General features: G+C 70.6%; 115 protein-coding genes, 1 tRNA gene and 2 pseudogenes (2 of these 118 cut by a window edge). 76 read left to right on the top strand and 42 right to left on the bottom strand.

The genetic code is table 11. The annotated features are described in order from the left end of the window. Nucleotides 1-1018: the 3' portion of an acyltransferase family protein gene (locus ACVW00_RS14660; protein WP_457111635.1), read on the top strand. 209 nt of this gene lie to the left of the window's left edge; only the last 1018 of its 1227 coding nucleotides appear in the window; the start codon falls outside the window, past its left edge; it ends in the stop codon at nucleotides 1016-1018. 232 nt (nucleotides 1019-1250) lie between these two features. Here ACVW00_RS14660 and ACVW00_RS14655 read toward each other — a convergent pair. Beyond that, a tRNA-Arg gene (locus ACVW00_RS14655) sits at nucleotides 1251-1323 on the bottom strand. A gap of 94 nt (nucleotides 1324-1417) precedes the next feature. Between ACVW00_RS14655 and argS the strand changes: the two genes are divergently transcribed. The 13 genes from argS (at nucleotide 1418) to ACVW00_RS14590 (ending at nucleotide 16389) form a co-directional block, all read left to right on the top strand. Beyond that, on the top strand, nucleotides 1418-3085 hold the full coding sequence (gene argS, locus ACVW00_RS14650; protein WP_457111634.1) for an arginine--tRNA ligase: 1668 nt from the start codon (nucleotides 1418-1420) through the stop codon (nucleotides 3083-3085). Between the two features lie 7 nt (nucleotides 3086-3092). After that, nucleotides 3093-4523, top strand: a complete 1431-nt coding sequence (gene lysA, locus ACVW00_RS14645) for a diaminopimelate decarboxylase (RefSeq protein ID WP_457111633.1) — start codon at nucleotides 3093-3095, stop codon at nucleotides 4521-4523. Between the two features lie 5 nt (nucleotides 4524-4528). Then, nucleotides 4529-5860: a homoserine dehydrogenase gene (locus tag ACVW00_RS14640; protein ID WP_457111632.1), complete on the top strand. Its 1332-nt coding sequence runs from the start codon at nucleotides 4529-4531 to the stop codon at nucleotides 5858-5860. Beyond that, complete coding sequence (gene thrC / locus ACVW00_RS14635; RefSeq protein ID WP_457111631.1) at nucleotides 5857-6924, top strand: threonine synthase; 1068 nt, start codon at nucleotides 5857-5859, stop codon at nucleotides 6922-6924. Before ACVW00_RS14640 ends, thrC begins: the two co-directional genes overlap by 4 nt. Then, complete coding sequence (gene thrB, locus ACVW00_RS14630; protein WP_457111630.1) at nucleotides 6921-7847, top strand: homoserine kinase; 927 nt, start codon at nucleotides 6921-6923, stop codon at nucleotides 7845-7847. Before thrC ends, thrB begins: the two co-directional genes overlap by 4 nt. A 202-nt stretch (nucleotides 7848-8049) precedes the next feature. Next, a complete protein-coding gene (gene rho, locus ACVW00_RS14625) occupies nucleotides 8050-10005 on the top strand; it encodes a transcription termination factor Rho (RefSeq protein ID WP_457111629.1) in 1956 nt (651 codons plus the stop codon). Nucleotides 10006-10160: 155 nt separating this feature from the next. Next, nucleotides 10161-10532 carry a response regulator transcription factor gene (locus ACVW00_RS14620; protein ID WP_457111628.1) on the top strand — a complete coding sequence of 124 codons (372 nt, stop codon included), beginning with the start codon at nucleotides 10161-10163 and terminating at the stop codon, nucleotides 10530-10532. Between the two features lie 4 nt (nucleotides 10533-10536). Then, nucleotides 10537-12135: an ATP-binding protein gene (locus ACVW00_RS14615; protein ID WP_457111627.1), complete on the top strand. Its 1599-nt coding sequence runs from the start codon at nucleotides 10537-10539 to the stop codon at nucleotides 12133-12135. 133 nt (nucleotides 12136-12268) lie between these two features. After that, nucleotides 12269-12517, top strand: a complete 249-nt coding sequence (gene rpmE / locus ACVW00_RS14610) for a 50S ribosomal protein L31 (RefSeq protein ID WP_457111626.1) — start codon at nucleotides 12269-12271, stop codon at nucleotides 12515-12517. A gap of 93 nt (nucleotides 12518-12610) precedes the next feature. Then, nucleotides 12611-13681: a peptide chain release factor 1 gene (gene prfA, locus ACVW00_RS14605; RefSeq protein WP_457111625.1), complete on the top strand. Its 1071-nt coding sequence runs from the start codon at nucleotides 12611-12613 to the stop codon at nucleotides 13679-13681. Then, nucleotides 13678-14523 carry a peptide chain release factor N(5)-glutamine methyltransferase gene (gene prmC / locus ACVW00_RS14600; protein ID WP_457111624.1) on the top strand — a complete coding sequence of 282 codons (846 nt, stop codon included), beginning with the start codon at nucleotides 13678-13680 and terminating at the stop codon, nucleotides 14521-14523. Before prfA ends, prmC begins: the two co-directional genes overlap by 4 nt. An 8-nt stretch (nucleotides 14524-14531) precedes the next feature. Continuing rightward, complete coding sequence (locus tag ACVW00_RS14595) at nucleotides 14532-15209, top strand: L-threonylcarbamoyladenylate synthase (protein ID WP_457111623.1); 678 nt, start codon at nucleotides 14532-14534, stop codon at nucleotides 15207-15209. Continuing rightward, on the top strand, nucleotides 15202-16389 hold the full coding sequence (locus ACVW00_RS14590; protein ID WP_457111622.1) for a glycosyltransferase family 4 protein: 1188 nt from the start codon (nucleotides 15202-15204) through the stop codon (nucleotides 16387-16389). The genes ACVW00_RS14595 and ACVW00_RS14590 overlap by 8 nt, the downstream gene beginning before the upstream one ends. Before the next feature lie 311 nt (nucleotides 16390-16700). Here the strand turns inward: ACVW00_RS14590 and ACVW00_RS14585 are convergent, their stop codons facing one another. Beyond that, the gene (locus ACVW00_RS14585) at nucleotides 16701-16904 is read right to left on the bottom strand and encodes a hypothetical protein (protein ID WP_457111621.1); all 204 of its coding nucleotides are present in this window, start codon (nucleotides 16902-16904) and stop codon (nucleotides 16701-16703) included. A 21-nt stretch (nucleotides 16905-16925) separates the two neighbouring features. On the opposite strand from ACVW00_RS14585, the gene ACVW00_RS14580 reads away from it, so the two are divergent. The 10 genes from ACVW00_RS14580 to ACVW00_RS14535 all read left to right on the top strand — a co-directional run bounded on the left by ACVW00_RS14580 (nucleotide 16926) and on the right by ACVW00_RS14535 (nucleotide 24840). Beyond that, on the top strand, nucleotides 16926-17354 hold the full coding sequence (locus tag ACVW00_RS14580; protein WP_457111620.1) for a hypothetical protein: 429 nt from the start codon (nucleotides 16926-16928) through the stop codon (nucleotides 17352-17354). Next, entirely contained in the window at nucleotides 17351-18196 is an 846-nt protein-coding gene (gene atpB / locus ACVW00_RS14575) for a F0F1 ATP synthase subunit A (protein ID WP_457111619.1), read from the top strand. Before ACVW00_RS14580 ends, atpB begins: the two co-directional genes overlap by 4 nt. A gap of 70 nt (nucleotides 18197-18266) precedes the next feature. After that, nucleotides 18267-18530, top strand: coding sequence for a F0F1 ATP synthase subunit C (locus tag ACVW00_RS14570; RefSeq protein ID WP_457111618.1), 264 nt, complete (start codon nucleotides 18267-18269; stop codon nucleotides 18528-18530). Between the two features lie 35 nt (nucleotides 18531-18565). Continuing rightward, complete coding sequence (locus ACVW00_RS14565) at nucleotides 18566-19096, top strand: F0F1 ATP synthase subunit B (RefSeq protein WP_457111617.1); 531 nt, start codon at nucleotides 18566-18568, stop codon at nucleotides 19094-19096. Beyond that, nucleotides 19096-19905, top strand: a complete 810-nt coding sequence (locus ACVW00_RS14560) for a F0F1 ATP synthase subunit delta (RefSeq protein ID WP_457111616.1) — start codon at nucleotides 19096-19098, stop codon at nucleotides 19903-19905. The genes ACVW00_RS14565 and ACVW00_RS14560 overlap by 1 nt, the downstream gene beginning before the upstream one ends. Nucleotides 19906-19956: 51 nt before the next feature. Next, on the top strand, nucleotides 19957-21600 hold the full coding sequence (atpA, locus tag ACVW00_RS14555) for a F0F1 ATP synthase subunit alpha (protein WP_457111615.1): 1644 nt from the start codon (nucleotides 19957-19959) through the stop codon (nucleotides 21598-21600). A gap of 2 nt (nucleotides 21601-21602) precedes the next feature. Then, nucleotides 21603-22511 (top strand): F0F1 ATP synthase subunit gamma, encoded by a 909-nt coding sequence (locus ACVW00_RS14550; protein ID WP_457111614.1) that lies wholly within the window; start codon nucleotides 21603-21605, stop codon nucleotides 22509-22511. A gap of 65 nt (nucleotides 22512-22576) precedes the next feature. Beyond that, nucleotides 22577-24037: a F0F1 ATP synthase subunit beta gene (gene atpD, locus ACVW00_RS14545; protein ID WP_457111613.1), complete on the top strand. Its 1461-nt coding sequence runs from the start codon at nucleotides 22577-22579 to the stop codon at nucleotides 24035-24037. Then, the gene (locus tag ACVW00_RS14540; RefSeq protein ID WP_457111612.1) at nucleotides 24037-24372 is read left to right on the top strand and encodes a F0F1 ATP synthase subunit epsilon; all 336 of its coding nucleotides are present in this window, start codon (nucleotides 24037-24039) and stop codon (nucleotides 24370-24372) included. The genes atpD and ACVW00_RS14540 overlap by 1 nt, the downstream gene beginning before the upstream one ends. Nucleotides 24373-24393: 21 nt before the next feature. Next, nucleotides 24394-24840: a DUF2550 domain-containing protein gene (locus ACVW00_RS14535; protein WP_457111611.1), complete on the top strand. Its 447-nt coding sequence runs from the start codon at nucleotides 24394-24396 to the stop codon at nucleotides 24838-24840. Between the two features lie 64 nt (nucleotides 24841-24904). On the opposite strand, the gene ACVW00_RS14530 is transcribed toward ACVW00_RS14535, so the two are convergent. Beyond that, nucleotides 24905-25477 carry a cob(I)yrinic acid a,c-diamide adenosyltransferase gene (locus ACVW00_RS14530; protein ID WP_457111610.1) on the bottom strand — a complete coding sequence of 191 codons (573 nt, stop codon included), beginning with the start codon at nucleotides 25475-25477 and terminating at the stop codon, nucleotides 24905-24907. Nucleotides 25478-25533: 56 nt separating this feature from the next. Between ACVW00_RS14530 and murA the strand changes: the two genes are divergently transcribed. From murA to ACVW00_RS14510, 4 genes are all read left to right on the top strand, one after another. Further along, complete coding sequence (murA, locus tag ACVW00_RS14525) at nucleotides 25534-26835, top strand: UDP-N-acetylglucosamine 1-carboxyvinyltransferase (RefSeq protein WP_457111609.1); 1302 nt, start codon at nucleotides 25534-25536, stop codon at nucleotides 26833-26835. 133 nt (nucleotides 26836-26968) lie between these two features. Next, nucleotides 26969-27301 carry an STAS domain-containing protein gene (locus tag ACVW00_RS14520; protein WP_457111608.1) on the top strand — a complete coding sequence of 111 codons (333 nt, stop codon included), beginning with the start codon at nucleotides 26969-26971 and terminating at the stop codon, nucleotides 27299-27301. 100 nt (nucleotides 27302-27401) lie between these two features. Then, on the top strand, nucleotides 27402-29438 hold the full coding sequence (locus ACVW00_RS14515) for a protein meaA (protein ID WP_457111607.1): 2037 nt from the start codon (nucleotides 27402-27404) through the stop codon (nucleotides 29436-29438). Nucleotides 29439-29543: 105 nt separating this feature from the next. Then, on the top strand, nucleotides 29544-30992 hold the full coding sequence (locus ACVW00_RS14510; RefSeq protein WP_457111606.1) for a PAS domain S-box protein: 1449 nt from the start codon (nucleotides 29544-29546) through the stop codon (nucleotides 30990-30992). A 79-nt stretch (nucleotides 30993-31071) separates the two neighbouring features. On the opposite strand, the gene ACVW00_RS14505 is transcribed toward ACVW00_RS14510, so the two are convergent. Together ACVW00_RS14505 and nucS are read right to left on the bottom strand one after the other, a co-directional pair. After that, the gene (locus ACVW00_RS14505) at nucleotides 31072-31500 is read right to left on the bottom strand and encodes a CBS domain-containing protein (protein WP_457111605.1); all 429 of its coding nucleotides are present in this window, start codon (nucleotides 31498-31500) and stop codon (nucleotides 31072-31074) included. Nucleotides 31501-31589: 89 nt separating this feature from the next. Beyond that, entirely contained in the window at nucleotides 31590-32261 is a 672-nt protein-coding gene (gene nucS / locus ACVW00_RS14500; RefSeq protein WP_457111604.1) for an endonuclease NucS, read from the bottom strand. 154 nt (nucleotides 32262-32415) lie between these two features. On the opposite strand from nucS, the gene ACVW00_RS14495 reads away from it, so the two are divergent. From ACVW00_RS14495 to ACVW00_RS14480, 4 genes are all read left to right on the top strand, one after another. Beyond that, nucleotides 32416-33585 carry a 3-hydroxybutyryl-CoA dehydrogenase gene (locus ACVW00_RS14495; protein WP_457111603.1) on the top strand — a complete coding sequence of 390 codons (1170 nt, stop codon included), beginning with the start codon at nucleotides 32416-32418 and terminating at the stop codon, nucleotides 33583-33585. 56 nt (nucleotides 33586-33641) lie between these two features. Further along, entirely contained in the window at nucleotides 33642-35447 is a 1806-nt protein-coding gene (locus ACVW00_RS14490) for a 3-hydroxyacyl-CoA dehydrogenase family protein (protein WP_457111602.1), read from the top strand. 75 nt (nucleotides 35448-35522) lie between these two features. After that, complete coding sequence (locus tag ACVW00_RS14485; protein WP_457111601.1) at nucleotides 35523-36290, top strand: hypothetical protein; 768 nt, start codon at nucleotides 35523-35525, stop codon at nucleotides 36288-36290. 155 nt (nucleotides 36291-36445) lie between these two features. After that, on the top strand, nucleotides 36446-37246 hold the full coding sequence (locus ACVW00_RS14480) for an alpha/beta fold hydrolase (protein ID WP_457111600.1): 801 nt from the start codon (nucleotides 36446-36448) through the stop codon (nucleotides 37244-37246). Here the strand turns inward: ACVW00_RS14480 and ACVW00_RS14475 are convergent. Next, nucleotides 37236-37778: a CGNR zinc finger domain-containing protein gene (locus ACVW00_RS14475; RefSeq protein ID WP_457111599.1), complete on the bottom strand. Its 543-nt coding sequence runs from the start codon at nucleotides 37776-37778 to the stop codon at nucleotides 37236-37238. The two genes, ACVW00_RS14480 and ACVW00_RS14475, sit on opposite strands and share 11 nt — an antisense overlap. A 39-nt stretch (nucleotides 37779-37817) precedes the next feature. Between ACVW00_RS14475 and ACVW00_RS14470 the strand changes: the two genes are divergently transcribed. After that, nucleotides 37818-38795, top strand: a complete 978-nt coding sequence (locus tag ACVW00_RS14470; protein WP_457111598.1) for an EamA family transporter — start codon at nucleotides 37818-37820, stop codon at nucleotides 38793-38795. A gap of 89 nt (nucleotides 38796-38884) precedes the next feature. Then, complete coding sequence (locus ACVW00_RS14465) at nucleotides 38885-39841, top strand: IS481 family transposase (RefSeq protein ID WP_457109384.1); 957 nt, start codon at nucleotides 38885-38887, stop codon at nucleotides 39839-39841. A 13-nt stretch (nucleotides 39842-39854) separates the two neighbouring features. Here the strand turns inward: ACVW00_RS14465 and ACVW00_RS14460 are convergent, their stop codons facing one another. From ACVW00_RS14460 to mce, 4 genes are all read right to left on the bottom strand, one after another. After that, complete coding sequence (locus tag ACVW00_RS14460) at nucleotides 39855-40958, bottom strand: AI-2E family transporter (protein ID WP_457111597.1); 1104 nt, start codon at nucleotides 40956-40958, stop codon at nucleotides 39855-39857. Between the two features lie 17 nt (nucleotides 40959-40975). Further along, the gene (locus tag ACVW00_RS14455) at nucleotides 40976-42295 is read right to left on the bottom strand and encodes a hypothetical protein (RefSeq protein ID WP_457111596.1); all 1320 of its coding nucleotides are present in this window, start codon (nucleotides 42293-42295) and stop codon (nucleotides 40976-40978) included. 100 nt (nucleotides 42296-42395) lie between these two features. Further along, the gene (ccrA, locus tag ACVW00_RS14450; RefSeq protein ID WP_457111595.1) at nucleotides 42396-43733 is read right to left on the bottom strand and encodes a crotonyl-CoA carboxylase/reductase; all 1338 of its coding nucleotides are present in this window, start codon (nucleotides 43731-43733) and stop codon (nucleotides 42396-42398) included. A 125-nt stretch (nucleotides 43734-43858) separates the two neighbouring features. Beyond that, nucleotides 43859-44326, bottom strand: a complete 468-nt coding sequence (gene mce / locus ACVW00_RS14445) for a methylmalonyl-CoA epimerase (protein ID WP_457111594.1) — start codon at nucleotides 44324-44326, stop codon at nucleotides 43859-43861. A 139-nt stretch (nucleotides 44327-44465) separates the two neighbouring features. Here mce and ACVW00_RS14440 point away from each other — a divergent pair, with 139 nt between their 5' ends. The 6 genes from ACVW00_RS14440 to ACVW00_RS14415 all read left to right on the top strand — a co-directional run bounded on the left by ACVW00_RS14440 (nucleotide 44466) and on the right by ACVW00_RS14415 (nucleotide 48926). Continuing rightward, entirely contained in the window at nucleotides 44466-45656 is a 1191-nt protein-coding gene (locus tag ACVW00_RS14440; protein ID WP_457111593.1) for an acetyl-CoA C-acetyltransferase, read from the top strand. Beyond that, nucleotides 45657-46697 carry a methylmalonyl Co-A mutase-associated GTPase MeaB gene (gene meaB / locus ACVW00_RS14435; protein ID WP_457111592.1) on the top strand — a complete coding sequence of 347 codons (1041 nt, stop codon included), beginning with the start codon at nucleotides 45657-45659 and terminating at the stop codon, nucleotides 46695-46697. It begins immediately after the preceding gene. Between the two features lie 6 nt (nucleotides 46698-46703). After that, a complete protein-coding gene (locus tag ACVW00_RS14430) occupies nucleotides 46704-47582 on the top strand; it encodes an SDR family NAD(P)-dependent oxidoreductase (RefSeq protein WP_457111591.1) in 879 nt (292 codons plus the stop codon). Then, on the top strand, nucleotides 47579-48079 hold the full coding sequence (locus ACVW00_RS14425; RefSeq protein WP_457111590.1) for a VOC family protein: 501 nt from the start codon (nucleotides 47579-47581) through the stop codon (nucleotides 48077-48079). The genes ACVW00_RS14430 and ACVW00_RS14425 overlap by 4 nt, the downstream gene beginning before the upstream one ends. A 123-nt stretch (nucleotides 48080-48202) precedes the next feature. After that, nucleotides 48203-48382, top strand: coding sequence for a hypothetical protein (locus ACVW00_RS14420; RefSeq protein WP_457111589.1), 180 nt, complete (start codon nucleotides 48203-48205; stop codon nucleotides 48380-48382). Nucleotides 48383-48395: 13 nt separating this feature from the next. After that, entirely contained in the window at nucleotides 48396-48926 is a 531-nt protein-coding gene (locus ACVW00_RS14415) for a PH domain-containing protein (protein WP_457111588.1), read from the top strand. On the opposite strand, the gene ACVW00_RS14410 is transcribed toward ACVW00_RS14415, so the two are convergent. Next, nucleotides 48916-49524 (bottom strand): class I SAM-dependent methyltransferase, encoded by a 609-nt coding sequence (locus ACVW00_RS14410; RefSeq protein WP_457111587.1) that lies wholly within the window; start codon nucleotides 49522-49524, stop codon nucleotides 48916-48918. The two genes, ACVW00_RS14415 and ACVW00_RS14410, sit on opposite strands and share 11 nt — an antisense overlap. Nucleotides 49525-49583: 59 nt before the next feature. Between ACVW00_RS14410 and ACVW00_RS14405 the strand changes: the two genes are divergently transcribed. Together ACVW00_RS14405 and ACVW00_RS14400 are read left to right on the top strand one after the other, a co-directional pair. Next, nucleotides 49584-50228 carry a TetR/AcrR family transcriptional regulator gene (locus ACVW00_RS14405; RefSeq protein ID WP_457111586.1) on the top strand — a complete coding sequence of 215 codons (645 nt, stop codon included), beginning with the start codon at nucleotides 49584-49586 and terminating at the stop codon, nucleotides 50226-50228. A gap of 9 nt (nucleotides 50229-50237) precedes the next feature. Next, nucleotides 50238-50723 (top strand): MarR family winged helix-turn-helix transcriptional regulator, encoded by a 486-nt coding sequence (locus tag ACVW00_RS14400; RefSeq protein WP_457111585.1) that lies wholly within the window; start codon nucleotides 50238-50240, stop codon nucleotides 50721-50723. Here ACVW00_RS14400 and ACVW00_RS14395 read toward each other — a convergent pair. Continuing rightward, on the bottom strand, nucleotides 50717-52150 hold the full coding sequence (locus ACVW00_RS14395) for an MFS transporter (RefSeq protein ID WP_457111584.1): 1434 nt from the start codon (nucleotides 52148-52150) through the stop codon (nucleotides 50717-50719). The two genes, ACVW00_RS14400 and ACVW00_RS14395, sit on opposite strands and share 7 nt — an antisense overlap. 132 nt (nucleotides 52151-52282) lie before the next feature. Here ACVW00_RS14395 and ACVW00_RS14390 point away from each other — a divergent pair, with 132 nt between their 5' ends. Beyond that, nucleotides 52283-53086 (top strand): MerR family transcriptional regulator, encoded by an 804-nt coding sequence (locus ACVW00_RS14390; protein WP_457111583.1) that lies wholly within the window; start codon nucleotides 52283-52285, stop codon nucleotides 53084-53086. A 40-nt stretch (nucleotides 53087-53126) separates the two neighbouring features. Continuing rightward, a complete protein-coding gene (locus ACVW00_RS14385) occupies nucleotides 53127-54857 on the top strand; it encodes an acyl-CoA mutase large subunit family protein (RefSeq protein WP_457111582.1) in 1731 nt (576 codons plus the stop codon). Here the strand turns inward: ACVW00_RS14385 and ACVW00_RS14380 are convergent. Then, a complete protein-coding gene (locus ACVW00_RS14380; RefSeq protein WP_457111581.1) occupies nucleotides 54854-56977 on the bottom strand; it encodes an ATP-binding protein in 2124 nt (707 codons plus the stop codon). The genes ACVW00_RS14385 and ACVW00_RS14380 overlap by 4 nt on opposite strands. 160 nt (nucleotides 56978-57137) lie before the next feature. On the opposite strand from ACVW00_RS14380, the gene ACVW00_RS14375 reads away from it, so the two are divergent. The 11 genes and pseudogenes from ACVW00_RS14375 (at nucleotide 57138) to gap (ending at nucleotide 69504) form a co-directional block, all read left to right on the top strand. Beyond that, complete coding sequence (locus ACVW00_RS14375; RefSeq protein WP_457111580.1) at nucleotides 57138-58067, top strand: co-chaperone YbbN; 930 nt, start codon at nucleotides 57138-57140, stop codon at nucleotides 58065-58067. 295 nt (nucleotides 58068-58362) lie between these two features. After that, nucleotides 58363-59925: an MFS transporter gene (locus tag ACVW00_RS14370; RefSeq protein WP_457111579.1), complete on the top strand. Its 1563-nt coding sequence runs from the start codon at nucleotides 58363-58365 to the stop codon at nucleotides 59923-59925. A gap of 53 nt (nucleotides 59926-59978) precedes the next feature. Beyond that, nucleotides 59979-61352: pseudogene (locus ACVW00_RS14365) on the top strand (molybdopterin oxidoreductase family protein); the annotation flags it as partial. A gap of 277 nt (nucleotides 61353-61629) precedes the next feature. Continuing rightward, nucleotides 61630-62082, top strand: coding sequence for a molybdopterin dinucleotide binding domain-containing protein (locus ACVW00_RS14360; RefSeq protein ID WP_457113118.1), 453 nt, complete (start codon nucleotides 61630-61632; stop codon nucleotides 62080-62082). After that, nucleotides 62079-63659 (top strand): FAD-dependent oxidoreductase, encoded by a 1581-nt coding sequence (locus ACVW00_RS14355; protein ID WP_457113117.1) that lies wholly within the window; start codon nucleotides 62079-62081, stop codon nucleotides 63657-63659. The genes ACVW00_RS14360 and ACVW00_RS14355 overlap by 4 nt, the downstream gene beginning before the upstream one ends. Nucleotides 63660-63669: 10 nt before the next feature. Next, nucleotides 63670-66276: a nitrite reductase large subunit NirB gene (nirB, locus tag ACVW00_RS14350; RefSeq protein WP_457111578.1), complete on the top strand. Its 2607-nt coding sequence runs from the start codon at nucleotides 63670-63672 to the stop codon at nucleotides 66274-66276. Beyond that, entirely contained in the window at nucleotides 66276-66713 is a 438-nt protein-coding gene (nirD, locus tag ACVW00_RS14345) for a nitrite reductase small subunit NirD (RefSeq protein ID WP_457111577.1), read from the top strand. Before nirB ends, nirD begins: the two co-directional genes overlap by 1 nt. Nucleotides 66714-66721: 8 nt before the next feature. Continuing rightward, a complete protein-coding gene (locus ACVW00_RS14340; RefSeq protein WP_457111576.1) occupies nucleotides 66722-67843 on the top strand; it encodes a uroporphyrinogen-III synthase in 1122 nt (373 codons plus the stop codon). 68 nt (nucleotides 67844-67911) lie between these two features. Then, entirely contained in the window at nucleotides 67912-68166 is a 255-nt protein-coding gene (locus ACVW00_RS14335) for a TetR/AcrR family transcriptional regulator (protein ID WP_457111575.1), read from the top strand. A 36-nt stretch (nucleotides 68167-68202) separates the two neighbouring features. Next, complete coding sequence (locus ACVW00_RS14330; RefSeq protein WP_457111574.1) at nucleotides 68203-68487, top strand: TetR family transcriptional regulator C-terminal domain-containing protein; 285 nt, start codon at nucleotides 68203-68205, stop codon at nucleotides 68485-68487. Nucleotides 68488-68508: 21 nt separating this feature from the next. After that, entirely contained in the window at nucleotides 68509-69504 is a 996-nt protein-coding gene (gene gap, locus ACVW00_RS14325) for a type I glyceraldehyde-3-phosphate dehydrogenase (RefSeq protein WP_457111573.1), read from the top strand. A 13-nt stretch (nucleotides 69505-69517) separates the two neighbouring features. On the opposite strand, the gene ACVW00_RS14320 is transcribed toward gap, so the two are convergent. The 4 genes from ACVW00_RS14320 to ACVW00_RS14305 all read right to left on the bottom strand — a co-directional run bounded on the left by ACVW00_RS14320 (nucleotide 69518) and on the right by ACVW00_RS14305 (nucleotide 71480). Then, on the bottom strand, nucleotides 69518-69814 hold the full coding sequence (locus ACVW00_RS14320; RefSeq protein ID WP_457111572.1) for a hypothetical protein: 297 nt from the start codon (nucleotides 69812-69814) through the stop codon (nucleotides 69518-69520). A gap of 90 nt (nucleotides 69815-69904) precedes the next feature. After that, nucleotides 69905-70495, bottom strand: a complete 591-nt coding sequence (locus tag ACVW00_RS14315; RefSeq protein ID WP_457111571.1) for a dihydrofolate reductase family protein — start codon at nucleotides 70493-70495, stop codon at nucleotides 69905-69907. Then, nucleotides 70492-70947 (bottom strand): VOC family protein, encoded by a 456-nt coding sequence (locus tag ACVW00_RS14310; protein WP_457111570.1) that lies wholly within the window; start codon nucleotides 70945-70947, stop codon nucleotides 70492-70494. Before ACVW00_RS14310 ends, ACVW00_RS14315 begins: the two co-directional genes overlap by 4 nt. A gap of 23 nt (nucleotides 70948-70970) precedes the next feature. Then, nucleotides 70971-71480 (bottom strand): SRPBCC family protein, encoded by a 510-nt coding sequence (locus ACVW00_RS14305; protein WP_457111569.1) that lies wholly within the window; start codon nucleotides 71478-71480, stop codon nucleotides 70971-70973. 214 nt (nucleotides 71481-71694) lie between these two features. Between ACVW00_RS14305 and ACVW00_RS14300 the strand changes: the two genes are divergently transcribed. The 3 genes from ACVW00_RS14300 (at nucleotide 71695) to ACVW00_RS14290 (ending at nucleotide 74583) form a co-directional block, all read left to right on the top strand. Further along, nucleotides 71695-73548, top strand: a complete 1854-nt coding sequence (locus ACVW00_RS14300) for a sensor histidine kinase (protein WP_457111568.1) — start codon at nucleotides 71695-71697, stop codon at nucleotides 73546-73548. Further along, the gene (locus tag ACVW00_RS14295; protein ID WP_457111567.1) at nucleotides 73545-74150 is read left to right on the top strand and encodes a response regulator transcription factor; all 606 of its coding nucleotides are present in this window, start codon (nucleotides 73545-73547) and stop codon (nucleotides 74148-74150) included. The genes ACVW00_RS14300 and ACVW00_RS14295 overlap by 4 nt, the downstream gene beginning before the upstream one ends. Before the next feature lie 70 nt (nucleotides 74151-74220). Continuing rightward, the gene (locus tag ACVW00_RS14290; protein ID WP_457111566.1) at nucleotides 74221-74583 is read left to right on the top strand and encodes a YciI family protein; all 363 of its coding nucleotides are present in this window, start codon (nucleotides 74221-74223) and stop codon (nucleotides 74581-74583) included. 42 nt (nucleotides 74584-74625) lie between these two features. On the opposite strand, the gene ACVW00_RS14285 is transcribed toward ACVW00_RS14290, so the two are convergent. The 3 genes from ACVW00_RS14285 to ACVW00_RS14275 form a co-directional block, all read right to left on the bottom strand. Then, entirely contained in the window at nucleotides 74626-75375 is a 750-nt protein-coding gene (locus ACVW00_RS14285) for a hypothetical protein (RefSeq protein ID WP_457111565.1), read from the bottom strand. After that, nucleotides 75372-75929 (bottom strand): RNA polymerase sigma factor, encoded by a 558-nt coding sequence (locus ACVW00_RS14280; RefSeq protein WP_457111564.1) that lies wholly within the window; start codon nucleotides 75927-75929, stop codon nucleotides 75372-75374. Before ACVW00_RS14280 ends, ACVW00_RS14285 begins: the two co-directional genes overlap by 4 nt. Nucleotides 75930-76049: 120 nt before the next feature. Next, the gene (locus ACVW00_RS14275; protein ID WP_457111563.1) at nucleotides 76050-76622 is read right to left on the bottom strand and encodes a TetR/AcrR family transcriptional regulator; all 573 of its coding nucleotides are present in this window, start codon (nucleotides 76620-76622) and stop codon (nucleotides 76050-76052) included. A gap of 146 nt (nucleotides 76623-76768) precedes the next feature. Here ACVW00_RS14275 and ACVW00_RS14270 point away from each other — a divergent pair. The 5 genes and pseudogenes from ACVW00_RS14270 to ACVW00_RS14250 form a co-directional block, all read left to right on the top strand. Beyond that, nucleotides 76769-77044: pseudogene (locus ACVW00_RS14270) on the top strand (MFS transporter); the annotation flags it as partial. 43 nt (nucleotides 77045-77087) lie between these two features. Beyond that, nucleotides 77088-78236 carry an MFS transporter gene (locus tag ACVW00_RS14265; protein WP_457113116.1) on the top strand — a complete coding sequence of 383 codons (1149 nt, stop codon included), beginning with the start codon at nucleotides 77088-77090 and terminating at the stop codon, nucleotides 78234-78236. 100 nt (nucleotides 78237-78336) lie between these two features. After that, entirely contained in the window at nucleotides 78337-78675 is a 339-nt protein-coding gene (locus ACVW00_RS14260; protein WP_457111562.1) for a hypothetical protein, read from the top strand. A gap of 109 nt (nucleotides 78676-78784) precedes the next feature. Then, nucleotides 78785-78949 carry a hypothetical protein gene (locus ACVW00_RS14255; RefSeq protein ID WP_457111561.1) on the top strand — a complete coding sequence of 55 codons (165 nt, stop codon included), beginning with the start codon at nucleotides 78785-78787 and terminating at the stop codon, nucleotides 78947-78949. Between the two features lie 65 nt (nucleotides 78950-79014). Beyond that, nucleotides 79015-79383 (top strand): YbjQ family protein, encoded by a 369-nt coding sequence (locus ACVW00_RS14250; protein WP_457111560.1) that lies wholly within the window; start codon nucleotides 79015-79017, stop codon nucleotides 79381-79383. 40 nt (nucleotides 79384-79423) lie between these two features. On the opposite strand, the gene ACVW00_RS14245 is transcribed toward ACVW00_RS14250, so the two are convergent. From ACVW00_RS14245 to ACVW00_RS14230, 4 genes are all read right to left on the bottom strand, one after another. Further along, complete coding sequence (locus ACVW00_RS14245; RefSeq protein WP_457111559.1) at nucleotides 79424-79609, bottom strand: hypothetical protein; 186 nt, start codon at nucleotides 79607-79609, stop codon at nucleotides 79424-79426. Between the two features lie 168 nt (nucleotides 79610-79777). Next, a complete protein-coding gene (locus tag ACVW00_RS14240; RefSeq protein WP_457111558.1) occupies nucleotides 79778-80239 on the bottom strand; it encodes a YdeI/OmpD-associated family protein in 462 nt (153 codons plus the stop codon). Nucleotides 80240-80323: 84 nt separating this feature from the next. After that, on the bottom strand, nucleotides 80324-81253 hold the full coding sequence (locus tag ACVW00_RS14235; protein ID WP_457111557.1) for an NAD-dependent epimerase/dehydratase family protein: 930 nt from the start codon (nucleotides 81251-81253) through the stop codon (nucleotides 80324-80326). A 66-nt stretch (nucleotides 81254-81319) separates the two neighbouring features. Beyond that, on the bottom strand, nucleotides 81320-81724 hold the full coding sequence (locus tag ACVW00_RS14230; RefSeq protein ID WP_457111556.1) for a PPOX class F420-dependent oxidoreductase: 405 nt from the start codon (nucleotides 81722-81724) through the stop codon (nucleotides 81320-81322). 270 nt (nucleotides 81725-81994) lie between these two features. Here ACVW00_RS14230 and ACVW00_RS14225 point away from each other — a divergent pair, with 270 nt between their 5' ends. Next, entirely contained in the window at nucleotides 81995-82501 is a 507-nt protein-coding gene (locus tag ACVW00_RS14225; RefSeq protein ID WP_457111555.1) for a GNAT family N-acetyltransferase, read from the top strand. Between the two features lie 77 nt (nucleotides 82502-82578). Here ACVW00_RS14225 and ACVW00_RS14220 read toward each other — a convergent pair whose 3' ends face one another. The 3 genes from ACVW00_RS14220 to ACVW00_RS14210 form a co-directional block, all read right to left on the bottom strand. Then, on the bottom strand, nucleotides 82579-83115 hold the full coding sequence (locus ACVW00_RS14220; RefSeq protein ID WP_457111554.1) for a hypothetical protein: 537 nt from the start codon (nucleotides 83113-83115) through the stop codon (nucleotides 82579-82581). A 1-nt stretch (nucleotide 83116) separates the two neighbouring features. Continuing rightward, nucleotides 83117-83476 carry a PadR family transcriptional regulator gene (locus ACVW00_RS14215; protein WP_457111553.1) on the bottom strand — a complete coding sequence of 120 codons (360 nt, stop codon included), beginning with the start codon at nucleotides 83474-83476 and terminating at the stop codon, nucleotides 83117-83119. Nucleotides 83477-83636: 160 nt separating this feature from the next. Then, nucleotides 83637-84218, bottom strand: a complete 582-nt coding sequence (locus ACVW00_RS14210) for a class I SAM-dependent methyltransferase (RefSeq protein WP_457111552.1) — start codon at nucleotides 84216-84218, stop codon at nucleotides 83637-83639. 169 nt (nucleotides 84219-84387) lie between these two features. Between ACVW00_RS14210 and ACVW00_RS14205 the strand changes: the two genes are divergently transcribed. Then, nucleotides 84388-85140, top strand: coding sequence for a hypothetical protein (locus ACVW00_RS14205; protein WP_457111551.1), 753 nt, complete (start codon nucleotides 84388-84390; stop codon nucleotides 85138-85140). Between the two features lie 14 nt (nucleotides 85141-85154). Further along, entirely contained in the window at nucleotides 85155-86189 is a 1035-nt protein-coding gene (locus tag ACVW00_RS14200; RefSeq protein ID WP_457111550.1) for an alpha/beta fold hydrolase, read from the top strand. A gap of 23 nt (nucleotides 86190-86212) precedes the next feature. On the opposite strand, the gene ACVW00_RS14195 is transcribed toward ACVW00_RS14200, so the two are convergent. The 3 genes from ACVW00_RS14195 to ACVW00_RS14185 all read right to left on the bottom strand — a co-directional run bounded on the left by ACVW00_RS14195 (nucleotide 86213) and on the right by ACVW00_RS14185 (nucleotide 87452). Next, a complete protein-coding gene (locus ACVW00_RS14195; RefSeq protein WP_457111549.1) occupies nucleotides 86213-86653 on the bottom strand; it encodes a VOC family protein in 441 nt (146 codons plus the stop codon). Nucleotides 86654-86715: 62 nt separating this feature from the next. Next, nucleotides 86716-87051 carry a hypothetical protein gene (locus ACVW00_RS14190; RefSeq protein WP_457111548.1) on the bottom strand — a complete coding sequence of 112 codons (336 nt, stop codon included), beginning with the start codon at nucleotides 87049-87051 and terminating at the stop codon, nucleotides 86716-86718. Between the two features lie 5 nt (nucleotides 87052-87056). Beyond that, nucleotides 87057-87452: a TIGR03618 family F420-dependent PPOX class oxidoreductase gene (locus ACVW00_RS14185; protein ID WP_457111547.1), complete on the bottom strand. Its 396-nt coding sequence runs from the start codon at nucleotides 87450-87452 to the stop codon at nucleotides 87057-87059. Nucleotides 87453-87540: 88 nt separating this feature from the next. Between ACVW00_RS14185 and ACVW00_RS14180 the strand changes: the two genes are divergently transcribed. Continuing rightward, entirely contained in the window at nucleotides 87541-87993 is a 453-nt protein-coding gene (locus ACVW00_RS14180; protein WP_457111546.1) for a winged helix-turn-helix transcriptional regulator, read from the top strand. A gap of 210 nt (nucleotides 87994-88203) precedes the next feature. Continuing rightward, entirely contained in the window at nucleotides 88204-88491 is a 288-nt protein-coding gene (locus tag ACVW00_RS14175) for a hypothetical protein (RefSeq protein WP_457111545.1), read from the top strand. 22 nt (nucleotides 88492-88513) lie between these two features. On the opposite strand, the gene ACVW00_RS14170 is transcribed toward ACVW00_RS14175, so the two are convergent. Together ACVW00_RS14170 and ACVW00_RS14165 are read right to left on the bottom strand one after the other, a co-directional pair. Next, a complete protein-coding gene (locus ACVW00_RS14170) occupies nucleotides 88514-88726 on the bottom strand; it encodes a hypothetical protein (RefSeq protein WP_457111544.1) in 213 nt (70 codons plus the stop codon). A gap of 52 nt (nucleotides 88727-88778) precedes the next feature. Further along, nucleotides 88779-89669: an RNA polymerase sigma-70 factor gene (locus ACVW00_RS14165; protein WP_457111543.1), complete on the bottom strand. Its 891-nt coding sequence runs from the start codon at nucleotides 89667-89669 to the stop codon at nucleotides 88779-88781. Between the two features lie 197 nt (nucleotides 89670-89866). On the opposite strand from ACVW00_RS14165, the gene ACVW00_RS14160 reads away from it, so the two are divergent. Then, a complete protein-coding gene (locus tag ACVW00_RS14160; protein WP_457111542.1) occupies nucleotides 89867-90940 on the top strand; it encodes an ABC transporter permease in 1074 nt (357 codons plus the stop codon). Between the two features lie 47 nt (nucleotides 90941-90987). Here the strand turns inward: ACVW00_RS14160 and ACVW00_RS14155 are convergent, their stop codons facing one another. Then, complete coding sequence (locus ACVW00_RS14155; protein WP_457111541.1) at nucleotides 90988-91734, bottom strand: SDR family oxidoreductase; 747 nt, start codon at nucleotides 91732-91734, stop codon at nucleotides 90988-90990. 99 nt (nucleotides 91735-91833) lie between these two features. Then, on the bottom strand, nucleotides 91834-92241 hold the full coding sequence (locus ACVW00_RS14150) for a hypothetical protein (protein WP_457111540.1): 408 nt from the start codon (nucleotides 92239-92241) through the stop codon (nucleotides 91834-91836). Between the two features lie 272 nt (nucleotides 92242-92513). Between ACVW00_RS14150 and ACVW00_RS14145 the strand changes: the two genes are divergently transcribed. The 3 genes from ACVW00_RS14145 to ACVW00_RS14135 all read left to right on the top strand — a co-directional run bounded on the left by ACVW00_RS14145 (nucleotide 92514) and on the right by ACVW00_RS14135 (nucleotide 95206). Further along, a complete protein-coding gene (locus ACVW00_RS14145) occupies nucleotides 92514-93011 on the top strand; it encodes an SDR family oxidoreductase (protein ID WP_457111539.1) in 498 nt (165 codons plus the stop codon). Then, a complete protein-coding gene (locus tag ACVW00_RS14140) occupies nucleotides 93008-93271 on the top strand; it encodes a hypothetical protein (protein WP_457111538.1) in 264 nt (87 codons plus the stop codon). The genes ACVW00_RS14145 and ACVW00_RS14140 overlap by 4 nt, the downstream gene beginning before the upstream one ends. A gap of 195 nt (nucleotides 93272-93466) precedes the next feature. Further along, nucleotides 93467-95206, top strand: coding sequence for a ferritin-like domain-containing protein (locus ACVW00_RS14135; protein WP_457111537.1), 1740 nt, complete (start codon nucleotides 93467-93469; stop codon nucleotides 95204-95206). Between the two features lie 39 nt (nucleotides 95207-95245). On the opposite strand, the gene ACVW00_RS14130 is transcribed toward ACVW00_RS14135, so the two are convergent. Further along, nucleotides 95246-96133, bottom strand: coding sequence for a LysR family transcriptional regulator (locus ACVW00_RS14130; protein WP_457111536.1), 888 nt, complete (start codon nucleotides 96131-96133; stop codon nucleotides 95246-95248). A gap of 73 nt (nucleotides 96134-96206) precedes the next feature. Here ACVW00_RS14130 and ACVW00_RS14125 point away from each other — a divergent pair, with 73 nt between their 5' ends. Beyond that, the gene (locus ACVW00_RS14125; RefSeq protein WP_457111535.1) at nucleotides 96207-97163 is read left to right on the top strand and encodes an EamA family transporter; all 957 of its coding nucleotides are present in this window, start codon (nucleotides 96207-96209) and stop codon (nucleotides 97161-97163) included. Here the strand turns inward: ACVW00_RS14125 and ACVW00_RS14120 are convergent. Next, nucleotides 97070-98356, bottom strand: a complete 1287-nt coding sequence (locus ACVW00_RS14120; RefSeq protein ID WP_457111534.1) for an FAD-binding oxidoreductase — start codon at nucleotides 98354-98356, stop codon at nucleotides 97070-97072. The two genes, ACVW00_RS14125 and ACVW00_RS14120, sit on opposite strands and share 94 nt — an antisense overlap. Nucleotides 98357-98711: 355 nt before the next feature. On the opposite strand from ACVW00_RS14120, the gene ACVW00_RS14115 reads away from it, so the two are divergent. From ACVW00_RS14115 to ACVW00_RS14105, 3 genes are read left to right on the top strand one after another with little or no spacing between them, the layout of a single operon-like run. Continuing rightward, entirely contained in the window at nucleotides 98712-99017 is a 306-nt protein-coding gene (locus ACVW00_RS14115; protein ID WP_457111533.1) for a hypothetical protein, read from the top strand. 32 nt (nucleotides 99018-99049) lie between these two features. Next, a complete protein-coding gene (locus tag ACVW00_RS14110) occupies nucleotides 99050-101551 on the top strand; it encodes a PxKF domain-containing protein (RefSeq protein ID WP_457111532.1) in 2502 nt (833 codons plus the stop codon). A 16-nt stretch (nucleotides 101552-101567) separates the two neighbouring features. After that, entirely contained in the window at nucleotides 101568-102158 is a 591-nt protein-coding gene (locus tag ACVW00_RS14105; protein ID WP_457111531.1) for a PKD domain-containing protein, read from the top strand. Nucleotides 102159-102164: 6 nt separating this feature from the next. Here the strand turns inward: ACVW00_RS14105 and ACVW00_RS14100 are convergent, their stop codons facing one another. From ACVW00_RS14100 to ACVW00_RS14075, 6 genes are all read right to left on the bottom strand, one after another. Further along, nucleotides 102165-102932: an NUDIX domain-containing protein gene (locus tag ACVW00_RS14100; protein WP_457111530.1), complete on the bottom strand. Its 768-nt coding sequence runs from the start codon at nucleotides 102930-102932 to the stop codon at nucleotides 102165-102167. A gap of 96 nt (nucleotides 102933-103028) precedes the next feature. Continuing rightward, the gene (gene glgB, locus ACVW00_RS14095) at nucleotides 103029-105041 is read right to left on the bottom strand and encodes a 1,4-alpha-glucan branching protein GlgB (RefSeq protein ID WP_457111529.1); all 2013 of its coding nucleotides are present in this window, start codon (nucleotides 105039-105041) and stop codon (nucleotides 103029-103031) included. After that, nucleotides 105038-106429, bottom strand: coding sequence for a maltokinase N-terminal cap-like domain-containing protein (locus ACVW00_RS14090; protein WP_457111528.1), 1392 nt, complete (start codon nucleotides 106427-106429; stop codon nucleotides 105038-105040). Before ACVW00_RS14090 ends, glgB begins: the two co-directional genes overlap by 4 nt. Next, complete coding sequence (gene treS / locus ACVW00_RS14085) at nucleotides 106419-108155, bottom strand: maltose alpha-D-glucosyltransferase (RefSeq protein ID WP_457111527.1); 1737 nt, start codon at nucleotides 108153-108155, stop codon at nucleotides 106419-106421. Before treS ends, ACVW00_RS14090 begins: the two co-directional genes overlap by 11 nt. Further along, a complete protein-coding gene (locus ACVW00_RS14080; RefSeq protein WP_457111526.1) occupies nucleotides 108152-110215 on the bottom strand; it encodes an alpha-1,4-glucan--maltose-1-phosphate maltosyltransferase in 2064 nt (687 codons plus the stop codon). Before ACVW00_RS14080 ends, treS begins: the two co-directional genes overlap by 4 nt. Nucleotides 110216-110296: 81 nt before the next feature. After that, nucleotides 110297-110597, bottom strand: the 3' portion of a protein-coding gene (locus ACVW00_RS14075; RefSeq protein ID WP_457111525.1) for a hypothetical protein. 2 nt of this gene lie beyond the right edge of the window; only the last 301 of its 303 coding nucleotides appear in the window; its start codon straddles the right edge of the window (only 1 of its three bases is visible, at nucleotide 110597); its stop codon occupies nucleotides 110297-110299.

The following is a 110597-nucleotide window of genomic DNA, read 5'->3' as shown; positions in this document are numbered from 1 at the left end:
CTACCTCGACCGGCTGGGCGCGCACCCCTCGCTGGCGGGCGCGGCCGGCTTCCTCTGGCTCCGGCTGGCCCGGATCTGGCCGCTCTACATGCTCGCGATCGTCGGTGGCGGCCTGCTGCTCGCCCTCCGGTTCCAGCTGTGGGGCACGCCGCCGAACGTCCCGCTCACGATGTCGCACTTCGTCGCGCAGGCGTTCATGGTCCAGCAGTGGGGCGCCGGCAACGTCCCCAACACGAGCTGGACGGGTCCCGCGTGGTCGATCTCGGCCGAGTGGCTGGCCTACCTGTGCTTCCCGGTGCTCGCGCTGGCGGTCTGGCGGCTCCGGCGCCTGGTCGGACCCGGCTCCCTGATCGTCCTCGGTGCGATGGCGCTGCTCCCGGCACTGGTGTGGACCGGGACCGCACACACCCAGGCTGCGCCGTACATGTGGCTCGTGCGCCTCGCGGGCGAGTTCACCTGCGGTGTCCTGCTCGCGGCCGCGGCCCAGCACGAACTGCCGCGACTGGCCCGTGCCGCCGGCTGGCTGGCGCCCATGACGGTCGTCGCAGGCGCCGGATGGCTCTACCTCGCCGGTGCGGTCGACCGGCCGTGGCTCGGTCCGCTGGTGCTCGCGCTCTTCCCCGCGCTGGTGCTCGCGCTGGCCCACGGCGACAGCCGGCTGCACCGGTGGCTCGGCAGCCCGCCGATGGTCCTCGGCGGTGGAGTCTCGTTCGCCCTGTACCTCGTGCACGTGCCGCTGCTCAAGCTCTTCCGCGACGCCCTCGACCACGGCGCTCTCCCGCTCGACCCGCGGGTGCAGGTGTACGGCGAGCTCGTGGTCGCCGCGCTGAGCCTCCTGCTCGCGTGGGCGCTGTTCCGCCTCGTCGAGGAGCCTGCTCGTCGACGGCTGCGGGTCCTCGGGCCGGAGGTGGTCGCCGCGGCGACGCGGCTGCGGACGCCGCCGCTGGAGCGGATCGCGCCGGTGCCGGTCGGCCTCGAGCACGCGGTCGAGCAACAGGCGCGCCGCGTCCTCAGTTGAGGATCCACGGAGAGCCGTTCAGACCGACAGCCGGGTCCCGGGGATCAGGAAGGGCCGCTGGTCGCGGTGGTTGCGCATGCGTGAGGTCACGGTGGACCTGGAGGCACCTGTGCGGTGCCGGGTGAACACGTTCATGGTGGGCTCCTCTGGAGGTTGGTTGCAGAGGTAGACCGCACGACGCGGCGGAACTCATCGGTGGGGACGGAAGATCACGCCCGGTGGGACACGAGGGCGCCTCCGGCAGGATTCGAACCTGCGACACCTGGTACCGGAAACCAGTGCTCTATCCCCTGAGCTACGGAGGCATGCACCGAGAGGTCGACCCTTGCGGCGCGCAGGTGAACAGTACCGGTCGATACTGCCGCGCTGGAAACCGGTGCCCGCCGATAGGCTTGTCCGGTGAATCCCGCGCAGCTCTCGGCCGCCGTCGTCGACGCCCTCTCCGCCCTCGTGGCGGAGGGCGCCCTCGACCTGCCCGAGGGTGTGCCCGCCGAGGTCACCGTGGAGCGTCCCCGCCAGAAGGGCCACGGCGACTACGCCACCAACGTCGCGATGCAGCTGGCCAAGAAGGCCGGCACCAACCCGCGGGCGCTCGGCGAGGTGCTCGCGGCGCGACTCCGTGAGGCTGACGGGGTGAGCGCGGTCGAGGTCGCGGGTCCCGGATTCCTCAACATCACCGTCGAGGCGGGCGCGCAGGGACAGGTGGCGGCCGAGATCGTCGCCGCCGGGGCGTCGTACGGGCACACCGAGGTGCTCGCCGGGCAGTCGGTCAACGTGGAGTTCATCTCGGCCAACCCCACCGGGCCCCTGCACCTCGGGCACACCCGGTGGGCCGTCCTCGGTGACGCGATCGGCCGCGGGCTCGGCGCCGCCGGCGCCGCGGTGACCCGGGAGTTCTACATCAACGACCGCGGGGTCCAGATGGACCACTTCGCGGACTCGATCGTGGCGGCGGCGCTCGGGGAGCCGACACCGGAGGACGGGTACGCCGGCGAGTACATCGCCGACCTCGCGAAGGCGGTCGAGGCCGAGAGTGCCGGGATCTTCGACCTGCCCCCCGACGAGCGGCGCACGGCCGTCCGGGCGAAGGGCTACGAGCTCCAGCTGCGCGAGCAGCAGGAGGCGCTCGCCCGGTTCAACACCCACTTCGACGTTTGGTTCTCCGAGCAGTCCCTGCACGCGTCCGGCTCGGTGCCGGAGACGCTCCAGCGGCTCAAGGACCTCGGCCACGTCTACGAGAACGACGGCGCCCTGTGGATGCGGACCACCGAGTTCGGCGACGACAAGGACCGGGTGCTGATCAAGTCCGACGGCGAGCTGACGTACTTCGCGTCCGACACCGCCTACTACCTCAACAAGAGGTCTCGCGGCTTCGACCACTGCATCTACCTCCTCGGCGCCGACCACCACGGCTACGTCAACCGGCTGCGCGCGATGGCGGCCTGCGTCGGCGACGACCCCGACGAGACGCTGGACGTGATGATCGGCCAGCTCGTGAAGATCGTCCGCGACGGTGTCGAGCTGAAGCTGTCCAAGCGGGCCGGCACGCTGGTGACCCTCGACGAGCTGGTCGAGGAGATCGGCGTCGACGCGCTGCGCTACTCCCTGGCGCGCTACCCGGCGGACTCGCCGCTGGTGCTCGACGTCGCCGAGATCACGAAGGCGTCCAACGACAACCCCGTCTACTACGTGCAGTACGGCCATGCGCGCACCTGCCGGATGATGGAGAACGCCGCCGACATCGGGATGAGCCTCCCCGACGACTTCGACCCGTCGCTGCTCAGCCACGAGCGCGACCGTGCGCTGCTGCGGGCGCTGGCCGAGTTCCCCCGGGTGGTCGCGGGCGCGGCGGAGCTGCGCGAGCCGCACCGGATCGCGCGCTACCTCGAGGACACGACGGCGATCTTCAACCGCTGGTACGACACCAAGGAGTGCCGGATGCTGCCGCAGGGCGACGAGCCGGTCACGCCGGCCAACGAGGCGCGCCTGATGCTGGTGGTGGCCTCGCGGGTCGTGCTCGCCAACGGGCTTGACCTGCTCGGGGTCAGCGCGCCGGAGCGCATGTGAGCGCCCGGTGAGGGCCCACGAGGCCGGCTGGGCGCACGCGGTGGAGTCGGCCCGCGGCCCTGCCTGGCTCCGGCAGCCCGAGGACCCGAACGCCCTGGTCGAGCACCTCTGGTCCACGACGGCCCGCAAGGTCGACGGGGTGCTGGAGGTGGGCGGGGTGCCGCTCACCGAGCTGGTCGCCGAGCACGGCTCGCCGGCGTACGTGCTCGACGAGGCCGACTTCCGCAGCCGCGCACGCGCCTTCCGCGACGCGTTCTCCGCCTACGACGTCTACTACGCCGGCAAGGCGTTCCTCTGTACGACGGTCGCGCGCTGGATCGTCGAGGAGGGCCTCTTCCTCGACGTGTGCACCGGCGGCGAGCTCACCGTCGCCGAGCGCGCCGGGGTACCTCCGGAACGGATCGGCTTCCACGGCAACAACAAGTCCGTCGCCGAGCTCACCAGGGCGGTCGAGCTGGGCATCGGGCGGATCATCGTGGACTCCTTCCACGAGATCCAGCGGCTGGCGGAGATCGTGTCCCGAGGGACCTCGACCGGCGCGACCGCGAACGCCCGGGTCATGCTGCGCGTGACGGCCGGCGTCGAGGCGCACACGCACGAGTACATCGCGACCGCCCACGAGGACCAGAAGTTCGGCTTCTCGATCAGCAGTGGCGACGCCCTCGCCGCGGCGCAGCAGATCCACGAGACCCCCGGCCTCGAGCTGCTCGGCCTGCACTCGCACATCGGCTCGCAGATCTTCGACTCGTCGGGCTTCGAGGTGGCCGCCCGCAGGGTGCTCGCGCTGCACGCTCAGATCTCCGACGAGGTCGGCGTCGTGCTTCCCGAGCTCGACCTCGGTGGCGGGTTCGGGATCGCCTACACCACCCAGGACGACCCGTCCGACCCCGCGCAGCTGGCGATCGAGCTCACCAAGATCGTGACCGAGGAGTGCAAGGCCCGTGACCTCGACGTGCCGCGGCTGAGCATCGAGCCCGGGCGGGCCATCGTCGGACCGGCGATGTGCACCGTCTACGAGGTGGGCACGGTGAAGGCGGTCGAGCTCGACGGGGGCGCGGTCCGCACCTATGTCAGCGTCGACGGCGGCATGAGCGACAACATCCGCACGGCGCTCTACGACGCCGACTACTCCTGCACGCTCGCCGGGCGCAGCTCCGACGCGCCGGTCCTGCTCACCCGGGTCGTCGGGAAGCACTGCGAGGCGGGCGACATCGTGGTCAAGGACGAGTTCCTCCCCGGCGACCTCGTGCCCGGTGACCTGCTCGCCGTGGCAGCCACCGGCGCGTACTGCCGGTCCATGGCCAGCAACTACAACCACGCGCTGCGGCCGCCGGTGGTGGCGGTGCGCGACGGGGTCAGCCGTGTCGTGGTCCGCCGCGAGAGCGAGGACGACCTGCTGAGACTTGACGTCGGCGCCGACGTCCTGGTGGAAGACTGAGCCCGGTGAGCAGTGACGAGCACGGCGTTGGCAGCGAACGACCTGTACGCGTGGCGATGCTCGGCTGCGGCGTGGTCGGCAGCCAGGTTGCGCGCCTGATCCAGGAGCAGGCCGGCGACCTCGCCGCCCGGGTGGGCGCGCCCGTCGAGCTGGTCGGTGTCGCCGTACGCCGACTGGGCCTCGCGCGCGCCGCCGACCTGCCGGCGGACCTGTTCACCACCGACGCGGAGGCGCTCGTCGCCCGCGACGACGTCGACGTCGTGATCGAGGTGATCGGCGGCATCGAGCCGGCGCGCACCCTGATCCTGTCGGCACTGGCCCACGGAGCGTCGGTGGTCACGGCCAACAAGGCGCTGCTCGCCGACGACGGGGCCACCCTGTTCGCGGCCGCCGAGGCGGCTCGCCGCGACCTCTACTACGAGGCGGCGGTCGCCGGCGCGATCCCGATCCTGCGTCCGCTGCGCGAGTCGCTCGCTGGTGACCGGGTCACGCGCGTGCTCGGCATCGTCAACGGCACCACGAACTTCATCCTCGACCGGATGGACACCTCCGGCGCGGGCTTCACCGAGGCGCTCGAGGAGGCCCAGGCACTCGGGTACGCCGAGGCCGACCCGACCGCCGACGTCGAGGGCTTCGACGCGGCGGCGAAGGCCGCGATCCTGGCCAGCCTGGCGTTCCACACTCGCGTCAACGCCGAGGACGTCTACCGGGAGGGCATCGCCGAGGTCACCGCGAGCGACGTCCGGTCGGCGCGCGAGATGGGCAGCGTGGTCAAGCTGCTGGCGATCTGCGCGCTCGAGGACGGCCCCGACGGCCCGGCTGTCTCGGCGCGGGTGCACCCGGCGATGATCCCGAGGAGCCACCCGCTGGCGAGCGTGCGCGAGGCCTACAACGCGGTCTTCGTCGAGAGCGAGGCCGCGGGCCAGCTGATGTTCTACGGTCCCGGCGCGGGCGGTGCACCGACCGCGAGCGCGGTGCTCGGCGACCTGGTGACGGTCGCCCGCAACCGGCTGGCCGACGTGCGCGGCGCGGGTGAGTCGGCGTACGCAGCGCTGCCGATCCTGCCGATGGGCCGCACCGAGACCCGCTACCACGTGCAGCTCGACGTCGACGACAAGGCCGGCGTGCTCGCCGCCGTCGCCCAGGCGTTCGCCGAGCACGACGTGTCGATCCAGACCGTGCGCCAGGAGGGCCGCGGCGACGACGCCCAGCTGGTGGTGGTCTCGCACAGCGCGAGCGACGCCGACCTGGCCGCGACCGTCGAGACGATCCGCCGGATGGCGTTCGTGCGCGACGTCTCCTCGGTGATGCGCGTCGAGGGAGCGCTGGAGGCATGAGCCGTCACCAGTGGCTCGGCGTGATCGAGGAGTACCGCGACCGTCTCGACCTCCCGGAGGGCACGCCGACGATCTCCCTGCGCGAGGGCGGCACGCCGATGGTGCAGTCGGGCTGGCTGTCCGGACTGCTGGGCGCGGAGGTCTGGCTGAAGGTCGAGGGCGACAACCCGACCGGCTCGTTCAAGGACCGCGGCATGACCGTGGCCCTCTCGGTCGCGGTGGGCCAGGGCGCGAAGGCGGTGGTCTGCGCCTCGACGGGCAACACCTCGGCCTCGATGGCGGCCTACGCAGCACGGGCCGGGATCAAGCCGCTCGTGCTGGTGCCGCAGGGCAAGATCGCGGCAGGCAAGCTCGCCCAGGCGATCGTGCACGGCGCCCAGGTGATCATGGTCCGCGGCAACTTCGACGACTGCCTCCGCCTGTCCCGCTCGCTGGCCGACGACTACCCGGTCGCGCTGGTGAACTCGGTGAACCCGATGCGCCTGGAGGGCCAGAAGACGGCGTCCTTCGAGATCGTCGACTTCCTGGGCCGGGCGCCCGACGTGCACGTGCTGCCGACCGGCAACGCGGGCAACATCTCGGCGTACTGGAAGGGCTACAAGGAGTACGTCGACTCCGGCGACGCCACCCACACCCCGGTGATGCGGGGCTGGCAGGCCGAGGGCGCGGCACCGCTGGTGCTCGGACACCCCGTGCCCGACCCGGAGACGGTCGCGTCGGCCATCCGGATCGGCAACCCCGCGTCGTGGGACCTCGCGGTCGCCGCGGCGCAGGAGTCGGGGGGCCGGTTCCGCAAGGCCAGCGACGAGCAGATCCTCGCCGCCCAGCGCGACCTGGCGTCCCGTGAGGGCGTGTTCGTCGAGCCGGCGTCCGCAGCCGGTGTCGCCGGGCTGCTCATCGAGCACGCCGAGGGCGCCGACCTGCGCGGCCAGACCGTCGTGGTGACCGTCACCGGCCACGGCCTGAAGGACATCGACACGGCGCTGTCCGGGTTCACCGACCTGGTCGACAACGTCGTCGACGCCGACGTCGAGTCAGCCGCGCGGGCCGCCGGACTCGCATGACCGCCGACCCAGTCGCCGGCGTGGTGAGCGGTCCGGTCACCGTGCAGGTCCCGGCCACCAGCGCGAACCTCGGCCCTGGCTTCGACTGCTTCGGTCTCGCGCTCGACCTGCACGACACGCTCACCGCCGAGGCCGCGGCGTCCGGCGAGTCCGGGCTGGTCGTGGACATCGAGGGGGAGGGCGCCGACTTACTCCCGCGTGACGAGACGCACCTCGTGGTGCGCGCGATGTCCGCCGCCTTCGCGGCTGCGGGCGTCGAGCCGCGTGGGTTGCGGCTGCGCTGCGAGAACGTCATCCCGCAGGCGCGCGGACTCGGCTCGTCATCGGCAGCGATCGTCGGCGGCCTCGCCCTGGCCCGGGCGCTGCTCGAGGACGGCCCGACGTTGCTGCCCGACACCGTGCTCCTGACGCTGGCCAACCGCCTCGAGGGGCACCCCGACAACGTCGCGCCCGCCCTGTTCGGCGGCTTCGTGATCTCCGGGCAGGACGGCGAGGACGTCTGGGCCGACCAGTCGCCGATCGCGCCGGAGGTCTCGGCGGTCGTCTTCGTCCCGCCGGGAGGGCTCAGCACCGAGACAGCGAGGGGGCTGCTGCCCGCGGACGTCCCGCACGCCGCGGCTGCCGCGAACACCGGGCGGGCCGCGCTGCTGGTCGCCGCGCTCGCCCACGCGCCGCAGCGTTTGCTGCGCGCGACCGAGGACTTCCTCCACCAGGACTACCGCGAGCCGGCGATGCCCGAGTCGCTCGCACTGGTCCGCTCACTGCGCGCGGCGGGGCACGCCGCGGTTGTCTCCGGAGCCGGGCCGACGGTGCTCGTCCTCACCGTCGACGGGCCCGGGTCGCTGGTCGAGCACTGTCCGGCGGGCTGGGCGACCTACCCGCTCGCGGTGGACCACGCCGGCGTCCGTACGGTGGCGTCCTGACCGCTCGCTGGTGCTACTGTGGCGGCAGCGTCCAGAGAGATCGCACCCTGATCCACGATCACCGCGACACCCAGACGCATCCTTCCTGATCTGACCTCACGCACCGGTTCCGCCTTCGTGCGCACAGGTGTCTTGGCAGCATCGGGCAACCGCACCGAGCCGACGCCCATTCGTCCGGCCCAGCAAGGGGGAAGGACCCCACATGACGGAAACCACCCAGACCACCGCCGGTCCCGGCAGCACCGCGCCCGAGGACAGTGCGGCGCAGAGCAAGGCCTCGAGCAACGGGGCCGCTCCGGCACGCAAGGCAGGTGGGCTGAGCACCATGCTGCTGCCCGAGCTCAAGCAGGTCGCAGGCGGCCTGGGGATCAAGGCCACCGGCATGAAGAAGGCCGAGCTCGTCGCCGCGATCAAGGCGGCCCAGAGTGGGGGCCAGAGTGGGGGCCAGGGCGGGGGTCGCGCCGCGAAGCGCGACCCGAAGGCCGACCAGAAGCCTGAGCAGGCAGCCGACCGCCAGCCGGAGAGCCGACCCGACGACCGGGCCGACGACGGCCAGGCCGGTGACCGCGGCGAGCGGGACCAGTCCCGGCGCGAGCGTCCGGACCGGCAGCGACAGGACCGCGCCGCGCAGGAGCCCCGCGAGGAGGCCGGTCAGGCACGTGACCAGGACCGCGGGAACCAGGGCAACCAGGACCGGCAGGGCAACCAGGATCGCCAGGGCAACCAGGATCGCCAGGGCAACCAGGACCGGCAGGGCAACCAGGACCGGCAGGGCACCCAGGACCGGCAGGGCAACCAGGACCGGCAGGGCAACCAGGACCGGCAGGGCAACCAGGACCGGCAGGCCAACCAGGGCAACCAGGGCCAGGCGAACCGCGACGACGACCCCGGCAGCCGGCGCAACCGGCGCCGGCGCGGCCGTGACCGCGCTGTCCCGCAGAGCGGCGGCAGCGGCGGGGCTCCCCAGCCCGGCCGGGGCGGTCGCAGCGAGCCGGACCTTCAGATCCTCGAGGACGACGTCCTCACCCCGTGCGCCGGCATCCTCGATGTGCTCGACAACTACGCGTTCGTGCGCACCAGCGGCTACCTCCCCGGCACCGAGGACGTCTACGTCTCGCTGTCGATGGTCCGCAAGTACGGCCTGCGCCGCGGTGACGCGATCACCGGGCAGGTGCGCCAACCTCGCGAGGGTGAGCGCCGGGAGAAGTTCAACCCGCTGGTCGTCATCGACACGGTCAACGGCGCCGACCCGGAGGCCGCCAAGGACCGCGTGGAGTTCAGCAAGCTGACCCCGTTGTACCCCTCGGAGCGCCTGCGCCTGGAGACCACCCCGACCAACCTGATCGGCCGGGTGATCGACATCGCCGCCCCGATCGGCAAGGGCCAGCGCGGCCTGATCGTCTCGCCGTCGAAGGCCGGCAAGACGATGATCATGCAGTCGATCGCGAACTCCATCACCACCAACAACCCCGAGTGCCACCTGATGGTGGTCCTGGTCGACGAGCGCCCCGAGGAGGTCACCGACTTCGAGCGCTCGGTCAAGGGCGAGGTGATCAGCTCGACGTTCGACCGCCCCGCGACCGACCACACCACCGTCGCCGAGCTGGCGATCGAGCGCGCCAAGCGCCTGGTCGAGCTCGGCCACGACGTCGTCGTGCTGCTCGACGGCATCACCCGGCTGGGTCGTGCCTACAACCTCGCCGCTCCGGCGAGCGGGCGCATCCTCTCCGGCGGCGTCGACTCGGCGGCCCTCTACCCGCCGAAGCGGTTCTTCGGCGCAGCTCGCAACATCGAGGACGGGGGATCGCTGACGATCCTCGCCACCGCGCTGATCGAGAGCGGCTCGAAGATGGACGAGGTGATCTTCGAGGAGTTCAAGGGCACCGGCAACATGGAGATCCGGCTGCGCCGCGACTTCGCCGACAAGCGGATCTTCCCCGCGATCGACGCCGTCCAGTCGGGCACGCGCCGCGAGGAGCTCCTGATGAGCAAGGACGAGCTCGCGATCATCTGGAAGCTGCGGCGGGTGCTCTCGGGCCTCGACGGACAGCAGGCCCTCGAGCTGCTGCTCGAGCGGCTCAAGAAGTCCCAGAACAACCTCGAGTTCCTCATGCAGGTCCAGAAGACGACCCCCACGGCCAACGGCCAGGAGTCCTGACGCTGCGAGGGCTGCCGGCTCTCCGGGAGGAGCGATCCGTGCATAACGCCCGAGTCGCCGGGGACGACTGGATATGCTGACCGCCGTGGCGCTGTCAGGCGCCGTCGGGGATGGGGCCACGTGAGTTCCACAGCGGTACGAAGAGGGGGGTCGCGATGGCGCGCATCGTGATCGCGGACGACGACGCGGACATCCGCGAGCTGGTCGTGTTCAAGCTGCGGCACGCCGGCCACGAGGTGCTGCCCGTCGCCGATGGTGCAGCCGCCGTGGAGGCGTGCCTCTCGAACAAGCCGGACCTGGTCATCCTGGACGTGATGATGCCCGGCATGAGCGGCCTCGACGCGGCCCGCGCGCTGCGCGCGGACGACACGATGGCCAGCGTGCCGATCATCATGCTGACGGCGCGGGCCCAGGAGCCCGACATCGAGCAGGGCTTCGACGCAGGGGCTGACGACTACGTCGTGAAGCCCTTCAGTCCGCGAGAGCTCGCCTCGCGAGTAGCGGCCGTGCTCGCGCGGAGCACCTGACGCCATGGCGTCCGCGGCCGGAGGTGGCGGACGCAGCTCGGTCCGGCGCCACCTCTCGGCCCTGGTCGCGGCGAACCTGCTGGTGCTCCTTGCCGTCGGGATCGGCGGCATCGTCGCGACCGCCCGCGCACACCACTCCGTCCACTACCTGACCGAGCGGGTCGAACCGGTGGCCCGCACGAACGCAGCGATGCTCCAGGTCCTCACCGACGCCGAGACCTATGCCTGGGGCTACAGCATCTCCACCGACCCCCAGCTGCTGGAGCAGTACCGCGCCTCGGCGGCGCGCTTCCACATCCTTCGCGATCGGCTGGATCAACAGGCGACCCTCGATCCCGAGGTGGCTCTGCTGGCGGACGACTTCGTGCTCGCCGCGAACACCTGGTTCACGGCGTACGCCGAGCCTCGGGTGGCCGGCCCGGTCGGTCCGACGACCTACGACGCCGGACGGTTCGAGCGGGGTCTTCGGCTCTTCGACGAGGTGCAGAAGACGAACGCCGCCGTCTCGACGCGCCTGGAGGAGCTCTCGCGCGCCGCGGATCGGCATGCCGACGACCTGGTCCGGCGGATCATCGCGCTCCTGGTCGGCCTGGTCCTCGCTGCCGCCGCCCTGAGCCTCCTGGTCGATCGGCTGGTGGCGCGACGCGTGACCGAGCCGCTCGGCGAGCTGGAGCTCACCGCCCACCGCCTGGCGATCGGTGAGCACGATGCCCGCGCACCGGTCACCGGCCCTCGTGAGGTGCTGCAGGTGGCCACCGCCATCAACCGGATGGCCGACGAGAACGACCGAGCCCGCTCGGTGGAGGCGCGGGTCGTCGAGCAGCTGCGCGACCTCGACGCGGTGAAGTCGGACTTCGTCTCCAACGTCTCGCACGAGCTCCGCACCCCGCTGACCAGCATCCTGGGCTACCTCGAGCTGCTCGAGGAGGAGGTGCGCGGTCACGCCCACCAGTCCGAGTCCGAGATGATCGAGGCGGCCAAGCGGAACGTCGTACGGCTCGGCGAGCTCATCGACGACCTGCTCGCCCTGACCAGGTCGGAGGCCCAGCGCACCGAGCTCGCGCCCCTCGACCTCGCCCAGCTGGCCGGCGACGTCGTCACGGACCTCCGGGTCGCCTCGCGGCAGCAGGGGGTCGACATCCGGCTCGACCTGGCCGGCGGGCCGGTCCCCGTGCTGGCCGACGGCAGCCAGATCTCGAGAGTGCTCACCAATCTCGTGAGCAACGCCGTGAAGTTCAGCCCGGGAGACTCCGAAGTGATGGTCACGGTCTTCGCCGAGGGGAACGACGCCGTCCTGAGCGTCGAGGACCACGGGATCGGGATCCCCGAGGCGGAGCTGGACCAGCTCGGCTCGCGGTTCTACCGGGCCTCCAACGCCGTCGGCCTGGGCATCACCGGCACCGGGCTCGGCCTGCGGATCGTGCAGGCGATCGTCGAGGACCACCACGGCAGCGTCGACCTGCGCTCGACGCTCGGTGCGGGCACGACGGTGTGGGTGCGGATCCCGCTCGCCCACGCCGAGCTGCCGCTGGAGCTCGGGGGCGCTCCGGACGCGGCGGAGACGACGCCGGCGCGGGAACAAGGGACGCCCCGTCGCGGTTGACACCGGTGTCACCCTCGCCCGAGATTTCTCCACGATTTCTCCGGGGGGACCCCGGGTGGCACAATCATTGGTCGGCTCCGGTTCACGCTCGCGCTCGCGGGCGACCCGGCGGCTGTCAGACCGAGAGGAAACCATGAAGACCGACATCCACCCCGATTACGTCGTGACCCAGGTGACGTGCACCTGTGGCAACACCTTCACGACGCGCAGCACCTCGGCCAGCGGCTCGCTGCACGCCGACGTGTGCTCCAACTGCCACCCCTTCTACACCGGCAAGCAGAAGATCCTCGACACCGGTGGTCGCGTGGCCCGCTTCGAGGCGCGCTACGCCAAGAAGGCCCCGGAGAAGGCTGCCGAGAAGGACGCCGAGACCTCCAAGTAGCTTCGTCGAACGCCGGTCCCGCAGCGCTGCTGCGGTGACCGGCGTTCTGCGTGTTCCGGTCGTTCGGCAGAGTTCCTGGCAGGAGGTGGCAGCGTGTTCGAGGCAGTCGAGGCACTGATCGAGGAGCACTCCGCCCTGGAGGACGTCCTCGCGGACCCCTCCCTGCACTCCGACCAGGCCCGGGCGAGGAAGGTCAACCAGCGGTACGCCGAGCTGTCGGCGATCGTGCGCACCTACCGCGACTGGCAGCGGCTCGGCGACGACGCCGCCGCCGCCCGTGAGCTCGACGACGACCCGGAGTTCGCCGCGGAGGCCGAGCAGCTGGCCGCGCGCCGCGCCGAGGCCGAGGAGCACCTGCGCCGGCTGCTGGTCCCGCGTGACCCGGCCGACGGCAAGGACGCGATCCTCGAGGTGAAGTCGGGGGAGGGCGGCGAGGAGTCAGCCCTGTTCGCCGGTGACCTGCTGCGCATGTACACCCGGTACGCCGAGCAGCGAGGCTGGTCCACCGAGATCCTCGACGCCGCCGAGTCCGACCTCGGCGGCTACAAGTCGGTGACGGTGGCGGTCAAGGCGAAGGGCACGCCGGCGCCCGGCGAGGCGCCGTACGCTCTGCTGAAGTTCGAGGGCGGCGTGCATCGGGTCCAGCGGGTGCCGGTCACCGAGAGCCAGGGGCGGGTGCACACCTCGGCGGCGGGCGTGCTCGTGATGCCCGAGGCCGAGCAGGTCGACGTGTCCATCGACGAGAAGGACCTGCGCATCGACGTGTTCCGTTCCAGCGGCCCTGGCGGCCAGAGCGTCAACACCACCGACTCCGCGGTCCGGATCACCCACCTGCCCACCGGCATCGTGGTCAGCTGCCAGAACGAGAAGTCCCAGCTGCAGAACCGCGAGCAGGCGATGCGGATCCTGCGTGCCCGGCTGCTCGCGGCCGCCCAGGAGGAGGCCGCATCCGAGGCGAGTGACGCGCGCCGGTCGCAGGTGCGCACCGTCGACCGCTCCGAGCGGATCCGCACCTACAACTACGCGGAGAACCGCATCTCCGACCACCGCACCGGCTACAAGGCCTACAACCTTGACCAGGTGCTCGACGGTGCGCTCGACCCGGTGATCGAGTCGTGCGTCGCCGCGGAGATGGCGGCGCGCCTCGAGGCCCTGAGCGAATGACCGGCGCTCGCGACCTACTCCAGGAGGCCGCCGACCGGCTGGATCGGGCAGGGGTCGCGAGCCCCGAGTACGACGCAGCGGAGCTGCTCGCGTTCAGCCTCGGGACCACGAGATCTCGTCTGGCGCTCGTCGAGGACGTGGCGGCGGACGCCGAGGCACGGTTCACGAGGCTCGTCGAGCGCCGCGCCGGCCGGGTGCCGCTGCAGCACCTGACCGGCACGGCCGCCTTCCGGCACGTCGAGCTCGCGGTCGGGCCCGGAGTGTTCGTGCCGCGGCCCGAGACCGAGCTGCTCGCCGGCTGGGCGCTCGAGCGGGCCGCCGAGGTGCGCGGCCGACCGCCCGTGGTCGTCGACCTGTGCACCGGGTCGGGCGCGGTCGCGCTCAGCGTCGTCACCGAGCTGCCCGCGGCCGACGTGCACGCCGTCGAGCTGGACCCGGATGCGTTCGCGTGGGCCGCGCGCAACCTCGCCGGCGGTGGGGTCGATCTCCGCGAGGGCGACATGGCGGACTCGTTCCCCGACCTCGACGGGTCTGTCGACGTGGTGGTCTGCAACCCGCCGTACATCCCGCTCGGGGCCTACGACGGCGTCGCGGCCGAGGCGCGCGACCACGACCCGGCCCTGGCGCTGTGGTCCGGTGAGGACGGCCTGGAGGCGATCCGGGTGCTCGAGCGGGTCGCCGCGAGGCTGCTGCGGCCGGGCGGCCACGTCGGGTCCGAGCATGCCGACGTGCAGGGGGAGTCGGCTCCGGGCGTCTTCGTCAGGGCCGGGCGCTGGGCCGACGTACGCGATCACCGGGACCTGGCCGGTCGACCGCGCTACCTGACCGCCAGACGGGCATGATGAGTCCCGTGCCGACCCGCTACGACGCCACCGACCCCGCGGAGCGGGAGGCCGGGCTCGCTGCCGCCACCACCGCGATCAGGTCCGGTGAGCTGGTGGTGCTGCCGACCGACACGGTCTACGGCCTGGCTGCCGACGCCTTCGACGCCGTCGCGGTACGCCGGCTGCTCGACGCCAAGGGCCGTGGCCGCGACATGCCGCCGCCCGTGCTCGTGGGCTCGGCCGCCACCCTCGACGCGCTCGGGTCGGGGGTGCCCAGCTGGGCCCGCATCCTCGTCGAGCACTACTGGCCGGGCCCGCTGACGATCGTCGTGCGCGAGCAGTCGTCGCTGCAGTGGGACCTCGGCGAGACCCGCGGCACGGTCGCGGTGCGGATGCCGCACGACCCCGTGGCACTCGAGCTGCTCGGTCGCACCGGACCGCTCGCGGTGAGCTCGGCGAACACCACCGGCAAGCCGGCGGCGACCGATGCCGACCAGGCCACGTCCATGCTCGGTGGCTACGTCGCCGTGGTGCTCGACGGCGGCCCGACCGTGGACGACCGCGCCTCCACGATCGTCGACTGCACCGGCGCCCAGCCGAGGGTGCTGCGTGCCGGGGCGGTCCCCGTCGCGGAGCTGCGCAGCGTGCTCGCGGACGAGGTCGCGCTAGACGACCTGACCGAGGAGGCCCCACCGGGTGCGTGAGTACCTCCTCGTCTTCCTCGCGGCCGCCGTGGTCAGCTACCTGCTGTGCGTCGTCGCCCGGGAGCTCGCGATGCGCACGGGTGCGGTGGCCGAGGTCCGCGACCGCGACGTGCACGCGGTGCCGATCCCGTACTTCGGCGGCGTCGCGATGCTCGGCGGCCTCGGCGCCGGCTTCCTGGTGGCCCACCACCTGCCGTTCCTGAGCCGGTCGCAGCCGGCGGTGTTCCACGACGCCGGGGTGGTGATCATCGGGGGCGCGATCATCTGCGCCGTCGGCGTGCTCGACGACCTGCTCGAGCTCGACGCCCTCACCAAGCTCGGCGGCCAGGTGGTCGCGGCCGGCTTCCTGGTCGTCAACAACGTGCAGCTGTTCTCGCTCCGCGTGCCCGGCGTCGGCCAGTGGGTGCTCGACCCCACCCAGGCGATGATCATCTCCGTCGTGCTGGTCGTCGGCACGGTCAACGCGATCAACTTCGTCGACGGCCTCGACGGCCTGGCCGGTGGCATGGTCGCGATCGGCGCGGTTGCCTTCTTCGTGTTCTCCTACCGGCTCGCCGACGTCAACGGCTACACCCTCGCGATCACCGCGGCTCTGCTCTGCGCCTGCCTGGGCGGCGCCTGCGTCGGCTTCCTGCCGCACAACTTCTTCCCGGCCCGCATCTTCATGGGTGACTCCGGGTCGATGCTGCTCGGGCTGGTCCTCTCCGGCTCGGCTCTCGCGCTCACCGGCCAGTTCGCGGGTGTCCAGCTGAACCAGACCGGCGACTTCGACGCCGGCGGATCGCTGGTCATCCTGCTCCCGGTCCTGCTGCCGGTCTCGATCCTCGTCGTGCCGTTCCTCGACCTCGTGCTCGCGGTCGTACGACGTACGCGACGAGGCCAGATGTTCTACCACCCGGACAAGCAGCACCTGCACCACCGGCTGCTGGAGTTCGGCCACAGCCAGCGGGTCGCGGTGCTGATCATGTGGCTCTGGGCAGGGCTGGTCGCCTTCGGCGCCGTCCTGGTCAGCCTGTACGCGAGCGTCCTGAGCATCCTGGTCACCGTCGTCTGGGCGGTGGTCACCCTGGCACTGACCTTCGTGCTGCCGCGCCTGCAACGGCACGGCCCTGTCCCCCCGGCGACACCCGCACCGGCGCCGGCTGCGGCCACCTCGCCGGCCCCCGACACGGGTCGCTGAGGGCCCCATCGGCCGATCCGCGGACCCCGGGTTTCGCCCGTCCGGGAGTTTGTGCTACTTTTCACAAGCACCCCGACCGCCGTTGACGACCGACAAGAGGCCGCCATGACGACCGCAGCGAACAGGCCCCTTCCGGGGCGTTCTCAGGCGGTTCTCAGGCGGCCGAACTGCTGTGGTAGCGTCGCCGGGTCGTCGCCCGCCGACATTCTCTCGGAGCCCTTCGCACTCGTGCAGGGCTCGCGACCGGGCGACCACATGCCCCCCGCACGAACGGACCAGACTGGATGGCCGATGACCCGACCGAGAGCGGCCTACGTGGCCGCGACCTCATCGGCCTCGGTGGACTTCTGGTCGGTGGCGTCGTCGGCGGGATGCTCGTCGGCCTCCTGGTCGACCACCTCCTCGACTCCTCGCCGGCCGGCGTCCTGGTCGGCGTCGCGCTCGGCGTCGTCCTCGGGTGTACCGGCTTTGCGCTTCGGGTACGACGCGCACTTCGGGGCTGACCGCCTGACCACGGCCGCAGGAGGTGCGCAGTGATGACCGACGAGAGCACCGCCGTGACCGCCTCCCTGCCCGAGCGCGCGACCGTGGGCCGGGTCGTCCGCGACCAGCGCAAGACGATCTGGGTCGCCGTCGTGCTGATGGTGCTCGGCCTCTTCTTCGGCCAGTACGACGAGTGGACCCTGGCGTTCTGCATCGCCGGTGGCGTCCTGCTCGGCCTGCTCAACCACCTCGTCACCGAGTTCTGGCTGCTCCGGATCATCACCGGTGGCGCGCAGCCCACCCGCGGCGAGCTGACCCGTACGACGATCGTCCGGCTGGCGGTCCTGTCGGTGGTCGCGATCGGTGCCGCCGTCGCCTTCTGGCCCGCCGGCATCGGGCTGCTGCTCGGCCTGGCGATCTTCCGCCTGATCTCGCTGGTGATGACCGCGATCCCGCTTCTGAAGGAGCTGAAGAACGCATGATCCACGCGCTCGCGCCCCGCGCCCCCATGATCGACATCCATCCCGGCGAGCACGTCGAGCGGCACTTCGCCGGCATGACGTTCAACATGGACACGATCTGGACCACGGCGATCGCCGGCATCATCGTGGTGCTGCTGGGGTTCTGGGCCCGTTCGGCCCTCACCAAGCGGCCCGACGACCACGTGCCGAGCAAGATCCAGCTGATCTGGGAGGCCGTCGTCGGCGAGGTGCAGACCCAGGTCGAGGACAACCTCGGCCGGGTGCACCCGTTCGTGGTGCCGCTCGCCGTCGCGCTGTTCTTCTTCATCCTGATCGCGAACTGGCTCGAGCTGATCCCCAGCGAGCTCGACCACCCCAACGTCCACCTGCTCCCGGCGCCGACGGCCGACACCAACCTGACCTACGCGATGGCGATCCTCGCGATGGTCGGGGTCTGGACCTACGGCATCCGGCAGAAGGGCCTGAGGGGCTACCTCAAGCACTTCGTCGAGCCCTACCCGGTGCTGCTCCCGCTGAACATCCTCGAGGAGCTGGTCAAGCCGATCACGCTCGCGCTGCGGCTCTTCGGCAACATCTTCGCCGGCGGCATCATGCTGGCGCTGATCGCGGGTATCACCGGCTGGATCGCATGGGCGCCCAACATCATCTGGAAGCTGTTCGACATGGCGATCGGCGGCATCCAGGCCTTCATCTTCGCGCTGCTGGTGGTGCTCTACTTCGGCATGGCCGGCGCCGGTCACGACGAGGAGCACGGCGAGCACGGCGTCGAGGTCGACCCGACGGACCAGGAGCGCGAAGCGCACGACGCACCATCCGCATCCGTGACCGAACCTGTGGCCTGAGCGCCCGCTCAGCCGCACCCAGCTGTACAACCAAGGCGTCGAGTGATCGGCGTGGAACTCAAGGAGAGACATGGCAGTCAAGAACACTGAGCAGGCCATCAGCCTCGCCGGCGCTTTCGTCGGTGGCGGTCTTGCCCTCGCCGGCGGCGCCATCGGTGCCGGCATCGGTGACGGCCTTGCCGGTTCGTCCTACATCCAGGGCGTCGCCCGCCAGCCCGAGGCGCAGGGCCGCCTGCAGACGATCTTCTTCCTCACGGTCGGTCTGGTCGAGGCGATGTTCTTCATCAACCTCGCGTTCATGGCGCTGTTCGTCTTCGTGCTCGGCGGCAAGTGACCTTCGCCGGTCGTCCACAGACAGGGAATGACTAGATGACACCGCTCGAGAGCAACTTCCTCGTGCCGAACGGCACGTTCTTCGTCGAGCTGTTCGCGTTCCTGCTGATCCTCTTCATCCTGGGCAAGTACGTCATCCCGCCGATCAACGCGGCGATGACGGCCCGCCAGGAAGCGATCCGCAAGCAGTTCACGGACCTCGACCAGGCCAAGGCCGACGCGAAGTCGGCCGAGGAGGAGTTCCGCGCCCAGATCGCGGACGCTCGTCACGAGGCCGCGCGCATCCGTGAGGAGGCGCGTGAGCAGGGCGCGGGGATCATCGCCGAGATGCGCGAGCAGGCCCAGGCCGAGGCGGCCCGGATCGTCGAGCACGCCCACAGCCAGATCGAGGCCGACCGCCAGCAGGCGGTCACCTCGCTCCGCGCCGAGGTCGGCTCGCTCGCGACCGACCTCGCCGGCCGGATCGTCGGCGAGGCGCTCGAGGACCAGGCCCGGCAGAGCCGGGTCGTGGACCGGTTCCTCGCCGACCTCGAGGCCGACACGGCGGGGCAGGGAGCCACGCAGTGATGCACGGATCCTCCTCGGACTCCCTGGCCACCCTGACCGAGCAGGTCGTGGCGGCCGTCGACGGCGGCAGCGACGGTGCCGAGCTCGGCACCGGGCTGTTCGCCGCCTCCGGGGTCCTCGTCGACGAGCCGTCGCTGCGGCGCGCGCTGACCGACCCGTCGACCGAGGCGGCTGCCCGCACCGGTCTCGCCGAGGCGGTCTTCGGCAAGCACGTCTCCGAAGCAGCCGGGTCGGTCGTCGCGAAGGCGGCCGGGCTGCGGTGGGTGTCGAGCGGCGACCTGGGCTCGGCCCTGGAGCAGCTCGGAGTCGTCGCCATCGTCCGCGCCGCCGACCGTGAAGGCGCGGGAGACCGGCTCGAGGCAGAGCTGTTCGACTTCGGCCGCACGGTCACCGAGCACCACGACCTGCGCAGCGCGCTGTCCGACCCCGCGCGATCGGTCGAGGACAAGCGTGCGCTCGTGCGCTCGCTGCTCGACGGCAGGGCACACCCGGGCACCGTGATGCTCGTCGAGCAGGCGGCCGGCGGCCGCCACCTCACCCTGACGAACGCGATCGACACGTTCGTTGAGCTCGCGGCCGCCTCGCGCGACCGCGTGGTCGCGACGGTCCGGGTCGCGCAGCCGCTGGCCGAGGACGAGGAGAAGCGCCTCGCCGCGGCCCTCTCGGCCCAGTACGACCGCACCGTGCACCTGAACACCGTGATCGACCCGTCGGTCCTCGGCGGCATCCACGTCACTGTCGGCGACGAGGTCGTCGACGGGACCGTGTCCAGCCGCCTTGCCGAGGCCGGCCGCCGGCTCGCCGGCTGACCCGGCTCACCCAGACAACGAAGTGTTCGTAGAACAGAGAGTAGGGAAGAAATGACGGAGCTTTCGATCCGTCCGGAGGAGATCCGCGACGCGCTGGCGAAGTACGTCGCCGACTTCCAGCCGGCGGCAGCCAGCAAGGAAGAGGTCGGCACCGTCGCTTCGGCCGGTGACGGCATCGCCCGGGTGACCGGGCTCCCGTCGGCGATGGCCAACGAGCTGCTCGAGTTCGAGGACGGCACCCGTGGTCTGGCACTGAACCTCGACGTCCGCGAGATCGGCGTCGTGATCCTCGGTGACTTCGCCGGGATCGAGGAGGGCCAGCCGGTACGCCGTACCGGCGAGATCCTGTCGGTGCCCGTGGGCGACGGCTTCATGGGCCGGGTCATCGACCCGCTCGGCAACCCGATCGACGGCCTGGGCGAGATCGACTCCCAGGCGCGCCGCGCGCTGGAGCTGCAGGCGCCGACCGTGATGCAGCGCAAGTCGGTGCACGAGCCGCTGGCGACCGGCATCAAGGCGATCGACGCCCTGACGCCCATCGGCCGCGGTCAGCGCCAGCTCATCATCGGCGACCGCGCGACCGGCAAGACCACGATCGCGATCGACACGATCATCAACCAGAAGCAGAACTGGGAGACCGGCGACCCGACCAAGCAGGTCCGCTGCATCTACGTCGCGATCGGCCAGAAGGGCTCGACGATCGCGTCGGTGCGTGGCGCCCTCGAGGCGGCCGGCGCGCTGGAGTACACGACGATCGTGGCCTCACCGGCCTCCGACAGCGCGGGCTTCAAGTACCTCGCCCCGTACACCGGCTCGGCCATCGGCCAGGAGTGGATGTACGACGGCAAGCACGTGCTGATCATCTTCGACGACCTGACCAAGCAGGCCGAGGCCTACCGCGCGGTGTCGCTGCTGCTGCGCCGCCCGCCGGGCCGCGAGGCCTACCCGGGTGACGTGTTCTACCTGCACAGCCGGCTGCTCGAGCGCTGCGCGAAGCTGTCCGACGACCTCGGAGCCGGGTCGATGACCGGACTGCCGATCATCGAGACCAAGGCGAACGACGTCTCGGCGTACATCCCGACCAACGTCATCTCGATCACCGACGGGCAGATCTTCCTGCAGTCCGACCTGTTCGCGGCCAACCAGCGCCCGGCGATCGACGTCGGCGTGTCGGTCTCCCGTGTGGGTGGTGCGGCGATGACCAAGGCGATGAAGTCGGTCACCGGCTCGCTGAAGGTCGACTTGGCGCAGTTCCGCGCGATGGAGGCGTTCGCGATGTTCGCCTCCGACCTCGACGCGGCGTCGCGCCAGCAGCTCGACCGCGGCTCGCGGCTGATGGCCCTGCTCAAGCAGCCGGCGTACTCGCCGTACCCGCTGCCCGAGATGACCGTCTCGCTGTGGGTCGGCACCACCGGTCGCCTGGACCGGGTGCCGGTCGAGGACGTGCTCCGGTTCGAGAACGAGTTCCTGGACTTCCTGCGCCGGTCCCACGCCGGCATCCTGGACGGGATCCGGGAGTCCAACGCCTTCGACGACGACACCGCCAGCTCGCTGGAGAAGGCCTACGACTCCTTCCTCGACCAGTTCGAGACCGCCGAGGGCAAGTCGATCAAGCCCGGCACCGAGGCCCAGGTCGACCCCGTCACGGATGACGAGCTCGAGCAGGAGCAGATCGTCAAGCAGAAGAGGTCCTAGGCATGGCCGTATCGCTGCGTGAGTACCGCGCACGGATCAAGTCGACCGAGTCGATGAAGAAGATCACGCGTGCCATGGAGCTCATCGCTGCGTCCCGGATCATCAAGGCGCAGCAGCGGGCCCAGCAGGCCGCGCCGTACGCCCGCGAGCTGACCCGCGCGGTCTCGGCGCTGGCGACGTACTCCGACGTCGACCACCCGCTGACCACCGAGCCGGAGAACCCGACCAAGGCGGCGGTGCTGATCATCACCAGCGACCGCGGCCTGGCCGGCGCCTACTCCTCGAGCGTGCTCAAGGAGGGCGAGCGGCTGGCCGAGCGCCTGCGGGCCGAGGGCAAGCAGATCACGACGTTCATCGCCGGCCGGAAGGGCGAGGCGTACTACCGCTTCCGCAACCGCCCGGTGAAGGACACGTGGACCGGCTTCTCCGACCAGCCGGCGTACGACAACGCCCGTGAGATCGGCGCGGCCCTGATCGACGCGTTCGTCGACGAGAGCGACGAGGGCGTCGACGAGGTGCACATCGTCTATACGCGCTTCCGCTCGATGCTGGTGCAGGAGCCGCACAGCGTGCGGATGCTGCCGCTGGAGGTCGTCGAGGGTGAGGAGAAGCCCGACGCCGACGAGGTGCTGCCGCTCTACGAGTTCGAGCCCGAGCCGGACGCGGTGCTCGACGCGCTGCTGCCGCGCTACGTGCAGAGCCGGATCTACTACGCGTTGCTGCAGGCCTCCGCGTCGGAGCTGGCCGCGCGCCAGAAGGCGATGAAGTCGGCGACGGACAACGCCGACGAGCTGATCAAGAAGTTCACCCGTATCGCCAACCAGGCCCGCCAGGCCGGTATTACCCAGGAAATCAGCGAGATCGTCGGAGGCGTCAACGCGCTCGCCGACGCACAAGCCGCCAATGAATGAGGCTGTGAGTGAGCTACCTGAAAGCCTCCAGACAGACCAAGCCAAAAGCCGGGAGTGAGTGAGACATGACTGCCACCATCAACGAGAACGCCACGGCTGGGGCCGAGGGCGCCAACACCGGGCGGATCGCCCGCGTCATCGGCCCGGTGGTCGACATCGAGTTCCCCACCGACTCGATGCCGGAGATGTACAACCTGCTCGAGACCGAGCTGACGCTCGCCGGGGAGACCAAGAAGCTCTCGCTCGAGGTCGCCCAGCACATCGGTGAGGGCATGGTCCGCGCGATCTCCCTACAGCCGACCGACGGCCTGGTCCGCGGAGCGACGGTCACCGACACCGGCGCGCCGATCACGGTGCCCGTCGGCGACGCGACCCTCGGCCACGTCTTCAACACCCTCGGCGAGTGCCTCAACCTCGAGGAGGGCGAGAAGCTCGAGGTCAAGGAGCGCTGGGGCATCCACCGCAAGGCGCCGGCCTTCGACCAGCTCGAGTCCAAGACGCAGATGTTCGAGACCGGCATCAAGGTCATCGACCTGCTGACGCCGTACGTGCAGGGCGGCAAGATCGGCCTGTTCGGTGGCGCCGGCGTGGGCAAGACGGTGCTGATCCAGGAGATGATCGCCCGTGTCGCCAAGGACCACGGCGGTGTGTCGGTGTTCGCCGGTGTCGGCGAGCGCACCCGTGAGGGCAACGACCTCATCGTCGAGATGGAGGAGGCCGGCGTCATCGGCCAGACCGCCCTCGTCTTCGGCCAGATGGACGAGCCGCCGGGCACCCGTCTCCGGGTGGCCCTGTCGGCGCTGACGATGGCGGAGTACTTCCGCGACGTGCAGGGCCAGGACGTGCTGCTGTTCATCGACAACATCTTCCGGTTCACCCAGGCCGGCTCGGAGGTCTCGACGCTGCTCGGCCGGATGCCGTCCGCGGTGGGCTACCAGCCGAACCTCGCCGACGAGATGGGCACGCTCCAGGAGCGGATCACCTCGACGCGTGGTCACTCGATCACCTCGATGCAGGCGATCTACGTGCCTGCGGACGACTACACCGACCCGGCGCCCGCGACCACGTTCGCCCACCTCGACGCCACCACCGAGCTGTCGCGCGAGATCGCGTCGCTCGGCATCTACCCGGCGGTGGACCCGCTGACGTCGACCTCGCGGATCCTCGACGCCCAGTACATCGGGCAGGCGCACTACGACTGCGCGATCAGGATCAAGCAGATTCTGCAGCGCAACAAGGAGCTCCAGGACATCATCGCGATCCTCGGTGTCGACGAGCTCTCCGAGGAGGACAAGATCATCGTGTCCCGCGCCCGCCGGATCCAGCGGTTCCTCTCGCAGAACACCTACGTCGCCAAGCAGTTCACCGGCATCGAGGGCTCGACGGTCCCGGTCTCGGAGACCATCGAGGCGTTCAACAAGATCGCCGACGGTGAGTACGACCACGTCGCCGAGCAGGCGTTCTTCATGTGCGGCGGTCTGGACGACGTCGAGCGGAAGTGGGCCGAGATCCAGAAGGGTCTCTGATGGCATCGACGATGAAGGTCTCCCTCGTCGCGGCCGACCGCGAGGTCTGGTCCGGCGAGGCGACCGTCGTCAACGCGCGGACGCTGGCCGGCGAGATCGGCATCATGGCCAACCACACGCCGATCATGTCCGTGCTCGACGAGGGTCAGGTCGACGTGCGCACGGTGGACGACGGTCACTGGGTGGCCGCGATCGACGGCGGCTTCATCTCGGTGGCGAACAACGAAGTGCGGTTGTTGTGCGAGCATGCTGAGATCTCCTTCGAGAGCAACTACGAAGAGGCGAAGCGGTTGCTCGAGGAGGCGAAGGCACGGTCCATGGCAGCAGCGAACTGACGTTCGCCCGAGAGGGGCCCGATGAGCGGATGGCAGTGGCTGCTCGACTCAGCCGGTGTCGTGCTGCTCGTCGTCCTGGGCTACGGCCTGCTGCTCGTCGTACGCCGCAGGGTGCTGTCCCGCCACGGGGGCACCTTCGAGCTCTCCGTCCGCGTCCGGTCCTCACAGGCCGGGCGCGGTTGGGTTCTGGGCCTCGGTCGCTACCGCGACGGGCAGCTGGAGTGGTTCCGGATCTTCTCGCCCTCTCCCCGCCCGCGCCGCACCTGGCAGCGCTCGCAGCTGCACATCACCGGTCAGCGTGAGCCCTCGGGCCCCGAGTCCTTCGCGTTGTACGGCGGCCACGTGATCGTCGAGTGCAGCACTCCGGCCGGTCCCGCCGAGCTGGCGATGAGCTCCTCGGCGCTGACCGGGTTCTCGTCGTGGCTGGAGTCCGGTCCGCCGGGGTCGGACTGGGACCGCGGGCGCTGAGCGTTCGTCTGCCGGTCTGTGGCTGGCTGGCACCAGGTGACGTCCGGCCGATCCGCGGCGACTCCTACCGCTCGCCCCCCGGCACCCACAGCACGTCGCCGTTCTCGCGGTTCGCGTGCCGGGCCAGGATGAACAGCAGGTCGGAGAGCCGGTTGAGGTAGGTGATCGCGAGCTGGTTCATCGAGTCGGCGTACTCCGCCCAGGCGGTCCAGGCCGAGCGCTCGGCGCGCCGCACGACCGTGCGGGCGACGTGGAGCTGCGCGGCGGCCGGCGTGCCGCCGTTGAGGATGAAGGAGCGGAGCGCCGGGAGGTGCTCGTTGTACTCGTCGCACCAGCCCTCGAGACGGTCGACGTACTCCTGCTCGATCCGGAGCGGCGGGTGCGCCGGATCGGCGACGACCGGCGTGCACAGGTCGGCGCCGACGTCGAAGAGATCGTTCTGGACGTGGGTCAGCAGGGCGAGGACGTCGGCGTCGAGGCCGCCGGTCGCCAGCGCGACACCGATCTGGGCGTTCGCCTCGTCGACGTTCGCGTAGGCCTCCAGGCGGGGATCGGTCTTCGAGGTCGAGCTCATGTCGCCCAGACGCGTCTCGCCCGCGTCGCCGGTGCGGGTGTAGATCCGGGTGAGGTTGACCATGGCCCCACCCTAGTGCGGGCAAACGGGCGGCAGCGGGCTGGCTAGGGTGGCCTGTCGTGGAGAGCTTCCGGATCACCTCGGCGGGGCCGCGGGCGCAGCCGCTGACGGGCACCGTGCACGTCGGCGGGGCGAAGAACTCCGCGCTCAAGCTGATGGCCGCCGCCCTGCTCGCTCCCGGCACCAGCGTGATCAGCAACGTGCCGGACATCCTCGACGTCGAGGTGATGGGCCAGCTGCTGGAGCGGCTCGGGTGCCGCGTCGAGATCACGCACCCGGACGTCGACCCGACCAGGGCCTCCACGAGCGGCGTCGTCCGGATCGATGTGCCGGAGGAGCTGAGCTGGGAGGCCCCCTACGAGCTGGTACGCCGGCTCAGGGCGTCGATCGCCGTGCTGGGCCCGCTCGTCGCCCGCTGCCGCCGGGCCAGCGTCGCCCTGCCCGGCGGCGACGCCATCGGGTCGCGCGGGCTGGACATGCACATGGCGGGGCTGCGTGAGCTGGGCGCCGCGGTGCGGGTCGAGCACGGGCAGGTCGTCGCGGAGGTGCCCGACACCCTCGTGGGAGCCACCATGTGGCTGGACTTCCCGTCGGTCGGGGCGACCGAGAACCTCCTGATGGCCGCGGTGCTGGCGAAGGGCACCAGCGAGATCGACAACGCCGCTCGCGAGCCCGAGATCGTCGACCTGTGCCGGATGCTCACGGCGATGGGCGCGCGGATCGACGGCATCGGATCCTCCACGCTGACCATCGAGGGTGTCGACCGGCTCTCGCCGGCGGAGCACGCGACCGTCACGGACCGGATCGTCGCCGGCACCTGGGCCTTCGCCGCCGCGATCGCGGGTGGCGAGGTCACCGTCGAGGGCGGCGAGCCCCGTCACCTGGACCTGGTCCTCGACAAGCTCGGCGACGCGGGCGCCGAGGTCTCCACCACGCCCGGCGGCTTCGCGGTGCGTGCCGACCGCCGGCTCCGGTCCTTCGACGTGGTGACGCTGCCGTTCCCCGGGTTCCCGACCGACCTGCAGCCGTTCGCGATGGCACTGGCCTCGGTGAGCGAGGGCACCGCGATGATCACCGAGAACGTGTTCGAGTCGCGGTTCATGTTCGCCCAGGAGCTCGCCCGGCTCGGCGCCGACCTGCACACCGACGGTCACCACGCCGTGGTCCGCGGGGTGCCGATGCTCTCCGGAGCACCGGTCGTCGCCCATGACATCCGCGCGGGCGCCGCACTCGTCCTGGCCGGCCTGGCCGGTCAGGGGGTCACGACGGTGACGGAGTCCCAGCACATCGACCGCGGCTACCCGTCGTTCGCGGAGGTGCTGGCCGGGCTCGGCGCCGACGTGGTGCGCGAGGCGTTCTGAGCACTTTGCGAGACCGGATCGGGCATTCCCGTCTCGGTCCTCGGACGCGGGGGGTTGAACCGGGCCGAATCAGGGCAAGGTGCTCATCGTGGGGCCGAGGAGGACGTGGCGCCCGCTTCTCCGGGAGGCTTGGATGCATGACCAGCTCGAACTCGCGACGGACGGCACCACGCTGCGGATCGGCGGTCAGCTGGACGTGCGCTGCATCACCGAGCTGCGCACTGCGGTCTACGACCACCTCGAGGCGCACTCCGGCCACGTCGTCCTGGACCTGTCCGAGGTCGAGTCGGCCGACCTGACCGTGCTGAAGATGCTGGCCGTCGCCAGCCGGTCGGCCAACCAGTCGGGCCACCGGGTGACCGTGCAGGACTGCCCCGACGGCGTACGCCGGCTGCTGCACCTCGCCCACCTGCGCGGACTGGTCACGGTGGAGTCGTCGGCCGACGAGGTCTCCGAGACCGCCTGACGCGGCGGCGACCCGCGCGCGGCGGCCGGTGTGATCTTTCCCGGAGTGAGACACTCCACATCCGATACCGGTCGGTAGCGGCACGTCCTACGCTCGGTCCATGAGTGCCCACGATGCCCCGCAGAAGCCGGTCAAGGACCGTCCCTGGGTGATGCGGACGTACGCCGGCCACAGCTCGGCCGCCGAGTCGAACAAGCTGTACCGGCGCAACCTCGCCAAGGGCCAGACGGGACTCTCGGTCGCCTTCGACCTGCCCACGCAGACCGGCTACGACCCGGACTCGCCGCTGAGCCGCGGCGAGGTCGGCAAGGTCGGCGTGCCGATCCCGCATCTCGGCGAGATGCGGCACCTGTTCGAGGACATCCCGCTGGTGGAGATGAACACCTCGATGACGATCAACGCCACCGCGATGTGGCTGCTCGCGCTCTACCAGGTGGTCGCCGAGGAGCAGAACCCCGGCGTCGACCCCAAGGAGGTGCACGCGCAGCTCGCGGGCACCACCCAGAACGACATCATCAAGGAGTACCTCTCCCGGGGGACCTACGTCTTCCCGCCGGAGCACTCGCTGCGGCTCACTTCGGACACCATCGCCTACACGGTGAACAACATCCCGAAGTGGAACCCGATCAACATCTGCAGCTACCACCTGCAGGAGGCCGGCGCGACGCCCACGCAGGAGCTCGCCTTCGCGCTGTGCACGGCGATCGCGGTCCTCGACGCCGTGCGCGACTCCGGCCAGGTCGCTCCGGAGGACTTCGACAAGGTGGTCGGCCGGATCTCCTTCTTCGTCAACGCCGGCGTGCGGTTCGTCGAGGAGATGTGCAAGATGCGGGCGTTCGTGGCGCTCTGGGAGGAGATCACCTCCGAGCGCTACGGCGTGAAGGACGAGAAGATGCGCCGCTTCCGGTACGGCGTACAGGTGAACTCGCTCGGCCTGACCGAGGCCCAGCCGGAGAACAACGTCCAGCGGATCGTGCTCGAGATGCTCGGCGTGACGCTGTCGAAGAACGCCCGCGCGCGCGCCGTGCAGCTGCCTGCGTGGAACGAGGCGCTCGGCCTGCCCCGCCCCTGGGACCAGCAGTGGTCCCTGCGGCTCCAGCAGGTGCTCGCCTACGAGTCGGACCTGCTGGAGTACGACGACATCTTCGACGGCTCCACGGTGATCGAGGCGAAGGTCCAGCAGATGGTGGCCGAGGCCCGCGCCGAGATCGACCGGATCCAGGCGATGGGCGGAGCCGTCGTCGCCGTCGAGTCCGGCTACATGAAGCAGGCGCTGGTCAGCTCCCACGCCGCGCGCCGGGGCCGCATCGAGAGCGGCGAGGACATCGTCGTCGGGGTGAACAGGTACGAGACCACCGAGGTGTCGCCGCTGACCGCCGACCTCGACGCCGCGATCCAGACCGCCGATCCGGAGGCCGAGCGCGGGGCGATCGCCTCGGTCGAGGCGTGGAAGGCCGAGCGCGACGAGGGCGAGGTCCGGGACGCCCTCGAGGCGCTCGCGACCGACGCCAAGACCGGCGCCAACCTCATGACGGCGACGCTCCGTGCGGCCCGGGCCGGGGCGACGACCGGTGAATGGGCGGACTCGCTGCGGGCCGTGTTCGGCGGGTTCCGGGCGCCGACCGGAGTGGCAGGCGCCGTGGGCGTTGCCGAGGCCGGTGCGGAGCTGACCCGCGTTCGCGAGAGCGTGCGGGCCACCAGTGAGGAGCTCGCCGGCAACGCCGGTGGACGGCTGCGCCTGCTGGTCGGGAAGCCGGGTCTCGACGGGCACTCGAACGGCGCCGAGCAGGTCGCCGTACGCGCGCGCGACGCCGGCTTCGAGGTCGTCTACCAGGGCATCCGCCTCACCCCCGAGCAGATCGTCTCCGCAGCTGTCGCAGAGGACGTGCACTGCGTGGGCCTGTCGATCCTGTCCGGCTCGCACATGGAGCTGGTCCCCGATGTGCTCGACCTGATGAAGAAGGAAGGCCTCGACGACGTCCCGGTGATCGTGGGCGGGATCATTCCCGACTCCGACGCCAGGCGGCTCCTCGACCTCGGGGTGGCTGCGGTGTTCACACCGAAGGACTTCAGCCTCACCGAGGCCATGGCCGGCATCGTCCGCGCGATCCGGAAGGCCCGCGACCTCCCCGTCTGAGCCGACGCCGATCCTCTCCGAGGTTCGCCTGTCGCGAGCCCTGCGGCTCGGTAGCATCAGCCGTCGGGTTGAGGGGCCCGCGGTTGGCACGGACAGGGGAGTCTGATGGACACGGACTCAGGGGAGCGCGCACGTCCAGCGGTGCTGGGCGGGCTGCTGGAGGCTGCCCCCGACGCGATGGTGGTGATCGATGCCGAGGGCGGCATCGTGATGGCCAACGCCCAGGCGGACGGGATGTTCGGGTATGCCGCTGGGGACCTGATCGGCAGGTCCATCGACGTGCTGGTCCCGGCGGGCGTGCAGTCGGCGCACCGCCGGCACCGTGAGGCGTACGTCGCGGACCCGCACCTGCGGCCGATGGGCTCGGGCCACGACCTGCAGGCCCGCCGCAAGGACGGCTCGGAGTTCCCGGTCGAGATCTCGCTCGCTCCACTGCACACGGACGACGGCCTGCTGGTCTCCGCCGCGGTCCGCGACGTCACCCGCAAGCGGCAGGAGGAGCGGCTCTTCCGCGGCTTGCTGGAGGCCGCTCCCGACGCCATGGTCATCGTGGACTCCCAGGGCCGCATCGTGCTGGTCAACGCCCGGGTCGAGGAGTGGTTCGGCTACCACCGTGACGAGCTGGTCGGCCAGTCGGTGGAGCTGCTCGTCCCCGACCGGTTCTCGGGGATGCACGTCACGTTCCGTTCCGGGTACGTCTCCCAGCCGCAGACGCGTCCCATGGGCCTGGCCGGCGACCTCCACGCCCGCCGCAAGGACGGGTCGGAGTTCCCGGTGGAGATCTCGCTCGCACCCCTGGAGACGGACACCGGCCTCCTGGTCTCGGCGGCCGTGCGCGACATCAGCGAGCGCCGTCGTACCCAGGAGGAGGCCGAACGGATCAAGGACGAGTTCTTCGCCACGGTCTCGCACGAGCTGCGCACGCCGCTGACCTCGATGCTCGGCTACAGCGAGCTGATGGCCGACCTCGAGGAGCTGAGTCCCCAGGGCAAGCGCTTCCTCCAGGTGATCGCCCGCAGCGCCGAGCGCGAGCTCCGGCTCGTCGACGACCTGCTCACGCTCGTTGCGATCGAGGACACCGGCCTCTCGATCCGCGCCCACCTGAACGACCTCGAGACGATCGTCCGCGACGCGGTCGAGGCCGCCCGCCCGCGGGCGGCGGAGGTGGGGATCAGGCTGACGGTCGAGATCCCCGGCTTTCCCGTGCAGGTGGAGGTCGACCGCGACCGGGTGGGGCAGGCGATCGACAACCTGCTCTCGAACGCGATCAAGTTCACTCCTGCCGGCGGGGAGGTGCGGGTCCAGCTGCGCAGCCGTGAGGGCTTCGGCGAGGTGGACGTGACCGACTCGGGCGACGGAGTGCGCGAAGCGGACGCCGCGCGGATCTTCGAGCGGCTCTACCGCTCCGGCTCGGCGATCGCCCAGCAGATCCCCGGTGCGGGGCTCGGGCTCACCATCGCGCTCGCGATCGCCGAGGCCCACGGCGGCAGCCTCGCGCTCGTCCGCAGCGAGTCGACCGGGGCCACCTTCCAGATGACGATCCCGCTGGCCTGAGGGCCTTCGGCGCCAGGAAGCCGCGTCCCTGCGCGAGGGGCGCGGCTCCGGCTCGGTGCGACTCGGGTCCGGCTGGCGGTCAGTCGTTGGGCGGGGCAGCCGAGATCGCCTCGACCAGCTCGCCGACCTTGTCCTCCGGGAGGTGCTTGGCCACGTCGGCCTGGCTGACGATGCCGATGAGCGTGTGCCCGTCGATGACCGGCAGGCGGCGTACGTTGTGCTGCCGCATCGTGTGCAGGATCTCCTCGACGCTGTCGTCCGCGCCGATCGTCACCGGCTTGCCCTGCGCGAGCGACTCGACCGTGGTCGTCTTCGGGTCGCCGCCCTCCGCGATGCACCGCACGACGATGTCGCGGTCGGTGATCATGCCCTTGAGACGGTCGTCCTCGCCGCAGATCGGCAGCGCCCCGACCTCGAGGTCACGCATCCTCTTCGCCGCGTCGGCCAGCGTGTCGGTGGCCTTCGCGCACTCCGCGCCGCCGGTCATGATCTCGCGTGCGGTCGTCATCATGCCTCCTTGCCTCGGTTGCGGGTCTCACCTCGGGTCGTACCCGAGGGATGAGGCCCCATTCCGGCGGGGGCGGACGGATCGGTCGGTCAGAAGAGCCGCTCGGTGGGGTCGTCGAGGCCGCGGAGCGCGTCGTAGTCGACCACCGCGCAGGCGATGCCTCGGTCCACGGCGAGGACCCGGGCCTGCGGCTTGATCTCCTGGGCGGCGAAGATGCCGCGCACCGGGGTGAGCAGCGGGTCGCGGTTGAGCAGCTCCAGGTAGCGGGTGAGCTGCTCGACTCCGTCGATGTCGCCGCGGCGCTTGATCTCGACGGCCACCGACCTGCCGTCGGCGTCGCGGCACATCAGGTCGACGGGGCCGATCGCGGTCGGGTACTCCCGGCGTACGAGCGTGAGGCCGGGGGAGAGGCTCGCGGGGTGGTCGGCCAGCAGCTCCTGGAGGTGCTTCTCGACCCCGTCCTTCTGCAGGCCGGGATCGACTCCGAGGTCGTGGGTCGAGTCGTGCTGGATCTCCTCGATCAGGATCCGCAGGGTGTCGTCGTTCTTGCCGGTCACCACCCACTCGACGCGCTCGTCGGAGGAGATCTCCTGGACCGAGCACGGCGGGCTCATCCAGTTGAGCGGCTTGTAGGAGCCGCCGTCGGAGTGGATCAGGACCGACCCGTCCGACTTGAGCATCAGCACCCGGGTGGCCATCGGGAGATGTGCGGACAGCCTGCCCGCGTAGTCGACCTGGCAGCGGGCAACGACGAGTCTCACGAGCGGAGAATCTACCCGGCCCGGCGCTTGTGCGGTGGCTGGCTGTCAGCTCCTGACAGCCAGCCACCGCACAGCGGCGCGACGTGACCGACGCCACAGCCCGAGTCGTGGAATCGCAGGCTACTGATGGGTAGCAAGATGCGATCCTCCCGGCATGACCCCTCCCGAGCAGATCGCCCGCACCCTGGTGCTGCCCTACCTGAACCACGCCGTGCGCATGTACGAGACCGCCTACGCCTCCCGCGGCGACATCGACGCGGCGATGCGGTTCGGCTGCGGCTACCCCGCAGGACCGCTTGCGATGCTCGACGAGCTCGGGCCGGCGACGGTGCGCGACGAGCTCGCCGCTCGCTTCGCCGTGACCGGTGACAACCTCCACAAGCCCGCCGACCTGCTGGAGAAGGTGGTCGCCGAGGGCCGGACCTTCGCCGACGAGCCCTCCGGGGCAGACGCGGCCGAGCCCCAACTGCGGCACGTCATCGACAAGGTCGGCGTGGTCGGCACCGGCACGATGGCGTCGGGCATCGTCGAGGTGTTCGCCAAGAGCGGGTACGACGTCCTGTACGTCGGCCGCACCGACGACAAGGTGTCCGGCGTACGCGCCGCGATCGAGAAGTCGCTGGACAAGGCGATCTCGCGCGGCAAGCTGGACGAGGCCACCAAGGCCGAGGTGCTCGGTCGCCTGACCGGATCCACCTCGCGCGAGGACCTGGCCGACGTCGACCTGGTCGTCGAGGCCGTCGCCGAGGACCTCGCCGTGAAGACGCAGCTGTTCGGCGACCTGGACCGGATCTGCAAGGCGACCGCGATCCTCGCCACCACCACCTCGTCGCTGCCGATCACCGAGTGCGCGAGTGCCACCGCCCGGCCCGAGTCCGTCATCGGCATGCACTTCTTCAACCCGGCGCCGGTGATGAAGCTCGTCGAGGTCGTCACCACCGAGCTCACCGCGCCCGAGGTCGACGAGTCCGTGCGCGCGCTGTGTGCACGGGTCGGCAAGGTGGCGGTGTCCTGCGGCGACCGCGCCGGCTTCATCGTCAACGCGCTGCTGTTCCCCTACCTCAACGACGCCGTGACGCTGCTCGAGTCCGGTGCCCACGACCTGGCGACGATCGACAGCGCGGTCAAGGAGCACGCGGGCTTCCCGATGGGACCCTTCGAGCTCCTCGACGTGGTCGGCAACGACGTCTCGCTGGCCATCCAGAAGGAGCTGTACGCCGAGTTCAAGGAGCCCGGGTTCGCCCCGGCCCCGATGCTCGAGCGGCTCGTCGCCGAGGGCCACCTCGGGCGGAAGACCGGAAAGGGCTTCCACGACTACCGCTGATCACCGGGCGCTGGCCTCGATGACCCCGCCGTGAGCGCCGTGCCATCATGCGGGGCATGACCACTGGAGCACCCGAGCGGACCCCGCGGACCTTCAAGACGATCGGCGTCATCGGCCTGGGCACCATGGGTGCGGGCATCACCGAGGTCTTCGCACGCACCGGCTACGACGTGGTCGGCGTCGAGCTCAACGACGAGACGCTGGACCGTGGGCGCGCCCACCTCGACCACTCCACCGCGCGAGCAGTGGCGCGCGGCAAGCTGAGCGAGGACGACCGCGCCGCCCTGCTGGGCCGGATCACGTTCACCACGGACCTTGCCGACATCAAGGGCGCCGACCTGGTCATCGAGGCCGTGGTGGAGTCGCCCGACGTCAAGAAGGACCTCATCCGCCGGCTGGACGACGTCGTCCGCGACGACGCCGTCATCGCGACCAACACCTCCTCGCTCTCGGTCACCGACCTGAGCACCGCGAACTCGCAGCCCGGACGCGTCGTGGGGATCCACTTCTTCAACCCCGCGCCGGTGCAGAACCTCGTGGAGGTGGTGCGCACCGTGGTCACCGAGCCGGACGTGCTGGAGGACGTGGCGGCGCTGGTGCAGGCGGTCGGGAAGAACCCGGTGATCTGCGGTGACAAGGCGGGCTTCATCGCCAACACGCTGCTCTTCGGCTACCTCAACCACGCCGTGTCGATGTACGAGGGCCGCTACGCCACCCGCGAGGACATCGACGCCGCGATGCGCTTCGGCTGCGGCTACCCGATGGGACCGCTCGCGCTGCTGGACCTGATCGGCCTCGACACGGCGTACGAGATCCTCGAGACGATGTACCGGCAGGGACGCGATCGGCTGCACGCGCCCGCCCCGATCCTCAAGCAGATGGTGACCGCAGGCATGCTCGGGCGGAAGAGCGGCCGCGGCTTCTACACCTACGAGGAGCCGGACAGCCCGGTCGTCGTGGCCGACGAGCGGACCCCGTCCGCCGACGACAAGCCGCAGCTTCGCCACGACATCGCCACGGTGGGCGTCGTCGGCACCGGCACCATGGCGACCGGCATCGTCGAGGTGTTCGCCAAGGCCGGGTACGACGTCGTGTACGTCGGCCGGTCCGACGCGAAGGTCGACGGGGTCCGTACGACGATCGAGCGGTCCCTCGACAAGGCGATCCAGCGCGGCAAGCTGGAGGAGTCCAAGCGCGACGAGGTGCTCGGCCGGCTGACCGGCACGACCAGCCTCGACGACCTCTCGCAGGTCGACCTCGTGGTCGAGGCGATCGCCGAGGACCTCAACGTGAAGACCACGCTGTTCGAGAACCTCGACGAGATCTGCAAGGCGGGCGCGATCCTGGCGACCACGACGTCGTCGCTGCCCGTGATCGCGTGCGCACGGGCGACGAGCCGTCCGGGCGACGTGATCGGGATGCACTTCTTCAACCCGGCGCCGGTGATGAAGCTGGTGGAGATCGTCTCCACGGTCTCGACCAGCGACGAGGTCGCCGAGACGACCCGGGCACTGTGCTCCGCGATCGGCAAGGTGCCGGTCTCGTGCGGCGACCGGGCCGGGTTCATCGTCAACGCGCTGCTGTTCCCCTACCTCAACGACGCGATCAAGATGCTCGAGGCGCACTACGCGACCGCCGACGACATCGACACCGCGATGAAGCAGGGCTGTGCGCTGCCGATGGGTCCCTTCGAGCTGCTCGACGTCGTCGGCAACGACGTGTCCCTGGCGATCCAGCGCGAGCTCTACCTGGAGTTCCGCGAGCCCGGCTTCGCGCCGGCGCCGCTCCTGGAGCACCTGGTCACGGCCGGCTACCTCGGCCGCAAGACCAGGCGGGGGTTCCGGGACTACTCGGGGTCCTGAGGGTTTCGACAGGCTCGACCACCGGCGTGGTCGGGCCCGGCGAAGGCCCTCAGGAGCCGCCCGTAGGCTTGCGACATGGGTCTCCTCGTCATGCTGGCGATCGGCGGGCTGGTCGTCTGGCTGGTGGTCCGGAACAACAAGCGCAAGGCCCTGGAGCGCAAGGCCGCCGAGCTGGAGCCGGTCAAGAAGCTCGCCTTCGAGGACGTCACGGCGCTCGGTGAGGAGCTCCAGCGGCTCGACCTCGAGCTGGCCGGTCGCGCGCTCACCGATGACGGAGAGCGAGCGGACTACCAGCGCGCCCTGGACGCCTACGAGAGCGCGAAGGCGGCCGCCGACCGGATGGACCAGCCCGACGACGTCAAGCACGTCACCGAGATCATCGAGGACGGCCGCTACGCGATGGCCTGTGTCCGGGCGAGGGTCTCCGGTGAGGCACTCCCGACGAGGCGACCGCCGTGCTTCTTCGACCCGCGGCACGGGCCGTCGGCCGAGGACCTCGCCTACACCCCGCCGGGCGGCACAGTTCGCGACGTGCCGGCGTGTGCCCTCGACGCCGAGCGGGTGCGCGCGGGCGCGGAGCCGGACATCCGCAAGGTGATGGTGGGATCCCGGCGGGTGCCCTACTGGCAGGGCGGGCCGGCGTACCAGCCGTATGCGCGGGGCTACTTCGGCGGCTTCGGGCCGATGGACTGGATCTTCATGGGCTTCATGTTCGAGGGCCTCGGCGACGGCCTGGGAGCACTCGCCGGCGGGCTGGGTGAGGGGATCGGCGCGATCGGCGACGGTGTCGGTGACGGGATCGGCTCGATCTTCGACGGCATCGGGGACATGTTTGATTTTTAGGAGGCGCGCCAGCGCCGGAGAAAAATCAAACCATCCAGCACCGCGACTTCCTCGGGCGCGAGCCCGAGTTCCCCGAGACGAGCAAGAGCTGCTCACGAAGATCGGGCGAAGCCCGATGCACGAGACCGACCACAGCAGCCTGAAACACTGACTCCGTGACTTCTGAGGCGAGCCTCCACACCACCACGATCGGCGACCACGGGTCACCGATCGTCTTCCTGCACGGTCTCTTCGGCCAGGGCAAGAACTGGACGCAGATCGCCAAGGCCCTCGCCGGGGAGCATCGGGCCCTGCTCGTGGACCTGCCGCACCACGGTCGGTCGCCGTGGGAGGAGCACTTCGACTTCCTCGAGATCGCCGACCAGGTCGCGGGCGTGCTGCCCGCCGACGAGCCGGTGGCGCTCGTCGGGCACTCGCTGGGTGGCAAGGTCGCGATGGTGCTCGCGCTGCGCCACCCCGAGCTCGTCGAGCGGCTCTGTGTGGTCGACGTGTCCCCGGTCGCCTACCGCACGGCAGACGAGTTCGCCGGCTACATCGCGGCGATGCAGCGCCTCGACCTTGACGCGCTGCGGCAGCGCAACGACGCAGACGAGGAGCTCGAGGAGGCGGTGCCCAACACCACCGTGCGCGGCTTCCTGCTGCAGAACCTCCGCCGCGAGGCCGACTCCTGGCGGTGGCAGGTCAACCTCGACGTCCTCGGTGACGAGCTCGCGGAGCTGACCGACTGGCCGGAGGACCGCCTGACCGGCGTGTCGCCGTACCAGGGCCCGGTGCTCTGGATCGCGGGCGCGCGCTCGGACTACGTCCAGGAGGAGTACGCCGGGGCGATGGACCGCTGGTTCCCCGGCAACCGGCGCGTCACGATCAAGAACGCCGGGCACTGGGTGCACTCCGAGCAGCCCGAGGTCTTCGTCGAGGTGCTGCGCCGGTTCGTGGACCGGGTGCCTACCGACTGACGACGCGCTGCCGGCTGCGGTAGGCCGCGACGGCGTTGCGGTTGCCGCAGGCGGTCGAGCAGAACTTGCGGGAGCGGTTCCGTGAGAGGTCGAGGACGACGCCGTCGCAGTCAGCGTCGGCGCACACCGAGAACCGGGACATCTCGTCGGCCCGGATCACGTCGACCATCGCCATCGCCGTCTCGACCATGATCCTGGTCTCGAGCGGCGCGTCCGGCCCGATCGCGTGGATGTGCCAGTCGATGTCGCCGTGGCGGACCAGCTGGGGCACCGCCCGGGCGTCGGCCAGCATCTGGTTGACGGTGGCGACGGCCTCGTCGCGACTGCTGCCGAACAGGGCGCGCAGCGGCGCCCGGAGCGCCCGCACGGCGTCGAGCTCGGCCTGCGTGTGGGTGTGCGAGCCGGTGTAGACCCAGCGCACGAAGAACCGGTCGAGGTCCTCGACGGCGGCCATGGTGTCCGGGTCGAGCCCTGAGTTCGCCAGCTCGACGGCAGCCAGGAGGGCCGCCTCGGTGTCATGAGTGAAAATCACGTTGACACCTTACCAAGGCCAGCCGTAACGTCACGACTCATGGACGCAATCACTCATGACACCGGTCGTGCGCGAATCGCCGGGCTGTGGCTGGCCGTCCTTTCCGCGGGCTCGTTCGGGCTCTCCGGCTCGCTGGCCAGCGGGCTGATGGACGCCGGCTGGAGTGCCGGTGGCGCGGTCGTGGCCCGGGTCGGCCTGGCCGCGGTGGTGCTGCTCGTGCCGGCCTGGGCCGTGCTCGACGGCCGCTGGCACCTGCTCCGGGCCGACGCGCACGTCGTCGCGGCGTACGGAGTCTTCGCCGTGGGCGGCGCGCAGTTCGCCTACTTCAGTGCGGTCAGGCACATGGACGTCGGCGTCGCCCTGCTGATCGAGTACACCGCTCCGGTCACCGTCGTCTGCTGGATGTGGCTCCGGCACACGCAGCGTCCCGGCCGGATCACGCTGGTCGGTGCCGTGATCGCCGCGATCGGGCTCGTCCTGGTGCTCGACCTGCTCTCGGGCGCCGACCTCAGCACGATCGGGGTCGCGTGGGCGCTGGTCGCGATGATCGGCGCCGCGGTGTACTTCGTGCTGTCCGCCGGCGAGTCCGACCTGCACCCGCTGGTGCTCGCGGACGCCGGGCTTTGGCTCGCCACGGTGGTGCTGCTGCTGGCCGGTGCCGTCGGTGCGATCCCGGTGGAGATGAGCACCGCGACCGTCCGGTTCGACGCCGCTGCCGTGCCGTTCTGGCTGCCGGTGCTCGCCCTCGGCGTCGTCACGGCGGCGATCGCCTACGTCAGCGGCATCGCCGCGTCGCGCCGGCTCGGCCCGCGACTGGCGTCCTTCGTGGCGCTGCTGGAGGTGCTCTCCGGGCTGCTCTTCGCGTGGCTGCTGCTCCACCAGGTGCCCGGGCTCGTGCAGGTGGTGGGCGGGGCCCTCGTCCTGGCCGGGATCATCGTGGTGAAGCTGGGAGAGCCCGCGTCCTTGGCGGCCGACGGGCCCGGTGACGCTGCGCGCGCTAGCTGTACCCGGCCATGACGTGGGTAGCGGGCGTGGCGGCTTGAACGGGTGAGAACCCCCGAATGGGATGTGGCTTGTCTAAGGCCCACTCCAACCCGGAGGTTCTCGTGTCCCACAGTAGTGCCCGCACCACGTTCCAAGGCCGGCTGCTGATCGTTCAGCGGCATCGAGCCGGTTGGCCCCAAGCCCACATCGCGGCAGCGATGGGCGTCTCGCGCAAGTGTGTGAAGACCTGGCTCGACCGGTTCGCCGCGGAGGGTGAGTCTGGTTTGCGCGACCGGTCTTCACGGCCGCATCGGTCTCCGACCAGGACCAGTCCAGCGGTGGAGGCCGCGATCGTCGAGGTTCGGCACCGGGAGCGACGGGGTCCCGACTGGATCGGCGCCGAGCTCGGTGTCCCGGCTCGGACGGTTTCTCGTGTGCTGGCCCGCCATCAGGTGCCGAAGCTGGCAGCGTTGGATCCGATCACCGGGGAGGTGATCCGGGCCAGCAAGGCCACCGCCGTCCGCTACGAACGGGCCTATCCAGGTGCGTTGGCGCACATGGATGTGAAGAAGCTCGGCCGGATCCCCGACGGCGGCGGTTGGCGCGTCCATGGCCGTGGCATACCCCGCGACCGGACCAATGGACCCGGATTCGACTACGTCCACGCACTGGTCGACGACCACTCCCGGCTTGCCTACTCCGAGATCCACGCAGACGAGAAGGGCACCACCTGCGCTGGGTTCCTGGCCCGAGCGCTGGACTACTTCGCGACCCACGGCATCACCGCAGTCGAGGAGCTGATGACCGACAACGCCTGGGCCTACCGCTACTCGTTGCGCGAGATCTGTGCTGTTCGCGGCATCAGACAGCTCTTCATCCGCCCTCACTGCCCGTGGCAAAACGGGAAGGTCGAGCGCCTCAACCGCACCCTGCTCACCGAGTGGGCATACCGCCAGGTGTTCCTCAGCAACGACGAGCGAGCCGCCGCTCTTGCGCCCTGGCTCGAGCACTACAACACTTGCCGCCGTCACAGCGCGCTCGGAGGACTCCCACCTATCAGCCGTCTGCGACCAACCTGATGGCCAAGTACAGCTAGCGCGCGTCCTGCCGCCTGACCCAGACCTCGCGCACGATCAGCAGGACCGCGGCGGCCGTGGGGATCGCGAGCAGTGCGCCGACCACGCCGAGCAGGGCCGCGCCGACGAGCGCGGCGATCACGGTCAGGGCGCCGGGGATCTCCACCGACCGGGACATCACCCGCGGGTAGATGATGTAGTTCTCGATCTGCTGGTACGCCACGTAGAAGATCACGCTGGCGATGCCCATCTTCGGGTCGGTCGCGAAGGCGATGGCGCAGACGATGATCGCGCCCAGCGTCGCGCCGATCATCGGGATCACGTCGAGCAGCGCGACCACGAGGGCCAGCGCCACGGCGTACTCCGCGAGCCCGATGACGACCAGGAAGACCAGCGTGCTGATCCCGGCACACAGCGCGATGATGAAGGCGCCGGAGACGTAGCCGCCGATGCTCCGCACGATCTGGTCGCCCAGCCTGCTGACCCGGTCGCGCCGCGAGGCCGGGGCGAGCTGGTACATCGCGGTCTTGATCTTCGGCAGCGCGGCCAGGAAGTAGAGCGTCAGCACCACGACCACGAAGACGTTGCCGAGCAGCGAGAGCACCTTGAGGCCGACGTTCAGCGCGCCACCGAAGACGGTCTTGGCCAGGTCGCCGGACGCGATGTAGTCCTTCGCCTTGTCGACCAGGTCGTACTGGTCGTTGAGGTCCTGGATCTGCTTGTTGTGGGTGAGCTGGTCGAGCCAGCCGGGCGCGTTGTCGGTGATGGTGGTGATCTGGTCCGTCACCACCGGGACGATCGCGATGATGAACAGCGCGAGCGCGACGAGCACGCCGGAGATCACCACGAGCAGTGCCCAGGGCCGCTTCAGTCCACGGCCCATGAAGTACTCGACGATCGGGTTCAGGCCGGCGGCCAGGAACATCGCGACGAGCACGAGGATCAGCACCGAGCCGATCTGCAGGAAGCGGGTCGCCAGCCAGTAGGCCACGAACAGCCCGAGACCGCCGAGCAGGCCCACGTAGAAGGGCGTGTGCTCCAGCGGCGGGCCGGGCTCACCGTACGGCGAGGACACCGTCTCCGCGTCGGCGGTCTGCTCCGGCACGGACTCGTCGGTCATGCCGGGAACCTACCGAACTACTGCACCTCGTCGTCGGACGCGGCACCGGCAGCGGGCTCGGCGAGCGCGGCCGCGGCAGCCTCGTCGTCAGCGCCGTCGTCCTGGCCGAAGCCGGAGACGACGTCCTTGAGGGCCGCCAGCTGGGACACGATGCCGTCGCGGCGGCGCGACAGCCGGTCCACCTCGGCCTTGATCGTGCCGAGCTCGCGCTCGGCGTCGGCGCGGCCGCTCGACCGGAGGCTCTCGGCGTCCTTCTTCGCGGCGCTCACCATCTGCTCGGCCTCGCGCCTCGCCTTGGAGAGCGCGTGCTCGGCCTCGGTGGCGGCAGACTCGCGGAGCTCGTTGGCGGAGCGGGTCGCCTCGCGCGCACGGTCCTCGGCGGCGTTGGCGCGAGCCTCTGCCTCCTCGACGAGTCGCTGGGTCTCCGCGGTCGCGGTGCCGTGGTGCTCGGCGGCCTCGCGGGCCAGCCGCTCGCGCTCGACGGCCAGGGAGCGCCGCGCCTCCTGGACCTCGCGGTCGACTGCCGCCCGGAGCTGCTCGGCGTCGCGGGTGGCGCTGATCCGCTCGGCATTGGCGGCCTGCTCGGTGGCCAGCCGCAGCTGCTCGGCCTCGCGCTTGGCCGCCGCGAGGTGGTCGTCGGCGTCGGCCTTCAGCCGGCGGCGCTCCGCGTCGATCTCCTTCATCGTGCGGGCCCGCAGCTCGTCGAGCTCGGCGAGCTGGGCCAGCCGCATGTCGTCGGCGTCCCGCTCGGCCCTCGCCCTGATCGCCTCGGCGTCGCGGTCGGCCTGGACGCGCACCTCCGCCACCTGGGCGTTCGCCTGGTGCAGCACCTCGGCTGCCTGCTCCTCGGCGAGGCGGAGCATCTCGCTGGCCTTGCCGCCGAGGCCGGCGTACGACGGTGCCTCGTTCTCGGCCAGCTTCTCGCGCAGCTCGCCGACCTGGGCCTCGAGCGCCTTGAGCTTGCCCTGGGCCTCGTTCAGGCTCGCGATCAGGCCGGCCTTCTCGGCGGCCACGGTGCGCAGGTGCCGGTCGACCGCGTCCTTGTCGTAGCCACCACGTCGCACCAGCGGCAGGTTCGCGCCGGCCGCGGCCGGCCGCCCCGCAGCGGGCGCCTCGGCTGCGCGGGGAACGGCAGCGTCCTGGCCGGCCGAGGACGCCGCGGGTGCGGCCGCCGGGCTCGTGTCCGGCTTCGCCGCCGCCGGCGGGCGGGCAGCGGGGCGCGCCTGCTGGGGGACCGTCGGGCCTGCCGCGCCCTCGACCCGGGGCATCACCTGGGTCGGCGCCTCATCGCCCGACTGCTCCTCGTCGAAGATTGACAGGCCACGGTCTTCAGTCATCGGTTCCCTCGCAGGTAGGCGTGCATCGATCCCCGGTCCAGTGCGACAGTCTGCCTGCTGGGACGCGGTAATCCCAAGGGGATCTCGCTCCCGAGAGGACTCAGACGCCCCGGAACGCGTTGATCTGGTCGAGGTGCTCGGCGCGCAGCTCCTCGTTGCGCACACCGAGGCCCTCCTGCGGCGCCAGGCAGAGCACGCCGACCTTGCCCTGGTGGGCGTTCTTGTGCACGTCGACCGCGGCCTGGCCGACCTCCTCGAGCGGGTAGGTCTGGGACAGGGTGGGGTGGATCATGCCCTTCGCGATCAGCCGGTTGGCCTCCCACGACTCGCGGTAGTTGGCGAAGTGCGAGCTGATGATCCGCTTGAGGTTCATCCACAGGTAGCGGTTGTCGTACTCGTGCATGTAGCCCGAGGTGGACGCGCAGGTCGTGATGGTGCCGCCCTTCCGGGTGACGTAGACCGAGGCGCCGAACGTCTCCCGGCCGGGGTGCTCGAAGACGATGTCGATGTCCTCGCCGCCGGTGAGCTCGCGGATCTTGGCGCCGAAGCGCTTCCACTCACGCGGGTCCTGGGTGTGCTCGTCCTTCCAGAACTTGTAGCCCTCCTCGGCGCGGTTGATGATCAGCTCCGCGCCCATCTTCCGGCAGATGTCGGCCTTCTCGTCGTTGGAGACCACGCAGACCGGGACGCCGCCGCCGTTGAGCACGTACTGCGTGGCGAAGCCGCCGAGGCCGCCGCTGGCGCCCCAGATCAGGACGTTGTCGCCCTGCTTCATGTCACCGCCGTTCTTGCTGACCAGCTGGCGGTAGGCGGTGGAGTTCACCAGCCCGGGGGAGGCGGCCTCCTCCCAGGTGAGGTGACGCGGCTTGGGCATCAGCTGGTTGGACTTGACCAGGGCGATCTCCGCCAGCCCGCCGAAGTTCGTCTCGAAGCCCCAGATGCGCTGCTCGGGGTCGAGCATCGTGTCGTTGTGGCCGTCGGGGCTCTCCAGCTCTACCGACAGGCAGTGCGCGACGACCTCGTCGCCCGGCTTCCAGGCGTTCACCCCGACGCCCGTCTTCAGCACTACGCCGGCGAGGTCCGAGCCGACCACGTGGTACGGCAGGTCGTGGCGCTTGGTGAGCGGCGAGAGCCGCCCGTAGCGCTCGAGGAAGCCGAAGGTCGACACCGGCTCGAAGATCGAGGTCCACACGGTGTTGTAGTTGATCGCGCTCGCCATCACGGCGACGTACGCCTCGCCCGGGCCGAGCTCGGGCAGCGGGACGTCCTCGACGTGGAGTGACTTGCGGGGGTCCTTCTCCTTGGTCGTCATGCCGGCGAACATGTCGACCTCGTCCTTGTGGACGGTCGCTGCGCGGTAGGACTCCGGAAGCGCGAGGTTGGCGTAGTCCTCCGCGGAGGTGTCGCCGGCGAGGATCGCGTCGAGGATGTGCTGCACGTGAGGGCTCCTGCGTCGAGATTCGGATGGGGGAAGCTTCGTGGCGGGCTCGCTGGATGTTACCCGCGGGTTCGGTCGCCGAAGCGCTCGTGTGCGCGACGTCTCACCGCCGCACGTCCGGGATGTCAGTGCGGCGCGGCAGCCGGCTCGACCAGCTCGACGAGCACGCCACCGGCGTCCTTGGGGTGCACGAAGTTGACCCTGCTGTTCGAGGTGCCGCGCCGCGGGGCGTCGTACAGCAGGCGCAGGCCGCGCTCGCGCAGGACCGCGGAGACCGCCTCCACGTCGCGGACCCGCAGCGCCAGCTGCTGGAGACCCGGGCCGGAGCGGTCGAGGAACTTCGCGATGGTCGACTCCGCGGTGAGCGGCGCCAGCAGCTGGATGCAGCCCCCTGAGGGGTCGGAGTCGCCACCGACGCTGATCATCGCCTCACGGACCCCTTGCTCCTCGTTGGTCTCCTCGTGCACCAACGTCATCCCGAACGACGAGGTGTAGAGCTCGATCGCCGCGTCGAGATCGGGGACCGCCACGCCCGCGTGGTCGATGCACACGAACAGGTGCGCGGGCAGGTCGAGGGGGGCAGGTGAGGTCATGGACTCATCCTCGTGCAGACCGGTCCGGGCCTCAACGAGGTGTGACGACGGCGACACCGGAGGGGCCCTGAGACCCCTCCCTGCGGCCCTCGTTGCTGGGTAGTGTCGTGGTGACTCACCACTGACTTCAGGAGGACCCATGTCCGGATCTGTCATCGTCGCCGGAGCGCGTACGCCGATCGGCCGCCTGCTCGGTGGGCTCAAGTCGCTCACTGCCGCCGACCTCGGCGGAGTCGCCATCAAGGGCGCCCTCGAGAAGGCCGGCGTGTCCGCCGACCAGGTCGACTACGTGATCCTCGGCCAGGTCATCCAGGCCGGCGCCGGGCAGAACGCAGCGCGCACGGCCGCCCACAAGGGCGGGATCCCGCTGAACGTGCCGGCGATCACGATCAACAAGGTGTGCCTGTCGGGCATCAACGCGATCGCGCTGGCCGACCAGCTGATCCGCTCGGGCGAGGTCGAGATCGTCGTCGCCGGCGGCATGGAGTCGATGACCAACGCTCCACACCTCCTGCCGAAGTCGCGTGAGGGCTTCAAGTTCGGCGACGTGAAGCTGGTCGACTCGATGTCCTACGACGCGCTCTACGACCAGCTCACCCAGCAGGCGATGGGCCTGCTCACCGAGGAGTGCAACGCCGCCGCCCAGAACCTCACGCGTGCCGAGCAGGACGAGTTCTCCGCCCAGTCCCACCAGAAGGCGGCGGTCGCGTGGAAGAACGGCGTCTTCGACGAGGAGGTCGTGCCCGTCGAGATCCCGCAGCGCAAGGGTGACCCGGTCGTCATCGCCCAGGACGAGGGCGTCCGCGGCGACACCACCGCAGAGTCGCTCGCCAAGCTGCCGCCCGCGTTCACCAAGGAGGGCACCATCACCGCCGGTTCCTCCTCGCAGATCTCCGACGGCGCGTGCGCCGTGGTCGTGATGAGCAAGGCGAAGGCCGAGGAGCTCGGTCTCGAGTGGCTCGCCGAGATCGGTGCGCACGGCCAGGTGGCCGGTCCCGACTCGACCCTCCAGCTGCAGCCGGCGGCCGCGACTGCGAAGGCGTGCGAGAAGGAGGGCATCAGCCCGGCCGACCTCGACCTGGTCGAGTTCAACGAGGCCTTCGCCGCGGTCGGCATCTCCTCGGCGCGCGAGCTCGGCATCGACAACGCCAAGGTGAACGTCAACGGCGGCGCGATCGCCCTGGGCCACCCGGTCGGCATGTCCGGCGCCCGCATCGTGCTGCACCTCGCCCTGGAGCTGAAGCGACGAGGCGGTGGCGTCGGTGCCGCGGCGCTCTGCGGCGGCGGCGGCCAGGGCGATGCGCTGATCGTGCGGGTCCCGACGGCGTAAGTGGTCTCCACAGGCTCGACCACCGGGGGCGGCCGTCGCGGGGTGTCCGCGGCGGCCGTTCCTGATCTGGTCGAGAGGGCCAGGTCCGGGGACGCCCGTGCCGTCGCGCGGCTGATCTCCCTGGTCGAGGACGCCTCGCCGGTGCTCCGCGAGGTGATGGCCGGGCTCGGCAAGGCGGCCAGCGAGCGCACCGACGGCGGCGCGCAGATCGTCGGCATCACCGGTTCGCCGGGCGTCGGGAAGTCGACCTCGACCAACGCGCTCGTCGGAGCGCTGCGCAAGCAGGGCAAGCGGGTCGGCGTACTGGCCGTGGATCCGTCCTCGCCGTTCTCCGGTGGCGCGCTCCTCGGCGACCGGATCCGGATGCAGGACCACGCGCTGGACCGCGACGTCTACATCCGCTCGATGGCCTCGCGCGGCCATCTCGGCGGCCTCTCGTGGGCGGCCCCCCAGGCGCTGCGCGTGCTCGACGCGGCGGGCTGCGAGGTGATCCTGGTCGAGACGGTCGGCGTCGGCCAGAGCGAGGTCGAGGTCGCGTCCATGGCGGACACCACGATCGTGCTGCTGGCGCCCGGCATGGGCGACGGGATCCAGGCCGCCAAGGCCGGCATCCTCGAGATCGGCGACATCTATGTGATCAACAAGGCCGACCGCGACGGGGCCGACCAGCTGCGTCGCGAGCTCAGGTCGATGCTCGCCCTGGCCGAGCGGCCCGATGGTGCTTGGCGCCCGGAGATCGTGAAGACGGTCGCGATGACCGGCGAGGGCGTCGGCGACGTCGTCGCTGCCCTCGACGCACACCTCGCCCACCTGCGCGGGACCGGTGAGCTCGAGGCGCGGCGACTCCGCCGAGCGCGGGAGGAGATCGAGGCGATCGCGGTGACGTCGCTGCGGGAGCGGTGGGGAGACGTGCACAACCGCACCGAGCTCGACGACCTGGCCGCACAGGTCGTCGACGGCCGGACGGACCCGTACGCCGCGGCCGACGAACTGCTGGCCAGCTACCCGACCGAGGCGCGCAGCGCCGGTCACCAGGGCTGAGACCACGTGCCCACCGCCTCGAAGGCCACGCCGCGCGACCTCGCCGGTCGTGTGGTCGTCGTCACCGGCGCCGGCCCGGGGTCGATCGGCCTGGCGACGGCTCGCACGCTCGCGGAGTGGGGCGCGGAGGTGGCGGTGAGCACCCGGTCGGAGCCCGTGCGCGGGCTCGCGTGGCACCCGCTCGACCTGGCCGACCGGGACTCGGTCACCGCCTATGCCCACTGGCTGCTGGAGAGGTACGACGGGCGCCTCGACGTGCTGGTCAACAACGCCGGCATCCACCTCGACCTGCGCTCGCGCTGGACCGAGCCGCAACTGGTCGACGGGCACGAGATCCACTGGCGCACGAACTACCTCGGCACCGCGCAGCTGACCAGTCTGCTGCTGCCGGCGCTGCTCGAGCGCGCCGCGGCAGGGGATGCCCGCGTCGTGAACGTCGTCTCGAAGCTGCACGACCGTGGCACGAACGCCGCCATGTTCGACGGCCTCGACCCCTACGACTCCTGGGCGGCGTACGGGACCTCCAAGCTGGCGCTCGTGCACCATGCCGCCGAGCTCCACCGGCGTCACGGCGAGCAGGGCCTGCGCGCGACGTCGCTGCACCCGGGCTCGGTGTTCACGCGCATCGCCGACCAGGGCCTCGCGACGAGTCCGGTGCTCGCGCGGCTGCGCTCGCTCGCCCGGCCGCTGGAGCGCCGGGTGCTGCTCACGCCCGAGCAGGGTGCGCAAACCGCGCTGCACTGTGCGGCCGACCCGGACGTACAGCACGGCTACTTCCGGCACTGCGCTCCCGCGGAGCCGTCGACGGAGGCGCTGGACGTCGTCGCCTCGAAGCGGCTCTGGGACGAGACCCGGCGCTGGATCGACCACGGAGACCGCGCATGAGCGGACCCGCACCGATCGCCGACGGCCCGATCACCCAGGTCGCCTGGGTGACCGACGACATCGGCCGCACCGAGGAGCTGCTCCGCGAGCAGTTCGGCACCGGTGCGTGGACCCGCATCCCGGACGTGGTCTTCGACCGTGCCCACTCGCGCCTGCGCGGCGAGCCGCAGGAGTTCACCGCACATGTCTCGCTGGCCTACGCGGGCGACCTCCAGCTCGAGCTCATCGAGCCGCTCTCGGGCCGCTCCGTGCACACCGAGTTCCTCGCGGAGCGCGGTCCCGGCCTGCACCACGTCTGCTTCGCCGTCGACGACCTCGCGGCTGCGTGTGCCCGTGCCGAGGCCGCTGGGGTGCCCGTGCTCCAGACCGGCTCGATGATGGACGGCGAGATCGAGTTCGCCTACCTCGACGGTTCCGCCGGCGGTGCGCCGTACATCGAGCTGGCCAGGATCGGTCCGGGCATCCAGGCGTTCTACGACGCCATCCGCGCCCGCTGAGCTCCCGCGAGCTGCGGGCGCGCCTCCCCGGCCGTGGTGCGGATCGTTGGTAGAAACGTCATCGACGTGTGTGTGCCACTCACTCTCGGGCGCGCGTGGGACCGACGACGAACGGAGCAGACGATGGCAGGCGTGCTGAAGAAGGGCATGGTCGTTCTCGTCGTGGTGTTCATCGGCTTCTACATGTTCACCGACCCCAACGGGCTCGCCCAGACGACGAAGGACGGCGGCGCGGCCCTCTGGCAGGCGCTCACGTCCCTCTTCGGCGCGCTCATCGACTTCATCAACGCCATCAAGTCCTGAAGGCCTCGTGGCCGTGGCCGTCCTCCCGCGCTTCCTCGTCGACCCCCAGATCGGCCGGCACCTGCTGCGCGACGAGGGCGAGGTGATCGTCGACGAGGTCCGCAAGCACTGGGTCGTGTACGTCGTACCGGCGCTGCTCGCGCTCGGCGGCGTCTTCTTCGTCTGGCTGTTCCTCGTCGCGTCGGTGCAGATCGCCTGGCTGCCTCTCGTGGTGGCGTTCGGGCTGTTCGGCTGGGCGGCGTGGCGCGCGCTCGCGTCCAACATGGACCGGTTCGTGATCACCAACATGCGGGTGTTCCGGATCAAGGGCGTGCTCGTCCGGTCACAGGCCACGATGCCGCTCGGGCGCATCCTCGACATCACCGTGGTGAAGCCGATGACGGGCCGGGTGCTCGGCTACGGCCACTTCACCTTCGAGTCCGCGGCGCAGGACCAGGGTCTCCGTGACATCCGCTTCGTCGGCGACCCGGACGGGCGCGACCTGGCGATCCAGCGGGTGGTCCAGCGCGCCGGCCTGCGCGGTGCTCCCCGCTTCAGCGGCTGACCCTGGCGAGCCGGAACCACTGGGGCGCGGTCTTCTTGAGCGGTCCGGGCATGCCCGTCGTGTCGGCCGGCTCGGTGGCGAGCACCTGCCAGCCGTGGAACGCGCGCTCCAGGTCGTCCTGCCCGGCTCCGCGCGGGAGGACGGGCCTGCGGCCCGGCCGGAAGGCGAGCACCAGCAGCGTGGCCGCGTCGGTGGCGAGCGCGGTGATGCCACGCCCGGTCGCGGCACGCTGGTCGTCGTCGAGCCCGTGGAAGCAGCCGACGTCGAGGAAGAAGTCGACCGGACCGGTCAGTCCGGCGGCTGCCAGGTTCGTCACGTCGCCGACGACGAACTCCGCGCCCGACCCGCCGGCACGGCCCCGTGCCTTGTCGACCGCACGCTCGACGGCGTCGATCCCGGTGGCGGACCAGCCGCGCCCGGCGAGCTCGACGGTGTGCGTGCCGGTCCCGCAGCCGAGGTCGAGGGCGCGCCCGAGCGGCCGGGTGCGGGACTCCTCCTCGTGGTCGAGCAGCCGGGAGAACTGCTCGGCCGCGGCTTCGCCGGCCTTCTCCCACGGGGTGATCCCGACGCGGTAGGCGATCTCGTACGCGAGCGACATCGTGGTCTCCTAATTTCGATCGGGTAGAACCCGAATGAATATGGCCTAGAGTGATCCCGATGAGCGAACCTGTCAAGACCCGGCCCTACCGGTCGGCGCTGCGCGCGGAACGCGCACGGGCCAACCGGGAGGCGATCCTGCGCGCCGCGCACGCGATGTTCCTCGCCGACGGCTATGCGCGTACGCCGGTGGCCGCGATCGCGACCGCTGCCGGCGTGAGCGAGGACCTGGTCTACAAGCTCTTCTCCAACAAGCGCGGCCTGGTGGTCGAGGTGCTCAACTTCGCGGTCACCGGCGAGGACGGCAGTCCGCGCGTGCTCGAGCAGGCGGGGCCGCAGCAGGTCCGGGCCGAGAAGGACCAGCGCCGGCAGCTGGCGATGTTCGCGGCGGACATCGCCGGGCGCACGAGCCGGGCGCGGCCGGTGGACGACGTGATCAGGTCGGCCGGTGAGGTCGACCCGGTGCTGGCCGCCAAGCGCGCGGAGATGCACCGCACCCGGCTCGCGAACCTGCGGGCGTTCGTCGGGTGGCTGGCCGACAACGGCCCGCTGCGCGACGGACTCGTCCCGGACGAGGCGGCCGCCACGGTGTGGACGATCACCGGACCCGACGTCCACCGGCTGCTCGTCGACGACCTCGGCTGGGACCACGAGCGCTATCACGCCTGGGTGCATTCGACGCTCGAGGCAGCGCTGTTGCCGTAGATTCTGCGCGTGCTGCCCTTCGACCCGATCGACGAAGCCGCCGCCCAGTGGGCCAGGCGATGGGACGGCGTGCCCCAGATGCACGCCGTCACCTCCTTGATGCGCGTCCAGCAGCTCGTGCTGGGCCGGCTGGACGCGATCCTCAAGCCGCACGGGCTCACGTTCGCGCGCTACGAGGCGCTGGTGCTGCTCACCTTCTCCTCGCGGGGCTCGCTGCCGCTGGGGAAGATGGGTGAGCGGCTCCAGGTCCATCCGACCTCGGTCACCTCGATCATCGACCGGCTCGAGGCGGCCGGGCTGGTCGCGCGACGTCCCCACCCCGACGACGGCCGCGCCGTCCTCGCCGAGATCACCACGGAGGGCCGCGCGCTCGTGGAGAAGGCCACCGCCGACCTCGTCGGAGCCGACTTCGGGCTCGGTGCCCTCGACGAGGCCGGCCTGCGGGCGCTGTCCGAGCTGCTGCGACCGGTCCGCAAGGCGGCCGGCGACTACTGACGCACCGCCCGCGGCAGCCCGACCGCGCACACGGCCACGGCAAGGGCGACGCCGGTCAGCAGCACCAGGCTCACCTCGAACGCGTGCGCGACACCGCGGACGGCGAGCGCGAAGTAGACGTTGCCGATCGTCGCGACCCCGACCGCGTTGCCGAGCTGCTGCAACGTCGAGTACGTCCCGGACACGGATCCCGCGTCGGCCGGTTGGACCGTGGCCATCACCGCTCCGATCAGCGAGGCGAGCGCCAGGCCCATGCCGACCCCGGCGAGTGCCAGGCCGGGCGCGAGCCAGAGCACCGAGCCTCCGACGCCGATCTCGGCCACCGCGAGCAGCTGCAGGCCGTGCCCGGCGGCGAGGACGACGCCGCCGGCCACCGTCGCCCACCGACCCCAGCGCGCCACCAGCAGGTTGGCCCGACGCGTGCCGGCCATGTAGGACACCGCGAGGATGCTGAACACGAGTCCCGACGCGAGCGGCCCGAGCCCGCGGCCCTGCTGGAGGTAGAGCCCGAGCACCAGGAAGTACGACGCCATCCCCAGGAACAGCGTGGTCTGGCCCAGGACGCCGAGTGCCACGGGGCGCGCGGAGAGCGGCTCGAGGTCCACGAGCGGGCGCCGGCCCCGGGCGCGCAGGACGCCGATCCGCACGCCAACCAGTGCCGCGAGGACCGCGGCCGCCGCCAGGCTGGCCCAGGTCCACGCAGGCCACCCGAGCCGACGACCCTCGAGGAGCGGGAGCATCAACGCGACGAGGGCGCCGGTCGAGAGCACGACCTCCACGAGATCGACGTGCGCACCGTCCGGCTGCCGGATCTCGGGCAGTGTCCGTCGGGCCAGCGCGTACGCCGCCAGGCCGATCGGGACGTTGACCAGGAAGATCGTCCGCCAGCCCAGCCCGAAGAGGTCGGCGTGGATCAACAGGCCGCCGACCAGCTGGCCGGATGCGGCTGCCACGCCCATCACCGTGGAGTAGGTGCCCAGCGCCCGCAGGCGGAGCGGGCCGGCGTACACGTCACCGATCAGGGCGAGCACGCTGGTGCTGATCGCGGCAGCGGCGGCGCCCTGGACGAGGCGGGCCTCGAGGAGGACGGCCGCGTTCGGCGCGAGCCCGCACGCGGCGGAGCTCACCACGAACAGCCCGATCCCGGCGCGGAACATCCGGCGCCGACCCCAGCGGTCGCCGAGACGGCCGGCGAGCAGGAGCAGGCCTCCGAAGGTCAGCCCGTAGCCGGCGACGAGCCACGCGAGGGTGGTGTCGCCCGCGCCGAGGTCCACCTGGACCGAGGGCAGCGCGACGTTGACGATGAAGAAGTCCAGGACGATCAGGAAGGTGCCGCTGAGCAGCACGGTTAGGGGCAGCAGCCCGGGTCCGGCCTCGGCGGCCGTGGCCCGCGCCGGGGCGATGCGGGGGTTGTCGAGAGTGGTCATGCGACCTTTCTCGAGCCTCCTGCTGGGGGAGGGTCAAGCGCCTTCCGCTGCCCTCGCCCGATCGCTCGGTTTCGGCCGGCTCGACCACCGGGCGTTGACTCTCCCCCTGCCGGAAGGTGCAGGGTTGCGGTCATGGCAGAGCTGCTCAGCATCGGCGCGTTCTCCCGGATGACGTTCCTCACCGTCAAGGCGCTGCGCCACTACCACGACGAGGGCCTGCTCGAGCCGGCGTCGGTCGACGCACACTCGGGCTACCGCTACTACCGGCCGGAGCAAGTCGCCACCGCCCGGCTGATCCGGCGGCTGCGCGACCTGGCCCTCCCGGTCGACGAGGTCCGCGACGTGCTTGCGGCACCCGACGACGAGACGCGCAACCAGGTGATCGTGGCGCACCTCGACCGGATGAGCCGCCAGCTCCAGGAGACCCAGGAGACCGTCGAGTCGCTGCGCCGGATGCTCTCCGGTGGCGAAGCGGACCTCGCGGTCTCCGAGAGGGAGGACCCGCCGCTGGCCACGATCGCGATCCGCGGCACCGTCACCGGTGAGGACGCGCTGGGCTGGTGGCTCGACGCGTTCGCCGAGCTGCACCGGGCGGTGAAGGTCGGCTCGCTGATCCGGACAGGTCCCGACGGCGCGCTGTTCCCGACCGAGTTCTTCACCGAGGGCGTCGCCGAGCTGGTCGCCTTCGTGCCGGTTCGGTCCCCGGGGACGCCCACCGGGCGGGTCGTGGCCCACGAGCTGCCGGGCGTGCGGCTCGCCGTGACGGCGTACGACGGGCCGATGATCGACCTCGACAGCGCCTACAGCGTCGTCGGGCGGGCGGCCATCGAGCGCGCGAGGTCGGCGGACGGCCCGGTGCGGGAGCGCTACTTCCCCCTCGGCGACGAGGACGACCTCCTGCACCACCGGACCGAGGTCGGCTGGCCGATCCGCTGAAGGGTTTGGTGAAAATACTAGGACGTCCTAGTATCTAAGCATGGTTTCGACAGGCTCGACCACCGGGGCCGGCTCGACAGGCTCGGCCGACGGAGCACGAGAGCGCTGGCAGCAGCGCTACGCCCGGGCGCGTGTCCGCGAGGCCGACTTCACGACCTTGTCCGGCATGGAGGTCGAGCCGGCCTACGGCACCGACGACAGCGAGTGGCCCGGCGAGTTCCCGTTCACCCGTGGGCTCTACCCGTCCGGCAACCGGGGCCGCACCTGGACGATCCGTCAGTTCGCCGGCTTCGGCAACGCGCAGCAGACCAACGAGCGCTACAAGATGATCCTCGGCCGCGGCGGGGGCGGGCTCAGCGTCGCCTTCGACATGCCCACCCTGATGGGCCGCGACTCCGACGACTCGGTGTCGCTGGGCGAGGTGGGTCACTGCGGAGTGGCGATCGACTCGGCCGCCGACATGGAGATACTCTTCGACGGGATCCCGCTGGGTGACGTCACCACCTCGATGACGATCAGCGGCCCGGCCGTCCCCGTGTTCTGCATGTACCTCGTCGCCGCGGAGCGGCAGGGCGTCGACACCGCCGTCCTCAACGGCACGCTGCAGACCGACATCTTCAAGGAGTACATCGCCCAGAAGGAGTGGCTGTTCGGTCCCGAGCCGCACCTCCGCCTGATCGGCGACCTCATGGAGTACTGCGCCGAGGGCATCCCGGCGTACAAGCCGCTCTCCGTCTCCGGCTACCACATCCGCGAGGCCGGTTCGACGGCCGCGCAGGAGCTCGCGTTCACGCTCGCCGACGGCTTCGGGTACGTCGAGCTCGGGCTGTCGCGCGGCCTCGACGTCGACGTGTTCGCACCGGGCCTGAGCTTCTTCTTCGACAGCCACCTGGACTTCTTCGAGGAGATCGCCAAGTTCCGCGCCGCCCGCCGGATCTGGGCGAAGTGGATGCGCGACGTCTACGGCGCCCGGACCGAGAAGGCGCAGTGGCTGCGGTTCCACACCCAGACCGCGGGAGTCTCGCTCACCGCGCAGCAGCCGTACAACAACGTCGTGCGCACCGCTGTCGAGGCGCTCGCCGCAGTGCTCGGCAGCACCAACTCGCTGCACACCAACGCCCTGGACGAGACGCTCGCACTGCCCAGCGAGCAGGCCGCCGAGATCGCGCTGCGCACCCAGCAGGTGATCATGGAGGAGACCGGCGTGGTCAACGTCGCCGACCCGCTCGGCGGCTCCTGGTACGTCGAGGCGCTGACCGACCGGATGGAGGCCGAGGCGACCGCGATCTTCGACAGGATCCTGGCGATGGGCGGCTCGGCGCTCACGTCGGCCGACACCGAGGGCCTGGCCGCGGCGACGCGTCGCGGTGACAATCCGGTGACCCGTGGTCTGCTCCGCGGCATCGAGGACGGCTGGTTCATGTCCGAGATCGCCGAGGCGGCGTTCCAGTACCAGGTGGCGCTGGAGAAGGGCGACAAGAAGGTGGTGGGGGTCAACGTGCACACCGACTCGGTGACCACCGAGCTGGAGATCCTCCGCGTGTCCCACGAGGTCGAGGTGGAGCAGGTGCGTGCACTGAAGGCACGCAAGGACGCCCGCGACACGGCCGCGGTCGAGTCGGCGCTCGCGCACATGCTCGAGGTGGCCCGCACCGAGGCCAACATGATCCCCGCCATGCTCGAGGCCGTCCGCGTCGAGGCCACGCTCGGGGAGATCTGCGACGCGCTGCGCGCCGAGTGGGGCGAGTACCGCGAGCCGGCGCGCTTCTAGAGCGCGTCCACCGGCTCCTCGGTGCGCGCCGTCGAGGTGCGGTCCGGGAACCTTCCGCGCGCGTATCCACCGGCGTCCGCGGGGAGCCTGACCACGAAGGTGGAGCCGACTCCGCGCGGTCCTGCCTCGGCGACGATCGACCCGCCGTGGCGCTCGGCGATCCGGCGGCAGATGGCAAGTCCGAGCCCGGTCCCCTGGTAGCCCTGCCGGTGGGCCCGGTGGAAGGTCTCGAAGACCTGCTCGCGCTCCTCCTCGGGGATGCCGATGCCGTTGTCGCTGACCCGCACCTCGAGCCAGGCGCCGTCACGCCGTCCGCGGATGTCGACCCGTGGCCGGGTGGCCGGCGCGACGTACTTGACGGCGTTGCCGAGGAGGTTGTCGAAGAGCTGCCGGACCAGGCCGACGTCGGCCCAGAGCTCGAGGTCGGGTCCGACGGTGATCAGCGGGTTCCCCGGCCCGTCGATCCGGAGCAGCGCCAGCGCACGCAGCTCCGCGGTCAGGTCGACCCAGGCCGGACGCAGCGACTGGTCGCGGGCAACGGTGTAGTCGAGCAGGTCGCCGATGATCTCGCGCATCCGGTCCGTCGCATCGCGGAGCCGGTTCACCATCGGCAGGCCCACGGACGGCGAGAGCGAGCCGCCGGTGAGCTCCTGCTCCAGGGCCTCCGCCCATCCGCTCACGAGCGTCAACGGGTTGTAGAGGTCGTGGGCCACGACGCCGGCGAACGAAGCCAGCCCGTCGCGATGCTGTCGCTCGAGGGTGACGTCTCGGATGTTGACCATCCCCCGGGGTCGGTCGTCGGGACCCACGGACGGAACCGGGCTCGCACTGATCTGCAGGACCCGACCCTGCGGGACGGACTCCGTACGCAGGTGGAAGTCCTGGGGCGCCACGTCCTCGCCCCGGAGCGCGAGCAGCTGGGGGAGATCCTCGTCGGACAGAGGCGTGCCGTCCTCGTGGAACAGCGCGTACTCACGTGCGGGCCGGAGCCGGTCGCGGACCGCGTCGAGACCGAGCAGCTCCCTGCTGGCCGCGTTGCTGACCAGCACGCGGCCGCCCTCCTCGACGACCACCAGGCCCTCGTTCATCGACTCGAGCACGGCACCCAGGAGTCGTGCGCGCTCGTCTGCCTCGCGCTGCGTCTCGGCGAGCCTGCCATTGGCCTCGTCGCGCTCGAGCCGGCTGAAGGCCAGCGCGAGCCCGGTCAGCACGCAGGTCGCGATGAACAGCTGGGCGACCAGCGCCCGGTACACGTCGGACTCGATCCCGGCGAACGGTCCGGCTCCGTGGAGGGTGAAGACCAGGCCGGTGGCGCCCGCGGCCATGCCGTGGAGCATCACCGGCAGCGGAGCGAAGCGAAGGCCCGCCCAGACAGACATTGCCAGCACCAGGAACGCGAGCGGCTGCGCCTCCCGGTGGCCGAAGAGCACGCCGTAGACGGCGACCGAGGTCCCGACCAGCAGGCAGGACTCCACCAGGCGGCTCAGGCTCGAGGGGCGCAGGGCGCGGACCACGATCGCGACGAGGTCGCGCCAGCCACCGGCCTTGGACAGCCCGGGCCAGGCCAGCAGCGCCAGCAGCGGGAAGACGAGCATGGTGACGCCGTTGCGGCCCCACCACAGCAGGAACGCACCGGTATCGGGCGGGTCTGCGGCCAGCACGAGCCCGGTCGCCGCGGCGGCGGCGCCCACGAAGCCGGCCGACAGAGAGACCGCGGCGAGGCGCCCGAGGTCGGCCAGTCGATGGAGGGGTTCCGCGTCGCGGCCCCACAGGCGCCCGGTCCAGCGCCGCGCGAGCACGACGTACACCCCGACCTGCACCAGGTTCGCGACGGTGAAGACCACCACCGTCACGGTCGAGGCTCCGGCGACCACGTTGACGGTTGCGGTCGCCCCGGCGAGCGCCACCGCGTCGGCAGGCCAGGTACGCCGGCTGCCGGAAGCCAGCCACAGTGCCCCTATCCCGGCGGCGGCCCACACGCCGTTCGCGCGCTGGTCCGCAACGGCGGTGGCCTGGCTGAGGAATCCGAACAGGAGGAAGAGCAGGGCCGCGCAGGCAGCGCGCAGCCAGGGGCGCCGGGGAGCGCTCCCACGTGACCTGGTTGATGCCATATGCACCATGTGTCCATGATCGGCCGATTCGGCGTCCATCATGAGGAGGACGCCCGCAATCTGACCGAACGGACGACCCCCGTGCGCGAACGGGTGGTGGCCGGTCGGGCGGTCCGGCCCCGCGAAGGCCCCTCCACGGGGCTCACTCGGCATCGGCCACAATGGGCCCATGACGCAACAGCCCTCCGGCCCGGCCCAGGAACGCAGCTTCTCCCGTCCCGGCGCCGTCGACCTGTCCGGCCTGCAGGCACCCGTCCAGGGCGGTGCCGGCGTGAGCGGGGCCTACACGGTCCAGGTGGACGAGTCGAGCTTCCAGGCGGTGCTGGAGAGCTCGATGAGCGCCCCGGTGCTGCTCGCCTTCTACAGCGGGTCGCGTTCCCCGGACAGCGTCCGTCTCGCCGAGGACCTGCAGGCGCTGTCCAACGAGTTCGAGGGGCGCTTCCTGCTGGGGCGCGTCGACATCGACGCCGTCCCGCAGATCGCGCAGGCCGTGCAGGTGCCCTCGGTGCCCTACGTCTTCCTGGTCGCCCAGGGACGGCCGATGCCGCTGCTCCAGAGCGCGGCCCCGATCGACGACCTGCGAGCGGCGATCACCCAGGTGCTCCAGCAGCTCGCCACCAGCGGCTTCACCGGACGACACCAGCCCCGCGCGGGGGAGGTCGACGCCGAGACCGGGGAGGAGACCCTCGACCCGCGCTACGCCCCGGCCCAGGACGCCCTCGAGCGTGGTGACATCGACGCTGCTGTCGCCGAGTACCAGAAGCTGGTCGACGCCAATCCGGCCGACGCGGAGGCGGCAGCCGGGCTCTCGATGGCCCAGGTGCTCCAGCGCACCCAGGGCGTCGACCTCAACGAGGCGCGGGCCGCGGCCGCCGCCAGCCCCGACGACGTCGCCGCCCAGACGATGGTGGCCGACCTCGACCTGCTCGGCGGACACGTCGACGACGCGTTCAACCGGCTCATCGAGCTGGTCCGGCGTACGTCGGACGACGACCGCGACCAGGCACGCACCCACCTGATCGGACTGTTCGGCGCGGTCGGCAACGCGGACCCGCGGGTCCAGCGGGCTCGGCGGGACCTGGCCTCCGCGCTGTTCTGAGGTGGACGGGTTTCACTACGGGCGTAGTGAATTGCCGGCTCCCCGTATGCAATCGCGTACGGGGAGCCCGAGATCCACTACTGGCGTAGTGAATTTCCCGCGACGCCGGCCGTGACGCGACGCCTACCACAAGCGACCCGCACAGTGAGCCAGTTCACTGACTTCACGCGACGACCTACGGGTCTGCGAGGAACGGTTTACCCACCTGTCACGACTCGCGTGAGGGTTGCGAAACATCGCCTTGACACCTTGCAGGTCACGATCCGCCCCGGATCGGTGACCACAAGGAGCCCTGATGTCCACCGACACGCCGACCGCCGCGCCCTCGGCAACAGCCGAGGCCGCGCCACCCTCCCTCCCTCGCAGCGGCTGGATCGAGCACTGGACGCCTGAAGACCCCGACTTCTGGGAGTCGGTCGGCAAGCCGGTCGCCCGCCGCAACCTGATCTTCTCGATCCTCGCCGAGCACCTCGGGTTCTCCGTCTGGCTGCTGTGGAGCGTGAGCGCCGCGCTGCTGGCGAAGGTCGGCTTCGACTTCACCCCCCAGCAGCTCTTCTGGCTGGTCGCGGTGCCGAACCTCGTCGGCTCGCTGCTCCGGCTGCCCTACACGTTCGCGGTGCCGAGGTTCGGCGGCCGCAACTGGACGATGGTCAGCGCTGCGCTGCTGGTCATCCCGACGCTGCTCTTCGCGTTCGTCGTCCAGCGCCCGGACACGCCGTTCTGGGTGTTCATCCTGATCGCCGCGACCGCCGGCTTCGGTGGCGGCAACTTCGCCTCCTCGATGGCCAGCATCAACTTCTTCTTCCCCACCAAGGCGAAGGGCACCGCCCTCGGGCTGAACGCGGCCGGCGGCAACGCAGGCGTCGCGGTGATCCAGTTCTTCCTGCCGATCGTGGTCGGCGGAGCCGGCGCCTTCGGGCTGGTCAAGGCCAGCCAGAGCGGCATCGTGCTCCAGCGGGCCGGCTACCTGTACGCCGCCCTGGCCGTGCTCGCGGCCGTCTGCGCCTACTTCTTCATGAACAACCTGCACGCGGCGTACTCGAAGCCGCGTGAGCAGATGGCGGTCGTGAAGTACAAGCACACGTGGGTGATGGCCTTCCTCTACATCGGCACCTTCGGTTCCTTCATCGGCTACTCCGCCGCGATGCCGCTGCTGATCAAGATCAACTTCTTCCGCTCGCCCATCCCGACCGCCTCGATCGGCATCAACTTCGCCTACTACGCGTTCCTCGGCGCGCTGGTCGGGTCCATCACGCGGCCGTTCGGCGGCTGGCTGGCCGACAAGTACGGAGGCGCCAAGGTGACCCTGGGTGCGTTCGGGGCGATGATCCTCGGCACCCTGGGCGTGCTGTTCACGCTGTCCCGGCTCGACACCGTGCCCGCGCCGGACCCGGCGAAGATCGCGGCCTGGACCAAGGACCCGTCGAGCTTCCCCGGGTTCCCGCCGGCCGTGGTCAGTGCGGTGAACCACAACTCCGACCTCTTCCCGTGGTTCCTGATCTGCTTCCTGTTCGTGTTCGCCGCGACCGGCATCGGCAACGGCTCGGCGTACCGGATGATCCCGGCGATCTGGAAGGTGGGCGCCAAGAAGGCGGGCGCCGCGGGCTCGCCCGCCCGGATCGCCGCGGACTCGAAGGCGGTCAAGGAGGCGTCGGCCGTGCTCGGGATCGTGGGCGCCGTCGGCGCACTCGGTGGGTTCATCATCCCGATCACCTTCAGCTCCCCGTGGATCGACGACCCGGTCAGCGCGGTGAAGAGCGCGTTCGCGATCTTCACGGCCTTCTACGTGGTCTGCGGAGCTGTCACCTGGTTCTTCTACCTCCGCCCGAAGTCCGACATGGCGCAGGAACACGTGTGACCCGTCCGCTCGAAGCACAGACCCACTGCCCCTACTGCGCGCTGCAGTGCGGGATGACGCTGACCCCCTCCGCGACCGACGCCGGGGAGGGGGTCAGCGTCGCGCCCCGCGAGTTCCCGACCAACCGGGGCGGCCTGTGCCAGAAGGGCTGGACCAGCGCCGAGGTGCTCACCGCACCGGACCGGATCACCACACCGCTGGTCAGGGGCGCGTCGGGTGAGCTGGAGCCGGCGACCTGGGACCAGGCGCTGGCCCACGTCGCCGACCGGGTGCAGGCGATCCAGGCGGAGTCCGGCCGGGACGCGGTCGCGGTGTTCGGCGGGGGCAGCCTGACAAACGAGAAGGCCTACCAGCTCGGGAAGTTCGCCAGGATCGCCCTGGGCACGCGCCACATCGACTACAACGGCAGGTTCTGCATGTCGTCGGCCGCCGCGGCGGGCAACCGGGCGTTCGGGGTCGATCGCGGACTGCCGTTCCCGCTCGCGGATCTCGCGGGTGCGGATGCGGTGCTGCTGCTCGGCAGCAACGTCGCGGACACGATGCCGCCGCTGGTGCAGCACCTCGGCCCGGTGCGGACGAAGGGCGGCCTCGTGGTGGTCGACCCGCGGCACTCGGCCACCGCGGCGCTCACCGACGACGGTGGCGGCCTGCACCTGCAGCCGCTGCCCGGGACCGACCAGACGCTGCTGCTCGGGCTGCTCCACCTGGTCGTGGCCGACGGGCTCGCCGACGAGGACTACCTCGCGTCGCGGACGACCGGCTGGGACGAGGTACGACGGTCCGCGGCGCTGTGGTGGCCCGACCGGGTCGCGCGGGTGACCGGCGTACCGGAGGGGAGCCTGCGGCGCGCCGCCCATCTGCTCGCCGACGCGTCGCCCGCACGCGGCGGCACCGGCGCGGCGATCCTGTCCGGCCGTGGGGCCGAGCAGCACACCGACGGCACCGACACGGTGACCGCCGCGATCAACCTCGCGCTCGCGCTCGGCCTCCCCGGCCGGGCTGCGAGCGGGTACGGCTGCCTCACCGGCCAGGGCAACGGGCAGGGCGGCCGTGAGCACGGGCAGAAGTCGGATCAGCTGCCCGGCTACCGGATGATCGACGACCCCGGGGCGCGTGCCCACGTCGCGGCGGTCTGGGGTGTCGACCCGGACCTGATCCCGGGCAGGGGAGTGCCCGCGGTCGAGCTGCTCGGCAAGCTCGGCGGCGAGGTGCGCGCCCTGTTCGTGCACGGCGCGAACGTGCTCGTCAGCGCGCCCGACGCGCTGGCGGTGCGCCGGCGCCTCGAGGCGCTCGACCTGCTCGTGGTGTGCGACTTCGTCCCGAGCGAGACCGCGCGGCTCGCCGACGTGGTCCTGCCGGTCACGCAGTGGGCCGAGGAGGAGGGCACCATGACGAACCTCGAGGGCCGGGTGCTGCGGCGCCGCAAGGCCCTGGATCCGCCGGGCGAGGTGCGCAGCGAGCTGGAGATCCTCGCCGGCCTGGCCGATCGCCTCGGCGCGCCGGGCACCTGGGACACCGACCCGGCTGCCGTCTTCGACGAGCTCGCCCGGGCCAGCGCGGGCGGCCGCGCCGACTACTCCGGCCTCTCGCACGCACGCCTCGACGCGCAGGCGGAAGGCTTCTTCTGGCCCTGCCCGGCCGGCTCGGACGGGACGCCACGGATGTTCACCGACCGGGTTCGCGCACCCCGACGGCCTGGCGCGGATGGTGGCCACCAGCCCCGGCGTACCAGCCGACGACCTCGTGCCGGACCGTCCCCTCTACCTGGTCACCGGACGGGTCCTGGCGCACTACCAGTCCGGCGCGCAGACCCGCCGAGTCGCCGCCCTGAACAAGGCGGCGGCCGAGCCGTTCGTCGAGCTGCACCCGCAGCTCGCCCGCCGGCTGGCGGTGGACGACGGCGACGACGTCGCGGTGACCTCACCGCGTGGCACGGCCGTCGCGCGGGCCCGGATCACCACCGCGATCCGGGCGGACACCGTGTTCATGCCGTTCCACTGGCCCGGCGAGGGCATGGCGAACGCCGTCACCAACGACGCCACCGACCCGATCTCCGGGATGCCGGAGTTCAAGGTCTGCGCCGTGTCCGTCGCCCGAGCCGACCTGGCCGTCGGGTTTCGACAGGCTCATCCACCGGAGTTGGAGGTCCCCGCATGAGCACGACTCGACAGGTTCGACGACCGGACGTGGAGAAGATCGTGGTCGTCGGCGCCGGGATGGTGGGGCACCGGTTCGTCGAGGAGCTGGTCCGCGCCGACAAGGACCGCCGGTTCTCCGTCGAGCTGGTCGGTGAGGAGGAGTACGAGCCCTACAACCGGATCCTGCTCTCCGACGTCCTCGCCGGTCGCTCTGACCTCAAGGCGATCTCGCTGCCGCTGCCGGACTCCGATCGGGTTCAGTTCTGGCGCGGCGTGGCCGCGTCGGCCGTCGACCGCGAGGCGGGCGTCGTGCAGCTCTCCGACGGGACCAGTCGCCCCTTCGACCGGCTCGTGCTCGCCACCGGTGCGCGTGCGTTCGTCCCGCCGCTGCCGGGACTGGAGGCCCAGCCGCGATACGTGCACGTGCTGCGGACCCTCGATGACTGCCGCAACATCGCCGCGCGGGCGATCAACGCCAAGCACGCGGTCGTGCTCGGTGGCGGCGTGCTCGGGCTCGAGGCGGCCTGCGGGCTGCGTCGCCGGGGCGTGCCGGTGACCGTCATCGACCTCGACGACCACGTGATGGCCACCCAGCTGGACGCGCCGGTGGCGCGCGTGCTGGCGGCGCAGCTCGCCGACCTCGGGGTGGAGACCATCACCGGCACGAGCGTCGGCGAGGTGATCAGCGCGTACGACGAGCTGGTGGCTGTGCGCCTGACCGACGGCCGGCTGCTGACCGCGGACCTGATGCTGGTCTCCTGCGGGGTGCGGGCCAACGCCGAGCTCGCCCGCGACGCCGGCCTCGAGGTGGACCGCGGCATCGTCGTCGACGAGTCGCTGACCTCCGCGGACCCCCGGGTGCACGCGATCGGCGACTGTGCCCAGGCGCCGGGTGGCACGCCCGGGCTGCTGGCGCCGGGCTGGCGGCAGGCCGAGCGCCTGGCCCGTCAGCTGGTGGCCGGAGTCGAGACGGTTGCTGCGGGTTTCGAGACGGTTGCTGCGCAACCTCCTCAACCACCGGCCGTGGTCCAGGAGGCGGTGCGGCTCAAGGCGGCCGGCGTCGACCTCGTCACGATGGGTGTGCGGGCCTCCGCGGCCCGTCCGACCGACCGGGTCGTGACGCTGAGTGACCCGACCGGCAGGCGACACGTGGACCTGGTCGTGCGCGACGACACGCTCGTCGGCGTGACCTGCCTCGGTGCCGCGGACGTGTCGGCGTCACTCAGCGTCGCCTTCGACCGGCGTACACCCCTGCCGGTCGACCCGCTGTCCCTGCTCGTCTCCGACGGCCGGGTCGAGGAGTCGGCGTCGCCGGTCCGGATGCCCGGCGCGACCACGGTGTGCCGGTGCAACGGCGTGTCCAAGAAGGAGATCGTCGCGGCCTGGGAGGCCGGCGCGGGGACCGTCGAGGAGGTCGCTGCGAGCACCCGGGCGACCACCGGCTGCGGCGGTTGCAAGGAGGTCGTCTGCGGACTCGTCGACTGGCTGAACGAGAGCGACCCGGAGACGCCCCTCACCGAGGCCCAGCCGGAGATGGGAGGCAGGCGTAGCACGGCCGTAACACGACGAAACATCACTGCCCCATCGAGTTCCTAAGGTGTCCAACATGTCCAGTACTCACCCCTCGCTGGCCAACGACTCAGGCAACGAACCCAGCAGACCGGCTCCTCGGCGGCTCCGCGTCGTCGGAGGCGGCATGGTCGCCCACCGCCTCGTCGAGGCGCTGCGCGACCGCGACAGCGACGGCGCGTGGCAGGTCGACCTCTACTGCGAGGAGCCGCACGCGCCCTACGACCGGGTAGGGCTGACGTCGTACTTCTCCGGCAACACCCCCGCGGACCTGCTCCTCGGCGACGGCGGCTTCGCCGACGATCCGCTCGTCACCGTGCATCTGGGCACCGCAGTGAGCGGCATCGACACCGAGGCGCGGACCGTCTCGGTCGCCGGAGGCGAGGAGCCGTACGACGCCCTGGTGCTCGCCACCGGCTCGTCGGCCTTCGTGCCGCCGGTCGCCGGCGCCGACCTGCCCGGCGCCTTCGTCTACCGCACGATCGAGGACGTCCAGGCGCTCGAGACCTGGGTGGGCGTGTCCGGCGGTTCCGAGGGCACGCCGCTGCGGGGCGTCGTGGTCGGCGGTGGTCTGCTCGGCCTCGAGGCGGCCGGCGCGCTGCACGGGCTGGGCGTCGCCACGACCCTCGTCGAGTTCGCCGAGCGGCTGATGCCCTTGCAGGTCGACGTCGGAGGCGGTGAGGCGCTGCGCCGGATCGTCGAGGGCATGGGCGTCGAGGTCCGCACCTCCACGGCCACGGCAGCCCTGCACGCGGGCGCGGACGGACGGGTCACGTCGATGGAGTTCGGTGACGGCACCAGCGTGGACGCCGACGTCGTCGTGTTCGCCACTGGAGTGCGGCCGCGCGACGAGCTCGCCCGGACGGCGGGGCTCGTCGTCGGCGAGCGTGGCGGCGTGGTCGTCGACGACGCCTGCCGCACGGTCGTCCCCGACGTCTACGCCGTCGGCGAGGTGGCCTGCATCCACGGACGCACCTGGGGCCTGGTGGGCCCCGGGAACACGATGGCCGAGGTCGTCGTCGACCGGCTGCTCGGCGGTGAGGCGACCTTCCCGGGCGCCGACACCAGCACGAAGCTGAAGCTGCTCGGGGTCGACGTCGCCTCCTTCGGCGACGCGTTCGCCGAGGAGCCCGGCAGCCTCGAGGTCGTGTACGCCGACCCCGTCGCCAAGGTCTACAAGAAGCTGGTGATGTCCGACGACGCGAAGACGCTGCTGGGCGGCGTCCTCGTCGGCGACGCGAGCGCCTACGCCTCGCTCCGGCCGATGCTCGGGGCGGAGCTCGGGTCCGACCCGAACGCCTGGCTGCTGCCGGAGGGCGGCGTCGGCCCGATGACCGGCGAGCTGCCGGACGCCGCCAACGTCTGCTCGTGCAACAACGTCAGCGCCGGCGCGATCCGCTCCGCGGTGTGCGACCAGGGCTGCACGGACCTGGGCGCGGTGAAGTCCTGCACGAAGGCCGGCACCAGCTGCGGCTCCTGCCTGCCGCTGGTGAAGAACCTGCTGAACGCCGAGCTGAGGAAGTCCGGCGCCGAGGTGAGCACGGCGCTGTGCGAGCACTTCGCGTTCAGCCGGGCCCAGCTCTACGACATCGTCTCGGTCACCGGGCTGCGCACGTTCAGCGAGATCATCGCCGCCCACGGCTCCGGCCGCGGATGTGACATCTGCCGCCCGGTGGTGGCGTCGGTGCTGTCCTCGCTGGGCGCCGGGCACGTCATGGACAAGGACCTCGCCCGCCTGCAGGACACCAACGACCACGTGATGGCCAACCTGCAGAAGGATGGCACCTACTCCGTCGTGCCGCGCGTGCCGGGCGGGGAGATCACGCCCACGGGCCTGATTGCGATCGGCCAGGTGGCCCACGACTTCGGGCTCTACACGAAGATCACCGGCGGCCAGCGGATCGACCTCTTCGGTGCCCGGCTCGAGCAGCTGCCGGCGATCTGGAAGCGGCTCGTCGAGGCCGGCTTCGAGTCCGGGCACGCCTACGGCAAGGCGGTGCGCACGGTGAAGTCGTGCGTCGGCTCGACCTGGTGCCGGTACGGCGTACAGGACTCTGTGGGGCTGGCCGTCGACCTCGAGCTGCGCTACCGCGGCCTGCGGTCGCCGCACAAGCTGAAGCTCGGGGTGTCGGGCTGCGCGCGCGAGTGCGCCGAGGCGCGCAGCAAGGACGTCGGCGTGATCGCCACCGACAACGGCTGGAACCTCTACGTCGGCGGCAACGGCGGCTTCACCCCGAGGCACGCGCAGCTCTTCGCCGAGGACCTCGACACCGAGACGCTGGTCACCACGATCGACCGCTTCCTCATGTACTACGTGCGCACCGCCGACCGGCTCCAGCGCACGGCACCGTGGGTGGAGGAGCACGAGGGCGGGCTCGACGCGATCCGTGCGGTGGTGCTGGAGGACTCGCTCGGCATCTGCGCCGACCTCGACGCCGCGATGGCCGCCCACGTCGAGAACTACCGCGACGAGTGGGCGGCGACGCTCGCGGACCCCGAGAAGCTCTCGCAGTTCGTCTCGTTCATCAACAGCCCCGAGTCGGGCGACCCGGACCTGACCTACGTGGAGGAGCGCGGCCAGCGTCGGCCCGCCACCGCCGACGAGCGACAGCTGATCGCCGGACCGAGACTCGAGGTGCGCTGATGACACTGACGACCGACCCGACGGCGAACGACCTCGACCACGAGGCGGCCGAAGGCGGCGCGGCCCGCAACGAGTGGGTTGCCGTCTGCACGAAGAAGCAGCTGATCCCCGAGCGCGGCGTCGCGGTGCTCGTCCGCGATCAGCAGGTCGCGCTGTTCCGGATCAGCAACCCCGACGGCGCCGACTTCGTGTACGCCGTCGGGCACCGCGACCCGTTCGCCGACGCCAACGTGATCGCTCGCGGGATCGTCGGGTCCGTGGGCCAGGGCGACGAGCAGCGGGACACCGTGGCGTCGCCGATGTTCAAGCACGTCTTCGACCTCGCGACCGGTGCGTGCATCACGGACCCGTCCGGACGGTTGCCCGTCTACCGCACCTGGATCGCCGGGGGAGTGGTGTACGTGCACCCGGTCCCGGTCGCGCCGATGGAAACCTGAGGCCGACCTTGACCGAGCTCACCCCGGTCCTGGCCGGCACCCGGATCCTGGTCACCGCCCAGCGTCGCTCCGACGAGCTCGCCGGGGCGTTGATCCGGCGCGGGGCCGACGTGGTGGTCGCGCCGACGCTCGGGGTGGTCCCGCACATCGACGAGGAGGAGCTGCTCCGGCGTACCCAGGAAGTCCTGGACACCGGCGTCGACACGGTGGTGGTGACCACCGGCATCGGCTTCCGTGGATGGATGGACACCGCCGAGGCGGCCGGGCTCGGCGACGACCTGGTCAAGGTCCTGGGTGACGTCCGGCTGGTCGCGCGCGGCCCAAAGGCACGGGGCGCGCTGCAGGCGGTGGGTCTTCGGGCGGACTGGGTGGCCGAGTCCGAGACGTCCGCGGAAATCGTCGACTTCCTGCTGGCCGAGGGTGTGACCGGGACCCGGGTCGCGGTGCAGCACCACGGGGCCGGCGACCCGCACCTCGAGGCGAAGCTGGTCGCGGGCGGTGCGGTGGTCGTCCCGCTCGAGGTCTACCGCTGGGGCCCGCCCGCGGACTCCACAGCCGTCGCCGACACGGCGCTCCAGGTCGCGGCCGGCGCGTTCGACGCGGTGATGTTCACCTCCGCACCGGCCGCCTCGGCATGGATCGCGGAGCTCGACACGCAGGGCATCACCGACGTGGTGAGGGACCTGGTCTCCTCGGGACGCCTGCTGGTCGCCGCGGTCGGTCCGGTCACGGCCGACCCGCTGGCCAACGCCGGCCTGCGCCCGGTCCACCCGGATCGCTCGCGGATGGGTGCCCTCGTCCGCCTGGTCATCCTGACGCTCGGCGACGAGGCGCACAGCGTGCCCACGCCGTGCGGCGTGCTGCACGTCCGTGCGTCGGCCGCGACGCTCGACCACGAGGTGCTGCCGCTGTCGCCGAACGGGTTGGCGATCCTGCGCCGGCTCGCTCGCAACCCCGGCGAGGTGGTCAGCCGCGACCGGCTTCTCGAGGTCCTCCCCGGCGAGTCCGCGGACCCGCACACGGCCGAGGTCGCGGTCGCTCGTCTGCGGGAGGCGCTCGGCCCCTACCTCGGCGCGCACCCGCTGGTACGCACGGTGATCAAGCGCGGCTACGTGCTCCAGACGAGCTGATCGACGCCCCTCGAGGTCCGGCGCCGGTGCACTGGTGCCCTGTACATACCAGTGGTTACAGTGCGGGCATGACGTCCCGCGAGCAGCTGACCGGAGCGATGGCAGAGCTCATGTGGGAGCGCGGCTACGCCGCGACCAGCCCGCGTGACGTGATGGCGCGGGCCGGCGTCGGCCAGGGCAGCATGTACCACCACTTCAGCGGGAAGCACGCGCTGGCCGTCGAGGCGCTGTCGGCGGTCGTCGGTGACGCGATGGGCGACTCGTCGCTGCTGCTGGAGGGAGAAGGTACGCCGATGGAGCGGATCGAGCGCTACCTCACCTAGCCGCGGCCCGGCACGCGCGGGTGCCGGGTCGGCCGGATGACCCAGGACCCGCAGGTCGTCGAAGATGCCGAGCTCATCACGATCGTCGCCGACGCCTTCGACACGGTGCTCGGACGTTGGGAGCAGGCGATCGCGGCAGCGATCGCGGCCGGCGAGCTCCCCGCGAGCACGGTCCCCGCGGATCTGGCGCGCACGCTGTCCGCGGTCATCCAGGGCGGCTACGTCCTGGCTCGGGCGAAGGGCGAGCAGGGCCCGATGGACGCGGCGATCCGTGGCGCCGTGGCCCTGCTCGAGGCGGCGCGTGGCACGGACGCTCACTGACCAACCCCACGAGGAGACACCATGACAGTTCGGATCGGTATCAATGGCTTCGGCCGCATCGGCCGCAGCTACCTGCGCGCCGCCCTGAGCAGCGACGCCGAGGTCGAGGTGGTCGCGATCAACGACATCGCCGACGCCAGCACGCTGGCCTCGCTCCTGGAGTGGGACTCGCTGAGCGGGCACCTGGACGGCGTACGGGTCGAAGGCGATGCGATCCTCGTCGACGGGGCGAGCATCCGGGTGACGTCCGAGCGGGAGCCGTCGGGAATCCCGTGGGGTGACGAGGGTGTCGATGTCGTCATCGAGTCGACCGGCCGGTTCGCGGACTCCGCCGGAGCACGCCAGCACCTGACGGCCGGAGCGCGCAAGGTGATCATCTCGGCGCCCGCCGACGGCGAGGTGCCTGCGGTCGTGCTCGGGGTCAACGACGAGGCCCTCGACGTCACCGGAGACGTGTTCTCGAACGGCTCCTGCACCACCAACTGCCTGGCGCCGATGGCGAAGGTGCTGCACGACGCGTTCGGCGTCGAGTCCGGGCTGATGACGACGATCCACGCCTACACCAGCGACCAGCGCCTCCACGACGCCCCGCACGGCGACCTCCGGCGCGCTCGCGCCGCGGCCGTGTCCACGATCCCGACCTCGTCGGGTGCCGCGCGCACGATCGGACGGATCATCCCCGAGCTCGACGGCAAGCTCACCGGCCTGGCGCTGCGGGTGCCGGTGCCGGTCGGGTCGATCACCGACCTCACCGTGAAGCTCTCGCGGGAGGCCACTGTCGAGGAGGTCAACGCGGCGTTCCGCGCGGCGGCAGACGGCCCCACGCTCTCGCCGTACCTCGCCTACTCGGAGGCGCCCCTCGTCTCCGCCGACATCGTCGGCAACCCGCACTCCGCGATCTTCGACGCGCCCCTCACCCAAGTCGTCGGCGACCAGGTCAAGGTCTTCGCCTGGTACGACAACGAGTGGGGCTTCTCGAACCGCCTCGTGGAGCTCTCGGAGCTCGTGGGCGCCTAGAAGCGGCGGGGCATCAGCGGTAGCGTGCGACGACCTCGCCCGTCCGGACCACAGGAGGCTCGAGGACACGCTCCGCGACGGTCGAGCTGAACGCCTGGAACGAGGCGAGCGACAGCAGTGGGTTCGGCTCGCTCTCGACGACGGCGACGTGCTCGAAGGACAGCCCGTCGTCGGAGCGGGCAACCCGGTAGGACAGGCCCTCGGGTTCGAGCTGGGCGAGCTCCGCGAAGACCGCGTCGATCAGCCTCTGGTTCGCGTCCCCGGCTGCCGGGTCGCGAGTGGTGTAGCGAACGCTGGTCTGCTGAGCCATCAGATGCCTCTCGTCGAGCTGTTGCGGGCGAATCGGGGCCGCCCCCGGCAGCGTCGCACAGGACGACGCTTCGCACGCGGCCCGGTGTAGTCAGAGGTGCAGCGTGGGCCGGTAGACGATCTCCTGTACGCCGCCCGCGAAGGTCCGGCTCTCGATCAGCTCGAGGTCGAAGTCGGCCGCGCCGTGGAAGATCGGGTGCGCCCCGGTCCGGCCGGTGATCACCGGGAAGATCGTCAGCTGGAGGCGGTCGACCAGTCCGGCGGCCATCAGCGACCGGTTCATCGACACGCTCCCGTGCGAGCGCAGCGGCACGTCCGACTCCTCCTTGAGGCGGGCCACCACGTCGACGGCATCGCCGCGGGCCACCGTCGCGTCGGGCCAGTCCAGCGGCTCCTGCAGGTGGTCCGAGACCACGGTGGCCGGCAGCTTCGTCATCGCGGTGATCCAGGGGTCACCGGCCTTGTCGGCCTCGGTGCTCGAGCCCAGCATCTGCCGGAGCTTCGCGAGCAGGCCGAAGGTGTTGGCGCCGAAGACCATGTGCTGTGCCTCGGCGTACTGTGCGCTCCGGTGGTCGAGCAGGTCGGCGCTCTGCGTGTCCCAGTAGCCGCCCCAGGTGCCGGGTTGTGGTGCGCCGTAGCCATCCACGGTGGAGAAGATGTCGGCGGTGTACGTCGCGGTCATGATGTGCTCCCTCGGCCGATCTGCTCGAACAGGGACACGATGATGCCCTCGGGTCCGCGCACGTAGGCCATCCGCACGCTGCTCTCGTACTCGCCGATCCCGCCGACGAGCCCGTACCCGTCCGCAGCCACGGCGTCGACTGCCGCCTCGAGGTCACCGACCTCGAAGGACACGTTGCGGATGCCGACCTCGTTGGCCATCGCGGTGGGGGAGCCGGGCACGTGGTCGGGCGTGACGAAGCTCGACAGCTCCAGCAGCGACCCGCCGCCGGGCGGGCGCAGCATCGCGATCTCGCAGTGCGCGCCCGGGATGCCGCACACGGTCTCCACGAACTCGCCCTGCACCGATCCGGTGCCCTCGACCTCGAGGCCCAGCCCGACGAAGAACTCGACCGCCGATTCCAGGTCGGCCACCGTGATGCCGACATGGTCGAAACGCCGTACGTGTCCCATCCAGTCTCTCCTTGTCTCGTGGATCAGTAGCTGCGGAGCTCGCCCCGCAGGGCCGTGCTGTTGAGCACCTGTCCCAGGTTGTCGAGCTCGTTGGCGCGGCCGGCCTGGATCCGTGCGGTCCAGACCTCGTCGTGCAGCGGCTCGATCTCCATCATCACGTCCGTGCCGGCCGCGGTGCGGTCGAGCGTGACCACGGTCAGGTGCTGGTAGGGCTCGTGGTCAGGCACGAAGTCGATGAGGGAGGTGTACGCGAGCCGGGTCGGCTCCTCGATCTCGGTGAACTCCTTGCGGGAGGTGGTGGACAGCGGCATGCCGGCCTGCTCCATGAACGCGATCTGCTCGCGGCCGGTCGCCCTCATCGTGTAGACCAGGACGCCGCCCGGGTGCAGGTCGAGGGCGTCGACGGACGTGCGGAAGCCCTCTGGCGCCCACCACGAGGCGATGCCCTCGGGCGTCGTCCACAGTGCCCAGATCCGCTCGGGCGAGGCGGGGTAGCTGCGGCGAAGGACCAGCTGCGTGTCGGTCGGGATCATGACTCCTCCTGAGGTCTGTCGGACGAGGTCCACCTTCGTTCGACGACTCCTCGTGCGGCAGTGTGCCCGGGCACGACCTCGCCCGGCACGCTGCACTGCCGGGGTGTGCAGAACGCACTACCCTGCGGGCGTCCGCGCGTGTCAGCATCGTCGGGACCCGAACCGAAGGACCTCCATGTCGCCGCCAGGCCCACGACCAGGCTCTCGGAGCCTCGTGCTCGTCGCGCTGGCGTGCAGCCTGGTCGGTCGCTCCCTGGACGCCTTCCCGCACCCGGACCACCGCTACCTCCCCTTCGTGTGGGCACTCTTCGTGCTGCCGGGCTGGTACGCCAGCGGCCGGCTCCGCGGCGCGTGGGCCCGCTATCGCTGGCAGCTCCTCGCGGTCCAGGGAGTGCTCACCGTCGTGCCGTTCGCCCTGTTCGGACAGCACTGGGTCGCCGGCGTGTCCGGTCTGTTCGCCGGGCTCGTGCTGGTGCTGCTTCCGAGTCGCGTTGCCTGGCCGGCGTACGGCGCGCTCGCGATCCTCGAGGTCACTCTGTGGAGCGTGGTCGGGCTTCCCTACGAACCCCGGGGCGCCGCGATCACCTGGCTGCTCGTCGCGTTCGTCAACCAGAGCCTGATCCTCTTCGGGCTCACCCGGCTCGCCGACATCGTGGAGGGCCTGGACGCCAACCGCTACGCCCTGGCCCGGGCCGAGGTCGCGGGCCAGCGGCTGACCGCGACCCGGCACCTGCAGGAGACGGTCCAGCAGCGGCTGCACCGGATCGGTGAGCTGCTTGCGGCAACCCTTGCCGCGGACACCGCAAGCACGCGCCGCGACCTCGTCGGCGAGGCGGGCCGGGAGGCGCGCGAGGCCGGAGCCGATGCCCGCCGGCTCGCGCTCGACCTGCCGGACGCGGTCCCTCCGGGCGGCGCCTCCGAGGCGGGCGACACGGTCGCCCCACGGCTGGCTCGGGGGATCATCCACGGCGTCCTGCTCGTGTACGCCGTCCAGTACCTCGTCAACGTCACCGTGCCGTTCGGGACCTACCGGCCCGGCCCGGGAGTTGTCGTCGGAGCAGTCTGCGTCGCGGTGGTCGTGGTGGCGATCCAGCTGCGCCACTCCGGCTCCGACGGGGACGCTCGGCCCTCACAGTGGCCATGGACGCTGGCGGCGCTCGGCGGGCTCTGCTTCGTGTTCTACCGGTACGCCGGAGCGTCCAGCCTCGTCCTGCTGACCTTCCTGGCGGCGAGCTCGTTGCTGCTGATCAGGCACCGGGTCCGCTGGCTCCTGTTCGCCGGCGTCGTGGTCGTCGTACCCGTGCTCGTGGCGGTGGATCCGAGCGGGGTGAAGCAGACGCTGGAGTGGTCGGTGTACGCGACCGCCATCTCCACGGCGACCTCGCTGCTGGTCTACGGGCTCGCCCGGCTCACCCGGGCCGCGGAGGACCTCCACCAGGCCCAGCGCTCGCTGGCCGACGCTGCCCGGGTCTCCGAGCGGCTCCGGCTGGCCAGGGACGCCCACGACATGCTCGGCCTGGGGCTCTCCACGATCGCGCTCAAGACCGACCTCGCCGCCGCGCTGCTCGACCAGGACCCGGAGCGGTCGCGCCAGGAGACGGTGCAGGCACTCCACCTGACCCGGCTGGTCGACACGGATGTCGAGGCGGTCAGCGGCGACCGGGTCAGCCTGACCCTCGCCACCGAGGTGGAAACGGCTCGCAGCAGCCTCGCCGCGGCCGGGATCCACACCGAGATGGAGGTGGACGCTGCTCTCCACAATGTCGACGTGCTCGCTCCGGTGCTCCGTGAAGCGGTGACGAACGTGCTCCGGCACAGTCGCGCGCACCGCTGCTCGATCCGGCTCACCGGTGCCGGCGGCGGCCACACCCTGGTCGTCTCCAACGACGGCGTCGTCCAGACGCCCGGCGGGGAGCCCGGCCGCGGACTCGTCAACATGTCCGAGCGCCTGCACGCCGTGCGCGGGACCTTGAACACCCGCATCGAGGACGACGAGTTCACCCTCACCGCAGCCGTGCCCGGCTCCGGGGCGCACGGGCACGACCGGGTCCCGGTGCTGCAGGGATGATCTCGCTCCTGCTCGCCGAGGACACGGCGATCCTTCGCGACACCCTGGTCGCCGTCCTCGGCCTCGAGGACGACATGGAGGTCGTCGCGCAGGTCTCTCACGGCGACCAGATCCTGCCGGCCGCGCGCCGGTGGCAACCGGACATCGCCATCCTCGACATCGACCTGCCGGGGCAGGACGGGTTGACCGCCGCCGGTCGTCTGGCGGTCGATCTCCCCGAGTGCCGGGTGCTGATCCTCACTGCGCTCGCCCAACCGGCGAACCTGCGGACCGCACTGGCCCACAACGTCGCCGGCTTCCTCGCCAAGGACACCCCGGCAGTCGACCTCATCCGCGCGATCCGCGACATCGCCGGAGGCGCCAGGGTCATCGACCCGGCAGTGGCCCTGGCTGCGCTCGACGCCCGGCCGAGTCCGCTCACACCGCGGGAGACCGACGTCCTGCGCCTGCAGGCCGAGGGCCTCGACCCGCGCGAGATCGCCGGCCGCCTGTTCCTGTCCCACGGCACCGTGCGCAACTATCTCGCCTCGGCCACCGACAAGCTGGGCGCGCGCAACCGGATCCACGCGATCCGGATCGCCACCGAGAACGAGTGGCTGTGAGCTCGCTGGTGGGGTGCGTCCGTGGTGGAAGGTGCCCGTCGGGACTGTCGGAGACGGAGGAGGATCGAGGATGACGCACTACCTGTTCACCGTGCACGGACCGGCGGAGGTCGACGAGTTCGGCAACTACGGCTCCCGGGAGGAGATGGAGGCGGCGCTGGCCGCGACGGGGGCGTTCAACGACGAGCTCCGGGCCAGCGGCTACTGGGTGTTCGCCGGGGGTCTCCAGTCGGCGTCGACGGCGACCGTCGTCGATGGCCGCGGCGAGCGCCCGATGACGACCGACGGCCCCTACCTCGAGACCAAGGAGATGCTCGCGGGCTTCTGGGTCATCGACGCACCCGATCTCGAGGTGGCGCTCGAGCTCGCGGCCGGAGCCTCGAAGGCGTGCCGCGCCAAGGTCGAGGTCCGGCCGTTCGACGGACTGGCCTGAGCCGGCCCGATCGACGACTCGTGCAGCCGTGGCCGTCGGGCGTCAGCCGACGGGTGCGACGACCGTCCTGGTGCCGAGGGTGCGACCTGCGGAGTCCAGGAACGTCAGGGTGAGCGAGTCCGCGCCACCGGCGTCGGGCAGGGATGTTCCGTAGCCGTGCGAGTCGGCCCGGACGGGGAGGGTCAGGTCGACGCCGACACCTCGCACCTGCACTTCGGCGCTGTCGGGGTACGGCGACACGCCGTACAGGATCGGCTCCTCGTCCTTGAAGAAGCCGCCCAGCTGGTCCGGGCGCTCCAGCGGGATGACCCGGTCGGGGTCGCTCGGGTCGCTGACGTCGATCCCACAGCCGTACTCCAGCTGCTTCGCCGTGGGCGTGCCCTCACCGTCCCAGGAGGCGTCGCTGTAGGCGAAGCAGACCTTCCCCGACGAGCTCGTGGCGATCCAGAACGCGAAGAGCTTGCCGTTGCTGCGACGGAACTCGGCGACCAGCTGCGGGGTGTGCAGGGTCCCGATCCCGTTCCCCGTCGTGTTCGGCTGCGACGCGAAGCCCAGCAGGGTGTCCTTGACCGCGTCGATCGAGCCGAAGCCCGCCGCCGCCACGCCCGTGCCCAGGGTGATGACCCCCGCAACGCCGATCGCGGCGAGGCGGCGGCTGTTGCGCAGACCCAGTGGCCGCGGCGGGCTGTCGGCGAGGATGTCCGCGAGGGTGGCGCGTGCCCACTCCTGGTCGAGGGCCTCCGGAGCCGGAGCCAGTGCTGCGATGCGGTCGTCCAGCGTGTGCGTGTTCATTCGATGCCACCTTTCGACAGGGACGGCAGGCTCACTCGCGTGAGCCACGTGGGGGAATCGGCTTGATCGAGGGCCATCAGCGCCGCCTTGCGGGCTCGGTGGGTCCGCACCCGGAACGTGCCCGGCCGCACGCCCATCGCGACGGCGGCCTGCTGGGGAGTCAGCCCGTCCCAGGCGACGAGCAGGAGCGCCTCGCGCTGCTGCTCGGGGAGTGCCGAGAGCGCGGCGAGCGCCTCGATGCGTTCCGTCGCGAGCAGGCCGGCGTCCTCCGCCGACTGGGCGGCGTCTCGCAGCAGCTCCAGCCGCTGCTGCAGCGGCGCCTGCCTGCTGCCGCCGCGGCGCTGGTTGCCCGCCACCTTGCGGGCGGTGCCGATCAGCCAGGCGAGGGGTGGCCGGGGCACGTCGTCCCAGCGCCGCCACGCCTGGAGGAACGTCTCGGAGACCACGTCGGCCACCTCCCCGGCCGGGACGTGCCGCCGCGCGTACGCCGCGACCCGCGGCCCGTCACGATGCCAGGCATGCGTGAACTCGTCGGCGTCCCGCTTCTGCTCCATGTGTAGGTAGTGTCCGCGACCGGCGCGATTGTTACGCACCGATCCGGCACTCCGCTGAGCCGTCGGAGCTGGGCCGTCGGAGCTGAGCCGTCGGAGCTGGGCTGGCGAATCGCCGCAGGGTCAGCCGCACTCCGGGCGGAGACCCGCCAGCAGGATCTCCTGCTGCCGTCGCCAGGCGGACTTGTCGGCGACGAAGTACATCGCCGCCGTCGTGGTGCACATCAGCATGCCGTAGTCCTCCCAGCGCAGGTCGGCACGCACAGCCCCGGCCTTCTTGCCGCCCTTGATGATCCGCGCCACCGTGGCCCTGAGGTCCTTCTTGTCGTCCTCGATGCCTTCCCAGTGGAAGCTGTCCAGGTTCATCATCGCGAGCTGGAACGCCGCGTCGTGCTCGACCGCTTCGGCGTGCCGGCGCATGACGACGGCGAGGGCGTCGGCCGGGTCGACGGTCTTCTCGACCTCCGCCGCGATCACCGCGAACTCCTGGAAGCGCTCGCGCACCAGGGCCGTCATCAGCGACTCCTTGGTGGGGAACCGCCGGTACAGCGTGCCGATGCCGACCCCGGCGTCTGCGGCGATGTCCTCCATCTGTGCCCGGACTCCGTGCTCGGCGAACAAGCTGCGCGCGGAGGCGATGATCCGCTCGAGGTTGCGCTGGGCGTCGGCGCGCAGGGGGCGTTGCGTCGTGGTCACGAAACTGTCCCTCCTGGCTGCTTCGATGGATCTCGAGACCGGATCCGTGTGCTTCACGATAAGGCGTTGACAAGCGGAATCATACTTCCGTATCGTCACAAGCGGAAGTGGAACTTCGGTTCCGGATATTGACCAGGAGACCCCTCATGCCCCAGCCAGACCTCAGTACGCCGCGGGCGCGCAACCTCGCGCTGGCGCTGCTCGCGATGACCCAGTTCGTCGTGGTCATCGATGCCTCGATCGTCAACGTCGCGCTGCCCTCGATCGGCAAGGCGCTCGACTTCTCCCAGGCCGACCTGTCCTGGGTGGTGAACTCCTACACGCTGACCTTCGGCGGCTTCCTGCTCCTCGGCGGACGCCTGGCCGACTACCTGGGTCGTCGACGCGTGTTCATGATCGGCATGGCGCTGTTCGCACTGGCCTCGCTGGCCGGTGGCCTGGCCCAGAACGAGACCTGGCTGATCGCTGCGCGCGCCGTCCCAGGGCCTCGGTGCCGCGATCGCGTCGCCGGCAGCTCTGTCGATCATCACCACGACCTTCCCCGAGGGCCAGGAGCGCAACAAGGCCCTCGGCATCTGGGGAGCCGTGGCGGGCGCAGGTGGCGCCGCCGGCGTACTTCTCGGTGGGGTGCTGACCCAGTGGGCCGGCTGGGAGTGGGTGCTCTTCGTCAACGTCCCGATCGGCGCCTTCATCGTCTGGCAGGCACCGCTCCGGCTGCGGGAGTCGACTGCCGAGGAGGAGAGCGACCGCACCCTCGACCTGCCCGGTGCGATCACTGTCTCGGCCGGACTGGCCCTGCTGGTCTACGCGATGGTCGACGCGACCAACGTGGGCTGGTCCTCCGCGCAGACCGTCTGGCGCCTGGTCGCGGCGGCCGCGCTGCTCGTCGCCTTCGTCCTGGTCGAGCTGCGGACCAGGAAGCCGCTGGTGCCGTTCGGCATCTTCAGGCTGCGCACCCTGCGGGGAGCCAACCTGATCGGCGTGCTGATCGGGATGTCGCTGTTCTCGATGTTCTTCATGATCACGCTCTACCTGCAGCAGGTGCTCGGGTTCGACGCCCTCGAGGCGGGCGTGGCGTACCTGCCGCTCGCCGTGGCGATCATCCTCACCGCCGGGGTGGCCAGTGCCCTGGTGACACGCGTCGGGTTCAAGAACGTCCTGATCGTCGGGATGATCTTCGTCGCCGTCGGGCTCGCATGGTTCAGCCAGATCCCGCCCGACGGCTCGTACGTCGGCAGCGTGCTCGGTCCGTCGATCCTCGCGGGCATCGGGCTGGGCGCCTCGTTCGTCCCGGTGACGATCGCCGCGGTGACCGGCACCGAGCCCCACGAGGCCGGACTGGCGTCCGGACTCATCAACACCAGCCAGCAGGTCGGCGGTGCGCTCGGCCTGGCCATCCTCGCCACGATCGCGAACTCCTCGACCAAGGACGCGTTCGCCACCGGGGCCGACCGGGCGACGGCGCTCACCGATGGGTTCGCCGACGCGTTCCTGGTCGGCGCCTGCTTCGCGGTCGCGGGTGCGGTCCTCACGGCGTTCCTGATCTCCGGTCGTGACAGCAAGGCGCACTCCGAGGCGGCCAGGAACGGCGAGGTCGCCGCCGTGCCGGTCTGAGCCGTCGCTCCTGCATCGAGAGTTCGGCCCCCAGTCCGCTGGGGGCCGACCTGGGTGCGGAGGCAGGACCGAAGTCGCCGGACAGTGCCAAGATGGTCGGGTGGCATCCGACTCGCGCATGGTGGCCCTGGGCTTCGGCAAGTTCGCGCGTGCAGACCGGATCTTCGCGCTCGAGCGCATCACCGGGGATGAACGCGGCGACGGCCGGCGCACCCGGGTGTGGATCGACGGGGTCGCCGACCCGTTGATCGCCTCGCGCACCGAGGTCACGATCCTGCGTGACATGGGCCAGGAGTCCGCCCTCGCCGGACCCGACCTCGACGAGGCACTCGACCTTGCCGCACGCCTGGCAGCAGCGGCCGACGCCGGCCGCGTCGACCTGAACGACCTCGGGCGCCGGGCGCGGCACCTGCTGGCGTCGACGACCGCATCCGGTTAGGTCTCGGCGGTCTCTCCGCAACGAATCCACCGCTGGACGCAACCTCGCGGCGGGTTGGCGCGTCTATAGCTGTACACGGTCAGGGTTCCGGCCCGAAGTGGGAGGCACCATGCACGTCGTCGGCACCAGCGCCGCGGAGTCGTTGTCAGCCCCGCGCGACCCGTTCGACGCGCCACACGTCCACGTCTGGGAGTTGCGTGCGGTCGAGTTCGACACCTGGGGACGGGTCAGCTACTACGAGTGCCTCGACTGCCCGGGCGTCCGCTACGTCTGAGCGGTGAGGCGAGTGAGCCGTAGTCTGGGTCCCGCTCACTGCCCGATGACCGAAGGGGTCCGTCCATGCTCGTCGTCACCACGAACGACATCCCAGGTTGGGAGATCCAGCGGGTCTGCGGCGAAGTCTTCGGACTGACCGTGCGTTCGCGCAACGCGTTCAGCCAGGTCGGTGCCGGCCTGAAGTCGATCTTCGGGGGCGAGCTCCAGGGCATGACCAAGAACCTGGTCGACAGCCGGAACGACGTGATGGCTCGGATGATCCAGGCAGCCCGGGATCGCGGCGGCAATGCCGTCGTGGCGATGCGTTTCGACACCTCGGAGATGGCCGACACCTGGACGGAGATCTGCGCGTACGGCACTGCCGTGGTCGCTGTGCCGATGACCGATGCTGCCCGTCAGACCGCCACGGAGCTGGGCTACGGCACCACGTAGTCGCGGCACCTTCTTTGCGACAGGGCGGGAGGAGCGGCGCTCAGGCGTCGCGGTTGCCTCGGTGGGGCTCGTCGGACTCAGCGGGACGTGTCGGACCGGTCGGTGACGAGGATCGTTCGTGCGTTGCCTTGAAGAAACCGAAGTAGACGCCGCCGCCCACGATGACCAGCACCACCACCGCCATGAGGGCGAACCGCAACACGTGCACGCCTGCTGACAACATCATCGCGAGGCTCCTCTTCTGCAGGTGATCGCGGGCTCGCGCCGGTCGCGGGCACCGCTGACCACTGGTGCATGGGCTTCTCCGCGGTCGTACCCCTGCTTTGCGCGGCCAATCTTCCTTCTGCCGCGTCGGCCACGGCCGCCAGACAGCCGTCCCGGTCGGTGCGCCGCGTCAGCGCGCGCGACCTGCGGCCAGCATCGCAACGGACTTCTCGATGCGCGCCTGGCGCGTTTCGGCCTTCTTGGCCCCCGTCACCTGGAACACGTGCCACGACTGGTTGCTGTAGGACAGGCCATCCCAGAAGTCCTTCGCCTCTTGGTGCCCCGACAAGGCCGCCGCGAAGTCCCCGGGAATCTCCACCTCGCGTGGTGCGGTGTCGAGGGCCAGCTCGACGTCGTACACCTCGCCGGGGGCGATGTGACCCTCGACCCGGCGCGCCGCGGTCACGCCGAGCAGGTAGCGGCCGCCCATCTTGGCGATCGAGGTCCGAAACGTGTAGCCGCCGACCGTGACAACCACCTTGGGGTGGCGACCACCTCCGAGTCCTGCGACGACGTCGTCCGGCACTTCGAACCCGGCGGCGGTCTTGCCCGCGAGCTCGAGCTCGGCGTTGAACCTGATGCTCTGCGTCATGGCGGCCGTCCCATTCTCTGCTCTCGACTGCGATCCGATGCCAGGTAGACCGGCGAGAGCGTCAAGACTCATCGGTGGACGACATCAACGGCTGGGCGCGACCAAGGGCTCTCCGTCCTCGGTCAGGTAGTCGCGCCAGCTGCGCCTGGCTGTCCAGCCGAGGAGGCGCTCGAGCTTCGCGGTGCTGATCCCGCTGGCGTCGGGGCGGGACACCTCGCGCAGCTGGGTCGGCGCGTCGGGGTAGGCCTCGCGCCACGCGGCGTGAAGGTCCCGTCCACCGATCGTGTCGGGCGCGGCGACGTAGAGCACCTCGTGGCCGGCCAGGTCGCACTCGGTCGCGAGCCGGGCAGCCTCGGCAAGATCCTCGGCATCGACGTACGCCCATCCGGTGATGCTCGGCGCTGACCGGTCCGCGACGACGGGCCCGAGGTTCCTGAGGTAGGAGTCGGCGTCCTGCACCCAGGTCGGTCGCAGGCTGACGCAGCGCAGATCAGACCGGCGTACGGCGGCGTCGCAGATCTGCTCGCCGAAGACCTTCGAGAGACCGTAGGGGTCCTGAGGCATGAGGGGATGGTCCTCGTCGACCGGCAGGTACACCGGGAAGAAGGGGCGCTCGGCGAAGATGAAACCCGGAGCCGTCTCGCTGGAGATGTTGACCAGCCGCGGGACCCCCCATCGAACGCACGCCTCCACGACGTTGAACGTCGCCATGAGGTTGTTGCCGAAGACCTGGTGTGGCGCGTGCCTGCCGGGCGCCGGCAGGGCGCCGCAGTGCACGACCGCGTCGTACGGCCCCGCCTTGGCACCCTCGCCCTCGGTGATCCCGCCGACGAGCGCATACACCTGCCCGGCATCGGTGAGGTCGGCCACCAGGTAAGGCGGCGTGCCCTCGGGGTGGCGATCGAAGTCGGCCGGCGTCAGGTCCGTCCCGGTCACGGTGTGCCCGGCCTCCTGGAGGACGCGAACCACGGCGCGGCCGACCTTCCCACGTGATCCGGTGACGAGAGTGCGCACGTGTCTTCCTCTGCTGCTCATGGGCCCGACCGACCTGTCGAACTGAGCCGGACGCGGTCGAACCGCCTATGCCTTCTGGATGCGGATGGGGATCGATGCCTCGACGCCTCGGAGCCGGCTGAACAGGGTTCCGATTGTCCCCTGGAGCCGGTACTTCCGGTTGACGATGCGTCGTACTCGCGGTGTGTCGGAGTGGTCGAGGACCTCGGCCCGGCCAGTGACCAGCGGGGCGCCGGCCTTGACACGTCCGCGGACGTCGCACGGCTGGAGGGTGACCGCCGGATTGTTGCGGATGCGCGTGACCTTGAAGGCGCCGGTGTCCGAGAAGAAGTAGAGGTCGTCGCCGTCCGGTGCTATCCACACGGGCGTGGAGACGGGCGTGCCGTCCTTGCGGTAGTTGGTGAACGAGACGTACGACGCACGCCCCACGTCCGCCCAGGCCTGGTCACTCGCCCTTGCCGACTCGGTCACGCTGCTCCTCTGGGTCGGGGCCGTCGGTTCTCCCCGGTCAGGAGGGAGCGACAGCGCTCGGACGTGCAGTTTCCCACGACAGGGCGACGCCGGGATCGTGGAGCCGAGATCCCCGACTCGGGTGGCCGAGCCGGCGCCACCAAGGGGAAAGGAGTCCTGGCTGCAACGACCGTCCTGGGCCGACGGGCGTTCCGGAGACAAGCGGATCCACGGGACGACGACGCCCGCCCGGGGACAGTAACCTCGGTCGTCAATTCCAGGAGCACTGCCATGAAGGAGCCTGAAGTGAACCTGCCTGCTGAGCCGTGGCTCCCAGCGGCCTTCGCTCACCCGACCCGGGTGGACTTCGTCGAGGGATTCCACCTCCGTCCCATTCGCGGCTCCGACGTCGACCTGGACTTCCCGGCCGTGATGGGCTCCCGCGAGCGCCTCTGGACCTTGTACGGCGAGGCGTGGGGATGGCCGCCGTCTTCCATGACGTACGAACAGGACCGGGAGGACCTCGAGCGTCATTTCGCGGAAGTCGAGGCCCATGAGTCATTCAACTTCGCACTGTTCGACCACGACGAGACCGCACTCCTGGGCTGCGTCTACATCGATCCGCCCCAGGACGAGGCATCCGACGCCGAGGTGTCCTGGTGGGTTGTCGACGACATGGTCGGCTCCGCGCTCGAGGTGGCTCTCGACGACTTCGTCCCCCAGTGGCTTCGCGAGGCCTGGCCGTTTGTGACGTGGTCCTCCACGCTGGACCACCAGAAGAGTGCGCCGCGAGGCTGACCCCGCCAAGGCCCGGCAAGGAACGAGAGCATCGCCCTGCACGAAGGGAGTGTGTTCTCGAGCTGCGGCGTCCGCGCTCAGTGTCGGCGCAAGCCTGGGACCGCTCGCCAGAGTCGGCCGACCAGGATCGTGCCGACGAACAGCAGCAGCCAGGTCACGATGCTGAACGCGCCTCCGACATGGGTCTGACTGCCGTCGGAGAACGTGTAGGTCACCTGGGTCTGGAAGTAACGAAGGCCGTCGTAGGTGAACGTGCCGGTTGCATGCGGGTCGGCGTCGGAGACGCCGCGGGCGTAGGCGAGAGCGGCATCGGTGAGGAAGGACGTCGCGAACAGCGCCGTCGCCATCAGGAACACCGCGGCGGCGATCCACGATGGCCGGGGGCCGTCCCCGAAGCGCGCGGCGAGGTAGCCCTCCGCGAGCTGGCGGCTCCCACCCACGTTTCGGATCGCCTGGCGGGCGCCGACCTCCTGGGCCGCCTCGGTGAGGTTCGTCCGCACGTCCCGGCGCGTGGAGATGCGACTTGCGCGGGGCAGGTCGTAGAGCTGCTGGTCGAGGCTCCACACCAGCCGCTCGATGCGAAGCCGGTCAAGCAGGGACAGGTTCGCGTTCATCTCAGCTACCTTCCGTGGAGGGCGGATCAATGCGCCGGGCGAGCCGCCGGCCGACGACGCCGACGAGCGCTTCCCACTGGGCGATGCCCTCGGAAAGTGCGGCGTAGCCGGCCGTCGTCGGGCGGTAGTACTTGCGCGCTGGCCCCGAGCTCGAGGCCACCAGGCGTGCGGAGATCTTGCCCTCACGCTCGAGTCGGGCCAGGGCGGGATAGACGGTGCCGTCGAGAACATCGGTCAGCCCCACGTCGTGCAGCCGCCTCACGACGTCGTATCCGTAGGACTCCTCCTCGGCCAGCAGATGCAACAGCAGGACGGAGAGGATCCCCTTCAGCAGCTGCGGGTCGTGGGCGTTCGCGGGCACACAAGAAGATTATGCCCGCTACCTTGCGTAATCAAGTACCGGATGTTGCCAAGGAGTGCGCACTTCTCGGAGGGCTACGGCCCCAGCAGCCGACGACCGGTTCTCCTCGAGCCCGGCGGCGATCCCGACGTACGTGGGGGCGTTGTTGCTCGGAGCGAGGTCACGCCACCCGTCGTGCGGCACCCATCACGAGCGGCACGACGGTCGGCGCTGCGGCCGGCATCCGCGTCCGGACAAGCTCGTCCAGCTCGAGATCGGACTCGAAGAGCAGTGCCTCGAAGTCCCGGTTGGCATGGCAGCCGTCGGCGAGGCGCCGCTGCAGCGGGGTCATGACGTCCTGGACCACGCCTCGCAGACCGCCGCCGCGGACATGCTCGTGGAAGAGGAACCGACCACCCGGCCGAAGCACCCGGTGGACCTCTGCCAGCGCCCGCCGGGGGTCGGTCACGGAGCAGAACACCAGGGATGCAGTAACCGTGTCGAAGGATGCGTCCGGGAAGTCGAGTGCGTGCACGTCGCCGTCGACCACCACGACTTTCCTCGGCTTCGCGGTCGCGACCATCGAGTCCAGGTGCCGGCGGAACTCGGGGTTCGGCTCGATCAAGGTCAGCGCCTCGACCCGGTCGGTGTAGTACGGGACCGAGAAGCCGTTGCCGGCGCCGATCTCCAGGGTTCGGCCGGTTGCCTGGGCGAGCTGGTCGCGGCGCAGGTTGCCCTGACCGGCGCTTTCGGACTTGCCCATCACCGATGGGTACCAGCGTGCAAAGAAGCGTTGTCCACGTGTTGCTCTCGAGTTCGTCATGCCTCGATGGTGCGGGACCGCGCCGGCGCGTCGCATGGCCGGAAACGGCCATCCGAAGATGGCCGGATCCGGCGACGTGGCCGGCTCTGATCTCCGCTGTGCTGGACCGATGACGAACACCATGACGACCACGTCGGTGCGCCTCTCGGGGCGCGAGAACGGCCCCAAGCGGATGTCGAACGGAGGCTTCGCCTGCGGGACCTTCGCCGGCCTCGTCGGCGGGACCGCGAAGGTGACGCTGCATCGGAAGGTGCCCCTCGAGACCGATCTGAGTGCTCAGATCTCCGGGGTTCGGGCTCAGGTGTGGTGCGAGGACCGGCTGATCGCGGTCGCCGAGGCGGCCGAGCCGTTCGTGCTGGAGCCACCGGTGAGGCCCACGGCCGCGCAGGCCGAGTCAGCCCGCGAGCGCCATCCGCTGCGCGGCGTACGGCACCCGCTTTCGGACTGCGTGGTCTGCGGCCCCGAGCGCCGCGACGGACTCGGGGTCACGCCCGGGCCGTTGGAGACAGATCCCGACATCCTCGCGGCACCGTTCCGACCCACCGCGGGGTACGCCGTCGACGGGCTGGTCCGCCGGGCGGCGATCTGGGGCGCCCTGGACTGCCCCAGCTACGCCGCCGCCGACCTGCGTGCGCGGAGGTTCTGCCTGCTGGGCAGCCTGGAGGCCCACCAGGCCCGACCCGTCGAGGTGACCGAGAGCCTGGTGGTCGTCGGCTGGACCCGGGAGGTCGGGAACCGCTCGGTGCAGACCGCCTCTGCGATGATCGACGAGGATGGTGGCGTCGTGGCATCAGCCCGCGCCGTCTGGGTCGCCGTGCGGCATCAGTGGGCCGTCAAGACGGTCGCCCGGTTCGTCGGCTGAGGAGGAGGCTGATCATGCTCGAGCTCACCGATCAGGTCGTCCGCCACGCGGCGATCAATGGCCGGGACGTCGCCTACTGCGTCGTCGGCGACGGCCCGCCGCTGGTCATCGGCGGCTGGTGGTGCTCGCACCTGGTGCTGAACTGGCAGGACCCCGCCTTCCGCGACTACGTCTCGCGACTGGCGCGTCACCACACCGTCGTCCGCTACGACCAGCCCGGTCGCGGGGCATCAGAGCCCGACGGCGACGCGCCGACCGACCTCGGGCACGAGACGGCCGTCGTGCTCGGGCTGTTCGACGAGCTCGGCCTGGACCGCGCCGACGTACTGGGCGCCTCCTCCGGAGGAGGGGTGGCCGCGGGGTTTGCGGCCGCGCACCCGGCCCGGGTCTCGCACCTGGTGCTGTACGGCGCGTTCGCGTACGGCGCGGAGATCGCACCGGCATCCGCGCGACAGGCGATGCTGGAGGCGGTCGCCGGGCACTGGGGTCTGGGCTCGCGGCTGCTGGCAGACGTCTTCGTCCCGGGGGCGAGCAGCGCTGAGCGGGACCAGTTCGCGGTCTTCCAGCGCCAGTCCGCGCGCCGCGAGCAGGCCCATGACGCCCTGGCGGCGACGTACGAGCTCGACGTTCGGGAGGTCTTGTCCAGGATCAACGTGCCCACCACGGTGCTGCACCGACGCGACGACCGGGCGGTACCGTTCGCGCTCGGCGTCGACGTTGCGAAGAGGATGCCGCACGCCACGTTCCTTGCTCTCGAGGGCGAGGATCACTTCCCCTGGCTCGGGGACGCCGGCGCGGTCGCCGACGCGACCTTGCGAGGGCTGGGACACCACGTCCCGACCCGGTCACCGGCCCCGGGCCCGCAGGACCTGACCGAGCGCGAGCGCGAGATCCTGGCACTCGTCGCGAAGGGCCTGACCGATGCGCAGATCGGCGAGCGGCTGGTGCTGAGCCCCCACACCGTCCACCGCCACGTCGCCAACGCGCGGGTCAAGCTGGGCGTGAGGTCCCGCGCTGCCGCTGCGGCCGCCGCCGTGCGCAGTGCCTGAGATTGTCGAGACCCGCCGGACTCTCAGCTCACCTGCTCGGCCAGCGAGACGATGATCCCTTCCGGACCCCGTACGTAGGCCATCCGCCAGACGCCCTCGTACTCGCCGATGCCACCGACCAGCTGGTAGCCGTCGGCAGCGACCTGATCGACCGCTGCCTGCAGGTCGTCCACCTCGAAGGCCACGTTGCGCAGTCCGAGCTGGTTCGCCGGAGCGGTCGGCGAACCGGGCAGGTGCTCGGGTCGACTGAAGCTCGAGAGCTCCAGCGTCGTGCCTCCGTTCGGCGCTCGAAGCATCACGATCTGGGTCCGGGAGTCCGGGATCCCGATGACCGTGTCGAGGAAGTCGCCCTCGACGAACATCTTCTCGCCAGCCTCGAGGCCGAGCGCCTCGAAGAACGCCGTCACGGTGTCGAGGTCGGCGACGGTGACGCCGACGTGGTCGAAGCGGCGTACGTGTGACATGAGTGGCCCATCCTCGTCTCGTCTGTGTTCGCGCCGGGCGCTCCGGGCGCGACCGTGGGGACTCAGCCCGGCAACGAGTCGCCGGGGAATCCGACGCAGGGGAGCACCTCGACCGTCATCATCCCGGCCTGGACGCACGGGTCGGCGGCCATGGTCTCGCGAGCCTGCTCCGGGGTCTGGGTCATGATCGCGACGCCGCAGAGTCCTTCGGAGAGCACCGGGCAGAGAATGGCGATCGTGCCCGCTGCGCGCAGCGACACCATTCGCCGTTGGTGTTCGCGCTCGATGGCGTCCGCGCCCTGCTGGTGGCGTCCCGGCGCCCAGCTCAGCTGAACCAGGCTGTACGGCTTTCCGGTCGCGGCCAACTCCTGGATCTGCTCGTCGCTGACGGCGTTCATGGCACTCACATCCCGATCCGGAAGTGGTCGACCGCGATCATGCCGACGACCCGCTCCTGGCCGCGGTCGTACGGCGCATGGATGTACTTCTCGGCGATCGCGTCGACAACGGCCCACCCCTCGTCGCCGGACAGCCAGGTGACGACACGGCCGCGCAGGACGACTGGCGAGTACGGGTTGTCCGCCGGTGTCAGGGAGATTGCGACGCGTGGGTCGTGCTGGAGGTTGCGAGCCTTCTGCGAGCGAGGACCGGTCATGATCGCCACGTGGTCCTGGTGGGTCCCGACCCAGATCGGCACGGAGTGCGGTGTGCCGTCGGGCAGGACGGTCGCCAGGTGGGCGATGGCGGTGCCGTCGAGCAGGGCGACGAGATCGGTGTCGAGGGCGGCGCTGGTGGTCATCGTGGTTCCTCTCGAAGTTTCTTGAAGAGACTCCGTGACCCTAGCAGACAAAGTTCCTTGAGGGAACGCCAAGTGGTAGCCTGACTCCATGCAACGCACGAACTTCGGCGACATGGCGTGCTCGATCGCCCGCACCCTCGACGTGATGGGGGAGCCCTGGACGCCGCTGGTGATTCGCGACGTCTTCGTCGGCATGAACCGCTTCGAGCAGATCCAGCAGGATCTCGGCATCTCCCGCAAGGTGCTGACCGAGCGCCTGAACCACCTCGTCGAGCGCGGCATCCTCGAGCGACGTCCCTACGACAACCGACCCCGCTACGAGTACCACCTCACCGAGCGAGGCACCGAGCTCTTCGACGTGCTCATGGTGATGGTCGGCTGGGGAGACAAGTGGCTCGCCGGCAAGGCCGGCCCACCGGTCCTGTACCGCCACCACGCGTGCGGCGAGGTCAGCCACGTCGACCCCCGCTGCAGCCACTGCGGGGAGCCGATGCACGCGAAGGACATCGACGTGCTGCCCGGGCCGGGCGCGGCAGCCTGAGAGCGCCGGAGACCGTGGGCTTCGCGGTCGGCCCGCAGTCGGACCGGACAACGGCCCGGATGCTCCATGGTCTTTGGTGGCGCGGAGGTCTAGCGTCCGAAGTGGATGACCGATTCGTCGAGTCTTCCCGGAGCGCCACGTCGGGCGCGACCACGGCCATCTCGCCACGTCAGGTCCCTGACGTGGAACGCGTATCGACAGGAGGCCGTCATGGCCCACGGAGTTGTCCACCACTTTCCTGGTGGAACCAAGGAGCAGTACGAGGCATCCATCGCTGCGGTCCACCCGACGCCGGACACGTTGCCGGACGGGCAGATCTCCCATGTCGCCGGTCCCTCGGCCGACGGATGGATGATCGTGGCCGTCCACGAGTCAGAGAGCAGCTGGGAGCGGTTCCGCGACGACGTCCTGATGCCGCGTATGCAGCAGGGGATCGAGGGCGGCTTCGCGACGCCACCTGAGGAGTCGACCTTCGAGGTCTACAAGTCGATGCCGTAGTGCGGCGACCGTCTCGGGCCGGTCACTCGCTCAGGTGTTCCGCCTCGTCCAGCGTCCCCGCGGCGTCCCGCAGGCTGCCGAGCTCGGCCTCGTAGTAGCCGAGCTCGGCAGTGCTGAGCTCGACCGTCACGTCGTCGGGCGTGGCCGTCCACTCGACGCTCTCGGCTGTCAGGATCTCCGCCTCGGCCTCGTGCGCGATGGCGGCGAGGTCGGGGGTCTTCGATGGGTTCGTCATGAACTGATGACCGACGACGGCCGGAGTCCGTGACACCGGGCGGCGCCGAATGTCAGGCCGGCAGGTGGGAGAGCTTGTCGGGTGCCATCACCCACATGACCTGATCGATGCCCTCCGGAGACGTGCTGATGCTCAACAGGACCGCCGGGGTGTCGTCCCGCCGGGCCAGCACCGAGAGCCGGCCGTTGGTCTCGACGAACGTGATGGTCGTGCCGACCCACCAGTCGGACCAGCCTGCGATGAAGCGCGCGACGTTCTCCCGCCCGAGGACCGGGCGACGTGCTGCCCGCGGAGCCTGGCCGGCACTGTCGGTGGTGCTGACGACCTCCGCGGCGAGCACCCGCTCCAACCGCTTCACGTCGCCGTCCCGGGCAGCCGCGACGAACGCCTCGAGCAGCTCACGGTGCTCGGCGGGGTCCACGGCCTCCTTGCGACTCGACCGCACGTGCTTGTTCGCGCGGCTGACCAGCTGGCGGGCGTTCGCCGCGGACGTGGCCAGGATCTCGGCGATCTGGTCGTAGGAGTAGTCGAACGCCTGCCGGAGCACGTAGGCCGCGCGCTGCTCCGGGCCCAGCTTCTCCAGCAGCGTCAGCATCGCGGTCTCGAGTGCTTCGGCGTTCTCGGCGCCCAGGCTCGGATCGGCGCTCGTGTCGACCGGCTCAGGGAGCCAGGGACCGACGTACTGCTCGCGCCGGACCCGTGCCGATCCGGCGGTGTTGATCGCCAGCCTCGTGGTGACCGTGGTCAGGAACCCGGCTGGATTGCGTACGACGTCGCGGTCAGTCTGCTGCCAGCGCAGCCATGCCTCCTGGACGATGTCCTCGGCCTCGGCGACGCTGCCGAGCATGCGGTAGGCGATCCCGAAGAGCCGGGGCCGAGCCTCGTTGAACGTGTCGACAGCCGACTCGAGGTCGCGGCCGGAGACATCCTCGACACTGCTCATGGTCTGTCAGCTCCTTCGTCAAAGGACCGCAGACTCTGCTCACCCGACGCCGAGCCGCATCCCAAATGCTGCCACGGCTGCCCCGCTGCGGACAGAGCCCGTCCGCACCGCGGTCGAGGGCTCCCGGATGTCACAACACGGCGCGTTCGCCGGTCAAGGGTCGGATACGAGAACGTCGTTCTGGAGAAGGAGTCCCTGTGGCAACGAAGGTCCTGGCAGGGCTGCAGCACTGGCAACGGCTCGCCGTCGTCGCCGTCGTCCTCCCTGTGCTGGTCGGGCTGGCGGTGCTCGCCTTCGCCTGGCCGACTGCCCGCATCGAGCCACGCCACGTGCCTGTCGGCGTCATCGGCTCCACCGAGGGGAGCCAGCGGCTGATCGAGCACGTCGGTGCCGCGCGCCCTGAGGGGTTCGACTTCCACCTGTACGCCGACCGCGACTTCGCACGCGACGCGATCCGCGATCGCGACATCTACGGTGCGTTCGAGGTCACGGGCGACCAGGTGCGGCTGCTCGACGCGAGTGCGGCAAGCCCCGCGATCGCCCAGGCACTCGAGCAGGTCGCGAGCACCCTGGCCGAGCAGGCGGCGACGGCGACCGGAGCCCCGTACGAACCAGCTCGGCAGCTCCACGTCGAGGACGTGGTCCCGCTGTCGCCGCAGGACCACAAGGGCATCGTCTTCACCTCCAGTCTGCTCCCGTTGACCATCTGCGCGATGCTCGCCGCTGCGGCCACCGGTCTTGTCGTGCGCTTTCGGCCCGCCTGGCGGCAGATCCTGGCGTTGGCGGTCGTGTCGGCCGCCTCGGCCGCGGTGGTCTACCTCATCGCACAGACCTACCTCGGAGCCTTCCCCGACCACCCGTTGTCGGACTGGGGCGTCCTGGCGCTCACGATCTTCGCGATCAGCGGCAGCACGGCGGGCCTGATCGCCCTCATCGGCGCCGGTGGTCTCGGGCTCGGTGCGGCGCTCATGGTCTTCGTGGGCAACCCGTTCTCCGGCGGCAGCTCCGCACCCGAGCTCCTCCCCGGCTTCGCCGACCACGTCGGCCAGCTCCTGCCGCCCGGCGCCGGAGCCAGTGCCCTGCGAAGCACCGCCTACTTCGACGGCAACGGGGCCGGCAGCCACGTCGCCGTGCTGGTCGGCTGGTCGCTGATCGGGCTGACGGCGCTCGTCATCGGCCACCATGCCCCGCTCCAGCTGGCCGCTCAACGGATACCGGAGGACGACGCCAGCCAAGTGCGGCAACGTGGGTCGCGTGCTGCAAGCAGTTGAGTCCGCGCCTTCGGGTCCCGCCACGAGACGTGGCGGGACCCGATCGGTCAGGCGGACTCCTTGGCCCATGCCTCGTAGGTGATCGAGCCGAGCTCGGCGTCAGGTCCGGGCACCAGGCTGTTGTCGGCCAGCTCGGTGCCGAAGTACGTCGCGTGCTCGTCGACGACGAGGTCGCGTGTCTCGCCGGACTTGGCCAGCGCGGCCGGGATGAACTCGTCCATGCGCACCTTGTCCGGGCCGCCGATCTCCTTCGTGTCGTTCAGCGGTGCGCCGATGGCGACGCGAGCCACGGCCGAGGCGACGTCATCGGATGCGATCGGCTGGTAGTGAACCGGCGCGAGGTGCAGCTTCCCGTCGACCATCGACGCATCCGCGATTGCCCGGGTGAACTCGAAGAACTGGGTCGCGTGGACGATCGAGTACGGCAGCCCGGACCCCTTGATGAGGTCCTCCTGCGCCGCCTTGGCGCGCAGATAGCCGCTGTCCGGCAGGGTCCCCGTGCCGACGACGGAGAGGGCGACGTGGTGCTTGACACCGGCCTTCTTCTCGGCCTCGAGGATGTTGGTGGTGGCGGTGACGAAGAAGCTCATCACGTCGTCGTCCGCGAAGGACGGCGAGTTGGACACGTCGATCACGACGTCGGCGCCGCTCAGGGCGTCGTCCAGTCCTTCTCCGGTCAGGGTGTTGACGCCGGTCTGCGGCGCGGCGGGGACCGCGTCGTGACCGTGTGCGTTGAGCTTTTCGACGACCTTCGAGCCGATGAGCCCGGTTCCGCCGATGACGACGACCTTCATGAGTGGCACCTCTCTGGGATTCCGATGGGGCGGGGGCTCACGCGAGCCTCCCGTCCTACTGACCAGCGGGTCCGCGCGGCTGTGACACCCCGGCCGGTGTCAGTCAGGCAACGCCACGGCGCCGCGTGCCAGCGCACCGGTGAACGTGCTGAGCGCCTCCCGGATCACGGGCGGCAGGTCGGCGCGTGTGCCGTCCCACGAGCGGGAGCACGCCCCGCACGAGAGTGTTCCGGTCGGTACGGCCTGCCTCGAGGAGACCTCGCCACGCATCGTGGCACCGGCGACGTGGACGGAGAGGCCGACGACCGACGACCAGGTGAGGGCCTGTTCGCCGCAGGTGCAGGTCGGCGAACCGCCTCGTTCGCCGGGCGGTGGCGCGATGGCGCGCCCGCCGGCCAGCTGTTGCAGCACGGCAGCCACGTCGATGCCGATCGGAGGCAGGTCGCGGGTGACGGTCTGCCGCGCGCACGCCTTGCAGGTGAGTGACTCGACCGGCAGGTCTCGCACGGTCGGCCCCGCAAGGACCACCCCGCCGCGGCCCGACGCGATCAGCACGAGGGGCAGCAGGACCAGACCGCGCAGGTAGGGGCACCCGCAGCGGCAACGCGGCCCAGTGCCTGGGTACGACGATGCGATCAACGCGGTGCTCTTCTCTCCGGGTCCGGTGCGCTGTGGCTATGACCGAGCCGGTCGCGGATCTGTGACATCGCCTCGACGCTGTCACATCTGCGCAGGGTCTCCGGTCAACCGGTAAAACTCTCGAGGAGAAGGGTCGAGCCATGCACGTAGCGGTCGTCGGAGGTACGGGCCTGATCGGTGCCCGGGTCGTCAGCTTGTTGCGGGACCACGGTGACGAGGTGGCCGTGGTGTCACGGAGGACCGGGGTCAATGCGTACTCCGGGGAGGGGCTCCGGGAGGCGTTCGAGGGCGTGCAGGTCGTCGTGGACGTGTTGAACATGAACCGTCCGTCGTACGAGTACGAGCAGGGCCTGAGCTTCTTCGACACCTGCACCCGCAACGTACTTCGTGCCGAGGAGTCCGTGGGCGTTCAACACCATGTCGGTCTCTCGATCATCGGGGCGGAGCGACTCGACAGCAGCTACTTCCGCGGCAAGGTCGCCCAGGAACGGCTGGTCTCTGAGTCCCCGGTTCCGCACTCGATGCTCAGGACGACGCTGTTCTACGAGAACATCCCCAAGCTCGTCGATCATGTCGCGACCACGCACCTGGTGCGGCTGCCCCTGTCCGGGTGCGGCCCGTCTCGGCGGCCGACGTGACGGCGACGTTGTGCCGGCTTGCACGTGGCGTCCCGCTCAACGGGTCGTTCGAGCTTGCCGGGCCCGAGGACTGGTTCCTCGACGAGCTGGCGCGCGAGGTGCTGGCGTCCGCGCACGACTCCAGGCGGGTGGTGCCCGACACCGACGCGCTGTTCCTCGGCGCACGTCTGCACTCCGGCGACGAGTCGCTGCTTCCCGCCTGGGCGGAGACCAGCGGCTCGTTCACCGAGTGGAGCGAGGCTCAGACCCGGTCCGCGTGACCGGACTCGAGCACTGAGCAGGTCCGGGTCGAGTCGCAGAGAAGAACGGGACTCACTGGGTTTCACCGGAGCGGCAACCCGCTACGCCGGAAGCAGAGAGCGACTGGACCCGCTCGTCGCCCGGACCAGCCCTCGCAACAGACCGCCACCAGCCGTCATCATGAGCAAGCCGTCACGAAGCTCGAGGAGGCCCCTGTGACCACAGCGATCCCGACGACTGCGCCGATCGCGACGCTCGAGGCCCTCCGAGAGCACCTCCAGTGGGCGATCGAGCTGGAGCACGCGACGCTGCCGCCCTACCTCACGGCGCTCTTCTCGCTCGATCCGGAGCGCAACCCGGAGGCCACCCAGGTCGTGCGCAGCGTGTTCATGGAGGAGATGCTCCACCTGACCCTGGCTGCCAACCTGCTGAACGCGGTCGGCGGTTCGCCGGTCCTGGACTCGCCCCGGCTGCTGCCCGGCTACCCGACGTACCTCCCGCACGGTGACCGGTCCCTGGCCATCTCGCTGGTGCCGTTCGGAACCGAGGCGCTCGAGCTGTTCCTGGCGATCGAGAAGCCGGCGAGGGCAGGCGCACCTGCGGAGAGCGACCACTACGAGACGATCGGCCAGTTCTACGAGGCCATCGAGGCCGGGATCCTCCGGCTCTGCGCGGAGCTCGGCGAGGACGCCGTGTTCGGTGGCGATCCGGCGCGGCAGATCGCCGCCGACTTCCCGTACGGCGGCAGCGGTCGCGTGATCGCCGTCCAGGACCTCGCGAGCGCACTCGACGCCCTGACGGAGATCGTGGAGCAGGGGGAAGGTGCCGCCCACCACGACGTGTGGGACGGCGACCACCAGATGTTCCAGGCCGACCGCGACGAGGTGGCCCACTACTACCGGTTCCTCGAGCTCAAGGTCGGCCGCCGGTTCCGCCGTGGGGACACACCCGCGTCCGGCCCGACCGGCGAGCCGGTCCGCGTCGACTGGGAAGGGGTCCGGCCGATGCGACGAAACCCCCGGACGAGCGACCACGCACCGGGCAGCGTGATCCGCGTCGCGCAGGAGGAGTTCAACCACACCTACTGCGCGCTGCTGCATCTCCTCGAGCGTGCGTTCAACGGCAGTCCACGGCTGCTGCCCGTCGCGACCGGCGAGATGTACGCGCTGCGCGCCCAGGCGCAGCTCTTGATGGAGCTGCCGACCGAGGACGGTGACGGCGTGGCCGGCCCGACGTTCGAGTACGTCGAGCCGGCGGACCGGCGCTGGCGCGTGGGTGATGCTCGCCGGGTGACGGTGCTGCCGCACGGGCCCTACGTGGTCCACGGTCAGGTGCCCTTGCGACGGAAGGTCAAGGTGGTGGCGGACAACGGGAAGTCCGTCACGTGGCGCATCGGCGAGGCCATCCCCACCGAGGAGACCTATGCGCTCTGCCGGTGCGGGCAGTCGTCGTCGAAGCCGTTCTGCGACGGCACGCACGCCGTGGTGCGCTTCGACGGGACGGAGTCCGCGGACACGACCGCGTACGACGAGCAGGCATGGCGGATCGACGCCGACGGCATCTCGCTCCGGCGGGTCAACTCCCTGTGCATGCACGCCGCCTTCTGCATCGGCCGCGAACGGTCGATCGCGAAGATGATGCACGACGTCGACGACAGCGACGTCCGCACCTTCGTCACCGCCCAGGTCGACCGCTGTCCGTCCGGCTCGTTCAGCTACGCACTCGGGCCGGACGAGGAAGCCAACGAGGCCGACCTGCCGCAGGAGATCTCCGTCATCGAGGAGGAGGCTGACCTCGCGTCGGGACTCTGGGTCACCGGACGGATCCCGGTCGAGCGTGCCGACGGCGAGTCCTGGGAGACCCGCAACCGCGTCATGCTCTGCCGCTGCGGCGGGTCGGCGAACAAGCCCCTGTGCGACGGCACCCACCGCACCATCGGCTTCCACGAGCCCTGAGCCCCTGGGAACGCGTCGTCACCCGGCGGTCGGCCGGCCTCAGCCCTTCAGGGCTTCTACGAGGGCGCGGATGGCGGGGGACCGGGCCTGGCTGCGGCGCCAGAGGACGATCGCCTCGCGGCTCGGCACCGGGTCCTGCACGCGCACCGCCCGGAGGCCTTCGGGGAGTGGTCCGCGTCCGAGCCGGGGGATCAGGGCGATGCCGAGCCCGGCGGACACCAGGGCGAGGTGGGACGCGAACTCCATGCAGGTGTGCTCGATCCGGGGGAGACGGCCCGTGCCGGCGTACATCCGGATCAGCCACTGGCGGCAGATGGTGCCCTCCGGGGTGGCGATCCACGGCTCGTCGGCGAGGTCGTGCGGCGTGACGTGGGCACGTGCGGCGAACCGGTGGTCCGCGCGCACGATCACCTCCGCCTCGTCGTGATGCACGACCTGCCGCTCGACGTGTCCGGGGATCTCCAGGACGACGTCGCCCCAGCGGTGGACCAGGGCGACGTCGGCGGCGCCCGCGGCCACCTCGGCCACTGCGTCCCACGGCTCCAGCTCGCGCAGCCGGACGCGCAGACCCGGGTGCTTCTCCATGAGGTCCGCGACGACCGGACCGATCAGCCCGCGCATGGCCGTCGAGAACCCGACGAGGGCGAGGTCGCCGGTCACCTCGCCGGCGTGCGCGTGCAGGTCGGTCTCCAGGCGCTCGAGGTCGGTGGCGATCCGGGCGCCCTGCTCGACGAGGATGCGGCCGGGTCCGGTCAGGACGACGCCCCGCCCGACCCGCTCGAGGAGCTCGACACCTGACTGGCGCTCGAGGCGCTTGATCTGCTGGGACACCGCGGAGGGCGTGAACCCCAGGGCTTGGGCGGCCGCGACCACGGACCCGTGGGTGTGGACCGCCTCGAGCGAGCGGAGGGCCGCCAGATCCATCATGCAGCGATGCTACATGTTTCGGTGCAGATGTAATCGCTGGTGCTTCACTGTCCGGGCGCCCAGACTGTCCGGCATGACGGCCCGCCACTCTCTGCTCGCCACCCTCGTGGCGGTCATCTGGGGCTTCAACTTCGTGGTGATCCAGTGGGGCATGGACGGCGTACCGCCGCTGCTTTTCGTCGGGCTGCGGTTCACCGGTGTGGTCCTGCCCGCGGTGTTCCTCGTGCCGCGGCCGACCGCGCCGTGGCGGGTCGTCGCTGCCGTCGGAGTCTTCATGTCGCTCGGCCAGTTCGGCCTGCTCTACACCTCGATGCACCTCGGGATGCCGCCCGGCCTGGCAGCGCTGGTGCTCCAGGCACAGGTGGTGTTCACGGTGGTGATCGCGGCGGTGTGGCTGCGTGAGCGACCCTCGCTGCGCCAGGTGGCCGGGATCCTGCTCGCGTGCGCCGGCCTGGTGGTCGTCGGCATCGGCCGGGGCGGCCACGTGCCGTTGCTCGCGCTGCTGCTCTGCGTGGGCGGCGCGCTGTCGTGGGGCATCGGCAACGTCGTCGCGCGTCGGTCGGCGGCGCCGACCGCCAACGGCCTGTCCATGGTGGTCTGGTCGTCGCTGGTCGTGCCCGCGCCGCTGCTGCTGCTCAGCCTGTGGCTCGACGGGCCGCACACCGTCGGTACGGCGCTCCGCGGGCTCGGGCCGGAGGCGCTCGCCTCCACGCTCTACACCACCGTGCTGGCATCGCTGGTCGGGTACTCGATCTTCAACGGACTGCTCAACCGCTATCCCGCGTCGTCAGTGGTGCCCTTCGTGCTGATCGCGCCGCCGGTCGCGATGCTGAGCGCCCGGGTGCTCCTCGGTCAGGGCGTGAACGCCCCGGAGGCCTTCGGCGGCGTCGTCGTCCTCGCCGGCGTGCTCGTGACGGTCCGGCAGGCCCGGAGCCCTCAGGGCCGGATGTTGAAGTTGCGCCGGAAGACGTTGTCAGGGTCCCAGGAGCGCTTGGCCTCGACGAGCCGGGCGAGCGTCTCCGGCGGGTAGAGCGCCGCGAGGTCCTCGGCGGTGTCGGAGCCGAGGAAGCCGGCGTACGAGCCGATGCCGTGGCGCCCGATGGTCTGCCACTCGGCGCGCGCCGCGGCGACTGCTTCCTCCGGTGCGTCCAGGGGCAGGAACTTGGCCGAGACGACCAGCACCTGGGCGGCCCGGTGCGCGAACGCCGTGGCGCCGGTCGCGACCCGTCCGAACGCGCCGCCCAGGCTGCGCAGGAACACCACCCGGCCCGCCGTCCCGGCCGAGTACGCCGTCGCGATCGCGTCGATGACGTCGCCGGACAGCTGCTCGACGAACGCGTTCCCGATCACCGGCTGGATGCCCTCCGGCGGGTGCGCCTCCTCGAGGACCTCGGCGTACGGCTTCTCGGTCACGGTGTCGGCCTGCAGGTTGCCCAGCGAGCGGAGCGGGTCGATCGCGGAGGCGTCGTCTCCGCAGTAGGCGACGTAGAGGACGGCGCCGGCCGGGAAGGCACCGAAGCCGGGCATCAGGACCAGCGCGGTGCTCAGCTCCTCGGGAGCCGACTCCATCGTCGCGGCCCAGCTCTTCAGCAGCTGCGGCACGTCGTCGAGCGCGAACGACAATGTGCCGAAGTGCACCGTGGTGACGGGCTGGGCCTGGTAGTCGAACGAGGTCACGCTGCCGAAGTTGCCGGCGCCGCCCCGCAGTGCCCAGAACAAGTCGGCGTTGGTGTCGGCGTCCGCCCGCACCACGTCGCCACCCGCCGTCACCACCTCGGCACCGAGGACGGAGTCGATGGTGAGTCCGTGCTTGCGCACCATCCAGCCGATGCCACCGGCCTGGGTCAGTCCGCCGACGCCGACCGAGACGGTGTCGCCCGAGGTGATCGCCAGTCCATGCTCTGCGAGCGCTGCCGCGGCAGCACCCCACTTCGCGCCGGCGCCGATGCGGACCTTGCCGCCACCGAGGAACTCCACGGAGTCCAGCCGGCTCAGGTCGATCACCGCGCCGCCGTCGCTGTTGCCGAAGCCGAGTGCGTTGTGGCCGCCGCTGCGGATGGCGAGCTCGAGCCCGGCGGCCCGGACGTACTCCAGCGCCGCGACGACCTCGGCGGTGTCGCCCGGGCGCAGCACGACCGCCGGCTCGGCAGTCCCGACGATGATCGTCCTGGCCGCGTCGTACTCCGCGTCGCCCGGTCGGATCGCGATGTGGTCGATGGTCATGGCTCTCTCCCCGCCTCTTCGTCACCTGTGCTGTGAGCGTCAACCTAGAAGTTCAAGCGCGCTTGAACCCAACTGTTTAAAGCGGTCGGAATGCGTCTCCCGTTTCGACGGTCCGCGCCATGTGGCACCGGTTGGCGTCCTTGTCCGGGCTTGCCGTCGCGTGACTGATCTAGTCAATTCTCGTCATGTCCAACTGGCCGTTTGGCTCACTAGCCTCCGGTGCAGCAACCATCCGATCGGGGGATCGTTCATGCTCGGGATGCGACGGACCGTTCCTGTGGCGTTGCTCCTTGCACTTCTCAGCACCTCGGGCTGCGGCACGGACTCCTCGTTGCGATCGCTCGAACGCGATCCGATGGCGACCTTCACCGTGCGCGGCACGCACCTCGAGAAGGAGTCGAAGGAGAAGAGCGGCACCACCCTGGGCAAGCCGGTCCACGCGAGCATCACCCGGAGGTTCTCCCTCGGCGAGGTTGCACCCGAGGAGGCAGTGGCCGCTGCCGGCGCCTTTGCGCGAGACCACGGCTGGACGCCCGAGAGCTCCCGACCCGATTCCTTCGGCGCCACCAAGCGGATCGACGGGATCCGAGCGGAACTGCTGGTGACCTTCGGCTCCCTGGGTGGCGGCCCCGCCCTCACCGTCTACCTGACCGCGTTCTAGAGGCGCACCCCCTCGTCGACAAGGAGTACATCGTGCAGAGAGTACGGATCGCGTCACTGGCGGGCGTCGTCGTCCTCGCGCTTCTCCTGGGCGCCGGCTTCGCGTCCGCGCCGGTCGGGGCAGCTGACCCCGGCACCACCGCGAGACCGCTCAAGATCGTGCTGCTCGGTGACTCCTACTCGGCCGGCAACGGTGCGCGCGACGCCAATGGGGACCGTGACTACTACGGACCGAAGGACTGCTACCGGAGCCACTCCAACTGGGCGGAGCAGTACGTCGACCACCTCCAGGCCGAGGGATACGCGGTCACCTTCCTGAACCGCGCCTGCTCGGGCGGCGTGACCGACAACGTGCTGCACGATCGCAAGATGGACGACAGCGGCGGCGCGATCACCCTGCCGCTCGGCGGGGACGTGCCCACGGAGTCCGAAGCTCTGGCGATGGTCGAGGACGCGGACCCGTGCAACACCCATGACTACCCCGACGAGGAGTACTGGCAGTACAGCAACGCCTTCGTCAGTGGGGCGCAGATCTTCTATCGCTGCACGCGCTTCCTCAAGGCACAGGTGGACGCGATCGGGGCGGACACCGACCTGGTGCTGTTCACGATCGGCGGCAACGACATCGGTTTCTCCGACATCGTCACGCAGTGCTTCGTGCCTGGCCCGCGCAGCGCCCGGGACTGTGAGGAGAAGGTGAACGCCGCCTACGGAGCCTTGGACGGGGTGCACCAGCATGTGCTCGACATCGTGGACGCGATGCGTGGACGGGGTCTCCGAGAGGACGCCCGGGTGGTCCTGGGCGGCTATCCGCTGCTCGCCCAGGACAACGGCTACGACCTCACCGATGGCATCTTCCACCGCTACACCTACCCGGTTGCCGACGCGGTGAGGCTCCTGGGCCAGGCGGGCGACCAGGCCCAGGACGGGATCGTCGCCGACGCCAACGTCGGTCATCCCGGGCAGGTCATCCACCTGACCGGCGTACCGCAGCTCTTCGACGGGCACGAGCCGGACGGCGCCGCGCTGTCGCGCAACAGCCAGCGGTGGATCTGGGAGCTCTTCGAGACCAAGATCAAGCTCGAGTGGTACCACATGAACCCGACCGGTCACACCGAGTACGCAAGCCTGCTGTCGCAGGGCGGCACCTACGGCGCCGGCGCCGGTACCGTCGGTGCGGGTGGCGACATCGACGTCGTCCTAGTCCTGGACACCACCGGCTCCATGGGCTCCAGCATCGATGCCGTGCGGCAGTACGCGACATCTCTGGTCGACCAGGTGTCGAGCGCGACGACCAGTGCACGGTTCGCGCTGGTCACGTACCGTGACCAGCCCGAGTGGACGGGCGACCCCAGCGACTATCCGTCCCGGGTCGAGCAGGGCTTCACCTCCGACGGGAACGTGATCAAGTCCGCCCTCAACACCGTGACGGTGGCCGGCGGCGGAGACTGGCCGGAGTCGATGTACTCCGGCATCATGGCCGGCCTCGACCTGCCGTGGCGTCCCGGCGTGAAGAAGGCAGTCATCGTGCTGGCCGACGCGCCGCCGCACGACCCTGAGCCGGTGACCGGCTACACCGCCGACGACGTGATCTCGCGCGCGTTCGCGGTCGACCCGGCCGAGGTCTACCTCGTCGACACCGGCGATGCGGCGTACGGCGGTCAGGTCGGCCAGATCGCGTCCACCACCGGCGGCTCCCTCATCGACGCCAACTCGGCGGCCGACGTGCCCGGTGCGCTGATCACGGCACTGCAGACCGCACTCAAGAAGCCCTACGCCTGGATCAACGGGCCGTACGTCGCGAAGGTGGGGTCGACGCTCGCGCTGGACGGATCGGGCTCGTACGCCACCGACGGCAGCATCGCGAGCTACGAGTGGGACTTCGACTCCGACGGGACATTCGACCAGACCACGACGACGCCCACGGTGTCGCACACCTTCTCCACCGCCTACTCGGGCCTGGCGACACTCCGAGTGACGGACACCTCCGGCCGAACGGCCCTCGCCACGACGCACCTGGGGATCACCGATGACGGTGACGAGACACCGGCGGCCTCGGACAACTGCCCGAGCATCGACAACCAGGGACAGGAGGACTACGACCAGGACGGCGTCGGCGACATGTGCGACGACACACCCGGTTGGCCGACGACCGACGCCGACGGCGTCACCGAAGGCTTCGGCAGCGTGTGGCCGTTCACCGGCTTCCTGCCGCCCGTCGACAACCTCCCGACGGTCAACCTCGTGAAGGCAGGGCTGTCGGTTCCGGTCAAGTTCAAGCTCGGCGGTGACCGCGGAACGGCGATCCTCGCCGCTGGATCTCCGACCTCGAGCACCGTGGTGTGCAGCACCGGTGACCCGGTGGACGCCGTCGAGCAGACGACCACGAGCACCGCAGGACTCCACTACGACGCAAGCACCGATACCTACAATTACGTCTGGCAGACGGCCAAGGCGTGGTCCGGCACCTGCAGGATGCTGACCCTGAGGCTCACCGACGGGTCGACGCACCAGGCCAGGTTCCAGTTCAAGTAGGCGCGAGGCGGCGACGATGAGAAGACGGCTCGGGCCGGCGGCAGGCGGGGTGCTCGCGCTCGCCTGCGTGCTGGCGGGCTGCGGAGATGCCGGCAACACCTCGCCCTCGGGGCAGCCGACTTCCGGAGCGGCGGAGCCGTCGGTGCTGCCGGTGGGCCCCTCGGCGAGCGCGAGTGGCGCGGCGCCGTACGCATGGATCAACGGCCCGTACGTCGTTCGCCTGGGGAAGGCGCTCGAGCTGGACGGGTCAGGCTCGTACGCCCGCGCGGGCGCGCTGGTGAAGTATGCGTGGGACCTCGACGGTGACGGCAGTGTCGACGAGGTGACTGGCGACCCGAGGGTCACGCACACCTACACCGGTGCGTTCGACGGGCTCGTGACCATGACCGTCACCGATGCGGACGGTCGAACGACGAGCGCGACCACCCATGTCGCGGCGACTCCGGACGGGGACGAGGTCGGCGCTGACACGGACAACTGCCCGAAGATGGCGAACCCGGGGCAGGAGGACACCGATCACGACGGAGCCGGTGACGTCTGCGACCCCTCGCCCGGATGGCCGACGCAGGACCAGCTGGGCGTCACCGAAGGCTCCGGCCAGGGCTGAGGTCCCTCAGATCCCGCTCTCGGTGTACGCCGGACCGGGGTCGTCGGAGACGTTGCGCAGTGCGGCCACCAGCCGGCGCGCCGTGAAGTCCGCGCACAGGTCGTGGGCCTCCTCGAGGGTGCAGAAACGGGCGTCCCTGATCTCGCGCTGCTGGCGGACGATCCGCTCGACGAGGGACTCGTCGTGCGCGCCGCCGTCGAAGACCAGGCAGACCGCGTCGTCCCAGCCGCCCCACGCCGGCAGCCAGTCGGTGAGCACGAGGGGCCCGGCCTCGATGGTCAGGCCGAGCTCCTCCTCGACCTCGCGCGCGACGGCGAGCCGCGGTGACTCGCCGACCTCGACGACGCCGCCGGGCAGGTCCCAGTCGTTCTTGTAGGTCAGCCGGCACAACAGCACGCGGTCGTCGGTCGAACGGATCAGCATCTGGCTGATCGCGCGCTTGCGGGGGAGGAAGGAGTTGAGCAGTCGCCGGAAGCCCATCGGCTCCTCCACGGGGGTGTCGTCGGCGAGCCGGGCGTAGACGATCCGGTCGGCACCGCCGTGGATCTGCCGGGCCACCCCCTCGCGCATCAGACCGGAGAACGTGGCGATCCGCTGGGCGACCTCGTCGTCGGGGTCCACCAGCACCTCCACCCGGTGGTGCCCCTCGCTGAACGCCTTCGCCAGGGCGACCCGCACGACGTCCACGGTGGGTCCCAGGCCGTCGGCCTGGAGATCGGCCGGCCACGTGAGGCGGACCACGCCGGGGGCGATCGGGGTCAGTTCGGCGGACACGCGGTCAGCCTACGGGCGCAACGGTGGTCCGGTCTGTCGAGGCTCGGGAGGGGGTTTCGACAGGCTCAACCACCGGAGTGCGGTTCTCGGGCGGGCTCAGCCACCGGGGGCGGGTGCCGGCGCCAGCCAGAGGGTGGCGAGCGGGGGCAGCCGGACCGAGGCGCTGGCGGGCTGGCCGTGGTGCGGCTCGTCGTGCGCAGTGACGGCGCCGAGGTTGCCGACGCCGGACCCGGCGTACACCTCGGCATCGGTGTTCACCACCTCACGCCACTCGCCGGCGGCCGGCAGCGGCAGCCGGTAGCCCTCGTGCGGCATCCCGGAGAAGTTGCAGACGCACACCAGCGCCTCTCCCTGGTTGCCCCACCGCACGAACGCGATGACATTGGCGGCGGCGTCGTCGGCGATCAGCCACTGGAACCCGCCGGGGATGTGGTCCTGGGTCCACAGTGCCCTCGAGTCGGCGTACGTCCGGTTGAGGTCGCGCACCAGCTGCTGGACACCCGCGTGGCCGGGGTCCTGGAGCAGCTGCCAGTCCAGCTCGCGGGACTCGGCCCACTCGCCCTCCTGGGCGAACTCCGTGCCCATGAACAACAGCTGCTTGCCCGGGTGGGCCCACTGGTAGCCCAGGAAGGCGCGTACGCCGGCCAGCTGCTTCCACCGGTCGCCCGGCATCTTGCGCAGCAGCGAGCCCTTGCCGTGCACGACCTCGTCGTGGCTTATCGGCAGCACGTAGCGCTCCGACCAGGCATAGACCAGGCTGAAGGTGAGCTGCCCGTGGTGGTGGGAGCGGTACATCGGGTCGCGCTGCACGTAGCTCAGGGAGTCGTGCATCCAGCCCATGTTCCACTTCAGCCCGAAGCCGAGGCCGCCGTCGTCGGTGGACGTGGTGACGCCGGGCCACGACGTGGACTCCTCGGCGATCACCAGGCCGCCGGGCACGTGGTGGTCGACTGCGCGGTTGAGGTCCTGCAGGAACGCCACCGCCTCGAGGTTCTCCCGGCCACCGTGGACGTTCGGGCTCCACTGGCCGGCACCGCGCGAGTAGTCCAGGTAGAGCATCGAGGCGACCGCGTCGACCCGCAGCGCGTCGACGTGGAACTCCTCCATCCAGTACAGCGCGTTGGCGATGAGGAAGTTGCGCACCTCGAGCCGGCCGAAGTTGAAGACCAGCGTGCCCCAGTCGGGGTGCTCGCCGCGGAGCGGGTTCGGGTCCTCGTAGAGCGGGGTGCCGTCGAAGCGCGCGAGCGCGAACTCGTCCTTCGGGAAGTGCGCGGGCACCCAGTCCAGGATCACGCCGACGCCGGCCTGGTGGAGCCGGTCGACGAGCCGGCGGAAGCCGTCGGGGTCACCGAAGCGCGAGGTGGGCGCGTAGTACGACGTCACCTGGTAGCCCCACGAGCCGCCGAACGGGTGCTCCATCACCGGCAGGAACTCCACGTGGGTGAATCCCATGTCGACGACGTACTCGACGAGCGCGTCGGCCAGCGCGTCGTAGCCGTACCAAGAGCCGTCCAGGTGCTTGCGCCACGAGGCGAGGTGCACCTCGTAGACCGACATCGGCCGGGCCGGGTCGGCGAGCCCCGCTCGTGCGGCCATCCACTCGTCGTCGGCCCAGGTGTGCCGGGTCTCGAAGACCACCGAGTGCTGCTCGGGGGGTACGCCGGTGTGCTGGGCCATCGGGTCGGCCTTGTCACGCCACTCGCCGTCGGCGCCGGCCACGACGTACTTGTAGCGGGCACCGGACTTCACACCGGGGACCACCACCTCCCAGACGCCCGACTCCGGCCGCCGCTGCATCGGCATCGTGGAGCGGTCCCAGCCGTTGAAGTCGCCGATCAGCCGGACCTCGCGGGCGTTGGGCGCCCACACCGAGAACCGGGCTCCGTCACCGTGGAGCTGGGCCCCGAGCGCTTCCCAGAGCCGGTGGTGCTTGCCCTCGCCGATCAGGTGCAGGTCGAGGTCGCCGAGCGGCGACACGAGGGGAGTGCCGTCGGGCTGGGTGCGCTCCCGGTGCGCGGGCGGTTCGGCGGGCGGCGCCGGGGGAGCGGTCGGCTCGCGGTGGTGGGCGGGCCGCTTCTGGTCGGGGACGTTCGGTGCGGGTCGGGTCATCGGGACTCCGTGCCTGGGATCGACGTTGCGTACTCGGTGGTGCCTTCGGCGATGCGGTGCAGGGCGACGAGCGGGATGTCCAGCCAGGTCGGCCGGTTGCGGGTCTCGTAGACCGCCTCGTAGACGGCCTTGTCGGCGACGTAGGCGGTGATGAGCGCGCGTTCGTCGTCGTCCAGCGGCGCGTCGCGCTGGCCGACGTAGCCGTCGAGGAACGCGGTGGTGTTGCGGGTGACCCACTCCTCGGCGCGGTAGGCGATCTGGGCGGCCTCGTCGTCGTCGGTCGGCGACATGTCGCGGGCCACTGCGCGCGCGGCGTAGTCGAAGGACCGAAGCATGCCGGCGACGTCACGCCACCCGGAGTCGGGCAGCCGGCGCTCGGAGAGGTCCTTGGCGGGCTCGCCCTCGAAGTCGACGAGCTTCCAGCCCAGAGACGTGCGCAGCGTCTGGCCGAGGTGGAGGTCACCGTGGACGCGCTGCGCGCGGTGGGGGCCCGGAGCGATCGCCGCGATCGCGTCGAATCGCTCGAGGAGGCCGTCGCGGTGCTCGGCGAGCCCTGGCGCGACATCGAGCGCAGCCGTCAACCTGTCGCGCATGCCGGCGGCCGTTCCCGTCAGGTCCATCACCTCGGTCGGGAACTCCTCGGCGAGCAACTCGTGCACCTCGGCGACGGCCGCACCGAGACGGTAGGCCTCTCCGGCGAAGTCGCCGCCGACCTCGTCGGCGTGGAGGTCGCCCTCGGCGAACAGGTTGCGGGCACTGACCAGGGCGAGGTCCCAGCCGTCGCTCGCGGTGCGGAGGAACTGCTGCAGCATCGCCAGGTGCAGGTCGTCGGCGGCGACGTAGCCGTAGAGCTGCGCGACGTGGGTGTTGCCGGCGCGGGTGAGCGCCTCGTGCACCTCGATGTCGGGATTGGTGCCGGGAGTGATCCGCCGGAAGACCTTCATCAGGCTGTCCTCGCCGAAGGCGACCGAGGAGTTGCTCTGCTCGCCCGAGAACAGCGTCGAGTGCGAGTCCAGGTCGAGCTCACGGTCCTCGACGCGGTGGAAGGAGCCGTGGGGGGAGGACGGGGTGGCGACCGCGAAGGCTGCGAGCCAGCCGTGCATCGCCTCGCGGTCGTGCACGGCGTCGTAGTGGAACCGGTCGTCCCAGTCGCCGATCATCGCGTGGCCGAGGCGCTCCTGCGGGTCGTCGTACGACGAGATCGGCACCTGGTAGAGGTCGCTGCCCCCGTCGGCGTAGCTGACCGTGACCAGCGTGGTCGTGACGCCGTCGGCGAGCGGGATCTCGCGCACCGCGGTGATCTCGAAGTCACGGCCCTTGCCGCCGAACCAGCGGGCGTCCCCGACCCACAGGGTCAGCGACTTGTTGCGTGCGTCCTCATGCGTCATCGGAGTCACCGTCCTCGGGCTCGGGGAGCCGGATCCAGTAGAAGCCGTAGCCACCGAGAGTGAGGAGGTACGGGAGCTCGCCGATCTGCGGGAAGCGGACGCCGCCGAGGAGCTCGATCGGGACCACGCCCTCCCACCGCCGCAGGTCCAGCTCGACCGGCTGCGCGAACCGGGACAGGTTGTTGACGCACAGGACGGTGTCGGTGGCCTTCCCGCCGTCCTCGGTCGCGTAGGTGTGCTCCCGGACGTAGGAGAGCACTGAGGGGTTCGACCCGCCGAGGTCGCCGAAGTCGCCCTGCCCGAAGCACGGGTGCTGCTTGCGCGCGTGGATCATCCGCCGCGTCCAGTGCAGCAGCGAGGAGGAGTTGTCGAGCTCGGCTTCCACATTGACTGCCTGGTACCCGTAAACCGGATCCTGGATCGGCGGGAGGTGCAGCCTGCCCGGCGTCGCCACGGAGTAGCCGCCGTTGCGGTCGGACGTCCACTGCATCGGAGTGCGTACGCCGTCGCGGTCACCGAGCCAGATGTTGTCGCCCATCCCGATCTCGTCGCCGTAGTAGAGCACCGGTGAGCCGGGGAGCGAGAGCAGCAGGGCGGTGAACAGCTCCATCCGGTTGGTGTCGTTGTCGAGCAGCGGCGCGAGTCGCCGGCGGATGCCGATGTTGGCCTTCATTCGGGGGTCGGTGGCGTACTCGGACCACATGTAGTCGCGGTCGTCGTCGGTGACCATCTCCAGGGTCAGCTCGTCGTGGTTGCGCAGGAAGATGCCCCACTGGCAGCCCGCGGGGATCGGCGGCGTCTGCTCCATGATCTCGGAGATCGGGAACCGCGACTCGCGGCGCACGGCCATGAAGATGCGGGGCATCACCGGGAAGTGGAAGGCCATGTGGCACTCGTCGCCGCCGACCGTCGCGTCACCGAAGTACTCCACGACGTCGCTCGGCCACTGGTTTGCCTCGCAGAGCAGGACGGTGCCCGGGTAGTTGTCGTCGACGAAGGAGCGCACCTTCTTGAGGAACTCGTGGGTCTCCTTCAGGTTCTCCCCGTTGGTGCCCGGGCGCTCGTAGAGGTACGGGACCGCGTCGAGGCGGAAGCCGTCGAGGCCCATGCCGAGCCAGAACGACATCGCCTCGAGGATCGCGTCGTGGACCTTGGGGTTGTCGAAGTTGAGGTCCGGCTGGTGGGAGAAGAAGCGGTGCCAGAAGTACTGCTGGCGCACGGGGTCCCAGGTCCAGTTCGACGGCTCGGTGTCGACGAAGATGATCCGGGCTTCCTCGTAGAGCTCGTCGGTGTCGGACCAGACGTAGAAGTCTCCGTAGGGTCCGTCCGGGTCGCTGCGACTCGCCTGGAACCACTCGTGCTGGTCACTGGTGTGGTTCATGACGAAGTCGATGATCACCCGGATGCCGCGCGAGTGGGCGGCGTCGAGAAGTGCGTGGAAGTCGTCGACGGTGCCGCACTCGGGCTGGATGCCGGTGAAGTCGGCGACGTCGTAGCCGCCGTCGCGGAGCGGAGATGTGAAGAACGGCGGGATCCAGAGGCAGTCGACGCCGAGCCAGTGCAGGTAGTCGAGCTTCTCGATCAGTCCCCGGAAGTCGCCGACACCGTCGCCGTCGGAGTCCTTGAAGCTGCGGACCAGGACCTCGTAGAACACCGCTGTCTTGAACCACTCGGGCTCGATCGAGAGCGCGCCCTCCTCGTCGTCGCGAGCTGCCACCTGCGTCAAACCCTGCTCCTCACGCTGAAGACGTGCGCGACCTCGACCGCCGGGTCGAGCCGGACGTAGTTGTCGGAGCCCCAGACCCACGTCTGGTCGCTGAGCTCGTCGTGCACGTCGAACCGGGCCCCGGGTGGCAGTCCGAGCGCGGCCAGGTCGAGGTGTGCGACGGTCGCGTGCGCGCTGTGCGGGTCGACGTTGACCACCACGACGACGCAGTCGCCGTCACCTTCGGTGGTCGAGCCGGCTGGGGTGGTCGAGCCGCCTCCGGTGGTCGAGCCTGTCGAGACCCGGCCCTTGCTGAACACCACGATGTCGGGGTCCTCGCTCGCGTGCACCGTCAGGTTGCGCAGCTGCTGCAGCGCAGGGTGGGCACGGCGGATCTCGTTGAGGCGGGTCAGGTAGGGCGCCAGGGAGCGTCCCTCGGCCTCGGCGGCCTCCCAGTCGCGGATCCGGATCTGGTACTTCTCCGAGTCGAGGTACTCCTCGCTCCCCGGCTTCACGGCGACGCGCTCGCACAGCTCGTAGCCGGCGTAGACGCCCCAGCTCGGGGACCCGGTCGCGGCGAGCACAGCGCGGATCTTGAACGCCGGCGGCCCGCCGTACTGGAGGAACTCGTGGAGGATGTCCGGGGTGTTGACGAAGAAGTTCGGCCGCATGAAGTGTGCGCTGTCGTGCGCGACCTCGTGGAAGTACGACTCGACCTCCTCGCGCGTCGTGCGCCATGTGAAGTACGTGTAGCTCTGGTGGAAGCCGACCTTGCCGAGCGCGTGCATCATCGGCGGCTTGGTGAACGCCTCGGAGAGGAACAGCACGTCGGGATCGGTCTCGCGGATCTCGCCGAGCAGACGCTCCCAGAACGGCACCGGCTTGGTGTGCGGGTTGTCGACCCGGAAGATGCGCACGCCGTGCTTCATCCAGTGCCGGACGATCCGCAGGACCTCCTGGTAGATGCCCTCGGGGTCGTTGTCGAAGTTGACGGGGTAGATGTCCTGGTACTTCTTCGGCGGGTTCTCGGCGTAGGCGACCGAGCCGTCGGCCCGGGTCGTGAACCATTCCTGGTGCTTCTTGGCCCAGGGATGGTCCGGCGCAGCCTGCAGTGCGAGGTCGAGGGCGACCTCCAGGCCCAGCTGCTTCGCGCGCCTCACGAACGCATCGAAGTCGCGCAGCTTGCCGAGATCGGGGTGGACGGCGTCGTGGCCGCCCTTCTTCGACCCGATGGCCCAGGGTGAGCCGACATCCTCGGGCCCGGGATTGAGGGTGTTGTTCCTGCCCTTCCGGTTGACCTCGCCGATCGGGTGGATCGGCGGGAGGTAGATGACGTCGAAGCCCATCGCCGCCACCGCGTCGAGGCGCTGGGCCGCCGTCGCGAAGGTGCCGGAGTGGACCACGCCGTCGTCGTCGACGTACGCCCCCTCCGAGCGGGGGAAGAACTCGTACCAGCTGCTGAACAGCGCCCGCTGGCGGTCGACCTGGAGCGGATAGGGCCCCTCGACCGTGAGCAGGTCGCGCAGCGGGTGCGCCGCGAAGACCGCACTCAGCTCGGGGCTCTCGGCGACCGCGAGGCGGGCCGCGACCGGCCGGGAGTCGTCGTCGAGCGCCTTGATCGCCGCTGCGACCGTCTTGCGGGCCGTGGTCAGGGCCTTCTTCGCCGGGTTGCCCTTCACCTCGGTGCCGTCGAGCTGGCCGAGCAGGCGATCGAGCAGCAGGACCCCTTCGGTGAACATCAGCTCGACGTCCACCTCGGCCCGGATCTTGATGCCCGCGTCGTGCAGCCAGGTCGCGAGCGGGTCGCTCCAGGACTGGATCGAGAACGTCCATCCACCCGGCGCGTCGGCGGCGACCGTCGCCGCCATCCGGCTGACCTGCTCGGGCACCTCGCGCATGCGCACGGGGGGTCGGCGTACGCCGTCGGGGTCGGTGAGGACCACATCCGCACCGAGCTGGTCGTGGCCTTCACGGAACACGAGGGCGGTGACCGAGAACTCCTCGCCGACCGAGGCCTTGGCCGGGTAGCGCCCGTGCTCCACGACGGGCGTCACATCGAGGACTGGGATGCGACCGACCATGGTCTCCACCTTTGCGAATCGAGACGAATCACGCAAACAGGGACCGGCGGGGAGCCGGCCGGGACGTGCCGAGCGGCGGGATCACCGCTCGACGGGTGTGACCCCGGTGCGTCGTGCCTCCGGGGCGGGGACGTCGGGATGCCACGCGTCCATGTGGCGGCGCACCATGCGCCCGAGAGCCCGCAGGCTGCCGGCGACCCCGAAGGCCATCCCTGCGACGAGAGCCGCCGCCACGCCGAGGAAACGCTCCCAGCCACTGGGCTCGGAGCCAGCCAGGTTGACCAGCGCCATCAACAGGAACACTGCTCCGGCGACGAACTGGGTCACCACGACGACCCGGGGCACCGCCCAGAGCCCGAGAGATCCTTCCGGCTCACTGTCC

It is taken from the genome of Marmoricola sp. URHA0025 HA25 (assembly GCF_054059435.1).
This window is presented reverse-complemented; position numbering and strand designations above follow the sequence as displayed.

What these genes read in the sequence shown, in the direction of transcription:
- thrC (WP_457111631.1), top strand. Translation starts at nt 5,857, where the DNA reads ATGAGCCGTCACCAGTGGCTCGGCGTGATCGAGGAGTACCGCGACCGT.
- thrB (WP_457111630.1), top strand. Translation starts at nt 6,921, where the DNA reads ATGACCGCCGACCCAGTCGCCGGCGTGGTGAGCGGTCCGGTCACCGTG.
- rho (WP_457111629.1), top strand. Translation starts at nt 8,050, where the DNA reads ATGACGGAAACCACCCAGACCACCGCCGGTCCCGGCAGCACCGCGCCC.
- ACVW00_RS14620 (WP_457111628.1), top strand. Translation starts at nt 10,161, where the DNA reads ATGGCGCGCATCGTGATCGCGGACGACGACGCGGACATCCGCGAGCTG.
- ACVW00_RS14615 (WP_457111627.1), top strand. Translation starts at nt 10,537, where the DNA reads ATGGCGTCCGCGGCCGGAGGTGGCGGACGCAGCTCGGTCCGGCGCCAC.
- rpmE (WP_457111626.1), top strand. Translation starts at nt 12,269, where the DNA reads ATGAAGACCGACATCCACCCCGATTACGTCGTGACCCAGGTGACGTGC.
- prmC (WP_457111624.1), top strand. Translation starts at nt 13,678, where the DNA reads ATGACCGGCGCTCGCGACCTACTCCAGGAGGCCGCCGACCGGCTGGAT.
- ACVW00_RS14580 (WP_457111620.1), top strand. Translation starts at nt 16,926, where the DNA reads ATGACCGACGAGAGCACCGCCGTGACCGCCTCCCTGCCCGAGCGCGCG.
- atpB (WP_457111619.1), top strand. Translation starts at nt 17,351, where the DNA reads ATGATCCACGCGCTCGCGCCCCGCGCCCCCATGATCGACATCCATCCC.
- ACVW00_RS14570 (WP_457111618.1), top strand. Translation starts at nt 18,267, where the DNA reads ATGGCAGTCAAGAACACTGAGCAGGCCATCAGCCTCGCCGGCGCTTTC.
- ACVW00_RS14565 (WP_457111617.1), top strand. Translation starts at nt 18,566, where the DNA reads ATGACACCGCTCGAGAGCAACTTCCTCGTGCCGAACGGCACGTTCTTC.
- ACVW00_RS14560 (WP_457111616.1), top strand. Translation starts at nt 19,096, where the DNA reads ATGCACGGATCCTCCTCGGACTCCCTGGCCACCCTGACCGAGCAGGTC.
- atpA (WP_457111615.1), top strand. Translation starts at nt 19,957, where the DNA reads ATGACGGAGCTTTCGATCCGTCCGGAGGAGATCCGCGACGCGCTGGCG.
- ACVW00_RS14550 (WP_457111614.1), top strand. Translation starts at nt 21,603, where the DNA reads ATGGCCGTATCGCTGCGTGAGTACCGCGCACGGATCAAGTCGACCGAG.
- atpD (WP_457111613.1), top strand. Translation starts at nt 22,577, where the DNA reads ATGACTGCCACCATCAACGAGAACGCCACGGCTGGGGCCGAGGGCGCC.
- ACVW00_RS14540 (WP_457111612.1), top strand. Translation starts at nt 24,037, where the DNA reads ATGGCATCGACGATGAAGGTCTCCCTCGTCGCGGCCGACCGCGAGGTC.
- ACVW00_RS14535 (WP_457111611.1), top strand. Translation starts at nt 24,394, where the DNA reads ATGAGCGGATGGCAGTGGCTGCTCGACTCAGCCGGTGTCGTGCTGCTC.
- ACVW00_RS14530 (WP_457111610.1), bottom strand. Translation starts at nt 25,477, where the DNA reads ATGGTCAACCTCACCCGGATCTACACCCGCACCGGCGACGCGGGCGAG.
- ACVW00_RS14520 (WP_457111608.1), top strand. Translation starts at nt 26,969, where the DNA reads ATGCATGACCAGCTCGAACTCGCGACGGACGGCACCACGCTGCGGATC.
- ACVW00_RS14515 (WP_457111607.1), top strand. Translation starts at nt 27,402, where the DNA reads ATGAGTGCCCACGATGCCCCGCAGAAGCCGGTCAAGGACCGTCCCTGG.
- ACVW00_RS14510 (WP_457111606.1), top strand. Translation starts at nt 29,544, where the DNA reads ATGGACACGGACTCAGGGGAGCGCGCACGTCCAGCGGTGCTGGGCGGG.
- ACVW00_RS14505 (WP_457111605.1), bottom strand. Translation starts at nt 31,500, where the DNA reads ATGACGACCGCACGCGAGATCATGACCGGCGGCGCGGAGTGCGCGAAG.
- ACVW00_RS14495 (WP_457111603.1), top strand. Translation starts at nt 32,416, where the DNA reads ATGACCCCTCCCGAGCAGATCGCCCGCACCCTGGTGCTGCCCTACCTG.
- ACVW00_RS14490 (WP_457111602.1), top strand. Translation starts at nt 33,642, where the DNA reads ATGACCACTGGAGCACCCGAGCGGACCCCGCGGACCTTCAAGACGATC.
- ACVW00_RS14485 (WP_457111601.1), top strand. Translation starts at nt 35,523, where the DNA reads ATGGGTCTCCTCGTCATGCTGGCGATCGGCGGGCTGGTCGTCTGGCTG.
- ACVW00_RS14470 (WP_457111598.1), top strand. Translation starts at nt 37,818, where the DNA reads ATGGACGCAATCACTCATGACACCGGTCGTGCGCGAATCGCCGGGCTG.
- ACVW00_RS14460 (WP_457111597.1), bottom strand. Translation starts at nt 40,958, where the DNA reads ATGACCGACGAGTCCGTGCCGGAGCAGACCGCCGACGCGGAGACGGTG.
- ACVW00_RS14455 (WP_457111596.1), bottom strand. Translation starts at nt 42,295, where the DNA reads ATGACTGAAGACCGTGGCCTGTCAATCTTCGACGAGGAGCAGTCGGGC.
- mce (WP_457111594.1), bottom strand. Translation starts at nt 44,326, where the DNA reads ATGACCTCACCTGCCCCCCTCGACCTGCCCGCGCACCTGTTCGTGTGC.
- ACVW00_RS14440 (WP_457111593.1), top strand. Translation starts at nt 44,466, where the DNA reads ATGTCCGGATCTGTCATCGTCGCCGGAGCGCGTACGCCGATCGGCCGC.
- ACVW00_RS14425 (WP_457111590.1), top strand. Translation starts at nt 47,579, where the DNA reads ATGAGCGGACCCGCACCGATCGCCGACGGCCCGATCACCCAGGTCGCC.
- ACVW00_RS14420 (WP_457111589.1), top strand. Translation starts at nt 48,203, where the DNA reads ATGGCAGGCGTGCTGAAGAAGGGCATGGTCGTTCTCGTCGTGGTGTTC.
- ACVW00_RS14410 (WP_457111587.1), bottom strand. Translation starts at nt 49,524, where the DNA reads ATGTCGCTCGCGTACGAGATCGCCTACCGCGTCGGGATCACCCCGTGG.
- ACVW00_RS14405 (WP_457111586.1), top strand. Translation starts at nt 49,584, where the DNA reads ATGAGCGAACCTGTCAAGACCCGGCCCTACCGGTCGGCGCTGCGCGCG.
- ACVW00_RS14395 (WP_457111584.1), bottom strand. Translation starts at nt 52,150, where the DNA reads ATGACCACTCTCGACAACCCCCGCATCGCCCCGGCGCGGGCCACGGCC.
- ACVW00_RS14390 (WP_457111583.1), top strand. Translation starts at nt 52,283, where the DNA reads ATGGCAGAGCTGCTCAGCATCGGCGCGTTCTCCCGGATGACGTTCCTC.
- ACVW00_RS14385 (WP_457111582.1), top strand. Translation starts at nt 53,127, where the DNA reads ATGGTTTCGACAGGCTCGACCACCGGGGCCGGCTCGACAGGCTCGGCC.
- ACVW00_RS14380 (WP_457111581.1), bottom strand. Translation starts at nt 56,977, where the DNA reads ATGGTGCATATGGCATCAACCAGGTCACGTGGGAGCGCTCCCCGGCGC.
- ACVW00_RS14375 (WP_457111580.1), top strand. Translation starts at nt 57,138, where the DNA reads ATGACGCAACAGCCCTCCGGCCCGGCCCAGGAACGCAGCTTCTCCCGT.
- ACVW00_RS14370 (WP_457111579.1), top strand. Translation starts at nt 58,363, where the DNA reads ATGTCCACCGACACGCCGACCGCCGCGCCCTCGGCAACAGCCGAGGCC.
- ACVW00_RS14360 (WP_457113118.1), top strand. Translation starts at nt 61,630, where the DNA reads ATGGTGGCCACCAGCCCCGGCGTACCAGCCGACGACCTCGTGCCGGAC.
- ACVW00_RS14355 (WP_457113117.1), top strand. Translation starts at nt 62,079, where the DNA reads ATGAGCACGACTCGACAGGTTCGACGACCGGACGTGGAGAAGATCGTG.
- nirB (WP_457111578.1), top strand. Translation starts at nt 63,670, where the DNA reads ATGTCCAGTACTCACCCCTCGCTGGCCAACGACTCAGGCAACGAACCC.
- nirD (WP_457111577.1), top strand. Translation starts at nt 66,276, where the DNA reads ATGACACTGACGACCGACCCGACGGCGAACGACCTCGACCACGAGGCG.
- ACVW00_RS14335 (WP_457111575.1), top strand. Translation starts at nt 67,912, where the DNA reads ATGACGTCCCGCGAGCAGCTGACCGGAGCGATGGCAGAGCTCATGTGG.
- ACVW00_RS14330 (WP_457111574.1), top strand. Translation starts at nt 68,203, where the DNA reads ATGACCCAGGACCCGCAGGTCGTCGAAGATGCCGAGCTCATCACGATC.
- gap (WP_457111573.1), top strand. Translation starts at nt 68,509, where the DNA reads ATGACAGTTCGGATCGGTATCAATGGCTTCGGCCGCATCGGCCGCAGC.
- ACVW00_RS14320 (WP_457111572.1), bottom strand. Translation starts at nt 69,814, where the DNA reads ATGGCTCAGCAGACCAGCGTTCGCTACACCACTCGCGACCCGGCAGCC.
- ACVW00_RS14315 (WP_457111571.1), bottom strand. Translation starts at nt 70,495, where the DNA reads ATGACCGCGACGTACACCGCCGACATCTTCTCCACCGTGGATGGCTAC.
- ACVW00_RS14310 (WP_457111570.1), bottom strand. Translation starts at nt 70,947, where the DNA reads ATGGGACACGTACGGCGTTTCGACCATGTCGGCATCACGGTGGCCGAC.
- ACVW00_RS14305 (WP_457111569.1), bottom strand. Translation starts at nt 71,480, where the DNA reads ATGATCCCGACCGACACGCAGCTGGTCCTTCGCCGCAGCTACCCCGCC.
- ACVW00_RS14295 (WP_457111567.1), top strand. Translation starts at nt 73,545, where the DNA reads ATGATCTCGCTCCTGCTCGCCGAGGACACGGCGATCCTTCGCGACACC.
- ACVW00_RS14290 (WP_457111566.1), top strand. Translation starts at nt 74,221, where the DNA reads ATGACGCACTACCTGTTCACCGTGCACGGACCGGCGGAGGTCGACGAG.
- ACVW00_RS14285 (WP_457111565.1), bottom strand. Translation starts at nt 75,375, where the DNA reads ATGAACACGCACACGCTGGACGACCGCATCGCAGCACTGGCTCCGGCT.
- ACVW00_RS14280 (WP_457111564.1), bottom strand. Translation starts at nt 75,929, where the DNA reads ATGGAGCAGAAGCGGGACGCCGACGAGTTCACGCATGCCTGGCATCGT.
- ACVW00_RS14255 (WP_457111561.1), top strand. Translation starts at nt 78,785, where the DNA reads ATGCACGTCGTCGGCACCAGCGCCGCGGAGTCGTTGTCAGCCCCGCGC.
- ACVW00_RS14250 (WP_457111560.1), top strand. Translation starts at nt 79,015, where the DNA reads ATGCTCGTCGTCACCACGAACGACATCCCAGGTTGGGAGATCCAGCGG.
- ACVW00_RS14245 (WP_457111559.1), bottom strand. Translation starts at nt 79,609, where the DNA reads ATGATGTTGTCAGCAGGCGTGCACGTGTTGCGGTTCGCCCTCATGGCG.
- ACVW00_RS14240 (WP_457111558.1), bottom strand. Translation starts at nt 80,239, where the DNA reads ATGACGCAGAGCATCAGGTTCAACGCCGAGCTCGAGCTCGCGGGCAAG.
- ACVW00_RS14225 (WP_457111555.1), top strand. Translation starts at nt 81,995, where the DNA reads ATGAAGGAGCCTGAAGTGAACCTGCCTGCTGAGCCGTGGCTCCCAGCG.
- ACVW00_RS14220 (WP_457111554.1), bottom strand. Translation starts at nt 83,115, where the DNA reads ATGAACGCGAACCTGTCCCTGCTTGACCGGCTTCGCATCGAGCGGCTG.
- ACVW00_RS14210 (WP_457111552.1), bottom strand. Translation starts at nt 84,218, where the DNA reads ATGGGCAAGTCCGAAAGCGCCGGTCAGGGCAACCTGCGCCGCGACCAG.
- ACVW00_RS14205 (WP_457111551.1), top strand. Translation starts at nt 84,388, where the DNA reads ATGACGAACACCATGACGACCACGTCGGTGCGCCTCTCGGGGCGCGAG.
- ACVW00_RS14200 (WP_457111550.1), top strand. Translation starts at nt 85,155, where the DNA reads ATGCTCGAGCTCACCGATCAGGTCGTCCGCCACGCGGCGATCAATGGC.
- ACVW00_RS14195 (WP_457111549.1), bottom strand. Translation starts at nt 86,653, where the DNA reads ATGTCACACGTACGCCGCTTCGACCACGTCGGCGTCACCGTCGCCGAC.
- ACVW00_RS14190 (WP_457111548.1), bottom strand. Translation starts at nt 87,051, where the DNA reads ATGAACGCCGTCAGCGACGAGCAGATCCAGGAGTTGGCCGCGACCGGA.
- ACVW00_RS14185 (WP_457111547.1), bottom strand. Translation starts at nt 87,452, where the DNA reads ATGACCACCAGCGCCGCCCTCGACACCGATCTCGTCGCCCTGCTCGAC.
- ACVW00_RS14180 (WP_457111546.1), top strand. Translation starts at nt 87,541, where the DNA reads ATGCAACGCACGAACTTCGGCGACATGGCGTGCTCGATCGCCCGCACC.
- ACVW00_RS14175 (WP_457111545.1), top strand. Translation starts at nt 88,204, where the DNA reads ATGGCCCACGGAGTTGTCCACCACTTTCCTGGTGGAACCAAGGAGCAG.
- ACVW00_RS14170 (WP_457111544.1), bottom strand. Translation starts at nt 88,726, where the DNA reads ATGACGAACCCATCGAAGACCCCCGACCTCGCCGCCATCGCGCACGAG.
- ACVW00_RS14165 (WP_457111543.1), bottom strand. Translation starts at nt 89,669, where the DNA reads ATGAGCAGTGTCGAGGATGTCTCCGGCCGCGACCTCGAGTCGGCTGTC.
- ACVW00_RS14155 (WP_457111541.1), bottom strand. Translation starts at nt 91,734, where the DNA reads ATGAAGGTCGTCGTCATCGGCGGAACCGGGCTCATCGGCTCGAAGGTC.
- ACVW00_RS14145 (WP_457111539.1), top strand. Translation starts at nt 92,514, where the DNA reads ATGCACGTAGCGGTCGTCGGAGGTACGGGCCTGATCGGTGCCCGGGTC.
- ACVW00_RS14130 (WP_457111536.1), bottom strand. Translation starts at nt 96,133, where the DNA reads ATGATGGATCTGGCGGCCCTCCGCTCGCTCGAGGCGGTCCACACCCAC.
- ACVW00_RS14125 (WP_457111535.1), top strand. Translation starts at nt 96,207, where the DNA reads ATGACGGCCCGCCACTCTCTGCTCGCCACCCTCGTGGCGGTCATCTGG.
- ACVW00_RS14120 (WP_457111534.1), bottom strand. Translation starts at nt 98,356, where the DNA reads ATGACCATCGACCACATCGCGATCCGACCGGGCGACGCGGAGTACGAC.
- ACVW00_RS14115 (WP_457111533.1), top strand. Translation starts at nt 98,712, where the DNA reads ATGGCGACCTTCACCGTGCGCGGCACGCACCTCGAGAAGGAGTCGAAG.
- ACVW00_RS14105 (WP_457111531.1), top strand. Translation starts at nt 101,568, where the DNA reads ATGAGAAGACGGCTCGGGCCGGCGGCAGGCGGGGTGCTCGCGCTCGCC.
- glgB (WP_457111529.1), bottom strand. Translation starts at nt 105,041, where the DNA reads ATGACCCGACCCGCACCGAACGTCCCCGACCAGAAGCGGCCCGCCCAC.
- ACVW00_RS14090 (WP_457111528.1), bottom strand. Translation starts at nt 106,429, where the DNA reads ATGACGCATGAGGACGCACGCAACAAGTCGCTGACCCTGTGGGTCGGG.
- ACVW00_RS14080 (WP_457111526.1), bottom strand. Translation starts at nt 110,215, where the DNA reads ATGGTCGGTCGCATCCCAGTCCTCGATGTGACGCCCGTCGTGGAGCAC.